Genomic DNA, 112569 nt, shown 5'->3' on the forward strand with positions numbered 1-112569 from the left:
CTCGATCCGGTCGTCGAGTCCCTTTTCGGAAAGGACGACGCGGATGCGCGAGGAATTGGGAAATCCGGGCCGGTCGTAGATTTTCATGAGAACATTCCTTTATCTATCGATAGATAGGTGGGTAGCCGATATGGGGCCTTTGCAATGGCGGAGTCAACGGCTATCTATCGATAGATAGATGGGGACGACGATGACGGCCGATACCAAGCAGGTGATCATGGATGCGGCCCGCGCGATGGTGCAAGCGCGCGGCTACAACGGCCTGAGCTTTCGCGACCTGGCGAAGGAGGTGGGCGTCAAGAGCGCCAGCGTCCACTATCATTTTCCGACCAAGGGCGATCTTGGCGCCGCGCTTGCGCGTCGCTATGCCGACGAGGCGATCGAGATCTTCGACGGGTTCCTCGAAGCCTCGCAGGACGTCGGGGCCTGCCTGAGGATGTATACGGACGTCTTCCGTTCCGCGCTGTCGAACGACAACAGGATGTGCCTGTGCGGGATCATGGCCGCCGAGCACGATGACTTGCCGGCCGAAGTCAGAGCTGAGGTCGACAGGTTCACCGACGTCAACATCCGTTGGCTGGTCAAATTGCTGTCGCGTGGAAAGAAGGCGGCAACGGGAGCGATTGAGCAGCGGGCGCTCGCGATCTTCGCGGCCGTCGAGGGCGCACAGCTCGTCGCGCGCGGGCGAGGCGACATCGCGGTCTACGATCAGGCGATCGAGGCTTACAGGGCGGCAGGGCTGCTGCCCTGAGTTTTGGGTCGGCCGACGTCTTATACGTCGTCCCACGGGTCGAGCAGCACGACGCCGAATGCCGCAAAATCCTTCACATTGCGTGTGGCGAGTGTGAGGTCGTTTGCGAGCGCGGTCGCGCCGAAGAATCCATCCATCACGGACAGAGCGATGCCGGTGCGGCGGCTCTGCGCCATCAGATCGCCCCAGCGCTCGGCGACCGCATGGTCGATCGGCAGGATGCGCCCGGCAAAACGCTCCGGCAGATCATGCGTGAGCCAGGCAGTCAGTGCCGCGCGCCGGCCGCCGTCATCCAGCAGTGCGATGCCACGGCGAAGCTCTGCGATCGAAGCGACGCTGATGAAGGCGCGGTCCTCGTCGATCGTATCGAGCCACGCCAAAACTTTCGGGGAAGGCGCCGGCCGCCGAACCTCCGAGAGCACGTTGGTGTCGAGCAGCAAGTTCACGGCATCTCGTCGCGCGGCGTGTCGTGCATGCGTTCAAGATCGAGGTCGGCGCCGCGTAATGGCGACGCCAGCAGGAATTCGGCCAGCGTGCCTTTGCGCGCCGTCTTGCGCGCCCACTCCTCGGCGGAAACGACAACCGCATTGGGCCTGCCGTGACGGGTGATGACCTGCGGGCCGCACTGGGCGCGGTCGATCACCTCGGAAAGCCGTGCCTTGGCGTTGGCAAGCGTCCAGATGTCATCGGTTGGAAGCGCATCGGGTGCAGTGTTGGAGTCGGCCATGAGAATATCGACCAATATGACTACTATGACTATAATTCTCTGAAGCTAAGCATTCAAGGGTGCTTTTGCCGCTGGAATTGCCGGCCCAGGCTGCTCAATTCCGCGTCTGTCTGCCCCACTTAAAAGTTCCACTTTCACTTCCTTTCTTCTCTCTTTCATCTTGCTTTCGTTTTTCGGTGTGATCTAATCAAAAACGAAAGTAACCGCTCGATTGAACGGGCGGTCGCCGGGGGATGCGTCTATTGGAGCGTATTTTCGACCTCGCCATCATTGGAGGCGGTGTTAACGGCTGCGGCATCGCGCGCGACGCGGTGGGCCGTGGCAACACGGTTTTCCTGTGCGAAATGAACGATCTGGCGAGCGGGACGTCGTCCTGGTCGACCAAGCTGGTGCATGGCGGCCTGCGCTATCTCGAATATTACGAGTTCCGCCTGGTTCGCGAGGCGCTGATCGAGCGCGAGATCCTGTGGGGCATCGCGCCCCACATCATCCGCCCGCTGCGTTTCGTTCTGCCGCACCATGCAGGCCTGCGACCGGCCTGGCTGCTGCGCCTCGGCCTCTTCCTCTATGACCATATCGGCGGCCGCCATCTGTTGCCGGCGACCCGCTCGGTCGATCTCAGGCGTGACGAGGTCGGTCGCCCGCTGATCCCGAACCGCTATACCCGCGCATTCGAATATTCCGACTGCTTCGTCGATGACGCCCGTCTCGTCGTGCTCAACGCGCGCGACGCCGCCGACAAGGGCGCCGAGATCCGCACCCGCACCCGGGCGACGGATATCAAGCAGTCCGACGGCATCTGGACCGTCAGCATGATCGACACGCTGACCGGCGCGCGCTCGTCGATCCAGGCTCGTGCGCTCGTTAATGCCGGCGGGCCCTGGGTTGAAGACGTGCTCGGCCGTGGCGCCGGCGTCAACGCGAAAGCCAAGGTGCGCCTGGTGCAGGGCTCGCACATCGTCGTGAAAAAACTCTACGATCACGACCGCGCCTACATGTTCCAGAACGCCGACGGCCGCATCATCTTCGTGATCCCGTACCAGGACGATTTCACGCTGATCGGCACCACCGATCGCGACTATGACGGCGATCCGGCCAAGGTGAAGGCGACGGCCGAGGAGATCCAGTATCTCTGCACGGCGGCAAGCGAATATCTGGCCAAGCCTGTCACGCCTGACGACGTGGTCTGGACCTATTCCGGCGTGCGTCCGCTCTATGACGACGGCGCCAGCGAAGCCAAGGCCGCGACGCGCGACTACGTGTTCGAGCTCGACACGCCCGGCGGCGTGCCGCTGCTGTCGATCTATGGCGGCAAGATCACGACCTACCGCCGTCTCGCCGAGGAGGCGCTGGAGCGGCTCGCGCCCTATCTTCGCAGTGCGAAAGCGCGCGAGGGCTGGACCGGCAAATGGCCGCTGCCCGGCGGCGACATGGGCGTGTCCGATGTCGACGGCCTGATCGCGGAGCTTCAGCGCGGCTATCCCTTCCTCAGCCACGAGCATGCGCGACGACTCGCGCGCGCCTATGGCACAAAGGCGATCAAGCTGCTCGGGGATGCGAAATCCGCGGCCGATCTCGGCCAGGCCTTCGGCGCGACGCTGAGCGAGCGCGAGGTCCGCTATCTCATGGCCAACGAATGGGCCGTCACTGCCGAGGACATCGTCTGGCGCCGCTCAAAGCTCGGCCTGCGACTAAGTGCCGACGAGATCGCGGCGCTTGACGACTGGATCAGGACCCACGCCGTGCAGCAAAGTCCCCTGCTGGAAGCCGGAGGACGCTCATGACGGTGACACTCGATCACGTGACCCGGACTGTCGACGGCGTCCCGCACATCCGCGACGTCTCGCTGACGCTCGAGAGCGGTACGCTCAACGTGCTGCTCGGGCCGACGCTGTCGGGCAAGACCTCGATCATGCGGTTGCTCGCAGGCCTCGACAAGCCGACTTCGGGCAAGATCTTGGTCAACGGCAAGGACGTCACCGGCGCCGACGTGCGTAAGCGTTCGGTCGCGATGGTCTACCAGCAGTTCATCAATTATCCCTCGCTTACAGTCTATGAGAACATTGCGTCGCCCTTGCGTGTGCAGGGCAAGCCGCGCGCTGAAATCGAGGCGCGCGTGGCGGAAGCCGCAAGACTGCTCAGGCTCGAGCCGTTCCTGAAGCGCACGCCGCTCCAGCTTTCCGGTGGCCAGCAGCAGCGCACCGCGATCGCGCGCGCGCTGGTCAAGGGCGCCGATCTCGTGCTGCTCGACGAGCCGCTCGCCAATCTCGACTACAAGCTTCGTGAGGAGCTGCGCGCCGAGCTCCCGCGCATCTTCGAGGCTTCCGGCGCGATCTTCGTTTATGCCACCACCGAGCCAACCGAGGCGCTGCTGCTCGGCGGCAACACGGTGTGCATGTGGCAGGGACAGGCGCTCCAGATCGACGAGACCGCCAACGTCTACCGCCGGCCGCAGACTTTACGCGTCGCGCAGGTGTTCTCCGACCCGCCGCTCAATCTCGTCGGCATCGAGAAAAAGAACGGCTCTGTGCAATATGCCGGCGGCGCGGCGTCGCCGGCCTCGGGTCTGTATTCGTCGCTGGCCGACGGCGCCTACCGGGTCGGCTTTCGCGCGCATCAGCTCGCGCTCGCCAACGGCCAGGCCGATCGCCACGCCTTCCATGCCACGGTAACGGTGACCGAAATCACCGGTTCGGAGAGTTTCGTGCATCTGACCCGCGACGGATCGAAATGGGTTGCGGTGTTGCACGGCGTGCACGAGTTCGAGCCCGGCCAGACCATCGACGCCGTGCTCGATCCCAATGATGTCTTCGTTTTCGATGCGGCAGACCGTCTGGTCGCCGCACCCGGCAATACCTGAGGGAGATGCGACATGGCCCGCATTGACCTCGTCGATCTCGCGCACTCCTACGGCGGCAATGATGCGCCGCAGGACAGCTTTGCGCTGAAGCCTGTCACCATGACCTGGCGGCAGGGCGGCGCCTATGCGCTGCTCGGGCCGTCCGGCTGCGGCAAGACCACGCTGCTCAACGTCATTTCCGGCATCATCACGCCGTCGCGGGGGAAAATCCTGTTCGACGAGGTGGACATCACACCGCTGTCAACCCAGAAGCGCAACATCGCCCAGGTGTTCCAGTTTCCGGTGATCTACGACACCATGACGGTGGGGCAGAATCTGGCGTTTCCACTGAAGAACCGCGGCGTGCCAAAGACCGAGATCGACAAGCGCGTCGCCGAGATCGGCCGCCTGCTCGATCTCGAACCCTATCTGAACCGCAAGGCGACGCGGCTCACGGCTGACGCCAAGCAGAAGATATCGCTCGGCCGCGGCCTGGTGCGCTCCGACGTCGCCGCCGTGCTGTTCGACGAGCCGCTCACCGTGATCGATCCCGAGCTGAAATGGCAGCTCCGCTCCAAGCTGAAGGCGCTGCATCGCGAGCTCGACCTTACGATGATCTACGTCACCCACGACCAGACCGAGGCGCTGACCTTTGCAGACACCGTCGTCGTCATGCACGACGGCCGCGTGGTGCAAAGCGGCACCCCGGCCGAGCTGTTCGACAAGCCCGCGCACACCTTCGTCGGCTATTTCATCGGATCGCCCGGCATGAACATCCTGCCGGCCGAGGTGAGGGGCCGCGAGGCCAAGATCGACGGTCACGTCATCGCGCTCAATCGCAGCTACGACAGCCTTCCGGCAAGCGCTAAGATCGAGATCGGCGTGCGTCCTGAATTCGTCGAAACCGTTGCGCCGGCACCGGGCCTGCTCAGCGCAAAAATCGAACGCATCGACGATCTCGGCCGCATCCGCTTTGCGCGTGCGCGCCTCGGTGATGCAAAACTCGCGGCGCGGGCGCCGGCCGGCTTCACCAGCCCGGACGGCACGGCCGGCCTGAAATTCGATCCGTCGCACGTCCACGTTTATGCCGACAGCCTTCTGGTGGAGGGAGCCGCCTGATGGACAAGACCGTCAACCAAAAGGCCTGGTTCCTGGTGCTGCCGGTATTCCTGGTCGTCGCCTTCTCGGCAGTGCTGCCGCTGATGACGGTTGTGAACTATTCGATGCAGGACACCTTCGGCAACAACCAGTTCTTCTGGAACGGTGTCGGCTGGTTCAAGGAATTGCTCGACCCTTCGACCGACCTCGGCGGCCGCTTCCTCGCCTCGCTCGGCCGCAATCTGTTCTTCTCGATGGTGATCCTAGCGATCGAGGTGCCGCTCGGCATCGTCGTCGCGCTGTCGATGCCGCGCCAGGGTTGGACCGTCGCGGCCTGCCTCGTCATCCTCGCGCTGCCGCTGTTGATTCCGTGGAACGTGGTCGGCACGATCTGGCAGATCTTTGGCCGCCCCGATATCGGCCTGCTCGGCTATGTGCTCAACGCGATCGGCATCGACTACAATTACGTCTCCAATGCCGTCGATGCCTGGGTCACCGTCATCGTGATGGACGTCTGGCACTGGACCAGCCTGGTCGCGTTGTTGTGTTATGCCGGCCTGAAGTCGATCCCCGATGCTTATTACCAGGCAGCTCAAATCGACGGCGCCTCGCGCTGGGCGGTGTTCAAGGCGATCCAGCTGCCCAAGATGAACCGCGTGCTGCTGATCGCGGTGCTGCTGCGCTTCATGGACTCGTTCATGATCTACACCGAGCCGTTCGTCGTTACCGGCGGCGGGCCCGGCAATTCGACGACCTTCGTGTCGATCGAGCTCGTCAAGATCGCGCTCGGCCAGTTCGACCTCGGCAAGGCCGCCGCGCTGTCGCTGGTCTACAATCTGATCATCCTGATCGTCTGCTGGATCTTCTACACGGTCATGACCAATGCCGGCGCCGAGCGGAAGCCGCAGGAAGGAGCCGCGTGATGCATTCGATCCCCGGCCGTCGCCTCATCATGGCGCTGTTTTTGATCTTCCTGCTGTTGCCGATCTACTGGCTCGTCAACATGAGCTTCAAGACCAACGCCGAAATCGTCTCGACGATGACGCTGTGGCCGCACGCCCCGACGCTCCAGCACTACAAGCGCATCTTCACCGACGAGAGCTGGTATTCCGGCTACATCAACTCGCTGGAATACGTCGTCCTCAACACCATCATCTCGATCTCGGTGGCGTTGCCCGCGGCCTACGCGTTCTCGCGCTACCGTTTTCTCGGTGACAAGCATCTGTTCTTCTGGCTGCTGTCGAACCGCATGGCGCCGGCCGCGGTCTATGCACTGCCGTTCTTCAATCTTTACTCGGCGATCGGGCTGTTCGATACTCCCTGGGCGGTGGCGCTCGCGCACTGCATCTTCAACGTTCCGCTGGCGGTCTGGATCCTCGAAGGCTTCGTCTCCGGCGTGCCGCGCGAGATCGACGAGACCGCCTTCCTCGACGGCTATTCTTTCCCGCGCTTCTTCATCAAGATCCTGGTGCCGCTGATTGCGAGTGGCATCGGCGTCGCCGCCTTCTTCTGCTTCATGTTCTCCTGGGTCGAGCTGTTGCTGGCACGCACGCTGACCTCGGTGCAGGCCAAGCCGATCGCGGCGATCATGACGCGCACAGTGTCGGCCGCCGGCATGGATTGGGGGCTGCTCGCGGCAGCCGGCGTGCTCACCATCATTCCGGGCGCGCTCGTGATCTGGTTCGTCCGCAACTACATCGCGAGCGGTTTCGCGCTCGGCCGGGTCTAGGAGGCATCAATGGAATCTATTGCATGGATGGCCTGGACGCTGCCGACGGCGATCTTCTTTGTCGCGCTCGCCTGCACGCTTGCCGTGATGACCTGGCTTGGGGTGGCCTATCCCGAAACCGAGCGCGTCGGCGTGCTGCGCATCCCCACCACGCGCGGCGACCGCCTGTTCATCTCCCTGATCATGGCGGCTGTCATCCACTTGCTCTGGATCGCCTTCGCCGGCACCGACGCACTCGCCACGCTGCCGATCGGCGAGGACGGACTTGAAATTTCGCGCCTTTGGCTCGCATCAGGAATTTCGCTGGCCATGGCCGTGCTCATTTTTCGCACGGTCTAGCCCGCGAAGGGACGGCCAGATCCGGGACCAACCCGGGCCTGTAGAAAGTTTGTCGCTGCAACGGAGGAACAACATGCGGCAGTTTAGGAGAAGGGAACGTCCATTGACCAAGAATAGCTTTCTGACGATGTCCAGCGTCGCCGCCATCGTCGCGGTGTCGTTGGCCGTCTCGGCGCCGGTGCGCGCTGCCGACGATGCCGCAATCCAGAAATGGATCGCGGAATTCCAGCCCTCGACGCTGTCGAAGGACGAGCAGAAGAAAGAGCTGGAATGGTTCGTCAAGGCCGCCGAGCCCTTCAAGGGCATGGAGATCAATGTCGTCTCCGAGACCATCACGACCCACGAATACGAGTCGCAGACGCTGGCGAAGGCGTTCTCCGAGCTCACCGGCATCAAGCTCAAGCACGACATCATCCAGGAAGGTGACGTCGTCGAGAAGCTGCAGACCCAGATGCAGTCCGGCAAGAACGTGTACGACGGCTGGATCAACGACTCCGACCTGATCGGAACGCACTTCCGCTACGGCCAGACCATCGCGCTGTCGGACTACATGACCGGCGAGGGCAAGGACGTCACCGATCCCCAGCTGGACGTCAACGACTTCATCGGCAAGTCGTTCGGCACGGCCCCGGATGGCAAGCTCTATCAGCTGCCCGACCAGCAGTTCGCGAACCTCTACTGGTTCCGCTACGACTGGTTCACCAACGCCGACTACAAGGCCAAGTTCAAGGCCAAGTATGGCTACGAGCTCGGCGTGCCCGTGAACTGGTCCGCTTACGAGGACATCGCCGAGTTCTTCACCAACGACATCAAGGAGATCAACGGCGTCAAGGTTTACGGCCATATGGACTATGGCAAGAAGGACCCGTCGCTCGGTTGGCGGTTCACCGACGCCTGGCTGTCGATGGCCGGTAACGGCGACAAGGGCATTCCGAACGGTCTGCCGGTCGACGAATGGGGCATCCGCATGGAAGGCTGCCGTCCGGTGGGCTCCTCGGTCGAGCGTGGTGGCGACACCAACGGCCCGGCCGCGGTCTACTCGATCACCAAGTACCTCGAGTGGATGAAGAAGTATGCTCCGCCGCAAGCGCAGGGCATGACCTTCTCCGAGTCGGGTCCGGTGCCGGCGCAGGGCAACATCGCCCAGCAGATGTTCTGGTACACCGCCTTCACCGCCGACATGGTGAAGCCGGGCATCGCCGTGATGAACGCGGACGGTACGCCGAAGTGGCGTATGGCTCCGTCGCCGCACGGTTCGTACTGGAAGGAAGGCATGAAGCTCGGCTATCAGGACGCCGGCTCCGTGACGCTTCTCAAGTCGACCCCGGCGGATCGCCGCAAGGCAGCCTGGCTCTATCTCCAGTTCATCATCTCCAAGACGGTGTCGCTGAAGAAGAGCCATGTCGGTCTCACGTTCATTCGTGAATCCGACATTTGGGACAAGTCGTTCACGGAGCGTGCGCCGAAGCTCGGCGGTCTGATCGAGTTCTACCGCTCGCCCGCGCGCGTGCAGTGGACCCCGACCGGCAACAACGTGCCCGACTATCCGAAGCTGGCGCAGCTGTGGTGGCAGAACATCGGCGATGCGTCGTCCGGTGCGAAGACGCCGCAAGCCGCGATGGACTCGCTTGCCGCCGCCCAGGACTCCGTGATGGAGCGTCTGGAGAAGTCCGGCGTGCAGGGCGCCTGCGGTCCGAAGCTGCACAAGAAGGAAACGGCCGAGTACTGGTTCGCCAAGGCCCAGAAGGACGGCACGATTGCTCCCCAGCGCAAGCTCGCCAACGAGAAGCCGAAGGGCGAGACGGTCGACTACGACACCCTGATCAAGTCGTGGCCGGCACAGCCCCCGAAGCGCGCGGAAGCGAAGTAAGGCACATCAACGTAACGACGAAAGGCCGGGAGCAATCCCGGCCTTTTTCTTTTTATTGTCGTGGATTTTGCTCCACACCGTGATTGCGAGCGAAGCGAAGTAATCCAGAGTCTTTCCACGGAGGTAGTCTGGATTGCTTCGTCGCTTCGCTCCTCGCAATGACGGCGGATAGCGCTGCCGCGGTAGCCGCTACTCCGCCGGTTCAATCGTCAGCGCCGGGTAATCCGTGTAGCCCTTCGCACCGCCGCCGTAGAACGTGTTCTTGTCCCAGTCGTTCAGCGGAGCGCCCTGCTTCAGCCGCTCGACGAGGTCGGGATTGGAGATGAACGGCTTGCCGAAGGCGATGAGATCGGCCGCGTTCGCCTTCAGCACCTTGGCGGCGAGGGCGAAATCATAGCCGTTGTTGGCGACGTAAGCGCCGGCGAAGCGCTTGCGCAGGCCCGCATAGTCGAACGGCGCGATGTCGCGCGGACCGCCGGTGGCGCCTTCGACGACGTGGAGATAGACGAGCTTGAGCGCGCTGAGACCGTCGACGATATGGTCGTACAAGGCTTGCGGGTTCGAGTCCGAGATATCGTTGGCCGGTGTTACCGGCGAGACGCGAATGCCGGTGCGCTCGGCGCCAGCCTCGGCCACGACGGCCTTGGATACTTCCAGCATCAGCCGCGCGCGGTTCTCGATGGAGCCGCCATAGGCGTCGGTACGCTTGTTGGTGCCGTCCTTGGCGAACTGCTCGAGCAGATAGCCGTTGGCGCCGTGGATCTCGACGCCGTCGAAGCCGGCTTCGAGCGCATTCTTCGTGGCGCGCTTGAAATCGTCGATGATCCCGGGAATTTCGGCGAGCTCGAGCGCGCGAGGCTCGGAGACGTCGGCGAAGGTGCCGTTCACGAAAGTCTTGCCCTTGGCGCGGATCGCGCTCGGCGCTACCGGCGCTGCGCCATTGGCCTGGAGATCGACATGCGAGATGCGGCCGACATGCCAGAGCTGGATGAAGACCTTGCCGCCGCGCTCGTGGACTTGATCGGTGACCTTGCGCCAGCCGGCGGCCTGGTCCCTGGAGTAGATGCCGGGTGTGTCCTGGTAGCCCTGGCCCTGCTGCGAGACCTGGCTCGCTTCGGTGATCAGAAGCCCTGCGGAGGCGCGTTGGCCGTAATAGTCGGCGGCGAGCGCACCGGGCACGAACGTGCCGGGAACGGCGCGGTTACGCGTCAGCGGTGCCATCACGAAACGGTTCGCAAGCGTGATCGGGCCGAGCTTGTAGGTGTCAAACAATTTGGTCGAACGGCTCATGGGAATGCTTCCAGGCGGTGAAAGGTCTGCAACACTTGTGCATCGCGGCAATCAGCGCAAGGGAGGAGCCATACGGAAAGTGCAGGCGAGCTACGCAGCAAGGCCCGCGTAGCACAATTCGTATGCAGTTTCGGCCGCGACAGCGGAATTCCGCTGCCGCGGGCCATAACTTAATTCGCGCCGAGGAAATCGCGCTTGCCGATCTCGACGCCGGCGTGGCGCAGAAGGCCGTGGGCGGTTGCGGCGTGGAAATAGAAGTTCGGCAGCGAGAACGCGCTCAGGAATTGCTGGCCCTTCATGGTGATGGATTTGTCGGGGCCGGCCGGGAAGGTGACGTCCTTGGTGTCGGCGCCCTCGAACTGCTCGGGCTTGAACGATTTCACATAGTCGATGGTCTTCGCCAGGCGCTGCTTCAATTCGGCAAAGCTGGTCTCAGTGTCTGCTGTGGAGGGCACTTCGCTATGGGTCAGCCGGGCGCAGCCCTTGGAGGCGAAATCGCTGACGAGCTGGATCTGCTTCGACAGCGGCAGCATGTCCGGAAACAGCCGGGAGCCCAGCAGGACGCTCGGGTCGACCTTCTTGGCCGCGCAGTGCGCCTCGGCTTTCGTGAGCAGGCCGGTCAGACTGTTCAGCATTTGCAAATAGGCGGGGACGACGGCGTCGTGAAAGGACATGTGATGCTCGCTCTTGTGGTGGGGAATCTCAGGAGAAACCTGAGCCACTCACATGGGGCCGTCATGGAAAAATACAATCGCGGGAGCGGCTTGTGCAGTGCGAAAATTCTACCGTGCCATCGCCGCAGGCTGCGCCTGTGCTGTGCCACCGCGCATCCGGGCCAATAGCTCGGAGGTCGGCCAGGAATCGGCCGGCAGACCGTATTTGACCTGCATCGCCTTCACTGCGGCGCGGCTCTGCTGGCCCAGCACGCCGTCGACCTTGCCGACATTGAAGCCGGCCTGGACCAGAAGCTGCTGCAATTGCTTGAGCTCATTGAACGGCAGCTGCGCGACCGGTGTGGTCGGCTTGCGCATCGGTGCTGCGCCCGCAATGCGCGAGGCGAGATAGCCCGCGGTGGTCGAATAGATCAGCGAGTTATTCCACTCGGTATAGGCCGCGAAATTCGGATACGCCATGAAGGCCGGCCCGTTGCGTCCCATCGGCAGCAGCACGGAGGCTGCAAGATTGTCGCTCGGCAGCGGCCTGCCGTCGGGATAGGTCACCCCCAGCTGCGCCCATTTCGCGCGCGGCTGCTGCACGGTGAGATCGGTCTGATCCCACGGCAGGTTTTGCGGCACCTTGATCTCCTCCAGCCACGGCTCGCCGCGCCGCCACTTCAACCCGTTGGCGATGTAGTTCGCGGTCGAGCCGATCACGTCGTCTTCGCTGCGGAGGAGATCGCGCCGTCCGTCGCCGTCATAGTCGACGGCATAGTTGACGTAATGCACTGGCAGGAATTGGGTCTGGCCGAGTTCGCCGGCCCAGGAGCCGATCATCTCGTCGGGTGTGAGATCACCGCGGTCGATAATCTTCAGCGCGGCGATGGTCTCGTTCACGAACATCTCTGAGCGGCGGCAGTCATAGGCCAGCGACACCAGCGATTTCAGTGTCGGCAGATTTCCCATGTTGACGCCGAAATCGCTCTCCAGTCCCCAGAACGCGGCGATCACCGCCGGCGGCACGCCGTATTCCTTTTCGGCGCGCGCGAACGCGGCCGCATGTCGCTTGATGTGCTGCTGGCCGTTCTGCATGCGATAGGGCGCGGCCATGCGGCCGGCAAATTCAGTGAAGAGCTGGCCGAACACGCGCTGGCCGCGGTCGCGATTGACGATGCCCTGGTCGTAGACGAGGTAGGGCGAGGCCTGCGCCATCGTTCGCTGCGACACGCCGGTCGCCACCGCCTGCTGTTTCACGTCAGCCAGGAAGCGATCGAAGTTCGCGCCATTGTGGCACGACGCCGCGCGCGGGGAGGGCGCAGTGGCCCTGAGGGCCGCTGGCTTTGCGGGCGGTGGCGCGAACTGTGCGGAGGCGGGACAGGCGAGTGTGAGCAGAGCGGTGGTCGCGATCGCAATTCGGGTCTGGAGCATGAGGTTTCCGCAAGGGGAGGAGACGCTTGGATTCTTGACCAAGCTTAATGGAACGATTGCCTTCAAACCAGTGCCGCGGCTCCGCGACGCACCTGGAAACCTTGCGGGTGGGGCGGGGTCGTCCCTACCTCATGCTTGCCGGCCTGCAGCGCCTCCAGCGGCGGCGACCGGACCCGGGAGAGGGCCATGAACTATCTTCGTACCGCAATGCTGCTCGCAGGCCTCACCGCCCTGTTCATGGGCGTCGGCTATCTGATCGGCGGTGCTGGCGGCGCCATGATTGCGCTCGTCATTGCCGCGGCGACCAATCTCTTCACCTACTGGAACTCCGACCGCATGGTGCTGAGCATGTACGGGGCTCATGAGGTCGACCGCAGCAGCGCGCCGGAGCTGGTCGGGCTCGTCGCCGAGCTTGCGCGCCGCGCCGGCTTGCCGATGCCGCGCGTGTTCCTGATGGACGAGCCGCAGCCCAACGCGTTTGCCACCGGGCGCAATCCCGAGAATGCCGCGGTTGCGGTCACCACCGGGTTGATGCAGCAGCTCAGCCGCGAGGAGCTCGCCGGCGTGATCGCGCACGAGCTCGCCCATATCAAGCATCACGACACACTGCTGATGACTGTTACCGCGACCATTGCGGGTGCGATCTCGATGCTGGCGCAGTTCGGCATGTTCTTCGGAGGCAACCGCGACAACAACGGCCCGGGCATCGTCGGCTCGATCCTGATGATGATCCTCGCCCCGATCGGGGCCATGCTGGTGCAGATGGCGATCAGTCGTACGCGCGAATACGCCGCGGACAATCTCGGCGCACGCATCGCCGGTCAGCCGATTTGGCTCGCATCGGCGCTGGTGAAGATCGAAGACGCTGCGCATCAGGTCCCGAACCTCGAGGCGGAGCGAAATCCCGCCACCGCGCATATGTTCATCATCAATCCGCTGTCGGGCCACGGCGTGGACAATCTGTTCGCCACCCATCCGGCGACGCAGAATCGTATCGCGGCGCTTCAGCAACTCGCAGCCGAGCTTGGCGCTCAGGCGTCGCCGTCGATCGGCGCCAACGAGAACTATCCGCCGCGGGGTCCGTGGGGTCGCTCCTCTTCACGCGGCCCTTGGGGTTGATGCGGACGCGGCCGGAATTTGCATGCTTTGTGACCTGACGCACACAGGCTGGTCCCAGCCGGTGTTAACACCTTCGCGAAACTGTTCCTTCGAAAGGGGATGCGTGGCCGGCCCACTGCCTGCCACGGTCGAAGATGACCAAAGCTGCAGTACCATTGCTGATCGTCCTGGGCGTGCTCATTGGCCTGTCCACGCACACGGTCGTCAATTGCGGGGACGAGGACGATCCCGACATCTGCTCGGCGGTGATCGGCTTCTCGCCGCTGCGGGGATCGCTGATCGCCTTTGCCTATGAGGGGCGCGGGCGGATCGCGCTGCGCCATGGCGACTGGCGGCGGGCGATCGCGGATTTCGACGAGGCCATCCACCTCAATCCCAACCGCGCCTCGCTCTATCGCGAACGCGCTCTGGCGCGCCGGCAGAACGGCGATTTCGAACTTGCCATCGAGGATTACGACGAGGCGATCGCGCATGATCCGAGGCTCGCCGCGCCCTATCACCAGCGCGGTCTCGCGCTCGCCGCCACCGGCGATCTCGATCGCGCGATCCTGAGCTACAACACCGCGGTCCGCCTCGACCCCTCGGATGCGCAGGCCCGGCTCGCCCGCGGCCTCGCATTTCTCGCCCGCGGCCGGGCGGATGAGGCACGCGCCGATTTCGAGGCCACGCTGGCGCTGCCCGCCGGCAAGGATGATGCCCACACTCGCGATGCGGCGCGCGCAAAACTCGCCGAACTCGCGAGCGCCGAGCCAACCCAAGTGGCCGCGCCAACACGGTGAGTGGCTTACTTCGACTTCCTGGCTTTGGCCTTCTTGGCCTTCTTCACAGGCTTTTCCTTGGCGGCTTTCTTCTCCACCTTTACTGCGACCGGCGTGCTGGCGGCAATCCGCATCGACCGTGCGTAGCTGTCGGCGACATTGTCGGCGGACATCTGCAGGCGCTTGGCGGCGGTGGTGGCCTGCTCCATGGTGGCCTTCGCCATTATCTTGAAGCGATCGCCGGTCTCCTTGCTCTTGGCCTTGGCCGCAAGGCCATTGAAGCGATCCCGCCGCTCCTTGGCGCGGGTCATCAGGCCCGTATGCAGCTGTCTGGCCAGTTGCCGGATCACGACATCCAGGTCGGCGTCCGCCATGTTGTTCTATCCTCTTCGAAAACAGTATCGATGCGGGCGGGACTATGCAGATCGGGCCCCGCCTTGGCAATTCCCCGCCGGGAGTCATCCGCAGCTTCCGGTTTACAAAACAAAAAAGCCGCGCATTTCGCGCGGCTCTTTGGCTTGGTTTGGCGCTTTCTGCGTTACTTCAGCGAGGCGACCGGGCCGCTCGACGCTGCCGGATCTGGGTCGAAGCCGAACACGCCGACCAGATATTTGTAATAGTCCGGCATCTTCTCCTTGAGCGTCTCGCGCGACTTCGGGTCGTGGAATTCGCTCTTCCCGGCCAGGAAGATGCTGGCGGTCACCGCAAAGAATTCCATGTGATTCTTCATCGCATAGGCTTCCTTGGGCAGGAGGTCCTTGGACTTGGCAAAGGCGTAATAGCCGATCACGCCCTTGTTGGCGTAGCCGTCCGGCAACAGCCGCGCGTGATAGGCGTGCAGGAGTTCGTGCAGCAGCACGGCCTCCTTCTCGTAACGCATCATGTCGGGCCGCAGCATGATTACGCCGAGGCCCGAATCGACAGCGAGGTCGACGGCATTGGGATTGGTCCAGCGCTGCGTGGCATGGTCCCAAACAGTGAGCGTTCGCGGCACGCGGCGCTCGACGTTCGGGGCGACCCGGCCGTAACAGGCAGTCGCGGCGCCGTCGTCGAGGCAGGCGAGCTCGCTCGCAATGATCGGGACGGTGCGGAAGAAGCGCAGGACGCGCGGCGAGAGGCCAGCACCCTCGACCACGTCGATCTGGCTCTTCAGATTCTCGGTGAGCTTGTCGACATCCTTGCGGTCGGAATTCTCCGAGATGTCGAACATGTAGCCGCGGTAGCTCTGGAAACCCGGCGGCAACGCTTGCGCCGCGCCGGCGGACGCATCGAGCGGTCCGGCATTGGATGGATTGGCCATGAGCGCGCCGACAATGGTCGCGGTCAGCAGCAGCGCAATGCGCATGATAAACCCCCTGATGTCACTTTACGCGGCAGACTAAGCCATCGTTGTTTGCGAAAAGTGAGTGGGGCGAGACTAAGGCACCGATGTTGAGGCGTGCTTAACCGTTGGTTGCAGATCGCGGAAGTGGATTAGTGCCGGGTTAACCAACCGTGGATCGCCCGCACGGTTCGGCGTAGCATGCGGTGCGGGCACCAGGTCCGTAGATCAAGACAGCCGGTAGGAGGATGCCATGTATGCCGCCATCCGTCAGGCCAAGGCGAAAAGTGGGAGCGCCGAAGAGCTGGCGCGCCGCATCAAGGACGGCGCCGTTCCGATCATCAGCGACGTCGACGGTTTCCGCGCCTATTACGTCGTCTATGCCGGCGACGACACCGTGACCGCGATCTCGATCTTCGACAAGTTCGAGCAGGCGGAGGAGGCGAACCGGCGCGCGATCGCCTGGATCGAGAAGGATCTCGGCCCGCTGCTTGCAGGCGACGCCCGCGCCGCCGCGGGGCCGGTGATCGTGCATACGCTGGCATAGGACTTGGGTGCAGCCGCGCATTCAACTGTCATCGCCCGGCTTGACCGGGCGATCCAGTACTCCGAGACAGCAGCGATTGAACCGATAGGCCGCGGCGTACTGGATGCCCCGCCTTCGCGGGGCATGACAGCGGTGTGCCTCACAGCTCCCTCGCATTCGAGAACGCGAAACTCGACACCCGCCGCGTCGTCTCGTCCAGGATCAGCGTGCGCGTGATCGGCGGCTCCGCGCGCTGAGCGCAGTTTTCGCGCTCGCAGAGGCGGCAGTTGACGCCGATCGGCGTGCCCTCTGTTTTCTCCAGATCGATGCCGGCGGCGTAGACGAGGCGCGCGGCGTGACGGATCTCGCAGCCGAGGCCGATGGCGAAGCGCGGCTGCGGCAGCGGGTGCGGCGCGACGGGGCGGCGCACCATCTGCGCGATCGAGAAATAACGCGTACCGTCGGACAGCTCGATCACCTGCTTGAGCAGGCGATCCGGGGTGTCGAAGGTCGAGTGCACGTTCCACAGCGGACAGGTGCCGCCGAATTTCGAGAACGGGAATGTGCCGGACGAGAAGCGCTTCGAGACGTTGCCGGCATTGTCGACACGCAGCAGGAAGAAGGGAATGCCGCGGGCGTTCGGCCGCTGCAGGGTGGTGAGCCGGTGGCAGACCTGCTCGAAGCCGGAATTGAAGCGCTGCGCCAGCAGATGGATGTCGTAATTCAGCGCTTCCGCCGCGGCGAGGAACGCGGGGTAGGGCATCATCACGGCGGCCGCAAAATAGTTGCCGAGCGTGATGCGGAACAGGCGCCGCGGTGTGTCGTCGAGCGGGCCGGCGCGGCCGATGATGGTCTCCAGTTGCTGCGCGCATTCGCCCAAGCCGAGCTGGAAGGCGAGCTGGAACGCGCGGCCGGGCGCGTCGACCAGCTCGGAGATCAGGAGCTGGCGGCGGTGGCGGTCGAAGCGCCGCAGCGTCTCGCGCATCACGTCCACCGGCATGATGCGGGTCTGGATCGAATGCTTTTCGCGCAGTCGTGCCGCGAGCGCCGCATAAAGCTCTTCGGCCGGCACGTTCAGTTCGTCGCGCAGAGTCTCCGCGGCTTGCTCGAGTTCCGGAAAATAGTTGCGGTTGGCCTCGATAAGCTCGCGGACGCGTTCGACCGGATTGGCCTCATAGCGCGTGCCGACGTCACGGTCGGCCATTTGCGCTGCCGCCAGGGTCTCGCCCTGGCGCGCCTCGGTATAGGCGGCGTAGAGCCGCTGCAGCGCATGGGTGACGCCGGGGCAGAGTTCGGCGAGATCGCGCAGTTCCTGCTTGGGAACGTCGATCTGGCGGAACAGCGGGTCGGAGAAGATCTCGTTGAGCTCGGCGAAAAAGCGATCCTCGTCGGCGGTGGCGAGGTCGCGCAGGTCGAGGTCATAGGTCTCGGCCAGCCGCAGCAGGATCTGCGCGGTCACTGGACGCTGGTTGCGCTCGATCAGATTGACATAGCTCGGCGAGATCCCGAGCCCCTCGGCCATCTGGGTCTGCGACAGCCCCAACTGCTGCCGGATCCGCCGGAAGCGCGGGCCGACGAAGAGCTTCTTGCTGGAACCGGCGGGCATTTTCAGGTCTCCAGAGGCATCAAGACAGTTTGATTGACCTATATCATTACAAAATTTACAAAATAACATCTATTACATGTCCCGATGTTACATGACATCACCATTCAAATACAAGGCCTCTGTACGATACGGGCTTTCTCGCGTTTAGCTTCTGACCCGCATCTCGCAATGCATTGTCAAGAATGTCGATGGCGACATCGTCTTCGTCAGCGAAAGGATCAGGCACATGAACTACCAGCCCCGCGGCATCAGCACCCTCCAGGGCCCGGCCTCGTATCAGAGCGAGATCGAGGCGGCCCAGTCGCTCCTCGAGACCCAGCCGACCTGGAACGGTGTGTCGGCCGAGGCCGTCGCCCGCATGCGCCTGCAGAATCGCTTCAAGACCGGCCTCGACGTTGCCCGCTACACCGCGGCGCTGATGCGAGCCGACATGGCCGCCTATGACGGCGACCCGACCAAGTACACTCAGTCGCTGGGCTGCTGGCACGGCTTCATCGCCCAGCAGAAGCTGATTTCGGTCAAGAAGCACTTTGGCAAGACCGATCGCACCTATTTGTACCTGTCCGGCTGGATGATCGCGGCGCTGCGCTCCGAGTTCGGTCCGCTGCCCGACCAGTCGATGCACGAGAAGACCTCGGTGCCGGCGCTGATCGAAGAGCTCTACACCTTCCTGCGTCAGGCCGATTCGCGCGAACTGAACGACATCTTCCGCAGCCTGGATGCCGCCCGCAAGGAAGGCGACAAGGCGAAGGAAAAGGCGCTGATCGAGAAGATCGACAACTTCAAGACCCATGTCGTGCCCGTCATCGCCGACATCGACGCCGGCTTCGGCAATGCGGAGGCGACCTATCTGCTCGCCAAGAAGATGATCGAGGCGGGTGCCTGCGCGCTCCAGATCGAGAACCAGGTCTCGGACGAGAAGCAGTGCGGCCATCAGGACGGCAAGGTCACCGTGCCGCACGAGGTGTTCCTGGCGAAGATCCGCGCCTGCCGCCACGCCTTCCTCGAGCTCGGCGTCGAAGACGGTATCGTCGTGACCCGCACCGACTCGCTCGGTGCCGGCCTGACGCAGCAGATCGCCGTCAGCCACAAGCCCGGCGACCTCGGTGACCTCTACAACAGCTTCCTGGATTGCGAGGAAGTAACGGCGGAGAACGCCCGCAACGGCGACGTCATCATCAACCGCAACGGCAAGATGATGCGTCCGAAGCGGCTGCCCTCCAATCTCTATCAGTTCCGCCCGGGTACCGGCGAAGACCGCTGCGTGCTCGACAGCATCACCTCGCTGCAGAACGGTGCGGACCTGCTGTGGATCGAGACCGAGAAGCCGCATATCGAGCAGATCGCCAAGATGGTCGATCGAATCCGCAAGGTCGTTCCGAACGCCAAGCTGGCCTACAACAACTCGCCGTCGTTCAACTGGACGCTCAACTTCCGTTGGCAGGTCTACGACGCGATGAAGGAGGCCGGCAAGGACGTCAGCAAGTACAATCGTGCCGAGCTGATGAAGCAGGAATACGACGATACGCCGCTGGCGAAGGAAGCCGACGAGCGCATCCGCACCTTCCAGGCGGATTCGGCCAAGCGCGCCGGCATCTTCCACCATCTGATCACGTTGCCGACCTACCATACGGCGGCGCTCTCGACCGACAATCTGGCGAAGGAGTATTTCGGCGACCAGGGCATGCTCGGCTATGTCAAGAACGTCCAGCGTGCCGAGATCCGTCAGGGTATCGCCTGCGCCAAGCATCAGAACATGGCCGGCTCCGACATCGGCGACGACCACAAGGAGTACTTCGCCGGCGAGGCTGCCCTGAAGGCGGGCGGTGCCCACAACACGATGAACCAGTTCGGCTAACGCATCACGCTATTCGACAGGAGACTGACAATGACCAACAGCAATTTCTGGGTGATCGGCGGCGAGTTCGGTTCGATGAACTTCCACAAGCTGGTGGAAGGTTCGGCCCAGGTGCAGGGTCCGTTCAAGACCCGCAAGGAGGCCGAGGACGCCTGGCGCTCGGTCTCGGAAGAGAACCGCCACAAGGCCGGAGTTCGCTTCTCGATCGTGGAAGAGCCGTCGCGGGTCTCGGCCTGACAATCTGAACTGATAAGAAGACGTCCAAGGACGGATGGTCCCATCCGGCGCAAGCCGGGTGGGATCGTCTGTTTTTGGCACAGGTGAACGGCCTGTGGGCGCCGTAAGTAACTGGAATTGTGGGGCCTTTGCGGACACATTGGTTGCTGATAGGTTAATGGAAGGAAGTCAGGACGAGGCCGACAATGTCAGAGCCCGAAACCAGCGGGATCCACCCCGGCCAGCCACGCCCGGTGCGGCTGCGCGATGCGCTGTTGCGGGCGCGGATCGAGGCCGCCGACCGGACCGGCGTCGTCGTCGATCTGCGCGATGCCGAAGTGGCAAGGCTCGAGATCCTCAACGACGCGCTCGATCCCCTGTTCGCGCAGGTGCCCGAGCGGATCGACCTGTTCGACCGCGGCATCAGCCAGGGCGATACGCCGAGACTCTGGATCGACGTCGTCGCGCATATCGTGATGGGCCGCGACAAGCGGATGTACCGCTTCGTGCAGGACACCCGCTTCGGCCGCATCGTGCTCGCCGAATCCCACGACACCACTGTCATCGTCGAGGCCGTGACTGACTACGTCGCCCGCCGCATGATCGAGCGCGAGCATGCGATGGTGGTCCCGCCTGAGCCGAAGCCCGAGGTCGCGCCGCCGCCGCGCCGGTCGCGCGTCTGGCCATTCGTGTTCGGATTTGTGCTCGGCGCCGCCGCGCTGTTCGGGGTTGCCGTGCTGGCGGCCCTGCGAAACTTGTGAATTTCTCCTCCGTCGCAATGACGGCGTGGTCTCAAATCAACCTGACATGCTTGATCTGCACGATCTGAAGCCCAGCCCCCAGGCTCCGCACCGCCTGCTCGCAACGCCAGCCGGCATTGTCCTTCTCGATCGTGAACAGATTATAGGCCGCGGCCGGGGTGTGCCCGTGCGCGAGCGCGGAGGCCGACGGCGCGCCGATCGCGGGAATGTTGCCGTTGGGCCCCTCGAACCACATCGTCGAATGAACGTGGTCGTGTCCGTGCAAGATCAGCTCGACGCCGTGGCGTTTCAAAAGCGTCAGCAGCCCGGCGGAGTCAGTCATCCGCTTGTGGTAAGCGCCGGACTTCAACGGATGATGCACCAGCAGCACGCGAAAGACGTCCTCGGCTGCAAGCCGTTCGAGCTCCTCTTCGAGGGCCGCGAGCTGATCGCGTCCGAGCGTGCCCGTCGCCATCAGCGGCAAGGTGGGCACCGCCGTGGACAGGCAGATCAGCGCGAGCGGCCCGCGCCGGCGCACGGAAGGAAAGCCGATGCGGCCGTCGTCGCCCGCAAGATAGGGCGCGAAGGTCTCGCCGAAACGATGCGAGGTGGCGCGGACATAAGCGTCGTGATTGCCGGGAATCGTGGTGACGCGGTCGGGTGGACCGACGCCGTCCAGCCAGGCGCGCGCCGGCGCGAATTCGGCTTCCAGCGCGAGATTGACGAGATCGCCTGTGACCGCGATGTGGTCGGGACCTTGCGCCTTCACGTCGGCGACGAGTGCGTCGAGCACCTCGCGGCGCTGGTATTTGTGACGGTTGCGCGTCCAGTTGATATAGCCGAGCGCGCGCTTTCCGGCGAGCTCGATCAACCGCGGCTTCGGCAACTGCGGCAGATGCGGGTCGGACAGATGGGCGAGCGTGAAGGGGGCCATGGGGCGCGATTGCCTCGCTATTCGTTCGCTGTAATGGCAAGGTCGCAGGCAACGCGCAAGCGAAGCCTGAACGGGGCGCCACGGGAGCCTGATGGGAGATCGTCTCAATAGCGTCCGACGGACATTCGAGCCGCTGCTGCGGCGAATCTTCCACGCCTATTTCCTGCTCGTCCGCGGCATGACGCTCGGCGTTCGCGCCGTGGTGCTGGATGCCGAGAGCAGGGTGTTCCTGGTCAGGCACAGCTACGTCATGGGCTGGTATCTGCCCGGCGGCGGCGTCGATCTCGGCGAGACCATGGAGCAGGCGATGCGGCGCGAGCTCAAGGAAGAGGGGGATATCGATCTCACCGGCGACACCGTGCTGCACGGCATCTTTCTCAACAGCCACGTCTCCCGCCGCGATCATGTCGCGGTCTACGTTGTCAGGCAGTTCAAGCAGGATCGCCTGCCGCAGCCCAACCGCGAGATCGCCGAATGCGGGTTCTTCGCCGTCACGGCGCTGCCCGAGGGGACCACGCCCGGCACGCGGTTGCGGATCGCGGAAGTCCTTCACGACAGGCCGCAGATTGCGACGTGGCGATGATGGCTGCCTGTGCTAGTAAACCGCGCCTGCGGTCTCGGCGCATGGACGAGGGATGAAGATTGTCTGAATCGACGAGGTCATGGCCATTCCGGGTCGCCGTGCTGGTTCCCTGCTACAATGAGGAAGCCGCCGTTGCTACGGTCGTCGCCGATTTCCGCAAGGCACTGCCTGCGGCCGAGGTCTACGTGTACGACAACAACTCGACCGACCGCACCGCAACGATCGCGCGCGAGGCCGGAGCGATCGTGCGCAGCGAACGGCGCCAGGGCAAAGGCCATGTCGTGCGCCGCATGTTCGCGGACATTGAGGCCGACATCTACGTGCTCGTCGATGGCGATGCGACCTACGACGCGCCAAGCGCGTCGCACATGATCGACCAGCTCCTCGATGATCATCTGGATATGGTTGTGGGTCTGCGTGTCGATCAATCGCAAGCGGCCTACCGGCGCGGTCATCGCATCGGCAATCGGCTGTTCACCGGTTTCCTGGCTTCGACCTTCGGCCACGCCTTCACGGACATCCTGTCCGGTTACCGCGTGTTCTCGCGCCGCTTCGTCAAATCCTTTCCCGTCCTGTCCGGCGGTTTCGAGATCGAGACCGAGTTTGCGGTCTATGCGCTGGAATTGTCGCTGCCGGTTGCCGAGGTCGAGACGCCCTATTATGCGCGCCCGGAAGGCTCCTTCTCCAAGCTCAATACCTGGCAGGATGGGTTGCGCATCTTCAACACAATGCTGAAGCTCAACCGGTCGGAGCGGCCGCTGCGCTTCTTTTCGACGATCGGCATCGTCCTCGCGCTGCTGTCGATCGCTTTCGGAGTGCCGGTCGTGATCACCTTCCTCGAGACCGGTTTCGTACCGCGCCTGCCGACCGCCGTGCTCTCCATGGGCCTGATGATCATGGCGCTGCTTTCGGCTTCGTCGGGGCTCGTGCTCGACACCGTGACGCGCGGCCGGCGGGAAATGAAGATGCTCGCCTACCTGTCCCAACCGCCGCTCGGGAGGAACTGAAAACCTCCGGGGGCAGGCGCAATCCCATGGACCGTTGCCCTCCAAGGTGATATCCCGCCGACGCCGCCTGACGCGTTTTCCGACGCGAACCGATGACTCCCGCCTGAAGATGCCGTGACGCGATGAACGATCTCTCCCTCACCATCCGGTCGGAAGCCGCCGGCGATGCTCAGGCGATCGAGCGGCTGCACGAACGCACCTTCGGACCGGGCCGCTTCGTGCTCAGCGCGTACCGCATTCGCGAGCATGTGGATCACGTGCTCGATCTATCCTTCACCGCCCGCGTCGGTACGTTGCTGGTCGGATCCGTACGGCAATTGCCGGTTTGCGTCGGCGACACGCCTGCACTGCTGCTCGGGCCCCTGACGGTCGAGCCTCCGTTCCGCGGCCGCGGCGTCGGCCGGCTGCTGCTCGAGCGCGCGCTGAAGGACGCCAAGGCGCAGAGCCATCGCCTGGTGCTGCTGGTCGGCGACGAGCCCTATTACAGCCGCGTCGGCTTCAAGCCGGTGCCGAAGGGGCGCGTCACCATGCCGGGCCCGGTCGATTACAGCCGGCTCCTCGTCGTCGAACTCGTCGAGGGCGCGTTCGAAGGTGTATCGGGGCCGGTCGGTCCCGACTGGAGCAAGACGCCAACCTGACGCGCCATCGCTTCGAAGCTCACATGAAGGTAGGGCAGTGCCGGTCGATCAGCAATATTACCGGGAGGTGGCGTCCGGGAGCACGGCGGAAAAGCTGCTGATCGCGGCGCGCGACCGCATATTCCGAGATTTCATCGCCCAGATGCAGCCGTCTGCGTCGGACGAGATCCTGGACGTCGGTGTTTCCGACGTGATCAACGACGGCGCAAACGTGCTGGAAAGAAGCTATCCACATCAGCACAAGATCACGGCCTGCGGGCTCGGCGAAGGAGCCGGGTTCAAGGCGGCTTTTCCGCTTTGCCGTTACGTGCAGATCGAACCGAATACACGGCTGCCGTTTGACGACAATGCGTTCGATGTCGCGACGTCCAATGCTGTGCTCGAGCACGCCGGAAGCCATGGAAAACAGGTGCTCCTGGTCAAGGAGCTTTGCCGCGTTGCGAGGCGGGTGTTCATCACGGTGCCCAACAGGTACTTTCCGGTCGAGCACCACACGGCCATCCCGCTGGCGCACTATCTGGACGGCACCTTCAGGATGGCCTGCAGGATCGCCGGCAAGTCGGAATGGACCGACGAGCAGAACCTGATCCTGATGACGCGAAAACGGCTGTTGGGGTTCGCCGCGCTGGTCGCCAAGTCCTCCATCGCCAAGTCCTCCGTCCCTAAGTCCGCGGCCGTGGGGTACACCGGTTTGTCGCTCGGCCCGCTATCGTCCAATCTCTATCTTGCATTCCGCTAAAGGAGCGCCGCCTCCCGCCGCATCATGATCCCGATGAAGAAAATCCATACGAGCAAAGCCGTCTTCGCCGTGTTGTTTCTCGCGGTGCTGGTCGGCCATTTATGGACAATGCTGCGATGGAATGAGGCGCGCGGCGTCTATGACGACATCTGCTACCTGCGGCAGGCGCATCTGTTCCAGAAGTTTGGGCTGGTGGAGGGCTTCGACACCAGCCTCACCCGCGACGATGATGGCTATCTGAAAGCAAAGCTGAAGGCGATCGGCTACCCGAACTGGGCCGATACGACCGCCGCGCCCTGTCACAACTTGATGCCGGCCACGGGGAAGGTCGTCATTCAATACCCGCCGGGTGTCGGCCTCGTGTTGGCGTTGTTTCCGCCAGGGCACCAGGTCGTGCCCATGTACATGCTGGCGACCATCATCGTGCTCGGCTTCGCGCTATTTGCTCTTGCGCTTGCGCGCAGCACGAGATCGGTCCTGATGGCCGGGACGTTCGGCTGTCTTGCGATCTACCTGATGGTCAATCCGGTCAAGGCGAGCTATTCGATGGCCCCGACCGTCGTCGTGTGCGCGCTCGCAGGATGTCTCACGGCGCGATGGCTGGCGAGCCCGCGATCTCAACCGAGGATCTGGCTACTGGCGCCAATCGGTTTCCTGCTCGGATTGACCGTCGATTTCCGATTGGCCAATCTCTTCTTGGCGTCCGGCTATGGCCTGTTTCTCCTCGTCGCGTTCCTTGCGGAGCGGACGATGTCCCGGTTCTTGCAGGGGGCCGTGTTCGGCGTCGCGTTGCTGGCCGGCGTGATACCGACCATCCTCTCTTACGCCGTCAACGCCGGCAGTCCGTTCGCGTCGACCTACGGCAACAACCCCGATGTCAGGCCGCTGGATTTTTCGTTCGCAGTGGTCCGGGACTATCTCGCCGACCCGCTCCAGACCTTGCTGATCGTCTTCGGAATTGCAGGCTCGATCTGGCTGCTGCGGCAGGCGAATGGCACTCGCCGTGTCGCGCAGCTCACGATGGCCAATCTGGCGCTCAATCTCGCCTTCTTCTTCACCTATCCGATCGCGACGCCATACTACACGATCCCCATTTCCCTCCTGACACTGTGGAGCCTGCTGTTTGCCGTCCTGTTCCAGGAAGCGGCAGAGGATGCCCCTGCAGCGGCCGCTTTAGCCAAAGCGCGATGAATTCAGGCTAGCTATCGCGCTTTCGGCGCGGCCACGCCTCATACTCCGTCATTGCGAGCGGCTTGTCCGCCGAAGCTCGAGAGCGAAGGCGGAAGCGAAGCAATCCAGAATCTTACCGCACAGGCAGTCTGGATTGCGTCGTCGAAAGGCTCCTCGCAATGACGGGTTCGAGGCAGCCTTTTAGAACTTGAAGTTGGCGAACGCCCTGACGCCGATGCCGGGCATCAAGACCTCGTCCTTGGTGTAGGACACCGAGTTGCGGATGTTCTCGTTCAATAGATTGTTGCCGACGAGGCCGACCAGCATCTCGCGCGCGCCGAATGCATTCGGGTTGAGCTTGGTCTTGTAGCTGACCTCGGCCTTCAGCAAATTGTAGCCCGGTGTCGGCGTCTCCGCGATCACAGCGACGTTGTTCTGAGCGAAGGCGTGCAACAGATTGACGCGCATCAGCCAGTTGTCGTCGCGCCAGAACACGCCGCCGCCCAGTCTCAGCGGCGGAATCCGCGGCACGTTGGTGCCGTCGGTGAAGGTGGCACGCACGACGTCGAACTGGTTCTCGATGCCCCAGATGCCGCCCTGGAATGCACCGATATCGAGCTGCGACTGGAATTCGCCGCCGCGGAAGTTGGCATTCCGCTGCGAATAGACCGCCAGGTTCAGCTCGGCACCGGGCGTGCCGCAGGAGGCAAAGTCGCCGTCGCACATCACGCCGGTGAGGCGGCGATAGATGAAATTGTCGAAATGCGTGTAAAAGGCGGTCGCCTCGAACCGGAACGGTCCGGTCGCCTTGCGCAAGCCGATTTCGACGGACTTCGCGGTCTCGATCGTGAGGTTCGGATTGCCGATGTCGAAGGTCGCGGTCGCATCATGGCCACCGCGCGAGAACAGTTCGGCCGGCTTCGGCGCGCGCTCGACATATTGTGCGGTGATGCTGCCGACCATGCCGCCCGGCAGGTCCTGCAACAGGCCGATGCTGCCGCTCTTCGGCGTGAACGACGGATTGTGGACGATGCTTGTTTGCGGTGACCCGTCGGGCAGGAAGTCTGCGGGGAAATCGGGCGTGGACCCGTGCAGTTCGACATGTTCGATCCGGCCCGCGATTTGCGCCCTGGTCTGTTCGCTGAACTTGAACTCGTTGAAGACGTAACCCGCGACGCGGTAGTTTCGGTTCGGGTCCCACAACCCGTTGAACAGCGCGCCCGGATCGTCCGGACTTGGCGCCGTCAGCTCCTGGTGGCCCGCCTGGAAGCCGAACGCGGTCGTCACCTCGGCAAAACGGGCGTTGAACGGCATCAGCTGCACCTCGGTGCGGATCTCCTGCTCCTTGTTGGTGAAGGTCTGCCGCACGCCGTCGGTGTTGGGGTCAGCGGGATCGGCAAGGCCGATCTCGTTGTGCCGGTAGTCGGTCGCGCCGGCCCAGAAGCGAACGATTTCGATCGCCGCAGCGTCGGGATGGTACTCGCCCTTGACGTTGATCTTGGTCTGGTGAGCGTCGATCCGGGTGTTGTGGTCGGCGCCGTCGATGCCGGGGATGTGGTAGAGCGCGTCGTTCTGCGTGATCGCCGCACCGATATAGCCGCCCTGGAAGAAGTAGGAGCCGCCGATCGAGCCGCCGTCCGAGCGCGTCGCCGAATTGGGCTGGCGCCCGTTGGCGATGGAGCGCGTCTGGTCGGCGAGGTACGGATAGCTCGGGATGCTGTAATCGGTGGTGTTGCGGCCGTAGACGTCGGCATGGAAGGCGTAATTGCCGCCCCCGGTGTCGAGCAGCACGCCGCTCTCGACCCCGCGATCGACCGAGCTGAACGCGCTGCGCGTTTCGGCGGTGACGCAAGGCGACGTCGCGGCGCTCGCGAGCGGCGCCTTGACCGGCAGACCGAAACTTTGGAACGGCTGGGCGCCGCAGTTCGGCAGCGCATCCGGAATCCGGTTGTTGGTGGCGCTGACGACGCCACCGATCGAGGTCGAGCCATAGCGCAGCGCAGCCGGCCCGCGCACCACCTCGACCTGGTTGGTCGCCAGCGGATCAATCGGGACGAAGTGATCCTCGCCGAGGTCGGAGGCGCCGCCGGCATTGGTGCCGTTCTCGACGATGCCGACGCGGTTGACGTCGAGACCCCGGATGATCGGCCGGCTGGAGGCGCCGGGCGCGAAGCTCGAGCCGGTGATGCCCGGCTTGGAGAACAGGAGATCGCCGAGCTGACCGCCGCCCTCGCGGCGGATCTCCTCGTTCGGCACGACCGTGACGGTGGCGAACTGGTTGGTCACGATCGGCAGCACGCCCTGCTGAGGTGCGGCGGGCGTGGAGGCTGCCGGCGTGGCGTCCGCCGCGCGTTCGTGGCTGCGTGCCCGCGCGGTTCGCGTGGCGCGGCCCGGGCTGCGGGTCGGCACCACCGCCCTGCGCACGATGGGGCTCGGAGCCGTCACGGTGACGGCGGGGATTTCGGTAGATGCCGGCTTGTCCTGAGCCAGCGCCGGGGTGGCGGCGGCGCCGAGCAGGAGCAGGCTTGCTCCGCCAAGGCGCTGCGCGCGCCGCAATTCAAATGACATGGTCCTGATTCCAGTCAGGCGCCGTCCGCATGATTGTGTGTTGATCGGAGGCGGCCTGCCGTCGCTGCGCGACGGAATTCGACTTCAACGTCTCCCGGTCATGCGCCGACATGCGGCGAGCCCGGGCGTGATCAAGTGATGTCTGGAGTCAGGACGCGGGAGGGGCGCGAGGCTGGAACGCCGTGGCGGCCGATTTCAGGTGGACGAATTCGGCATCGGTGGTGCGGTAGAGCAGCTCGATCGCCTGCGGTAGCAGCAGCACAGGCGGCGCCGCGAACATGACGGTGCCCGCCATCGCGACCAATGCGCAGATCGCGCAATTGTCCTCGCCCGGCAGCTCCCGGTCAGAACCCGCCGGCGATTGCCTCTCGACCGCGGTACGAGGGATCGAAGCGACACCGTTGGTGCTGTCGGTTTGCTGGAGCGAGGCCTGGGCGAGGGGAGCGGCCTGGGCGAACCAATGGCTGTGGCCGAACGTCAGCGCGAACTGCACCAGCATCGCGAAGATCGCGAGCCGGGCGCCGTGCCTGATATTCGACCGGAACCACTTCATCTGAAAACGCCACCCCACATCGCGGGGGCATCATCCCCTGATCCCGCGACGTTATAATGTAACATCGCCAGATCGGTCAGCGGATGTCAACCGCAGTCGCACCGATCCGCTCGGGCGGATTGCTGATGTGTCGTTCGCGCCACGGAACGTTCAGCGCCCTTCGCGGACCCAGGTCGCGGCAAAGGCGCCGAGCAGCAGCAACAGCCCGATCAGGCCGGCGAAGATCGGCAGCACGCCGACGCCCTTCACGACGCTGGCGTCGCGCATCCGCACGCCCATCCAGCCGTCGCCATGGAAGACGCTCGCCGAGCGGACCGGCAGGATGCGCGGCAGCTCGACGTTGGCGCCGTCAACCACGCGCACGGCGTTGCCGCCCGTGGCCTGCGTCAGCGGCTTGAGGGTCTCGGTGGTCGAGGTGACTTCCGAAAACTCCTTCGGATTGGTCGGGCCGACATTGATCAGCGCCTTCAGCGTGCCGTCGGTCGCCTGCCACAGGCCGAGCTCGCTCGCCGGCAGGCTGGCGCGCCATTCGCCGGGATCGCCGGGCGCAAGCGTCAGATCGCGCGCCACGCCCGACGGCGAGGTCACGCTGACCGGCTGGACGCTGTCCGCCATGGTCTGGCGCACCACCACGAGATTCTTGCCCTGCACCTGCAGGCGCAGCGCTTCCTCGTCCAGATCGGGCTGCTTCATCAGCCAGTGCGACATGCGCCGCAACAGATCGAGATGCGGGCCGCCGCCTTCATAGCCGCGCGCCCACAGCCAGATGTGGTCGGAGAGCAGCAGCGCGACGCGGCCCTCGCCAAAACGCGACAGGAACAGCAGCGGCTTGCCGTCGGCGCCGGTCATCACCGGCGGGTTGACGGAATTGCGGGTGTCGACGGTGCGGAAGAAGCGGCTCCAGTGCGGCGGCTCGCTGGCGGAGCCTTCGAGGCCGCGCGTGACGGGATGGCGTTTGCCGACGTCGGACAGATGCGCGTAAAACGGCTTTTCCGTCACCCCGACCGGCTCTGCCGGCAGCACCGAATCCAGCGGCGTGCGCCAGATGCTGGTGTTGGAGGCGTAGTCGGGGCCGGCCGAGACCAGCACCGCGCCGCCGCCGCGAACGTAGCGTGCGATGTTGTCGAAATAGGCGATCGGCAGCACGCCCTGGCGGGCATAGCGGTCGAAGATGATCAACTGGAATTCGTTGATTTTCTGCTGGAACAGCTCGCGGGTCGGAAACGCGATCAGCGACAATTCGTTGATCGGCGTGCCGTCCTGCTTCTCCGGCGGACGCAGAATTGTGAAGTGGACGAGATCGACGCTGGCGTCGGACTTGAGCAAATTGCGCCAGGTGCGCTCGCCGGAATGCGGCTCGCCCGAGACCAGCAGCACGCGCAGCTTGTCGCGCACACCGTCGATGGCGACGACGGCGCGGTTGTTCACCGGCGTCAATTCCCGTTCGAGCGGCGAGGCCTCGATCTCGACGATGTTCGGCCCGGCATGCTTGATGTCGACGTCCACGCTTGCCGCCTGGCCGCTTCCCAGCGTGCGCTCGTTGATGACCTCGCCGTCCCTGCGGACCGTGACCTTGGCGCGCTCGCCGCTGACGCCCTGATCGTCGAGGCGGTAGGTGATGGTCTGGGGCTGCCCGACGATGCCGAAGCGCGGCGCCGCCAGGATCGCGATGCGGCGGTCGCGCTCGTCTTTCTGTCCGGTGATCAGCGCGTGAACCGGCGCCTGGAAGCCGAGCCCGGCGGCATTGGCCGGAATGTCGTGGACGCGGCCGTCGGTGATCAGGAAGGCGCCGGCGACGCGGTCGACCGGCACGTCCGCAAGTGCCGAGGCCAGCGCGCCGAATAATTTGGTACCGTCGGTCTCGCCGTCGGCCTGTCCGGCGTCGACGACGCGGACCTCGAGCCCCTTGATCTTCTTCAGGCTGTCGACCAGCGCCTCCTGCGCTTGTGCAGCCTCGCGATTGCGGTTGCCAAAGTTCTGGCTCGGGCTTTTGTCGACGACGACTGCTGCGACCGAGGTGAGGGGATCGCGGTCCTCGCGGGTGAAGGAGGGATTGGCGAGCGCCAGCAGGAACAGCACCAGCGCGGCGACGCGCACGGCAGCGCCGCGCGCACGCGCCAGCAGCAGCACGAGCGCGATGACGACGATCGCGGCCAGTGCGAGCCACAGGACGATTGCCGGAACAAGCGGCGTAAACGCGATGCCGTAATTCATATCGCACTTCTATTCATTGTGAGCATGACCTCTTCGGAAAACCGGTTCCCACTTTTCCGGATCATGCTTATTGCCCCAGCCGTTCAATCAACGCCGGTGCGTGCACCTGGTCGGCCTTGTAGTTGCCGGTCAGCGTGTACATCACGATGTTGGCGCCGGCGCGGTAGGCGAATTCGCGCTGGCGGGGGTCGCCGCCGGTCACCGGCAGCATGGCCTGGCCGTCGGGCCGCACGGCCCAGGCGCCGGCGAGGTCGTTCGAGGTGATGATGATCGGCGAGACGCCGTCGCCGCCTCGTGCCGGCCGCTGCGCGCTGTCGTCGTCGTCTTCGCGCGGCAAGGTCTCGACCCAGGTCTGGCCGGTGTTGAAGCGGCCGGGGAAGTCGCGCAGGAGATAGAAGGTCTTGGTCAGCACGTGCTCGCGCGGCACCGGCTCGAGCTCGGGCACGTCGAGCGAGGACAGGATTTCGCGGAGCGTCTGCATGGCGGGGGTCTGCGCGGCGCCGTTTGCGCCGGGCGGTGCTTCGACCGCGTCGCGGGTGTCGAACAGCACGGTGCCGCCCTGCTTCATGTAGGCGTCGATCTTGTTAATGGCGTCCTGCGGCGGCTTGGGCGCGCCGGGCACGATCGGCCAGTAGATCAGCGGGAAGAAGGCGAGTTCGTCGCGCGCCGGATCGATGCCGACGGGATCGCCGGCCTCGAGCGCGGTGCGCTGCGCCAGGAACAGCGTCAGTCCGGACAGGCCGGCCTTGACGATGGAATCGACGTCGGCATTGCCGGTCACGACATAGGCGAGTCGGGTCTGCGACACCGCCTTCATCGCGAACTCGTCGGACGCGCTGTCCGCGTGCGACGGCGTTGGCACGAGCGCCACGAAGCCTGCGAGCGCCAGTCCGAAGACGATCATCGCGGGCGCGGCGCGGCGGCGCAGCAGCGCGGCGAGGCCGCCGCCGAGCACCGCGACGATGATGGCGTCGATCAGGAACAGCGCGAGCGCCGTCGACAGCAGCCAGCCGCGCAAGTCGCGCGGCTCGGCATTGGTGTAGGTGGCGTGCCGGGCGCGCAGGCTCGCGGTGTTCAGGGCTGCGATACGGTCGGCGCTGGCAAGCGTGTTCACGGCGAGCGGTCCTTCTGCCGGACCATAGAAGCCCGGCGGATGATCGGGTGTGGCGCGGTCGCGATAATCCGCGGGCAGCGGCTTTGCGGCGGCGGGCGGCGGGCCGAAGGCTCCGAAGCCGTCGAGGATGTGCAGCGGCGCCACCGTCTCGGCAGTCGCCTCAGTGGCAACCCCGGCGCCGGGCTTGGCAGTATAGCCGGACATGTCGACGACACGCCGCAGGATTTCGACGAAGGTGCCGGACATCGGCAGATCCGACCAGCGCATGTCGGCGCTGACGTGGAACAGGCTGACCACGCCCTTGCCGCGATGCTCACCGGTCACCAGCGGCGTGCCGTCTTCCAGCGATGCCCAGCTCTTGGTGGCGAGCACGGCGTCGGGCTCGGCCAGCACCTGGCGGTTTATGGTGACGTCCTTGGGGACCACGACGCCGGCAAACGGACCGTCGGCCGCGAACGAGGCCAGATGTTGCGGCTTTTCCCAGGTCAGGCTGCCGCCGAGAGTCCGGCCGCCCTTACGCAGCTTGACCGGCACGAGATCGTCTTCGGCCTGCGCCAGCCGCGGACCGGCGAACCGCACCAGCACGCCGCCCTGGTTGATCCAGGCATTGAGACGCTCGCGGATTTCAGGGGCGATGGTGCCGACATCGGCAAGGATGATCATCGGCAGCTTCTGGTCGAGGAACTGCGTGATGCCCTGCTGCGGCGCGCCCTTGTCGGCGAGCCGCACGTCGGCGAACGGCGCCAGCGCGCGGGTGAGATAGAAGGTCGGGGCCAGCAGCGGCTGCGCTGTTTCGCTGCTCGCGCCCGAGACGATGCCGATGGCGCGGCGGCGCCAGCGCTTGTCGAGCAGCTGGACCGCGCCGGCGGAGCGCTCACCGGCAATTTCAAGCCGCGTGATGTCGTTGCGCAGCTCGACCGGCAGATCGAACGCCGCTTCGGTTTCCTTGTCCTGCGGACCGAACGAATAACGCGCTTCCCCGATCGGCGAGGCCTTCTGGTCCAGCGCGCGCACGGTGCCGATGGCAATGCCGCTGTCGGTGCGCAGCACCTTCACCGTCATCCTGGCGGCGGCGTTCTCGGCCGCGACCAGGGCCAGCGGCGAGGAGGTGCCGCCTTCGAACACGGTCAGGCTGCGGTCGCCGATGCTCTTGCCGAGGCCAGCCACGAATTCCTCGCCGCGACCGGTGTCGACGCCGTCAGAAAGCCAGGCGATCTCGCAGTCGCCGGTCGCTTTCAGGAAGCGATCGATTGCGGTCAGGGTCTCGACGCGGTCGATCGAATAGGGCTTCGGCGTGAGCTGCCGCAGCGCCACGCGCGCGGCGCCCGCCGGCATCAGGGTGATATCGCGGTTCGGCTCGGACAGCGGCGCCAGCGCAATCGCACGGCGGTCGTTCTCGGCATTGGCGATCAGCTCGTCGGCGGCCCTGATCCGGATGTCCCAGTTCGATGCCGCGCTCCAGCCGTCGTCGAACATGATCATCAGCGGCGCCTTGCTGGCGGCGATGCCTGTTTGCGGATTCCAGATCGGGCCGGCGGCGGCGAAAATGACGAGGGCCGCAGCCAGGAGCCGCAATGCGGTCAGCCACCACGGCGTCCGTGAGGGCGTCTCTTCGCGCGGTGTGATGTCGAACAACAGGCGCGTCGGCGGAAACTCGATGCGGCGCGGCCGTGGCGGCATCACGCGCAGCAGCCACCATAGCACCGGCAGGCTGACGAGGCCGATCAGGAGCAGCGGTTCGGTGAAGGCGAGCGGCAGTCCCATCATGCGGCGGGCCCCGCCTTGATGGTCGTGGTGCGGGCGCCCGACTTGCTCACCTGCATGCCGGCATGCAGGAACAGCAAGAGCTCGGCCGCGGAGCGGTCGGTCGCGTGCGTCGTGAACAGCCAATCGAGCTTGTTGGTCTCGGCGCGGATCTGGTCGCGGTGCAGCGCGAGCCGCGCGGTGTAATCCTGCGCCCAGCTCTCGGCGCGGCCGGCGGTGATCACGCCGAACCCTTCGGGCTCGACAAATTCGACGCGTCCGGAATAAGGAAACGACTCTTCGGCGGGATCAACGATCTGCACCAGCATGCCATGGGCGCCGGAGCCGGACAGGCCCGCGAGCGTCGTCCCGATCTCGGAGATCGGCGACCAGAAATCCGACAGCACGATCGTCTCGGCCAGCGCCGCGGGCACGAAGGACGGCGGCAGGCTCAGCCGGTCGGCATCGTCATGCATCATCGCCTGCGCCATCTTGTCGATGACGCTGCGGCTCGCGGTCGGTGCCATCAGCCCGGGAATGCCGACACGTTCGCCGCCGGAGACGAGCAGCTCGGCCAGCGCGAAGGCGACGATCAGCGTCCGCTCGAGCTTGGATTCGCGCGCCGTCTTCGAGGCGAAGGCCATCGAGGGGGAGCGGTCGGGCCAGATCCAGACCGTGTGCGAGGCTTCCCATTCAAGCTCGCGGACATAGAGATGATCGTCACGCGCCGAGCGCCGCCAGTCGACGTTCTGCGCCGGCTCGCCGGAGACGAAGCGGCGGTACTGCCAGAAATTTTCACCGGCGCCGGCGCGCCGTCGGCCGTGCAGACCGTGAATGACGTTGGCGGCGATACGGCGGGCCTCGAGCACCAGGCGCGGCAGCGAAGCGGCGAGCGTGCGGCTTTCGCCATCTGCACGTCGGATCGCGATGATCTCCTTCGCTGCTTGCCCGTTCTCTGCGGCCATCAACCGATCCGTGTTTTCAATTGCCGGATCACGTCCGGAATCGTGCGGCCTTCGGCGCGCGCCTGGAATGTCAGCGCCATGCGGTGCTTCAGCACGGGCTCGGCGAGGTCGAGCACGTCGTCGATCGAGGGCGCGAGGCGTCCGTCGATCAGCGCGCGTGCGCGCACCGCGAGCATCAGCGATTGGCTGGCGCGCGGGCCCGGTCCCCAGGCGATGAACTTGCCGGTCTCGCCGCTCTCCGGACCCGGACGGGCCGAACGGACCAGCGACAGGATCGCCTCGACCACGGAATCGCCGACCGGCAGGCGCCGGATCAGCCGCTGTGCGGTGATCAGCGCGTCCGCGGTCATCGATCCCCTGGCCAGTGTCTCTTCCGCGCCGGTGGTCTCGAACAGGATACGGCGCTCGGCGTCGCGATCGGGATAGTCGACGTCGATCTCCATCAGGAAACGGTCGAGCTGCGCTTCCGGCAGCGGGTAGGTGCCTTCCTGCTCCAGCGGATTTTGCGTGGCGAGCACATGGAACGGCTTCGGCAGATCGTGGCGCGCGCCGGCAACGGTGATGTGCTGTTCCTGCATCGCCTGGAGCAGCGCCGACTGCGTGCGCGGGCTGGCGCGGTTGATCTCGTCGGCCATCAGCAGTTGCGCGAACACGGGGCCGGAGATGAAGCGGAAGGCACGCTTGCCGCTCGTGCTTTCGTCGAGCACTTCGGCGCCGAGAATGTCCGACGGCATCAGGTCGGGAGTGAACTGGATGCGCTTGGCATCGAGGCCGAGCGTGATGCCGAGCGTCTCGACCAGCTTGGTCTTGGCGAGACCGGGGACGCCGATCAACAGCGCATGGCCGCCGGAGAGGATGGTGACCAGCGTGTTCTCGATCACGCGGTCCTGGCCGAAGATGACGGACGCGATCGCATCCTTTGCCGCGCGAATCTGGCTCGACACCTGCTCGGCCGAACGGACTACTCCGTCTTCGAGCTTCTCGACACTCTCCGCCATCCGTTAGCTCCTTCAGCCTGCCATGCGGCTCGCTTGCGTCGTCATGTCATCACATGGGCCCTATGCTAGACTTGCAGGAAGGCCATGTATTCGTTGAATTAACCTATCCCCACCTTATCGGCTTAGGGCTATGTAGGGCATCACGAAGTGGAGACCTCCACACCGGACTGATCCGGAGTGGAACCGTGCACCGACAGACGACGTAGACTTACAATTCAGACCTGCAGCAAACGTGCCAAATGACAGAGTCAGGGCAAACCATGGCGAACCAAGGGCAGAGCGCCGATCGCGGTCTTGAGGGGCTGACTGCCGCCGCCAAAAGTGCTGCCGATGCCGAAGGCGTCAAAAAGGGCCTGCCTCCGGTCCATCTGTGGAATCCGCCGTTTTGTGGCGATCTCGACATTCGAATCGCTTCCGATTGCACTTGGTACTACATGGGGACGCCAATCGGCCGCCACGCGCTGGTCCGTCTGTTCTCGACCATCCTCAAGCGTGAAGGCGACAAGCATTTCCTCGTCACGCCGGTGGAGAAGGTTGGCATTCGCGTCGACGACGCGCCGTTCATGGCGGTCGAAATGCAGAAGGACGGCGAGGACAACCACCGCGTGCTCCGCTTCCGCACCAATGTCGACGACTGGGTCACCTGCGATGCGGCGCACCGGCTGCGCTTCGAGCAGGGCGAGGGCGGCGGACTGACGCCCTATCTGCATGTCCGCGCCGAACTCTGGGCCAAGGTCACCCGCGCGCTCTATTATGATCTGGTTGACATGGGTGAGGAGCGGATGGTCGATGGCCAGCCGATGTTCGGCGTCGAATCGGCCGGCGAATTCTTCGCCATGGCCGATGCGGAGCAGGTGAGGGCCGCGCTTTGAACAAGCCTATCCTGAAGACCGATCCCGCCACGTTCGGAGCGGCCGATTTTTTCGCCCGCTCCAAGGCGCGATTAGGCTTCGACGTGCCGCCCGGCCTGTTCGATCCCAACATCATTCCGGCCTCGGGCGATCCCGGCACCGACAAGATGCTCGAGATCATCGCGCGTGAGCAGCCGGTGCGGCCGGCGGCGGTTTTGATCGCGGTGGTCGATCATCCCGAGCCGACCATCCTGCTGACGCAGCGCTCGGCGCATCTGAACGACCATGCGGGCCAGATTGCCTTTCCCGGCGGCAAGATCGACGCGACCGACTCCTCGCCGCTCGATGCGGCGCTGCGCGAGGCGGAGGAGGAGATCGGGCTGTCGCGCGACTTCGTCGAGCCGATCGGCTATCTCGATCTCTACGGCACCGCGTTCGGCTTCCGCATCCTGCCGACGGTAGCCCGGGTGCGGCCGGGTTTTGAGCTGACGATCAACCATTCCGAGGTTGATGATGCGTTCGAAGTGCCGCTATCCTTCCTGATGAACCCGGCCAACCACCAGGTGCACAGCAAGGAATTCCGCGGCATGGAGCGGTCCTACTACGCGATGCCGTTTGCGGAACGTTACATCTGGGGGGCGACGGCCGGAATGCTGCGTGTCCTTTACGAGCGGATCTATTCATCATGATCCGTCCAGTTCTGACCGAGATCGGAATTTTCCTCGTTCCCTTCGCCGTCTATGCGCTGTTCCTGGCCGCCAGCCGTTCCGGGCTGTTCGTGCAATCGTCCTGGCCGATCACCATCGTCGCGCGTCTCATGCTGGCGGCACTCGTGCTGGTGATCGCGGGGCTGATCGGGTTTGCGCATTTCTCCGGCGCGGCTCCGGATTCGACCTATGTCCCCGCCCATGTCGAAAACGGCAAGCTCGTGCCGGGCGTGGAAAGATAGGGGCCGGCCGATGAGCGCGGAGCCCATGCTCGCCGATGCGCCCTGGCTGATTTCGGGAGGGACCGCGCGCGTCCTGGAGCTGCTCAACGCCGATGGGGAGGAGGCGCGGGTGGTCGGCGGCGCCGTGCGCAACGCGCTGCTCGGTCTCGTGCCCGGTGATATCGACATCGCGACCACGGCGCTCCCGCACGAGGTGGTGCGGCGCGCCAAGAGCGCCGGCATCAAGAGCGTGCCGACCGGCATGGACCACGGCACCGTCACGCTCGTCATCGACAGCCAGCCATACGAAGTCACGACGCTGCGCGAGGACACCGAGACCTTCGGCCGCAAAGCCAAGGTCGCGTTCGGCCGCGACTGGGTGAAGGACGCCGAGCGGCGCGACTTCACGATGAACGGGCTCTCGGTCGATGCTGATGGCGTTGTCTACGATTACGTCGGAGGCGTCGCGGATGCGGCCGCGCGGCGCGTGCGCTTCATCGGTGATCCCGACCAGCGCATCGCCGAGGATTTCCTGCGCATCCTGCGCTTCTTCCGCATCCACGCCGCGTTTGGCGCCGGCGATCCCGACCGCGACGGCTATCTCGCCTGCATCCGCGGCCGCGCCGGCCTAGCGAGCCTGTCGGCCGAGCGGCTGCGCATGGAGATGCTGAAGCTGCTGGTCGCTCGCGGCGCGTCTGCCGCCGCGCTTGCGATGGCGGATGGCGGATTGCTGCAAGCGCTGACCGGCGGCGTCGCCTACACCGGGCCGCTCTCGGCGATGATCGCGATCGAGCGTGAGCTCGGCCTCGCTGCCAGCGCAACGCGGCGGCTCGCTGCGCTGACGGTCGCCGTGACTGAAGATGCAAAACGCGTCGCCGCGCGCTTGAGGCTCTCCAATGCGGAAACCAAGGCGCTCGATTCGATGGGGCACCGCTGGTGGCGCCTGGCGATCAAGGACGAAGCCGATGCGCGGCGGCTGCTCTATCGGCTCGGTGCGGAGCGCTATCACGATCGCGTGTTGCTTGGCTGGGCGCGAGGCGGCGATCACGTCGGCTCGTCGCGATGGCGTGTGCTCGCCGAGCTGCCGCAGCGCTGGACTGCGCCGAAATTTCCGCTGAAAGCTGCCGACTTCATCGCGCGCGGCATGGCGGAAGGACCCGCGCTCGGGCATGTGTTGACGCTCGCCGAGGACGCTTGGCTTGCGGCGGATTTTCCCCTAGAGGACACCGCACTCGCTTCCATCGCCGATCAAGCAGCGGCACGCGTCAGCCGCGACGAGAAAACGTGACCATCGTCTCAGGCTTCGCCGACATCTCGATTTTTCAGCTTCTGCTGGTCGCGTTGATGGCGTTGTTTGCTTCGATCATCGGTGGTCTCGCCGGCTACGGCACCGGCGCTCTGATGCCGCTGGTGCTGGTCCCTCTCGTTGGCGCCGAGCCGGTAGTGCCGATCATCGCGATCTCCGCGATCTTCACCAATTCCAGCCGCGCGATTGCCTATCTGCGTTACGCCGACCGCCGCCGCGCGCTGATCGTGCTCGCCTGCGCGGCGCTGACAACGGCGCTCGGCGCCTACGGCTACACCCGGCTGACCAATGCCGGCGCTGCGCTGGTGATCGGCTCCATGCTGATCCTGAGCGTGCCACTGCGCCGGATGCTCCGCCGCCGGCAGGTCAGGATCGGCGACACCGGCCTTGCGGCCGGCTCCGTCGGCTATGGCGTGCTGGTCGGCGGCACCTCGGGCTCCGGCGTGATCCTGCTCTCGCTGCTGATGGCCGCGGGACTCGAGGGCGCCGCCGTGATCGCGACCGACGCGATGATCTCGCTCGGCACGGGTCTGATCAAGATTTCGGTGTTCGGCCTCGCCGGCGCGGTCACCGCGCGGGTGCTCGCCTTTGCGCTGCTGATCGGGGCGATCGCGATCCCCGGCGCGTTCCTCGCCAAAGCCTTCGTCGAGCGGATGCCGGTGCATATCCACACCGCGATCCTCGATGTCGCGGTGATCACCGGCGGGCTGGTGATGATCTCGGCGGCCGCGAGGCAGCTGATCGGGTAGATTATCGCGGAGCGGAACGCGTAGCTTACCTCCTCCCGGGACAGAGCGCATATGGGCGCCGAAGCTTCCACAACGTCATGGCCGGGCTTGTCCGGGACAAGCCCGGGCATGACGACCTTTTGGGTTACGATGACAGTGCACTTAATCATCGCCGTCAGACTGCGCTGGCTTCGGTCCGCGCTTGCCGGGCTTGAAGCGGGTCGGGTCAATTGGGTGTATCGTAATTCCCGCTGCCGTGGCCTTCGCCTTCCGGTATCGCTCCGCCGGTTCTAAGTGTCATATGTGACTTTTGGAACGGAGGCGCTTCGTCGGGCGTTTCCGGAGCATGCCGAGGTACGTCTTCCGCGTCCACAATGTTGCGTCCAGCAAGGACGAGCAAGGGGAGGAACTGCGAGACGACAAAGCCGCGTGGCGAGAGGCCACGAGCTTCGCTGGCTCTATTCAAGGATGTCGACGGCAATTCCGCCCGGCCAAGAGTGGAGCCTAGGCCTCGACCCTCTTTGCGATGGTCTGTGGAGACAAGAAATGAGCTCCGTAGACATTGTTGTTCCCTGCTTCCGGTATGGGCACTTCCTGCGGGAGTGTGTCGAGAGCGTTTTGGCGCAATCCGGCCCCGAGTTGCGCGTGCTCATTATCGATGATGCGTCGCCCGACAATACAGCGGAAGTTGCGGAAGAGTTAGCCCGCTCCGATCCCCGGGTGGATTATCGCAGGCACACCTCGAATCAAGGGCTCATTGCTACCGCCAATGAAGGCATCGCCTGGGCGAGAGCCGACTATATGCTTCTGCTGTCTGCGGACGATTACCTGTTGCCCGGCGCCCTTGCGAGATCGGTCGAGCTGATGGACGATCATCCGTCTGTCGCTTTCACCTTCGGCGGCGCGGTTGTTCTTGATCAACAGGGGGAGCGTTCGCGGCGTAGAACAGGCGTGGGATCAAGAACCAACATTTTGTCGGGCCTCGATTTCATTACACTTAGCGGCGCAAAAAACATTGTGCTATCACCAACAGTAGTGGTTCGTACGAGCCTGCAGAAAAGATTGGGCGGGTATTTAGCTGATTTACCCTACGCTTCTGACATGGAAATGTGGTTCCGGCTCGCCGCGCATGGCGACGTCGGGGTCATTGCCGCTGATCAAGCCGTGTATCGAGCGCACTCGGCCAACATGTCAAGCGAGCCTTCGCGGGAGCAAGACCTGCTCCAACGCAAGGCGGCGATTGAACATTTCCTGACTAATGGTGCTGCCAGGTTGACCAACGCTGCTGATCTTCGTGCCTGGATGAACCACATGTTGGCACTTGAAGCGATCGGTTGCGCAAGCACTGCCTTCAACGAAGGAGCGATAGAAAGCTCAGCAGGCCTTTCTAAACTTGCGGTCGGTATTGATCCGACCGTTCGAAGAACGCGTCGTTGGTGGTTTCTTGCCTGCAAGAAGGTTCTTGGGCTGCGAGGATGGCAGCTCGTGCGGCCTGCGATTGAATGGTTTAGAGCTATCTTACCGAACGAGCCCCGCGGAGCGGACTGAATGTGCGCAAGTTGAGATCTGAGATTTTGAACCGGAACGGACCTCGTCAAGCGAACGCACCTGTTGCAGACGATCTGTACAACACGTACCGTCGCCGATACCGATGCAAGGAACCCAATGACTGATCGAGAAAAGATTCTAATTGCCCTTCGCGAAAAGCCTCTGAAGACTTTCGAAATCATGAAGCGCGTCAACATAAAGAACCAGGACGACTGCCAATCGCTCCTGTTGAAGATGCGTGACGATGGCGTCGTGAAGTTCGATATTCATAAGGGGCATTGGCTCGTTGCGTGACGACGTTCGCTTGGTCACCAGCGGCTGGTGGAACTGCTTCCAAGTTCCTTTCAGCGGAGAGAACGACTAGCCGCCTTCGGGCGGCTTTTCTCTTGGCGGTAACTTCCGTTGGTCACTTTTCAGAAATGGCCTTGGGCTGCGGGATGTCCGTTCGCAGGGGTCGCCAAGTTGCAAACAAGCGATCGGCACAATATCGTCGATGGTCCGCCCCCATTTCTGACGTCCAATCTTCTCAGGAGCCAACACTATGAATGTGGTCTCATTGCCCAGCGGGATCAATCGTCCTCCAGGGAGGGTCGATATCCTGTCTGCCTGGCAAGGCGCTGAGATGAAGGCCAATCCTGATCGATGGTTGATATCGCTCTCTGCCGGCGAGATCGCCGAGCTCGAGAACGCAGCTGAAACATATCTCGGTAGAAGCAAAGAAATCGCAGAGATCACAAAGGAAAGCTTTCCGCTTCCTCATCTCGGCGCGCACCTGGAAGATCTCAAGAAGAAGCTGTTGGTCGGCTTGGGCTTCGAAGTCATACGCGGCCTCCCGGTGGCAAAATATAGCCAGGAGCTTGCCGCTACGATATTTTGCGGGGTGGGCGCGCATCTTGGATCGGCGCGGTCTCAGAATGCAGCGGGTCACATTCTCGGTCACGTCCGTGACACAGGTGCCGATGCGAAGGATCCGCACACTCGAATTTATCAGACTTCGGAACGTCAGACATTCCACACGGATTCGTCCGACGTGGTCGGATTGTTATGCATTCGCGAGGCGATGGAGGGAGGGGATTCTCTCCTTGTCAGCACGACGACAATCTACAACGAGATGTTTGACAGACGTCCCGACCTTGCCGCGCTCTTGTTTGATCCGATCGCGACAGACCGGCGAGGCGAGGTGCCGGAGAACGAAAAGCCATATCTTGAAATCCCGGTGCTGAATTGGCATGCGGGGTTCCTGACCGGGTTCTATCAGCGCCAGTATATCGATAGTGCGCAGCGCTTTCCCGATGCGCCGAGACTGACGCCCGCTCACGTCGAGGCACTCGATCTCTTCGACGCGCTCGCAAACAGCCCCACTCTGCATTTCGGCATGCGGCTTCAGCCGGGTGACATGCAGTTCGTTTACAATCATGCTTTGTTGCATGATCGGACCGGATTCCGTGATTGGCCCATTGCAAACCAAAAGCGTCATTTGTTGCGGCTTTGGCTCAGCATGGAAGGCGACCGGCCGCTGCCCGATTGTTTCAAGCAGCGCTATGGTTCGATTGAGATTGGCAACCGTGGCGGCATTATCACCAAAGGTACCAGTCTGAACGTTCCGTTGGATTGACGTTCGAAGCATCCAGCGATGTCCGCTCTTGCGCCGTTGTTGGCATAGAAGCGGACATCACATGCGGCGGAGCCGAGCACTCCGACCTAACGAGGACGCGGTCTCAGGCGTGCCTACTCCTCGTCTTCGTCCTCGTCATCCTCGTCCTCGTCCAATTCTTCCAGCTGTTCGAGCACGGCCAGCGGCAGCGTCTCGCGGAACAGGTCGCCTTCCGCGCCCATCCAGAGGCAGAGCACGTCGTCGCCCTTCACTTCCGCAACGGTGAGCGGCTGCCCGCCGGATTTCAGCATTACGATATCGCCGACTTTCAGTTCCATGGATGGTCCTTTCAGGTTGATTGACAGAGAGTTGATTGACGAGAGAAGAGTTAGCAAGCCGTCATGACATGCCGATCACGGCTGCGGGTCCGCGGATGCGCTACGGCTGCGCGTGTCCGCCGCGCAGACTGAAACGTCGATGACGGAGGTTCGAGTGGGGGATCGCTCAAGAGGCACGCAAGGGCTCTTCGGTCCTGGGCGCGGCGATGATGCCACCATGCCCGTGTTTTGCCCGACGAGTCAAAGGGTTTCGTTAAATCCGTAAGTCATTGGTTTTGCAGCGGTCGGCTACTGTGCATGGGGTTGTTTTCGATGTTTTTGTTTTCGCGGCCTTGATCATCCCGGCAAAAGTTCGCCGAGCGAGCGGATGATGCGGTCAGGCTTGACGAGCGACCCTTCGGGCAGGCCGTCGCCGTGCACGTCGATCCAGATCGAATAGATGCCGAGACGCTGCGGAGTCACCACTTCCCATTCCAGATTGTCGCCGATCATCCAGGTATCTTTTGCGGTGACGCCGAGCGTGTCCATCGCGTGCAGGTAGGCGCGCTCCTCGGGCTTGCCAAAACCGTGCTCGCCTTCGATCTGGATGTGGTGGAAGCGGTGCGCCAGCTCGAAGCGCTCGACCTTGGCGCGCTGGGTGTCGGCGGCGCCGTTGGTCACCAGCGCGAGCTTGATGCCGAGCGCCTTCAATTTGTCGATGGCCTCATGCGCGCCGGGGAAGACGAACATCTCCTCCTCGCGATAGGTGGTGAAGCGGTCGGCGAGGCGAATGGCGAGGTCGTCGGGCAGGGCGCGGTAGCCGGCGGCGGCGAGCGCGGCAAACCCGCCCTTGACCGTGAGGTGACGAGCTTCGGCAAGCCTGAGCCGCCACGAGGCGTCCGCATTGGCCCAGAAGTTTTTCGCGAAAGCGAGCACCGTGGTTGCGACCTGCTGTGGCGGCAGCGGCGCGAGCTCTTCGGCAAACTCGTTCGCGATCGTGTTCCAGGCGATCTCGGGCCGGCCATAGGCCGACAGGATGGTGTCGTCCATGTCGATCAGCATGGCGCGCGGCAGCGGCCTGATTGCGGGCTTCATCGGAGTCATGGCCATTTCACCTCCGGCGGCAGCGACGACAGGATCGAATCGACATTGCCACCGGTCCTGAGCCCGAAGATGGTGCCGCGATCGTAGAGCAGATTGAATTCGACATAGCGGCCGCGCCGGATCAATTGCTCCTCGCGATCCTCGGCCGTCCAGGCGGTCGCGAAATTGCGCCGCACGATCTCAGGATAGATCTTCAGGAAGGCGCGGCCGACATCCGCGGTGAAGGCGAGGTCGGCGTCCCAGTCGCCGCTGTCGTGCCAGTCGTAGAAGATGCCACCGATGCCACGGGCTTCTTTCCGATGCGGCAGGTGGAAATACTCGTCGCACCACTTTTTGTACTTGTCGTAATCGGCGATGCCGTTCTGCTGCGTGCAGGCCTGTTTCATCGCGGCGTGGAAGGCGATGGTGTCGGCATCGTCCTGCGTCCGCCGGCGCTCGAGCACCGGTGTCAGATCGGCGCCGCCGCCGAACCAGGCTTTTGTGGTGACGACAAAACGCGTGTTCATGTGCACCGCAGGCACGTGCGGATTGCGCAGATGGGCGATCAGCGAGATGCCGGAGGCCCAGAACTTTGGGTCGTCCGCTGCGCCCGGAATTTGCGCGCGAAACTCCGGCGCGAATTCGCCGTGCACGGTCGAGCAATGCACGCCAACCTTCTCGAACAGGCGGCCTGACATCATCGACATCACGCCGCCGCCGCCGGCCGCGCCGGTATGATCGGTGCGCTGCCAGGGCGTGCGTTTGAAGCGGCCCGGCTCGCCCGGATAAAGGCTTCGCGGGGCATCATCCTCCAGCCGCTCGAAGCTCGCGCAGATGTCGTCGCGCAAAGCTTCGAACCAGGCGCGGGCGCGCGTCTTGCGGTCTTCGATCAAGCTCGGGTCCAATGTGGATGTCATTCTTTCAGCCCTGCGGACCGTAATAGGTGCAGCTCTCGCTGCAACTGTCGCGATGGATGCTGACGCGGGTCAGCTTGCCGATATGCGCCAGCCGGTCCCAGACGAAGAGCGAGAGGTTTTCCAGCGTCGGTGTGCCCAGCGCCTCGATCTTGTTGAGGAACTTGTGGTCCAGCATCACGCGCACATCCTCGATGGCGCGCTGAAGGAGGCCGAGATCGACCACCATGCCGGTCGCAGGGTCCAGCGTGCCGCGCACCGTCACCTCAGCGCGAAAGGAGTGGCCGTGGATCTCTTCGCTGGCCGCGCCGAACGTCGTTCCCGACAATGAGTGCGCCGCCTCGAAGCGAAACGATTTCGTCAATTCCCACATCTGTTCGAAAACCAATCCTATCTGATACCGAGTGACTTGTGCGTCTGCACGCTGAGCCGCCATTGCGGATGATTGAGGCAATAGTCGATCGCGCGCGCGGTGTTTTCGGCGACCTCGGGCCCGTCCATCGGCTGCAGCGAGAAGCGCTCGAAGGCGAGGCCTGCGAAGGCCTCCGGTGCGGCGAGTGGCTGCGGATAGACCAGCTTCAGCTCGTGGCCGCGCCGGACCACCAGGTCGCTGCCGCCCTTCGGGCTGACGCAGATCCAGTCGAGCCCCTCGGGCGGGGCGATCGTCCCATTGGTCTCGACGCCGATCTCGAAGCCGCGAGCATGGAGCGCATCGACCAGTGCGGCATCGACCTGGAGCAGCGGCTCGCCGCCGGTGAGCACCACGTAACGGTTGTCGGTAGAGGCTGTCCATTGCGCGGCGATGGTGCCGGCGAGTTCCGCGGCCGAGGCGTAGCGCCCGCCCAGCGTGCCGTCGGTGCCGACGAAGTCCGTGTCGCAGAATTTGCAGGTGGCGCCCGCGCGGTCGGCCTCTCGCCCGCTCCAGAGGTTGCAGCCGGCAAAACGGCAAAATACGGACGCGCGCCCGGCATGTGCGCCTTCGCCTTGCAGAGTCAGGAAGATTTCCTTGACCGCGTAACTCAACCGTCTCTCCTCAATCCTATGGCCCTTCAATCCTGTGAGGCCTCGGGGTTCCGGATCTGCCGCAGCGCTTCGCCTGCGGCCATCGCCGCGGTCATGGCGACATTGAGCGACCGTAGCCCCGCCGCGATCGGAATCACCAGCCGCGCGTCCGCGGCCTCGACCACCGCGTCGGTGACGCCGGCGCTCTCGCGCCCGAATAGCAGGATGTCCGTCGTCTGGTAACGGAAATCGCGGTAGTCGGTGGCCCCTTTGGTGGTGAACAGCAGCAGGCGGTAGCCCTGTGCCGCGCGCCATTGCTCGAATTTCGACCACGAGTCATGGCGGTTGATGCTGACCTGATCGAGGTAATCCATTCCCGCCCGGCGGAAATGCCGGTCGGAGACGGGAAAGCCTGCCGGTTCGATGATATGGGCGGCCACGCCCAGACAGGCGCAGAGCCTGAGAATCGTGCCGGTGTTCTGGGGGATGTCGGGTTGGAAAAGCGCTATCTGCATGGGCTGTGCCGGGTTCGGTGCGGGCCGGAAATGTCTCAATAAAACATCGCTGGCCGCGGAATTCGTGCATTGCACGCTCCCGCGCCGATAGCGGGCTTGCGCTCGCCCGGCAAGGGTGCCAATAGAACGATTCTGGACTGCTGTTTTCGCCTTGTTTTGGTGGGGACACGTGAAGTTCTGCCGCCGCGGGGGGGCCGCGGGCGCTAGCAGGCTGTTCTGGGGACCTTGGGGCCCTCTGGAGCGGTTCCGCCGGCAGAATAAGAAGAAAGGGTTGGAATCGTGACGACAGCGTCTTCGGCGGACCATCCGACACGCCGTGATTTCTTATTCGTTGCAACGGGGGCAGCTGCAGCAGTAGGGGGCGCAGCCGCGCTCTGGCCCTTCGTCTCCCAGATGAATCCTGATGCGTCGACCATCGCCGCCGGTGCGCCGATCGAGGTCGATCTCAGTCCGGTCGCCGAGGGGCAGGACATCAAGGTGTTCTGGCGCGGCAAGCCGATCTATATCAGCCACCGCACCAAGAAACAGATCGACGAGGCGCGCGCCGTCAATGTGGCGAGCCTGCCCGATCCGCAGTCCGACGAGGCCCGGGTCAAGTCCGGCCACGACCAGTGGCTGGTTGTAATCGGCATCTGCACCCATCTCGGCTGTATCCCGATCGCCCATGAAGGCAATTACGACGGGTTCTTCTGCCCCTGCCATGGTTCGCAGTACGATTCGTCCGGCCGCATCCGCCAGGGGCCCGCGCCCGCGAACCTGCCCGTGCCGCCGTACCAGTTCGTTTCCGACACCAAAATCCAGATCGGCTGAGCTTCGGACCCGCGTCCGAAGCTTCGCGCCGTCTCGTCGTTATATTTCCTCAGGATCGCATCATGAGCGGACCATCCGACTACCAGCCGAGCAATCCGGCCCTGCAATGGATCGAGCGACGTCTGCCGATCATGGGTCTCGTCCACTCGTCCTTCGTTATCTATCCCACCCCGCGCAACCTGAACTACTGGTGGACCTTCGGCGCCATCCTCTCCTTCATGCTTGGGATCCAGATCCTGACCGGCGTGATCCTGGCGATGCACTACACGCCGCATGCCGATCTCGCCTTCAAGTCGGTCGAGCTATTGGTCCGTGACGTCAATTACGGCTGGCTGCTGCGCAACATGCACGCCGTCGGCGCCTCCATGTTCTTCGTCGCTGTCTACGTCCACATGCTGCGCGGCCTCTATTACGGCTCCTACAAGGAGCCGCGCGAAGTGCTCTGGATCCTCGGCGTCATCATCTACCTCCTGATGATGGCGACCGGTTTCATGGGCTACGTGCTCCCCTGGGGCCAGATGAGCTTCTGGGGCGCCACCGTCATCACCAATCTGTTCTCCGCCATTCCCTATGTCGGCGAGAGCATCGTGACGCTGCTGTGGGGCGGCTATTCGGTCGGTAACCCGACGCTGAACCGCTTCTTCTCGCTGCACTATCTGCTGCCGTTCCTGATCGCGGGCGTCGTCGTGCTCCACGTCTGGGCGCTGCACGTCGCCGGCCAGAACAATCCTGACGGCGTTGAGCCGAAGACGGAAAAGGACACGGTTCCGTTCACGCCGCACGCCACCATCAAGGACGGCTTCGGCGTCGCCTGCTTCATGCTGCTCTACGCTTGGTTCATCTTCTACATGCCGAACTATCTCGGCGACGCCGACAACTACATTCCGGCGAACCCGGGCGTGACCCCGCCGCACATCGTGCCGGAATGGTATTACCTGCCGTTCTACGCGATCCTGCGTTCGATCCCGAACAAGCTCGCGGGCGTGATCGGGATGTTCTCGGCGATCATCATCCTGTGCTTCCTGCCCTGGCTCGACGCCGCCAGGACGAAGTCGTCGAAGTACCGTCCGCTGGCCAAGCAGTTCTTCTGGATCTTCGTCGCGGTCTGCATCCTGCTCGGCTATCTCGGCGCGCAGCCGCCGGAAGGCATCTACGTGATCGCCGGCCGGGTCCTGACGTTCTGCTACTTCGCCTACTTCCTGATCGTGCTGCCGCTGCTCTCGCGCATCGAGACGCCGCGGCCGGTGCCGAATTCGATCGCAGAGGCGGTTCTTGCAAAGACCGGCAGCAAGTCGACGCCGATGGTGTCGACCGTGATCGCTCTTGCGCTGGCGGGCGCGTTGTTTGCGGGCTCAGTCGACAGCGCCCGCGCCGAGGAAGGCGGCACCAGGCCGCCGGGCAACAACTGGTCCTTCTCCGGCCCGTTCGGCACGTTCGACCGCGGCGCACTCCAGCGCGGCCTCAAGGTCTACAAGGAAGTCTGCGCCAATTGCCACGGCCTGTCCTTTATCGCCTTCCGCAATCTCGGAGATCCCGGCGGCCCCGGCTATTCGACCGCGCAGGTGACAGCCTTCGCCTCCGACTACAAGGTCAAGGACGGTCCGAACGATCAGGGCGACATGTTCGAGCGCCCGGGCCGGCCGGCGGACTATTTCCCCTCGCCGTTCCCGAACGAACAGGCTGCGCGTGCGGCGAACGGCGGTGCGGCGCCGCCAGATCTGTCGCTGATCACGAAGGCGCGGTCCTACGGGCGCGGCTTCCCGATGTTCATCGTCGACTTCTTCACCCAGTTTCAGGAGCAGGGCCCAGACTACGTCTCGGCGGTGCTGCAGGGCTTTGAGGACAAGGCGCCTGAGGGTGTGACCATCCCGGAGGGCTCCTACTACAACAAGTACTTCCCGGGCCACGCCATCAAGATGCCGAAGCCGCTCAGCGACGGCCAGGTCACCTATGACGACGGCTCGCCGACGACCGTCGCGCAGTACGCCAAGGACGTCACCACGTTCCTGATGTGGACCGCGGAGCCGCACATGGAAGCGCGCAAGCGCATGGGCTTTCAGGTCTTCATTTTCCTGATCATCTTCGCCGGCCTGATGTACTTCACCAAGAAGAAGGTCTGGGCCGACTCGCACTGAGCGGTTCGAGGCGAAACGAGAATTTAAGAAGCCCCCGCGAGGGGGCTTTTTTGTTGCACACGAGCGTGTGTTGTTTGGCGCGATTGCCTATCGCGCTCCCAGCGGCCAAAGTACCGCCAACCGCTCCCCAGAAACTCACCGGAGGACATCATGGGAACCGCCATCACCTTCAAGCGCCCGGACGGCAAGGACGGATCGGGCTATCTCGCCAACGCGGCGCGCGGCAACGCGCCGGGCGTGGTCGTGATCCAGGAATGGTGGGGCCTGTCGGACCAGATCAAGGGCCTGTGCGACCGCTTTGCGCTGGCCGGTTTCGACGCGCTCGCGCCCGATCTCTACAAGGGCAAGGTGGTGCCGTATCACGACACGGACGCCGCCGGCAAAGAGATGAACTCGCTGGATTTCATGGACGCCACCACGCAGACCGTGCGCGGCGCCACGCAATATCTGTCGCGCAACGGCGCCAAGGTGGGGCTGACAGGCTTCTGCCTCGGCGGCGCGGTGACCATCATTGGTGCGACCAAGATCCCGGAGCTTGCGGCCGGCGTGGTGTTCTACGGTATTCCGCCGGAGCAGGCGGCCAAGCCCGCCGACGTCAAGATCCCGCTCCAGGCCCATTTCGCCAACAAGGACGATTGGTGCACGCCGCAGGTCGTGGATGCCTTCGAAAAGGGCATGAAAGCGGCCGGCAAGTCGCTGGAGCTGTTCCGCTATGACGCCGAGCACGCCTTCGTCAACGAGCAGCGCCAGGCCGTGCACGACCGCGAAGCCGCCGAACTCGCCTGGGGCAGGGCGACGGAGTTTTTTAGGAAGCATCTGGGGTAGGCCGGGCGGCGGCCCGCCGCGATCAGCGCTATTGCCGCATCGCATTTGAAAATTGATCACTGCAATCATAGGCTGCAGCCGCATGGCATTCGCCATGCGACTGCAGGAGGGCACGATGATTGTGGATGGCCGCTTGACCATGGTTGTGGTGCCCAGCAAAGCGCTGGAAGCGGCCCGCAGCCCCGAGAAAGCCGACCATCTCACTGGCGCTGTGGTCGACTACGTCAACGAAATTCAGAGCGTCGGCGTCTACACGGCAGGTGAGCTGCCGGCCGTGGCCATACAGGCCTATCATGCCGACTACTATCTCTCTCAGGTCTACAACGGCGGTCACAGCCAGTTCATCGGCAACACAGGGCTCGAGATGCTTCCGACGACATCTGGTGATGCGCTCGCGGGACTGAAGGCCATGGGTGCGAGTGCGCAACACCAGATCTTGCAGGAGATGATCGCCTGGGTGGAGGCACATCCCGGCGAGGCTGCGCTGCAGACCGGATTCGAAAACCGCGCCGCGGCGCTCAGCGCGCTTGATAGGCGCTTCTTTGCGGCAGAACGGCAGCAACCAATGACCCAACTAGCGGCCCGATGGATCGCAAGCTGGCCCGAATTGCACGCCGTCGCGCAGGAGCAATATTCTTCCGAAATCGAGGGGCTTGCGCAGCTTAACCCACATCTGTCCCACCGCCTGATCTGGCGAAGCGTTCACCACATCAGCTTTCAGATGACTGACAATCTGCAGCTCACGGTCGCCGCGGTGTGCGGAGCGGTGAAGCCTGACCCGGAGCTCAAGGTCATGGTGCTTCCAGGATTCGACACGGATGTGGAGGGGCAGCAATGCACTGCGTTCGGCGTAAGGACCAACAAGGGCTCGCGGCTATGCGTCTTTGACGAGGCGGGTGGACGACTTTATGAACTTGCCACGCGCCCTATGATAGTGGGCGCGCGGCTGTCGACTGTGGGGACTGACACGATCCAGAATTTCTTGAGAATTGCCGAGCAAAACTTTGCGGCCGAAGCGATCGACCTGCTGTTGCGGAAGTTAAGTCTGGGTCCCACCGCGGCGATCACGGCCTTGAGCGTGAGCGACGATCGAGCCAGTTGGTGTGTGGTCACAGGAGAGACCAGCGTTTTGGTCGAAACCTTTGGCGACCGCGCCCAGGTCATCGGATCTGACGGCGAGCTCGTGCTCACGGTAATGCGAGACGAAATCGAGCGTCATGCCGCAGACGCGGCCGTTGGGCGCGACAGCCTGAAAGACCGGCCATAACCCTCGTTGCGTTTGCGCCATTTTGCCGGTCGGGCCGGCCCAGCCGCTCTTGACGCCGTCCCCGCGCCATGATGAGTATCCGCCCATGAGCACCACCGTCCGCCCATCCCGTCTTTGGTGGCGCACCTCCTAAGAGGTGGCCGGTGCGATTTATTCTCCCAAAATCGTCTGAGGTCGCCCACGCAGTGCGGCGGCCTGATCGTTTGTCCTGTGTGGCGTTCCCTCGGCAAGTTTCGTAAGAGGACGACATGAACAGGACCGTCTTTGCCCTCCCGGCTCGAAACGACTATGTGACCCACGCGGGGCTTGCGATCACGCGCGTGGCCGAGCAGTTCACCGGCGGCGCCAACCGGCTCGACGATCTCGTCAACCTGCTCGACCGTCGCCGCGGCGTGGTGCTGTCCTCGGGCACGACCGTGCCCGGCCGCTACGAGAGTTTCGACCTCGGCTTCTCCGATCCGCCGCTCAAGCTCGAGACAACAGGTTTCAATTTCAATCTGGAAGCATTGAACGAGCGCGGGCAGGTGCTGATCGCCTTCGTCGCCGACGTCTTGCGCGAGCCCTGCGTCGTGATCTCCGAGAAGACGTCCACGCGCCTTGCCGGTCATATCGTCCGCGGCGAAGCCCCGATCGACGAAGACCAGCGCACGCGGCGTGCCAGCGTGATGTCGCTGGTGCGCGATCTCGTCGCCGCCTTCTCGGCCAATGACGACGGGTTGCTCGGCCTGTTCGGCGCCTTCGCCTACGACCTCGTCTTCCAGATCGAGGATCTCGTGCAGAAGCGCGCGCGCGAGAGCGATCAGCGCGACATCGTGCTCTACGTCCCGGACCGCCTGCTGGCCTATGACCGCGCCACCGGCCGCGGCGTGGTGCTCACTTACGATTTCGCGTGGAAGGGCAAGTCCACCGCGGGCCTGCCGCACGAGACCGCCGAGAGCCCGTACCTCAAGACGCCGCGCCAGGGTTTTGCCGATCACGCGCCCGGCGAATATCAGGCCACGGTGGAAACCGCGCGCGCGGCCTTCGCGCGCGGCGATCTCTTCGAAGCCGTACCTGGCCAGCTGTTCGCCGAGCCCTGCGACCGCTCGCCGGCCGAAGTGTTCCAGCGGCTCTGCGTCATCAACCCGTCGCCCTATGGCGCGCTGATGAATCTTGGCGAGGGCGAGTTTCTCGTTTCTGCCTCGCCCGAAATGTTCGTGCGCTCGGACGGACGCAGGGTCGAGACCTGCCCGATCTCGGGCACGATCGCGCGCGGCACCGACGCGATCGGCGACGCCGAGCAGATCCGCCAGCTCCTGAACTCGGAGAAGGACGAGTTCGAGCTCAACATGTGCACCGACGTCGATCGCAACGACAAGGCGCGCGTCTGCGTCCCCGGCACGATCAAGGTGCTGGCGCGCCGGCAGATCGAGACCTACTCGAAGCTGTTTCACACCGTCGACCATGTTGAGGGCATGCTGCGCCCCGGCTTCGATGCGCTCGATGCGTTCCTCACCCATGCCTGGGCCGTCACCGTCACCGGCGCACCAAAGCTCTGGGCGATGCAGTTCGTCGAGGATCACGAGCGCTCGCCACGGCGCTGGTATGCCGGCGCCATCGGTGCGGTGAATTTCGACGGCAGTATCAACACCGGCCTCACCATCCGTACCATCCGGATGAAGGAAGGCCTCGCGGAGGTGCGTGTCGGGGCGACCTGTTTGTTCGACTCCGATCCCGCCGCCGAAGATCGCGAATGCCAGGTCAAGGCTGCCGCCTTGTTCCAGGCGCTGCGCGGCGATCCGCCGAAGCCGCTGTCGGCCTTTGCGCCCGATGCCACCGGTTCGGGCAAGCGGGTGCTGCTGATCGACCACGACGACAGCTTCGTCCATATGCTGGCCGACTATTTCCGCCAGGTCGGGGCTGACGTCACCGTGGTCCGCCATGTGCATGCGCTCGACATGCTCAAGCAGAAGCGGTGGGATTTGCTGGTGCTGTCGCCCGGCCCCGGCAGGCCTGAGGATTTCGGGATCAAGAAGACCATCGACGCGGCGCTGGACAACAAGCTGCCGGTGTTCGGCGTCTGCCTCGGCGTCCAGGCGATCGGCGAGTATTTCGGCGGCGAACTCGGGCAGCTCACGCATCCCGCCCACGGCCGGCCCTCGCGGGTGCAGGTCCGCGGCGGGAGGTTGATGCGCAACCTGCCGAACGAGATCGTTATCGGCCGCTATCACTCGCTTTATGTCGAGCGCGACAGCATGCCCGAAGTTCTCGATGTCACCGCCAGCACCGAGGACGGCGTGGCCATGGCGCTGGAGCACAAGACCCTGCCGGTCGCCGGCGTGCAATTCCATCCGGAATCGCTGATGTCGCTCAGCGGGGAGGTGGGATTACGAATTGTCGAGAATGCGTTCCGGCTCGAAGCGCGCGTTGATTGAGAGGCACCAATGAATTTCGACCACGATCTGAAGGCGAGCGTTCGCACCATCCCGGACTACCCAAAGCCGGGGATCATGTTCCGCGACATCACCACGCTGCTCGCGGATGCGCGCGCGTTCCGCCGTGCGGTTGACGAACTCGTCAATCCCTGGGCCGGCAACAAGATCGACAAGGTCGCCGGCATGGAGGCGCGCGGCTTCATCATCGGCGGCGCGGTGGCGCATCAGGTGTCCGCCGGGTTCGTGCCGATCCGCAAGAAAGGCAAGCTGCCGCACACTACCGTGCGCATCGCTTACTCCCTCGAATACGGCATCGACGAGATGGAGATGCATGTCGACGCCATCCAGCCCGGCGAACGCGTCATCCTGGTCGACGATCTCATTGCCACGGGCGGCACCGCGGAAGGCGCGGTGAAGCTGCTGCGGCAGATCGGCGCCAATGTGGTGGCCGCCTGCTTTATCATCGACCTGCCCGAGCTCGGCGGTGCCGCCAAGCTGCGCGCGATGGACGTGCCCGTGCGCACGCTGATGACGTTCGAGGGACACTGAACGGCAACGGCGCCGCTGGCGACGTTCAGATTGCCTCGGCCTTTAGCTCCGACAGCCAGTGCAGCATGCGCTCTTTGAGCAGCGCATTCCTGACATAGGCGCTCGCCTCGTCCTCCAGACGCTCGCATTCGCCAAATGTCAGGCCGGGCTCGCCATGCGTGGTCCACGCCGCCTGGAGGCTGCGGCAGGGATGGCTGCCGTGGCGCAACGAGAACCAGATGCGGTTCTGGATTGTCTCGAGGTTCGGGGCCTGTCCGACCCATGTCTCGCCCGACGCCGCGCAGCGGACGACGTAGATGCCTGCGACGGTCTTCCGCTCCCTGTAAGCGGCGATGGCGGCTTTCCGGTCGATGGTCACGGTGTGAGGGGCCTTGCTGAGGAACGCGGGTGCGCAAACTCAGTAGCGGCGGGTCCGCCGCAAGTCAATATTATCCGGGTAAAATATTCAAGACCGCTGCAGGATCAGGCTGAGCTCGAGCTCGCGGAAGGCGAGGTAATTGCGCCGGGTCCACTGGTGCAGCTCGGTCGAGGCATCCTTCTCCTGGCGCAGATACCCGGTGAAGGAGAAGTTCAGCCGGCCGACATAGGTCTTCAGGAAGCCGGGCAGCGCGGGCAGGCGGAACACCCGACCGGCAGCCATCGCTGCCGGCAGCTCGCCGCGCACGATGTGCTCATTATCGACCGTGATCAGGTTCATCCGCGGGATCTGTTCGCGCAGCATTTCGTAGGCGCGGGCCGAGGCGCGGTCGGTGTCGGCGACGAACAGGATGATCGGCGCGACGTGGCGGCGCGCGGCCTCTTTCAACAGGCCGATCTCGTCGGCCATCTTGAAGAACTCGTCAAAGGCGTGGAAGCCGAGGTCGATCACCTTGGCAAGCCCGTCATCGACGATGACGCGATCCATCAGCTGCATCTTGCCATAGGTGTCGATCACGTCGGCGGTCTCCGTGATCTTTGGCAGATAGTCGAGCAGCGACGGCTCCTTCAGGTTGACGTCGAAGGCCGCGACGTTGCCGTTCTTGAGCAGCAAAAATTCGCTCAAAAGCCGCGCCAGCAAGGTCTTGCCGACCTGCGGGCGGGGCGAGCAGATGATGTAGAGGGGCGTTGCTGGCATCACGAACTATTATCTGAGCGAACTCACCGCCCAATCCAGCCGTATCCGCCCGGGGTCCGCAACTATTTTTCGCTGTTGCGGGCGGCGGGCTTGGAGCCGACGATGTCGGTCAGTCGGATCCGGTCGAATTCGCTCCAGACGTTCGCCAGCCAATGCCGGACATAGCCGCGGAGCACGAACGAATAGTTCGCGGCCTCGTCGTTGATGCCCTTGTTGGCGACGAATTTGAGGAACGGGACCGAGGACACCTCGACCTGCTCATAGGCCATTTCGTTGAGTTTTGGGATGGTCAGCTCGGTCGCATCCTTGATGCGGTGGAAGTAAGAATTGTAGGTCGCCTGGTCCCATTGGAAGAACTGCGTGTCGTTGATGAAGTTCTTCACCAGGAAATACTTTGCCCCGGTCATGAAGCCGGCGGTCTCGGCGATCTCATCCAGTGAGGCGATCGAGGGTCCGAGGATGTGGAACACTGCGAAGGTGATCTGGCCGGCCTTGGCGGCGTCGAGGAAACCGATGTCGCGCAGCGAGGCCAGCGCCGGCGAGAGCAGGCCGGCGCGGACGTCGATCACGGTCACCGACGGGCTCGTCGCGTTGAGCGTATCGAAGATCTTCATCTGATCGGACGTCGTCGTCATGTCGACGATCTCGGTGATATCAGGGTGGAAGCGCTTCAGGGTTCCGCGCGGTGATTCGGTATCGAAGGCGCGCGTCGGCACGTTGTTGGCGGAAAAATAATCGAGCAGGGTGCGCGATACCGTGGTCTTGCCGACCCCGCCCTTGTCCGCGCCCACCACAACCACTGCCGGCTTTGCCATTGCTGTCCCCTAACGCGCCCCCGATCGCGAGATCGCAATCGGCCGGGCCCCAAATCGATGTTCCAAGGATGTCCCGAGGATGTCCCAAGTCTGCTGTTGGGCGCGAACATGGCAGAAACAAGGGAGAATTCAATTCCTCGACATGCAGTTACGGCAATTCCCGAGGTTTTTCCCAATCGCGACCAAACCTTCCGCGCGTCGCGTCAAATCACGCGTTTAACGGCGGCCCCAAGGACCCATTGGATTGCCCAAGGGATTGCCGCTTGCGGTTCCGGGAGGGCTGGATGCGGGCACGGGCGGTGGACTGGCCGAGCCGCCTGCATCGTTCCAAGGACCCTGGCGCAGCGGCGGCGGCGTGCCTTGCTGGCCGGCTTGTGCTTCCGGTTCTTCCTCCTCATAGCCGGGTGGCGGCAGCGGGCCGGGATCGTGGCCGCCGGCGAACTTGACCAGCGCGTCGACCCGGGACTGCACCGATGGGTGAGTGGCAAACAGGTCTGCAAAGCCCTCGCGCGGATTGTCGACGCAGAGCTCCATCACCGCCGAGGTTGCGCCCGGCAGCTCGCCGCGGTTTTCGATCTTGCGCAGCGCCGAGATCATGGCGTCCGGGTTTTTCGTCAGCTCGACCGAGCCCGCATCGGCGAGATATTCGCGCGAGCGCGACAGCGCGAGCTTCACCACTTGCGACAACAGCCATGCCACCACGATCAGCACCACCGCGATGATGATGACGACCACCGCGCCGCCGCCGGAGCTCTTGCTGTCGCTCGACGACGAGGACGATCGCGATGACGAGGAGGAGCCTGACGACCACGAGCCGCCGCCGGAGCTCCAGCCGAAATTCGTGAACAGGCGGAAGAACAATTCGCCGAAGAAGCCGACTACACCCGCGATGATGACGGCGACCACCATGAGCTGCACGTCGCCGTTCTTGATGTGGGTCAGCTCGTGGCCCAGCACCGCCTCGATCTCCTTGTCGTTCAGTGCGTTGAGGAGACCGGTGGTGACGGTGATCGAATATTGCCGCGGGTTGAGGCCGGTCGCGAACGCGTTCAGCGCCGGGCTCTCCATGATCTTCAGCTTCGGCATCGTGATGCCGCGCGAGATGCAGAGGTTTTCGAGCAGATTATAGAGCCGCGGCTGTTCCTGCCGGGTGACGTCGTGGCCGCCGGTCACGGCATCGATCATCGACTGGTGGAAGAAATAGGCGATCACGATCCAGGCCGCTGCCACGACGGTTGCAACCGGCGCGGCGACTTTCAGGTCATAGAAGGCGCGGCTCAGATAATAGACGACGGTCTCATTGCCGTTGATGACGACTTCGGCGATCAGCGCGCCGGCATAGACCAGCACATAAACCAGCGCGAACAGGCCGGCGAGCAGCAGCATCGAACGAAGCTTGTTCGAGGCGATGTGCGTGTAGAGACCATACGCGGCCATGACGCAATGCCCTGCCGGCCTATCGGCTCAACTCAGAACTTCACCTGCGGCGTGGCCTCGACCTCGGTGCGGCTGGCGCCGAGATCGAAGAAGTCCTTTTTGGTGAAGCCGAACATGCCGGCGAACAAGGCGGCGGGCATCTGCTGGATGCCGGTGTTGTATTCCTGGACCGCGCTGTTGAAGAAGCGCCGGCTGGCCGCGATCTTGTTCTCGAGGTCGGAGAGCTCGCTGGCGAGCTGCTGGAAATTGGCGTTGGCCTTGAGGTCGGGATAGGCCTCCGACAGCGCGATCAGCCGGCCGAGCGCGCCGGAGAGCTGGTTCTCGGCTGCGGACACCTGCGCCGGTCCCTGCGCCGACATCGCCGAATTGCGCGCCTTGACGACGTCGTCGAGCGTGCCGCGCTCATGCGATGCATAGCCCTTCACCGTCTCGACCAGGTTCGGGATCAGATCGTGGCGCTGCTTGAGCTGCACGTCGATGTCGGCAAAGGCCTGGCCGACGCGCTGGCCCAGCGCCACCAGACGGTTGTAGGCGCTGAAGGCGAACAGCACGAGGACGACGATGACGCCGAGAACGATCCAGCCGGTCGACATGGAGAACTCCTGAAGGGAATTAAGGCTGGCGCAGCCTAGACCAAATTAGCGCCCGGCGAGAGCCCGCCGCGAAGAGAAGGTAAGACTTGGTCGGATCTGGAACCATCCGAGTTCAAGCCAAAAGCGCCGGACGAGGTTAACTTTCGGACATGACGGCGTCACCCCAGCGCCAGCGCCGGGCGCTTGCATAGGCGGCCTTGTCGCGGCGGGGGATCCTGGCAAGTTCAACACTCTGCTCGGTGCAAAGCTTGGCCGTGATCTCGGCCTTGCCGACATCCGGCGGCGCCAGCACGCGCGCGGCGCGTGCAGCGGGCGGCGTACGGGTCAGCGCCACGTAGATGAAGCGTTCGTCCTCGAACGGCACGTCGGCGCCCTTGATCTGGCGGTGCGCCTGGGAGCGCGGCAGGCGCTGGGAGAAATGGCACCAGTCCGGCGCCATGAGCGGACAGGGCTTTTCGTGGGGGCAGGGCGCGGCGACATAGGCGCCCGCCGTGATCAGTTGCTGGCGCAAAGCGAGGATGCGCGCGTAGCCGGCGGGCGTGCCGGGTTCGATCACGACCAATGCGTGGCGCGCTTTCGCCCACATCGTTTCCGCGAGCTTGTGTTGATCGCCGTCACGGAGCTCGCCGATGACGTAGCTCGCAACCACGAGATCGGCTTGCGAGACCTCGGCGAGGTTCGCGCCGGCATCGCCCGGCAGATAGCGGCACTGCGCAAGTCGCGAGCTATCACGCGCCAGTTCAAGCGCCAGCCTGCTCAGCGCGCCGTTGGCGTCGAGCAGGGTGAAATCTTGCAGCGAGGAGAACGCCTCTGCGGCGGCCCAGCTCGCGGTGCCCGGGCCTGCGCCGACGTCGAGCAACGTTTCCGGAGCGAGGTCCGGTGCGATCTCGGTCAGCGCATTCAGACTTGCCGCCACAGCCGCGTAGGTCGCGGGCATGCGCGCGAGCGCGTAGGCGAGCGCATCGGCATCCGACTTGATGGTGCCGGAGCCGCCGCCTGCGCGATAGGTGGTCGAGATTTGCGACGATCGTCGCGCCGCATCGGTGCGCGAAAAGCCCTGGAGCTTGCCGTCGAGGGCCGCTTTCAGTTCCGCCGGGAGGTTGGGTGAGATCATCATTCGTGGCCATCATCTGCCCGAGTGCGCAATTGCGCACAAGGCGGATGATGACGTCAATGGGTGTGGCTCGTCGTAGCCTCACGCAACGTTCTGGTCGAGAATGTCCACTGCCTCTTGCAGATTCACAGACACCAGTTGCGAGACGCCGCGCTCGGCCATGGTGACGCCGAACAGGCGGTTCATCCGCGCCATCGTGATCGGGTTGTGGGTGATGATGATGAAGCGCGTGTCGGTCGAGCTGGTCATCTCGTGCAACAGGTTGCAATAGCGCTCGACGTTGTGGTCGTCGAGCGGCGCGTCGACTTCGTCCAGCACGCAGATCGGCGAGGGGTTGGTGAGGAACACCGCGAAGATCAGCGCCATCGCGGTCAGCGCCTGCTCACCGCCCGAGAGCAGCGACAGCGTCTGCGGCTTCTTGCCCGGCGGCTTGGCGATGATTTCGAGGCCGGCTTCCAGCGGGTCGTCGCTCTCGATCAGATGCAGCGCGGCCTCGCCGCCACCGAACAGCTCGACGAACAGGCGCTTGAAGTGGCTGTTGACGACCTCGAACGAGGTCAGGAGCCGCTCGCGCGCCTCCTTGTTGAGGCTCTGGATGCCCTGGCGCAGCCGCTTGATGGCTTCGACGAGGTCGTCGCGCTCGGTGACCAGACCGTTGTGCTGGGTCTCGACCTCGCGCAGCTCTTCCTCGGCGCGCAGGTTGACCGCGCCCAGGCGCTCGCGATCGCGGCGCATTTTTTCGAGGTCTTCCTCGATGTCGTGCAGCGGCGGCAGCTCCGCGCCGGGTTCGATCTCGGCAAGGCCGGCTACGGCCTGCGGCTCGACTTCCAGCATGTCGCGGATTTCGCGCTCGATGTCCTCGAGCCGGCGCCGCGCGCCTTCCATGCGCTCCTCGGCGCGGGCCGTGGCCTCGCGGGAGCTGGACAGCGCTTCGAGCGTCAGCTTCGCGGCGCGATCGGTTTCGGCCATCGCGGTTTCCGCGCTGGCGAGCGCGTCGGCGGCCATGCGGCGGTCGTTTTCGGCATATTCGATCTCGGTGATCAGCGCGCTGCGCTTCTCCGCGAACACGGCCGGTGCGTTCTCGAGGTCGCTACGCTCGATGGTGACTTCGGAGATACGGGCCTGGATGGTGTCGATGTGGGAGGCCGCGCTCTCCTTGCGGTTCTGCCACTCGGTGCGTTCGGCGAGGATCGCCTGCACGCGGCGGTCGGCAAGCTCGGCCTCGCGCGCCAGCGCCTGCGCCTCGGCACGGACCTGGGCGGCCATGCGGCGATGGCCTTCGATGTCGCTGCGGACGGCGGCGAGACGGGTTTCGGTGTCCTCGCTCGACGGCAGCTTGGAGATTCCGGCTTCGGCGTATTCGTAGGCGGCTTCGGCCTCGGCGCGGTCGGCGGCGAGACGGCTGTGCGCTTCCGACAACGTCGCCTTGCGCGCGGCGTGGCGATTGATCTCGCGCTCGGTGGTGGCGTGGCGCTCGCGCGCGACGTTGAGCTCGCGCTGCGCGGCGCGCCAGGCTTCGCGGCTTGCGCCTTCGGTGCTGGCGGCCATCTGCAGCTCGGCCTCGGCGTCTTCCAGCGCCTGACGCTTGATCTGCGCGTCGATGCGGGCCTGCTCCAGATCGTTCTCGATGTCGACGAGGCGGGCGCGCTCGGCAAGGCGCCGCGCGGCGCCGGTCGGCGCGTGGGCCGCGGCAACAAAACCGTCCCAGCGCCAGACGTCGCCTTCGGGCGAGACCAGCCGCTGGCCGGTCTTGAGCTGCGAGACCAGCTCGGCGCCGCGTTCGCGCGGAACCACGCCGATCTGCGCCAGGCGGCGGGCCAGCTCGGCCGGTGCCTGCACGTGGCTGGCGAGCGGCACAACGCCCTCGGGCAACTCCGGATCGCCGTCGGTAACACCGGCATTGGTCCAGCGCATCGGCGCGGACGGATCGACCGGGGCGTCGAGATCGTCGCCGAGGGCTGCGCCGATCGCCTTTTCAAAACCCTTGTCGACGGTGATGCCGTCGATGATCGGCGGCCACAGATTTTTGGTCTCGCCGTTGAGGATCTTGGAGATCGTGCGCGCTTCGGTATCGAGCCGCTGCACGCGCTTGTCGGCTTCGACGAGCGGCGAGCGCGAGGATTCCAGCGTCTGCCGCGCGGCGACGTGGGCGGCTTCGCTGTCCTGAGCGGCGGCTTCCGAGGCCGCAAGCGTCTGCTCGGCGTTCTCGACCGTTGCGGTCAACTCGTCGAGATTGCCGAAGCCGCCGGTCTCCGCAGTGAGCTTCTGCTCTTCCGCCGCGACGTTCGAAATCTCCTGATCGAGCCGGGCGAGCTTGTCGCGGTGGGTGCGAACGTTGGCTTCGAGCTGATGGCGCTTGGCGGTGAGGTCGGCGAGCGCGGTGGTGAGCTCGGCGAACTGGTGCTCGGTTTCGGTCAGCACCGCCTCGGCTTCGCCGACGCGCTCGTCGACGCCTGAGCGCTTCTCGACGCGCGACTTGATCTCTTCCTTGAGCTCGGAATCTTCGGCGTCGAGGCGCTGCAGCGCCACGTCGGCGTCCATGGTCTGCTGCTGGGCGCGCGAGATGTCGCCTTCGAACTGCGCGAGACGGCGCTCGAGCTCGGCGACGCGCTCCTTGGCGCGCTCTTCCTCGCGGTCGAGCAGCTCGCGGGCGTTGGTCAGGCGCTGCAGCCCGGCTGCCGCGCGCGCTTCGGCATCGCGCAGCGCCGGCATTTCGGCGGCGCGGATGGCCTGGATGCGGGCGGCCTCGGCCTGGTGCTGGGTACGCTCCGCCATCTCGCGGACCGCGAGATCGTGGATATGGCCGGATTCGTTGACGTCGGCGTGGGCGCCGATCCAGCGCAAATGGAACAGGGTTGCCTCGGCCTTGCGGACCTTGGCCGCAACTTCGCGATAGCGCACGGCCTGGCGAGCCTGCTTCTTCAGGCCTTCCACTTGCCCTGCGAGCTGGCCGATCACGTCCTCGACGCGGGTGAGGTTGGTTTCGGCCGCCTTCAGCCGCAGCTCGGCCTCGTGGCGGCGGGCATGCAGACCGGCGACGCCGGCGGCGTCTTCCAGCACGCGGCGGCGCTGCTCGGGCTTGGCCTGAATGATCTCGCCGATCTTGCCCTGGTGGACGAGGGCCGGCGAGCGCGCGCCGGTGGCGGCGTCGGCGAACAGAATCTGCACGTCGCGGGCGCGCACGTCGCGGCCGTTGATGCGATAGACCGAACCGGCCTCGCGCTCGATGCGGCGGGAGATTTCCAGAAGCTGGCTGTCGTTCATCGCCGCCGGCGCGGTGCGATCGGCATTGTCGATCGTCATCGTCACTTCGGCGTGGTTGCGCGCCGGACGATTGCCGGAGCCGGCGAAGATCACCGCGTCCATGTCGGCAGCGCGCAGCGACTTATAGGAGGTCTCGCCCATCGCCCAACGCAGCGCCTCGACGAGATTCGACTTGCCGCAGCCGTTGGGGCCGACCACGCCGGTCAGGCCGGGTTCGATGACGAAGTCGGTGGCCTCAACGAAGGACTTGAAGCCGTGAAGGCGCAGGCGGGTGATTTTCATAAGCACGCATCTCTGTTGGCAGGCGCGAATCCCCCTGCCGGGACACTACCATGGAAGGCAATGTCGCTATCCGGGCGAGTCGCGCGAGGCGCCTCATGCGGCTGGACAATGGCCGCGGTGTGCCGCGAGGGCAACCGGCCAAAGCCGCTTTTCCCAAGGGATTTATGCCGGGAAAGATACGGCCATCGAGATACGAATCAGGCTTTGTATGCGAAGAATCAGCTCTTCAGCAGCGGATTGATCTTCTTGGCGAATTCCTCGAACGTGGTCTCGCCCTTGATCTTCTCACCGTTGATGAAGAAGGTCGGCGTCGAATCGACCTTCAGAACGTCGCTGGCGTATTTCTGGTCGGCGGCGATCTTGTCGAGCAGGGCCTGGTCCTTCAGGCAGGCCTCGACCTGCTGCTGGGTAAGGCCGGCCTGCTTGCCGATCCGCGTCAAGGTCTCCGTGGTGTTCTTCACCACCCAGTCGTTCTGCTGGCGGAACAGCATGTCGGTGACTGCGAAGTATTTCGGCGCGTCGCCATTGGCGATACAGCGCGACAGCATCGAGCCGGCGGCGGCTTTGATGTCGAGCGGGAACTCGCGGAAGATGTAACGCACCTTGCCGGTGTCGATGTATTCCGACTTGATCTTGGGGAACACCTGCTCGTTGAAGGCCGCGCAATGCGGGCAGGTCATCGAGGCGTATTCGGTGATGGTGACGGCGGCGTCCTTCGGGCCCAGCGCCATGTCGGGCAACGACACCGGCTTCGCCACATCGGTGGCAGCCTGCGCCATTGCTTCGGAGATGAACCGCAGCGGCGAGAACCCGGCGACCGCGGCAAGCCCGGTCAGCGACAGCATCGTGGTGAAGGCGCGGCGGGTGATGATCAAGGTCGGCTCCCGGATTGGCGTGGTCTCGCCCGAAATTCCCGTTCGGGCGGCCTGTCGCTAGCTTGAAACCTCGTTTGAGGCAATGGCGAGCGACAAGGACGGGTCCAGATTGGCAGCCGAATGAGGCTCAATTTCGCTTGATGGCGGCCCCGAGCCGGGCCAGCGCCGACTTGAGCTGTTCATCTTCGATGTCACCCAGGCTCTCCGCCACCTTGGCCACCGATTTGGCGTCCGGCGGGGCGGGGCGTGCCGGCCGCCGGGCGCGCGAGAGCGGGGCCTGGCGGAAGGCCAGCTTGCCGACCGCGCTCCAGCCGAAGAAGCGGTTGACCCGCTCCAGGATCACGTCGGCGGAGTGCTGGATCTCCAGCGCTATCGGCCCTTCAACTCGCAGCACCAACGTCGCCGGCTCCTGCGGTTGGCCCTCGACCGGGCGCGGCCACTGCATCTTCAGCGGCTCGGCATGGGCCGCGATCTCCGGCCCGGCAATCTGCGCCCACCGCGTCACCAGCTCGCGCGCGGCAAACCCCTGCTTGGCATAGGCCTCGGCAAAGACGTCGTTGAGCAGGAGCGAAAGCGGCTTTGCGCTGATGGGACCGGGTTTGATGGGACGAAGCTTGGACATGCGCCCTTATAGCACTCCGGGGCGTGACCCATAGGTTCCTCGCTGCGAAGAAAGACGTGGATGCCCGCGACGAGCGTAGGCATGACGTGGAGAGATCGGCCTGACGCCGTTACAGTGAAAGCATGAGCCCAAAATCTGCCCTCAAGGCGAAATCGGAACCAGTCCAGCCGGAGACCTCGTCGCGTCCGCTCGCGCTCCTTGCCTGGTACGACCGCCACCGGCGCCGATTGCCCTGGCGCGCCGCGCCCGGGGAGGCATCCGACCCTTACCGTGTCTGGATGTCCGAGATCATGCTTCAGCAGACCACGGTGAAGGCGGTCGGGCCCTATTTCGAAAAGTTCGTCGCGCGCTGGCCTGATGTCACGGCGCTGGGGCGGGCCTCGCAGGACGACGTGCTGCGGATGTGGGCCGGGCTCGGCTATTACTCACGCGCGCGAAACCTTTATGCCTGCGCGGTTGCGGTGACGCGCGAGCATGGCGGCACCTTTCCCGGCACCGAAGAGGGCTTGCGCGCGCTGCCGGGCATCGGGCCTTACACGGCGGCCGCGATCGCGGCGATCGCCTTCGACCGCCGCACCATGCCGGTCGACGGCAATATCGAGCGGGTGGTGTCGCGGCTCTTTGCAGTTGAAGAAGAGCTCCCGCAGGCAAAACCGCTGATCCAGCAACTGGCGGCGACGCTGCTTGCCGATTCTCGCGCGGGAGACAGTGCACAGGCGCTGATGGACCTCGGCTCTTCGATCTGCACGCCGAAAAAGCCGGCTTGTTCGTTATGCCCCTTGAACGAGGACTGCACGGGGCGCGCGCTGGGAACGCAGGAAACGTTTCCGCGCAAGGCGCCAAAGAAGACCGGCGCGCTACGGCGCGGTGCGGCCTTCGTCGTCACGCGCGGCGACGAGCTTCTCGTCCGCAGCCGTCGCGAAAAGGGCCTGCTCGGCGGCATGACCGAGGTGCCGGGCTCGGACTGGCTGGCCGGGCAGGACGATGCCAAGGCGAAGCAGCAGGCGCCGGAGCTGAAGGGGTTGTCGCTCTGGCAGCGCAAGGTCGGCGTGGTCGCCCACGTCTTCACGCATTTTCCGCTGGAACTGGTGGTCTACACGGCCAGGGCCGAGGCCCGCACGCGCGCGCCCGAGGGGATGCGCTGGGTTCCGATTGCGACCTTGGCCGGCGAAGCGCTGCCCAATGTCATGCGCAAGGTGATTGCGCATGGATTGGGTCGCTAGGACCCATCCTGCTGACACCATGCTGTCAGCAACCCTGGGCTACTCACGCAGGGCAACGGAGGGTTCGCATGGTCAAGACCGCGCTCGACAACTTCAAGAGGCCGCCCTGCGCCGAGCTGCTCGGATGGCGCCTGCTCGATGCTCGCCCGGAGGAGGGCTGGATCAAGCTCGCCTTCGACGGCAAGCCGGAGTTCTGCAATCCGGCCGGTTTCATCCAGGGCGGCATGCTCTCGGCCATGCTCGATGACACCATGGGTCCCGCCGTGCTGGTGATGAGCGAGGGCCGGCTCTACACCACGACGATCAGCATGACCGTGAATTTCCTGGCGCCCGCAAAGCCCGGACCGATCATCGGCGAGGCCAAGGTGACGCAGCTCGGCAAGACGATCGCGTTCGTCGAGGCCCGGCTGACGGCGGAAGACGGCACGCTGCTGGCGACGGCGACCGCGAGTGAGCGGCTGCTGGAGGCGGCGAGGGTGGTGCGGCAAATAATCTAGCCGCGCGTGCGGTACCCCTTCCTCCCTTGCGGGAGAAGGTGGCGCAAAGCGCCGGATGAGAGGTATCTCTCCGCGCGTCCAAATCGTGAGGGACGAACGCGTGGAAATAAACCCCTCACCCAAGTGAGTCTGCGTCTACCGGCGTCGCTGCTCTCTCCCACGAGGGGCGAGGGCACATCAACGCGCATCTCGCCACTTGTGAGGGCTTATCCACCCACGCGCTTCGCACGCGCGCTGACGATCGGTGGCTTCGCATTCAGCGCCTCCACCTGAAATCCGGCGACGCGCTTGTAGTTGGCGGCAATATTCTCCAGTTCCTGCAGCGACAGCACGTCGGTGACGACATCGTAGCCGTCGGGCGCGCGCTCCTCGACGAGCTGCATCACCTGCTCGGGGCCGTTCTTGCGATTGAGCAGGACAAGATCGGTGGTCGCAGGCCTCCGCTCGGCCTCGTAGGCCAGCAGCGCCGCCTGCGTCGGGCCATGCGCCAGGATTTCGCGGGTGATGGTGCGCGCATCGAGGATCGCCTGCGAGGCGCCGTTGGAGCCGATCGGGTACATCGGATGCGCGGCATCGCCCATCAGCGTGACGCGGCCGAAGGTCCATTGCGAGACTGGATCGCGGTCGACCAGCGGGTATTCGTAGGCATGCGGGCAGTTCTTGATCAGACCGGGCACGTCGAGCCAGTCGAACTGCCAACTCTCGAACCAGGGCAAAAACTCTTCGAGCCGCGCGGTGCGGTTATAGTCCTCGCGCCGCCATTGATAGGTCGGCGGCATGTGGCGCTCGGCAACCCAGTTGATCAAATGGTTGCCCGCCGCATCCGGCTCCTTCGATATCGGATAGCAGACGAATTTCAGGATCTCGTGGCCGGCCATGATCATGGTGCGGCCGGTAAGAAAGGCTTTTGCAGGCGTGACGCCGCGCCAGAGGATGCGGCCGTTCCAGAGCGGGGGGCCCTCGTCGGGATAGAGTTTTTCTCGCGCGGCGGAATGGATGCCGTCGGCGGCGATCAGGATCGTGCCGTCGTAAGTCCCCGCGGCCTTGCCGGTCGCCTTGTCGATGAAATCGGCGCGCACGCCGTCAGCGGTTTCGCTCCAGCCGGTCAGATGATGGCTGGTCAGGATGTTGTCGCGTCCGAGGCGTTCGATCGCGGTGTCGAGCAGGAGCTGCTGGAGCGTGCCGCGATGGATCGAAAATTGCGGCCATTGATAACCGGCCTCAAGCCCGCGCGGCTCGCTCCAGATCGGCTTGCCGTGCTTGGAGAAATAGGCAAGCTCGCGGGTGCGCACGCCGCTGGCATCGAGCTTGTCCATCAGGCCGAGCTCGATCAGCTCGCGCACCGCATGCGGCAGCACGTTGATGCCGACGCCGAGCGGCCGCAGTTCGGCGACGCTCTCGAACACTTTCGTGGGAATGCCGATTCCGTGCAGGCTGAGCGCAAGCGTCAGCCCGCCGATGCCGCCACCGGCGATGAGTACGGTCATGAGAAAACCCCTCCAATTGGGGGCGTCTTGGCACAGGCGGGCGCCGGTGGGCAACTGCGAAGAGAACGATGTGCTATGGACCTTAGGGGCGACAGCCGTTATTTTCCAGCTTTCCCATGAGGTCAGACATGCTCAAGCTCTACTACGCCACCGGCACATGCGCGCTCGCCACCTACATCACCCTGGAAGAGGCCGGTGCCGACTATTCGGCCGAGCGGCTGAGCTTCAAGACCAATCAGCAGAACAGCGCGGATTATCTCGCGATCAACCCGAAGGGCCGCGTGCCCGCCCTGGTGACCGATCGCGGCGTCCTGACCGAGACGCCGGCGATGCTGGCCTATCTTGCGCAGACCTTCCCCAAGGCGAAGCTCGCGCCACTGGACGATCCCTTCGACTTCGCCCAGGTGCAGTCGTTCAACTCCTACCTCTGCTCGACCGTGCACATCAACCATGCCCACAAGATGCGCGGCGCCCGCTGGGCGAGCGAAGAGAGCTCGTTCGCCGACATGAAGCAGATGATCCCGAAGACCATGGGCGCGTGCTTCTCCCTGATCGAGCAGAAGATGTACAAGGGGCCCTGGGTGATGGGCGAGCAGTACACGATCTGCGATCCTTATCTCTACACCCTGTCGACCTGGCTTGAAGGCGACAGCGTCGACATCAACGCAACGCCGAAGATCGCCGATCACTTCAAGCGTATGTCCGACCGCCCCGCCGTGCGCAAGGTGATGGACGCGCAGAAAGCGTAGGATCTTGTAGGGTGGGCAAAAGCGCAAAGCGCCGTTCCCACCAACTTCCGCGCGACCCCAGAAGGGGTGGGCACGCTTCGCTTTGCCCACCCTATGGGACTGCGACGTTAGGAAGCCTTTCGCTTCTCCAATTCCCGTCCCGTCTCCAGCATCAATCGCCGCAACCAGATCGATCCCGGGTCCATCTGGGACCGCGTCGGGTAGAACATGAACTGCTCGTCGATGCCGGGGTCGAGCGGCGGCGTCACCGTGATGAGGCCGAACTGCTTCGATAGCGCCGCGATCAGCCGGCGCGGCACGAAGGCAACGAGGTCGGTGCGGGCTGTGACGTGCAGCGCTTCGAGATAACCTGACACCACCAGTGAAATGTGCCGGTCGATGCCCTTGGTGCGCAGCCAGGTGTCGATCAGGTCCTCTGCGCTGCCGCGGATGATGACGCCGACATGGCGTGCGGCGAGGAACGTCTCGCGCCGCTTCAGCTTCGCAGCCATGGGATGGCCGCGCCGCACTGCTAGCGCATCGCTGTCGGTGTAGAGCAGCTGCCGATGAAAGCCCTTGAACGCGTTGCCGATCGAGATCACGAGATCGATGGTGCGGGCGAACTCGGTGTTGAAGATCGCAGGTCCCCGCCACGGCACGATGTCGATGCGGACGTTGGGCGCAACGCGCGTCACCTTCTCCATCAACGGCGGCATCAGGAGCTCAACCGCGAGATCCGGCATCATCAGGCGGAATTGCCGTTCGCTGCGGCCGGCGTCGAAGTCGTCAGGCACGAACAGCCCGCGCACCTGGTCGAGCGCCTGCGCCAGCGGCGCGCGCAAGGCTTGCGCCCGTGGCGTCAGCTCCATCCGCGCGCCTGTGCGCACCAGGAGCGGATCGCCAAAGATGTCGCGCAGGCGCTGCAGCGCATGGCTCGCCGCCGGTTGCGACAATCCGATCCGCAAGGCGGCGCGGCTGACGCTGGCCTCGCGCAGGAGCGCGTCGAGCGCGGTCAGAAGGTTGAGGTCGAGCGAATTCAAATTCATGACGCGAATAGATATCATATCCGCTATCGATTTGAAGAATTTAGAACCGGCGGCGATGATCCCGGTGTTCTCACCAACGGAGATGCCGCCATGAGCGCAAGTGCCAACAAAAAACTGATGCAGGATATTTTCGCGGCCGCCGCCAGTTCCGATCCGGTCGCGCGCGACCGCGCCTTGTTCACCGCAAGTCTTGCCGACGACGCCAGATGGGTCGTGACCGGCCAGTACTCCTGGTCGCGCACCTTCGTAGGGAAAGAGGCGATCCTCAACGATCTGCATGCCTATGTGCGGACTCGTCTGGTCGACCGGACACGGACGGTCGCCCACCGCTTCATTGCCGACGGCGACACCGTCGTCGTGGAGGCCAAGGGCGACAACGTCACGCCCGAGGGGGTGCGCTATGACAACGACTATTGTCTCGTGTTTCGTCTCGAGAACGGCAAGATCAAGGAAATCCGGGAATATTGCGACTCGGTGCTGACCGAGAAGGCACTCGGTCCGTTTCCGCAAACGGCCGTGAGCTGAGCGGTCGAGCGGCGTCGCGTCCGGCGACCGCTGCCGTCCGCCCCGTCGGCGATGGTCGTGTCGGTCTGGCGCAGTCCGGATAAGCTGCAGCGGCCTGCACGCTGCTGCGGGGCTTCGCGCCAAAACCGTGCTCAACCTGCCGATAAAATCAGCGATGTTGTGCCATCTGACGCATGCGCGCTCGAAAAATTTGAAGGTTCAATTAACGAGTGTCCCCCATTGTGTCGCAGTGCAGCGTGAGTCGCGTAAAGCGTGACGCGCGGCTGCCGGGGGTGGCCGTGACGATCGCCGGAGTTGTTCGTCCGCCCGAATTCACATGCATCTGGGTGGACAGTGGGAATGCCGAGTTTTCGTTTGCGGATCAGGGGACGCCTGTACGCAGGTTTCATGGCCTTGGTGGCGGTTGGTCTCGTAATGGCGGTGGTCGCCGTCTGGAATTTACGGACCGTGCAGGATCAGGTCGCAAAGGCCTCGGCGTTTTCGGACAGTACGGCACGGGTTCTGGAGATATCGACCCATCTTCAGGCGATCCAGCGGGCCAATCTGCGATACATTTATGACGCCAACGAGCCTGCAATGCGGGAGGCGGCGGAACGGGAGGCCGCGGCGACCGAGCTGTTGCAGGTCGGGGCGAAGGGCACGCTCTCCGAGGAGCGCCGAAAGCTCTACAATGATCTGATCGCCGACATCGCCAAGATGCGAAGCCTGCGTGACAATCTCGGCGACGCTGTCAACGAGGCGAGAACCGGCAAGGCGACGCTGCTGCCGAGCGGCGATGAGCTCACCGTCAAGATGAACAAGCTGGTCGATGTGGCGCGCGCAGCCGTCGATGAAGACACTGCGTCCCTCGTCGCCGACCTCGAATCCAGGCTTCTTCTCGTTCAGATCGCAAACTGGCGTTTCCTGGCCCTGCGCGACGTGAAGGGGCCCGCGAACTTCAGAACCAATGTAGACAGGGCGTCGCAGCGGCTCGCAGCGATCGAAAAGAGCCCGCAGGCGACCGAATTACGAACCACGCTCGCCCCGGTGAAGACTTCGCTCGGAATCTACAAAACCGCCTTCGAGACGACGTCGGCGGCGATGCTCCAGGCCGACGAGATCTACCACAAGAACCTCGCGCCTCTCATCGTCGACAGTATCGCCAAGCTCAAGGTCGCGGAAACGGCCTTGAAGAAGGACTACAAGGATTCGCGCAGCAGGGCCGAAGCCGTCATTGACGGCACGACGACCGTGCAGGAGATCGCGGGCGGCCTTGCCATCCTGTTTGGATTGATCGTCGCCTTCCTGATCGCCCGCAGCATCGTCGGTCCCCTGACCTCGATGACGCGCGCGATGGGGCTGCTTGCCGGCGGCAATCTCGAGGTCGCGATCCCCGGCCGCGGCAAGGCCGACGAGATCGGCGACATGGCCAAGGCGATCGACGTGTTCAAGGACAACATGATCGACACCGAGCGCCTGCGCCATGAGCAGACCGAAATCGAGGCGCGTCAGGCCGAGAGCCGCAAAGCCGACATGGTGAAACTGGCCGACCAGTTCGAGCAGGCCGTGGGCGAGATCGTCGACACCGTGTCGTCGGCATCGCACGAGCTCGAGGCGTCCGCAGGCACTTTGACCACGACCGCTTCGCGGGCCCAGGATCTATCGACGGAAGTCGCCTCCGCGTCGCAGGAAGCCACGGCCAACGTGCAGGCGGTCGCCTCGGCGACGGAACAGCTGTCCTCGTCGGTGACGGAGATCGCGCGCCAGGTACAGGAATCGGCCCGCATTGCCGGCGAAGCCGTCGGTCAGGCGAGCAGAACCACCGCGCGTGTCGGCGAGCTTTCCAAGGCCGCGGCCCGCATCGGTGACGTGGTCGAGCTGATCAGCACCATCGCCGGCCAGACCAACCTCCTGGCGCTGAACGCCACCATCGAGGCGGCGCGCGCAGGCGAAGCCGGCCGCGGCTTTGCCGTGGTGGCCTCGGAGGTCAAGGCGCTCGCCGATCAGACCGCGAAGGCCACTGGCGAGATCGCTCAGCAGGTTTCGGGCATCCAGGCCGCGACGGAGGAGTCGGTTGGCTCGATCAGGGAAATCAGCGGCACCATCCAGCGGCTGTCGGAGATCTCGTCGACCGTCGCCGCTGCCGTCGAAGAGCAGGGTGCGGCCACGCAGGAGATCTCCCGCAACGTCCAGCAGGCTGCCCAAGGCACGCAGCTTGTGTCGTCCAACATCGGCGACGTGCAGCGCGGCGCCTCCGAGACCGGCTCAGCCTCCTCGCAGGTGCTCTCGGCGGCGCGTTCGCTGTCGGCCGACAGCAACCGGTTGAAGCAAGAGGTCACCAAGTTCCTCAACTCGGTCCACGCCGCCTGAGTCGAAAGCAAAAGGCCACGCGCATGCGCGTGGCCTCGCATAGCGGCGTGGCGCGATCAGGCCACTTTCGTCGTCATGTGCTTGAACATGTTGCCGCGGGCCTCGTCGTCCATCTCGGCCTTGAAGGTGAACTTGTCCTTCAACGCGATCGCGCGCGCCGCCGCGGGCCGCGCCGAGACCTCGTCCACCAGCCGCTTCACGTTCGGATATCGTGCAAAGGCGTCGTCGCCGAGCTTGAACGGCACCATCCGGGCCCAACCCCATAGCGCCATGTCGACGATCGAATAGCTGTCGCCGACCACATAGCGGCGGCTGGCGAGGTGGCCGTCGAGAATCTTGTAGTGGCGATCGGTCTCGAACTGATAGCGGTTATGCGCGTAGTCGTGGTTCTGGTCCTTCGGCGCAAAATGCTTGAAGTGAACGGCCTGACCCGAATAGGGCCCGACGCCCGTGGCGATGAACATCAGCCATGACAGCGTCTCGCCGCGAAAATCGGCGGCGGGCAGGAATTTGCCGGTTGTCTCGGCGAGATAGAGCAGGATGGCGTTGGAATCGAACACGATGGTGCCGTTGTCGTCGATCGCCGGCACCTTGCCGTTCGGATTGATCTTCAGATAGTCCGGCGTGAACTGCTCGCCCTTGCGGGTGTCGATCTTCACCGGCTCGAAGGGCAGGCCGGACTCTTCGAGAAAAAGCGCGACCTTGGTCGGGTTCGGCGAACCGTTGAAATAGAATTTGAGCATCGGGCGTCTCCCCGGTGTTTGGTGGTTGAGAGCGGAGGCAGCGTCACTGTCGCTGACGGCCTTCTCTTGCCTGAACCTTGTCGGTGGGAGCAACCGGCGAGTTTGCCGGGCGGTATCTGCGCGCCACGCAGATCAGCCGGCGTAACAAAGGCCAATCGCCGCCGTAATGACCATCGCCGCGCCCACAGCCTCCAGGCGCAGCCCGAGCCGCGTGGCGATATGCATGTCGGAGGCCCGCGCCTTGCGCTCAGATCCGCGCGCGTTGCCGTGAACGATGACGTCATGATTGAAATTGTCGTGTGCCTCGTTGCTGCTGGCGAGCCCGACGCAGACCACGAGCACGCCGAACAAGGCGAGGCCGAAGAAGCCCAGCAGCGCGATCAGGAACATCGGAAACATGCCGACCAGGAAGATCGGCAGCAGCGGTAGCAGCAGCAATGTCTCGGACTGTCGTCGCATGGGAGCCGACCGGTCGGGACTGACCTCTCAATCTAGTCCCGGCCGTTACGTCATTCAAGACGCCGTGGGGTGGGCAAAGGCGCAAAGCGCCGTGCCCACCAGCACTGCTTCGGTCCGGATTGACAGGGATGGTGGGCACGATTCGCTTTGCCCACCCTTCAAGATCGCGGGAAGCCTACCCGGCCGCCATGCCGGCGCGGATTTCGGCGCGGAGTTCGTCGATCAGCTTGAGACCCTTCTTGGTCTCGATGTGCCAGAAGGTCCAGCCGTTGCAGGCTTGCGCACCTTGCGCCACCGCGCCCATGCGGTGGATGGAGCCGACCTTGTCGCCGAACATGATGGCGCCGTCAGCGCGCACCAGTGCGCCGAGCTTCTTCTTGGCGTCGAACAGTTTCGTGCCGGGCATGATCATGCCGCGCTCGATCAGCTCGGAGAACGCCACCCGCGGCGCTTCGCGCGCGGTCATGAACGGGGCAAGGCTCGCCTCCGGCAGCGGCTCGACCGCGGCGATGCGCGCTTGGGCCGCTTTCGCATAGGTCTTGTCGCGCTCGAAGCCGATATAGGAGCGGCCGAGGCGCTTTGCGACCGCGCCCGTCGTGCCGGTGCCGTTGAAGGGATCGATCACGAGATCGCCGGGCTTCGATGACGACAGCAGCACGCGCGCGAGCAGGCCTTCCGGCTTCTGCGTCGGATGTACTTTCTTGCCGTCGGCGCCCTTGAGGCGCTCCTCGCCGGTGCAGAGCGGGATCAGCCAGTCGGACCGTGCCTGCACGTCCTCGTTGGCGGCCTTCAGCGCCTCGTAGTTGAACGTGTAGCCCTTGGCCTTTTCGTCGCGCGCGGCCCAGATCATGGTCTCGTGTGCGTTGGTGAAGCGGCGGCCGCGGAAATTCGGCATCGGATTGGTCTTGCGCCAGACGATGTCGTTCAGGAGCCAGAAGCCGAGGTCCTGCATGACCGCGCCGACGCGGAAGATGTTGTGATAGGAGCCGATCACCCAGATCGTCGCCGACGGCTTCATCGCGCGGCGGGCGGCAAGCAGCCAGGCGCGGGTGAAATCGTCATAGGCGGAAAACGAATCGAACTTGTCCCAGTCGTCGTTGACGGCGTCGACATGGGATTCGTCGGGGCGCTTGAGATCGCCCTTGAGCTGGAGATTGTAGGGTGGATCGGCGAACACCAGGTCGACCGAACCAGCCTGAAGCTTCGACATCTCGGCGACGCAATCGCCGAGGACGATGCTGTGCGAAGGAGATTCAAAATTTGTGCGGGGCGCCCTTGCAGACGCCCCGCGACGCGACTCTACCATGACTCAAGAACTCTGACTCAGGCGACGCTGTCGGCGACGCGGGACCAAACAACCGACTGACCGTTACATTGCAGCGGCAAAGTAAAAATCGACTTAACCCGCCGCTTTCGCGGGCAGTCGTCGCGTCGTGCGTTGCGCGTGGTTTGCTGCACGCTTTAGCCGTGTTTTACAGCGCATTTCGCGTTTCTTCGTGTTGCGAGAGCGGCCGGAGTGCCAAAAGACTTCAAATTTCTCTCGGAAAAAATTGCACGACGCCCGGAAAATATTGCTGCCATGGCCATGCTGTCGCACTAGGCAATAATTGCCGAGCGGGATATTGATTAACGCCATGGAAATTTTACGTGTGTGGCGCGTTGAGCTTTCTTGCGCCCAAATGATGCCATCCAGGACCGAGGGAAGCCGCCATGCGCTACGATGATTTCCGCCGCAGCGACGACATCGAGGATCGTCGCGACGATGGTGGCGGGGGCGGTGGAGGAGGCGGATTCGGTCTCCCCATGGGCGGCGGCGGGCTCGGCATCGGTACCATCATCGTGCTCGGCCTGGTCGGCTACGCCTTCGGCATCGATCCGCGCATCCTGATCGGCGGCGCCGAAATCCTCACCGGCGGCGGTCAGGCGCCGTCCTACCAGACCGATCGCCAGTCGTCCTCCAACGCCAAGCGTGGCGCGCCGACCGACGAGATGGGCAGCATGATCTCCGGCATCCTCGGCGAGATCGACGATCGCTGGAGCGAGATCTTCCAGGCTTCGGGCCAGTCCTACACCGGTCCGAAGGTCGTGTTGTTCCGCAACGTCACCAATGGCGGCCGTTGCGGCCGGGCAGAGTCGGCAATGGGACCGTTCTATTGTCCGCCCGACAAGACCATCTTCCTCGATACCGGTTTCTTCCGCGAGGTCGAGACGCGTTTTCGCGGCTGCTCCGGCAAGTCCGCCTGTAACTTCACCACCGCCTACATCATTGCCCATGAGGCGGGCCATCACATCCAAAACCTGCTCGGCATCATTCCGCGCGTGACGCGACTGCAGCAGCAGGCCGGCAGCAAGGCGGAGTCGAATGCGCTCCAGGTGAAGGTTGAATTGCAGGCCGATTGCCTGTCCGGTGTCTGGGTCAATCGCGAGGCGAAGAAGCGGCCAAACTTCCTGGAGCCGGGCGACATCGACGCCGCACTCACCACGGCGAGCGCGATCGGCGACGACACGCTGCAGCGCCAGGCGACGGGCCGCGTCGTGCCCGATTCCTTCACCCACGGCTCGGCGGCGCAACGCAAACAGTGGTTCATGACCGGCTACCAGCAGGGCACGGTCCAGGCCTGCAACACGTTCGGTGGCGGGTCGTAATGAGCTAGTAGTGGCGTCATCCTGAGGTGCTCGCCTCTTCGACGGGCCCTAGAGATGGCGAGCCTCCGGCCATCCTTCGAGGCGCGCAAGTGCGCGCACCTCAGGATGACGTCGGTGGTTGGGTAAGGAGATGAGATCCTATGGCGTCCATCGACGAAACAAAACAATTCATCCCGCTCAACATTGCGGTTCTCACCGTTTCCGACACGCGCGCGCTCGCTGACGACAAGTCCGGCCAGACGCTCGCCGACCGGATCCTTGCGGCCGGCCATCATCTCGCCGCGCGCGAGATCGTCACCGACGACGTCGAGGCGATCCGCGCCTTCATCCGCGGCTGGATTGCGGACGCGGGCGTTGACGTCGTCATCACCACCGGCGGCACCGGTTTTACGGGACGCGACGTCACGCCGGAGGCGATCGAGCCCTTGTTCGAGAAGCGCATGGACGGTTTCTCGATCGCATTCCACATGCTGAGCCACGCCAAGATCGGCACCTCGACGATCCAGAGCCGCGCCACCGCCGGCGTAACTGGCGCGACCTACATCTTCTGCCTGCCCGGCTCGCCCGGAGCCTGCCGCGACGGCTGGGACGGTATTCTCAAGGCCCAGCTCGACTACCGCACGCGTCCCTGCAATTTCGTCGAGATCATGCCGCGGCTGGACGAACACCTGCGCCGCCCGAAGGCCCAGGGCGCGACGGCGTAGTCGCGCTCTTCTCCCCTTGTGGGAGCAGGTGGCGCGAAGCGCCGGATGAGGGGTTTCCATCCGCACGGGCACATTTACTTGCATCTAGCTCGTTGCGAATAATCAGAGATCCCGCTCCCAAGTCTCGCCGATCAGATCGGCACCGAAGCTGTGGTGCTTCTCTGCCTTCACGAGCTTGAAGCCTGCACTTTGATAGATGCCACGCGCGGCGACCAGGATGCTTTGGGTCCACAGCGTCATCCTGCTGTAGCCTCTCTCGCGTGCGCCCTGGATGCATTGCTCGACCAGCGCGCGACCGACACCGAGTCCACGCGCTTTCTTCTCGACCTGCAACAGGCGCAGCTTCGCAATCTCGTCCGTGGCCTTGACCAGGAAGATCGAGCCGACCGGCTCGCCACCCACTTCCGCAATCCAGCAGTGCTCGCGCGCGGCGTCATAGCCCTTGATGAACTGTGCGCAGATCTCGGCGACCAGGGCCTCGTAGCTGATATCCCAGTTGTAGTCGGCCGCATAGGCGGCGGCCTGCCGGGAGATGACCCAGCCCATGTCACCGACGCGATGGCTGCGCAGCATGAAAGCCGCGGGCTGGCTTCGACGTTGCTCCAGCACAGCCTCGATGGTCGCCATGGCCTGCGTGAGCCGCGTTGCATCGCTGGCCGAAAGCTGAGCCAGCATTGCGGCGACCTCATTTTGCGAGCCCAGGTTCAGCTTGGCAAAGGTCTGGCGGCCCTTAGCGGTGAGACTGAGCTGGTATTGCCTGCGATCCGCGGGCAGGGGCCTGCGGGTGATCAGCCCCTTTTCGTCGAAGCTTTGCACGATGCGGCTGAGATAGCCGGGATCGAGCCCAAGCTCGTTGCCGATCTCCTTTGCGGCAAGGTCGTCCCGTTGCGCGAGCTCGTAGAGCACGCGGGCCTCGCTGAGCGAGAACGGGCTCTTTCCAAGGTGCTGGTCGAGCACGCCAAGCTTGCGAGTGTAGAAGCGGTTGAAGGCGCGGACCGCTGCGATGTGGTCGTCGGTAGCGTTGAACGGCATGGGTCACCTCGATATTTGCCATTGTCAAACAATTAATTGACTTTGGCAAGTATCTGGTGGCCTCAGCCGACCATGACGATCCGGCTGCGCAGCATGATCCGGGACGAGCGGCCGAGCCGCCGCAGCAGCCGTGCCTCGGGGCGGCGGGCCTGGGGCGGGTAGCCGCCGATCCGGTCGTAGTGATCACGCGCGATCAAAAGTCCCTGATCGCCGAAGGGACCGATGAGCTTGCGCGTCACGGCCCGGAAGATGTCGCGGAATCCGGCGTCGGCGTATGGCGAGCGCGCATAGCGGAAGACGGCCGCACGGTCCCGGCCGCTGGACGCGACGGTCTGGATGAACTGGGTGGTTTCCTCGATCCAGCCGGTTTCCAGCACGGCGCCTGCGGGCAGGAACATCAGCCAGGGCGAATGGGCCTGGAGTGCGCCGGCGGCGAGGGCTGCGCCTTGCGAGGATCCCTCGAAGCCGATGAAACGGCAGCCCGCGACGTCGGCAACGCGCTCGATGACGCCGTTGCGGGTGCCATCGACCAGGAGGACTTCCCGGATGATGCCCGCAGCGGCACCGGGTACCAGCGCGGCCAGAGTTGCGACCGCCGTCTGCTCGACGCCTTCGGTCGGAATGATGACGCTTAGCATGATTGAGGCTTCAGTCTCCGCACTTCGGGAGAAGCGCAACTAATTATATTATGATGTTGTCATAAACATGCAGCGTTGCCGAGTGCAACTTTTCGGCCGCGCTTCGGTCTACGATGGTAAACCGCTGGAGCCGTCGCCTCCAAAATATGTCCCGTGCGGGGTGGCGATATTGCCGAATGTTCGGCGCCGTCCTTGCTTGACCGTATTAGTGCGGAGGTTGCCGCAACCTTGCGCGATGCCCAGGCCGTTCGCAATCCTGCAAGAAGCGGATCCGATAGCTGACCAGCGCGGGAACGGGAAAAACGTGCAATCGCGCCGCTGACGAGGGGCTTCGAATGAACGCCGATCAACTTGCTGTTAACACGCCGGCAACTTCTCCCAGGCTGGACGGCGCGCCGATCTTGCGGATCCGGGCCGTGATGCTGGGTGAACGCATCAACCCCTCCGGCCTTGAGATAGGCGCGACCGTCTCCTCGACGCCAGCGGCCTTCCGCGTCCATGCCGGCCTTGCGGTGATCTTCCGCTACGGCGTCGTGGTGCTGATCGGCCTCCTCCCTTCGGAAGAGAAGGTGCTGATCGACAGCCTGAAGCCCCGCGTGACCGGCGAGCTCAGCCCCTATGAGGAGGAGATCGCGCAGGCGCAGCTCTGCAAGGACGAAAGCGCCGAGGCGATCCAGCCGGGCGGCCCGATCTGCCTCGCCAAATTCTCCGACGACCGGCTGCTGCTGATCGCGGATGCGCTCGCCAAGAGTACCTCGCTTGCGCGCGACGAGCGGCGTGTCGCCGCGGTCTTCGACGTGATCGAGCCCTTTGCGCGCAAGCTCGCCGAGCAGGGTCGCACACCGCCCCGGCGCAAGGGCATCCTGCAACTGATCGGCAATGCGCTTCTGGTCCAGCAGCGCGTCGCCGGCCGTGTTGCGGTGGCCGAGAAGCCGGACGTGCTTTGGGAGAAGCCCGAGCTCGACCGGCTCTATGCCCGCCTGGAAGACGAGTACGAACTGAAGGAGCGCCTCGACACGCTCGAGCGCAAGCTCACCGCCGTGTCCGAGACTGCCAACGCGCTCACCGACATCATCGACACCCAGCGCTCGCTCCGCCTCGAAATCGCGGTGGTGGTTCTGATCGTGATCGAGGTTGCGATCGGCTGTTTCCAGATTTGGTCGGGGACGCACTGACTCTGCGAGCGTCCTTGGCCTTATGGTTCGAGGCGCGCCGTAGGGCGGCGCTCCTCACCATGAGGGTCTAAGATTTCGTCGCGGAGCAGGACCTCATCCTGAGGAGCCCGCCAACGGCGGGCGTCTCGAAGGATGGGCTACGAAAAGATTGCCCTGCCACGTACTCTCAAATGTGATTTTCTTGTCGCAGCACCGCCGCACAATGCCGTGCGATCATCAGTTCCTCATTCGTCGGGACTACGTACACATCGACGGTGCCTCCGTCTCCGCTAATGCGCTCGCATCCCTCATCATTCGCCGCGGCATCCACGCGCACACCGAGCCAGCCGAGACGCTCGGCGATTGCGCTGCGGATTTCCTTGGCGTGCTCGCCGATGCCGCCGGTGAAGACCAGGCAGTCCAGGCCGCCGAGCGTGGTCGCCATCATCGCGACCTGCTGCGCCGCGCGGAGCGTGAAGAGCTCGACCGCCTCCCGCGCCGCAGGCTCGCCGCTCGCAAGCAGCACGCGCATGTCCGAGGAGATGCCGGAGACGCCGAGCAGGCCTGATTCGTGATAGAGCAGGCGCTGGACATCTTCGACCGACATCTTCTCGTGCTGTTGCAGATAGAGCAGCATGCCGGGGTCGATCGTGCCGCAGCGCGTGCCCATCATCAGACCGTCGAGCGGCGTCAGGCCCATCGTGGTGTCGATGCTGCGGCCATCGCGCAAGCCGCACAGGCTTGCGCCGTTGCCGAGATGTGCGATGACGGTGCGCTTTGTGATGAGCTGCGGCGCGGTCGCAGCGAGACGCCGCGCGACATATTCGAATGAGAGGCCGTGAAATCCGTAGCGCCGGACGCCGCGCTTTTCATAGCGCCTCGGGATGGCGAACCGGTTCGCGGGCGGCGTCAGGCCGTGATGGAAGGCGGTGTCGAAACAGGCGATCTGCGTCAGCGCCGGCCGGAGCGCCTTGATGGTGCGGACCGGCTCCAGACAACGCGGCTGGTGCAGCGGGGCAAGCGGGGTCAGCGCCTCCAGCTTCGCGTAGACATCATCCGTCAGCTCGACCGGACCGGAATAGTCCGGGCCGCCATGGACGATGCGGTGGCCGACGGCGACCAAGCGGCCGTCGCCAAAGCGGTCCTCGATGAAGCCCAGCACGTCGGCGAAAAGATGATCGCTGTCCGGATCCGATGCTTCCCTCCGCTTCTCGAACAGATCGTCGCCCGCGGGGCTCTTCACGACGAGCCGCGGCCTGGTCTCGTGCTCGTCGAGCAAGCCCTTGCAGAGCAGGGTGGGCTCGTTCGCCGACATATCGAACAGGCCGAACTTGATGCTCGACGATCCCGAGTTAAGAACGAGAACCGTTTTCGACATGGCTGCTGTCAGTCGCCTGCCTCTGCCGGAGTGTTGCCGCCTGCGCAGTTCGGCCAGACCCAGCCCTGGACATCCGGCATGTCCTCGCCGTGCTCGCGCACATAGCGCGAATGCTCGATCAGCTTGTCACGGAATTGCTGCTTCACCTGCGCCGCCTTGGCGGCGAGCCCAGGCACACGTTCGATCGCCTCGATCGCGAGGTGATAGCGGTCGAGCCCGTTGAGCACGACCATGTCGAACGGCGTGGTGGTGGTGCCTTCCTCGGCAAAGCCGCGCACATGCATGCCGGCATGGTTGGTGCGGTTGTAGGTGAGACGGTGGATCAGGTAAGGATAGCCGTGATAGGCGAAGATCACTGGCTTGTCGCGCGTGAACAGGCTGTCGAAGTCGCGGTCGTCGAGGCCGTGCGGATGCTGCTCCCGAGGCTGCAGGGTCATCAGGTCGACGACATTGACGACGCGCATCTTCAGGTCGGGCAGTGCCTTGCGCAGAAGGTCGACCGCGGCGAGCGTTTCCAGCGTCGGCACGTCACCGGCGCAGGCCATCACCACGTCGGGCTCTTGTCCCACGTCTTCCGTGCCGGCCCAGCTCCAGATGCCGATGCCGGCATCGCAATGCGTGGCCGCTTCCTGCATCGACAGCCATTGCGGCGCCGGCTGCTTGCCGGCGACGATCACGTTGATGCGATCATAGGTGCGCAGGCAATGGTCCGCGATCCACAGCAGCGTGTTGACATCAGGCGGGAAGTAGATGCGGACGATGTCGGCCTTCTTGTTGGCGACGAGATCGACGAAGCCGGGATCCTGATGGCTGAAGCCGTTGTGGTCCTGGCGCCAGACATGCGAGGTCAGCAAATAATTGAGCGAGGCGATCGGGCGCCGCCATGCGAGATGCCGCGTCACCTTGAGCCATTTGGCGTGCTGGTTGAACATGGAATCCACGATGTGGATGAAGGCCTCGTAGCAGGAGAACAAGCCGTGCCGTCCGGTGAGCAGATATCCCTCTAACCAACCCTGGCAGAGATGCTCGCTCAGCACCTCCATCACGCGGCCATCCTGCGCGAGGTGCACGTCGTAAGATTCGATCGGCTCCATCCAGACGCGTTCGGTCGCCTCGAACACCGCGTCTAACCTGTTTGACGCGGTCTCGTCCGGACCCATGATACGGAAGTTGCGCTCTTGCGCGTTGAGGCGGATGACGTCGCGCAGGAATTTGCCGAGCTCGCGCGTCGCTTCCCCCATGACGCCGCCGGGCTCTCGCACGTCCACTGCGAAGCTGCGGAAGTCCGGCAGCTTCAGCTCCTTCTTCAGAAGGCCGCCATTGGCGTGCGGATTGGCGCCCATGCGGCGATTGCCTTCGGGCGCGAGCGCCTGGAGCTCGGCAATGAGCGCGCCGCTCGCGTCGAACAGCTTTTCCGGCTCGTAGCTGCGCATCCAGTCTTCGAGAATCTTCAGATGCGCCGGATTCTCCCGGCAGTTCGCGACCGGCACCTGATGTGCACGCCAAAAACCTTCGACCTTCTTGCCGTCGACCTCCTTGGGGCCGGTCCAGCCCTTCGGGCTGCGCAGCACGATCATCGGCCAACGCGGACGTTCGACGCTCTTGCGGCCGTCTCGGGCGTGCTGCTGGATCGACCGGATGCCGGCGAGCGCGACGTCGAGCGCGTCCGCCATGGCCCGGTGCATCAATTTGGGATCGTCGCCCTCGACGAACAGCGGCTCGTGGCCGAGCCCGTGGAAGAGATCGCGGATCTCTTCATCGCGCATCCGCCCGAGCACGGTCGGATTGGCAATCTTGTAGCCGTTGAGATGCAGGATCGGCAGCACCGCGCCGTCATGAGCGGGATTGAGGAACTTGTTGGAGTGCCAGGACGCCGCGAGCGGGCCCGTCTCGGCCTCGCCGTCGCCGACGACACAGGCGACGATCAGGTCGGGATTGTCGAAGGCCGCGCCATAGGCATGCACCAGCGCGTAACCGAGCTCGCCGCCTTCATGGATCGAGCCCGGCGTTTCCGGCGCCGCGTGGCTGGGAATGCCGCCGGGGAAGGAGAACTGTCTGAACAGCTTGCGCAATCCGTCCGTATCGCGTGCGATATCGGGATAGATCTCGCTGTAGCTGCCTTCGAGATAGGTGTTGGCGACCATGCCGGGGCCGCCGTGGCCGGGACCGCAGACATAGATCACGCTCAGGTCCAGCGCGCGGATGACGCGGTTGAGATGGGCATAAATGAAGTTCAAACCCGGCGTCGTGCCCCAATGGCCGAGCAAACGCGGCTTGATGTGCTCGGGCCGCAAGAGCTCGCGCAGCAGCGGGTTGTCGAGCAGGTAGATTTGCCCGACGGAGAGATAGTTCGCAGCGCGCCAGTAGCGATCGAGGAGGCCGAGGTCGCTGCTCGCCGCAGGCGATTGTCTTCGATTTGTCATGTTCTTGCCGACCTTCACCCAGCGATTGTCACCAACATCGATCTGCGGCGATTGATCCCTGACCGGCATCAAACGAAGTCGTCGGAACTGGCGTGTTGCGCGAGGTCAAAGGCGCCCGCCCGAAATTTGGGCGGTTCCTGTGCATGGGGTTGTTTTTCAGTTTTTTGTTTGTGTTCTTGATTTGTTCCTTCGGCATGCTATCTTGGCTTCATGAGTCCAGCATCCTCTCATGCTCTCAAGCACCCGCCGGTCACGGCGCCCTCCGAGCCGGCGGGTGCGCCTTCTGCTTTCCCTGAGCTTGCGATCGCCATCGACAAGCAGCGCAGGCGAGGGCGGGGCGCCCAATCCAATGCCAGCGGCCGGTACGAGGCCGAGGCGCGCGTCGCCTTCGACGATGGCTGGCAGAGCCTGGAAGAGCTGCCGCCGTTCAAGACCACCGTCGGCGTCGACACCTCGCGCAAAGTGATCACCCGCAACGATTCTCCCGACATCGGGTTCGATCGCTCGATCAATCCCTATCGCGGCTGCGAGCACGGCTGCGTCTATTGCTTCGCGCGGCCGACCCATGCCTATCTCGGCCTGTCGCCGGGGCTCGACTTCGAATCGAAGCTGTTCGTGAAGCCTGAGGCACCGGCGCTGCTCGAGAAGGAGCTTGCTGCGCCCGGCTACGAGCCGCGGATGATCGCGATCGGCACCAACACCGATCCCTATCAGCCGATCGAGCGCGACCGCAAGATCATGCGCGGCATTCTGGAGGTGCTGGAACGCGCCGGCCATCCCGTCGGCATCGTCACCAAGTCGGCGCTGGTGACCCGCGACATCGACATTCTCGCGCGTATGGCCAAGCGCAACCTCGCCAAGGTCGGGATTTCGGTGACCTCGCTCGATCCGAAGCTCGCGCGCACCATGGAGCCGCGGGCATCGACGCCGCCGAAGCGGCTGGAGGCGCTGAAGCAGCTCTCGGAGGCCGGCATTCCGACCACCGTCATGGTCGCGCCCGTGATCCCCGCGCTGAACGATTCCGAGATCGAGCGCATCCTGGATGCCGCCGCCCATGCCGGCGTCAAGGAAGCTTCCTACGTGCTGCTGCGGTTGCCGCTTGAGGTACGCGATCTCTTTCGTGAATGGCTGATGGCGAACTATCCGGACCGCTACCGCCACGTCTTCACGCTGATCCGCGACATGCGCGGCGGCCGCGACTACGACGCGAAATGGGGCGAGCGGATGAAGGGCACCGGCCCGATGGCCTGGACCATCGGCCGCCGCTTCGAGATCGCCTGCGACAGGCTGGGGCTGAACAAACGGCGCTCGAAGCTGACGACGGATCATTTTGCCAAACCGAAGCGGAACGGCGATCAGCTCAGCCTGTTCTGAGCGACGAAGTGGACGAGGTGTCGTATGAGTAAGGAATTGCCGCCGCCGGTGCCGCGGCTCACGGTCATCACGCTGGGCGTCAGCGACATCCGCGCCAGCATCGCTTTCTACGACGCGCTTGGTTTCTCGCGCCGGCTAAAGGTAACCGGTGAGGCCGTTGCGTTCTATGACACCGGCGGTCCGGTGCTTGCGCTGTTTCCCTGGGATCAGCTCGCGGCCGACGCCAAATCGCCCGATACTCCGAGGCCATCGACGTTCCGCGGCATGACGCTCGCTTGGAACTGTCGCGCGCGTGAGGAGGTGGACGCGGTGCTGGCATTCGCCCTCAGCAAGGGAGCCGCGCTGCTGAAGGCCGCGCATCAGACCGACTACGGCGGCTATTCCGGCTATTTCGCCGATCCTGACGGCCATCCCTGGGAGGTCGTGGTCGCGCCAGGCATTGAGGTCGGCGAGGACCGGCGGGTGCATCTGGCGGAATAGGGCGGCTGACCTGAATAACGGGAATTGTCCGAGGTTCCCGGTTGCGCAGGCCACGCCGCTTGCGCACGATCCCGGCCATGATTCGGGATCAATCCGCCAAGAAGCCGGCCAAAGGTGCGCCCAAGAAGGCTGCGCCCAATAACAAGAAAGCTGCGCCTAAAAAATTGGCCAAGGCGCTGGCCGGCGGAAAAAGCGCCATCATCGTTGCCCCAAGCTTCCGCCGCGAGCGCGCGCTGATCAAGCGCGGGATCTGGCCGGTCGCGGGCTGCGATGAGGCCGGCCGCGGGCCGCTGGCCGGTCCTGTGGTGGCGGCTGCGGTGATTCTCGATCCCGACCGCATCCCGCACGGCATCGACGATTCCAAGCGCCTGACGCCCGAGGCGCGCGAAAAGCTGTTCGACAAGATCTGCGCCACCGCGCAGGTCTCGGTCGCCGTCGCTTCGCGCTCCCGCATCGACCGCGACAACATCCTGCGCGCCTCGCTGTGGGCGCTGAAGCGCGCCGTGGTGGCGCTGCCCGAGCAGCCCCGCCACGTCTTCGTCGACGGCCGCGACCGGCTCGATACCGAATGCGACTGCGAGGCCGTGATCGGCGGCGACGGCATCGTCCTGTCGATCGCGGCGGCCTCGATCGTCGCCAAGGTGACGCGGGACCGCCTGATGTGCGCGCTGGCGCAGGACTGCCCCGGCTACGGTTTCGAGCAGCACAAGGGCTACGCCGTTCCCGAGCACCTCGACGCGCTCAACCGCCTCGGCCCCACCGTCCACCACCGCAGCTTCTTTGCCCCCGTCGTCGCCGCCCGCGCCAAGCACATGCCCTGGACGGTTGAGCCGGCGCAGGACCTGTTTGCGGTGACCGAGATCGAGGTGCAGGTGGACACCAGCCTGGAAGTCGACGCGTCGGCAAATCTCTAGACCAGACTCGGTTGCCACGACGCGCAGCGCCCTCTATCAAAACAGTCGTGAGCGAATAGGGCCGGCTGGACGGGTTGGCTGCATCTTTCGGACGTTGCATGCGGTTTACCTCCCTGGTTATCGAGCTCATTCGCGCCCGGCCGCGGCTGATCGTGTGGATCGCCGTGCTGCTCCAGGCCGCGATGTGGCTGTTCGTGGCGCTGGTGTTCTATCGCAGCCCGCCCGGCAGCCTCGCGACGCTGCTGGCCTTCGGCCGCGAATACCAGGTCGGCACTGATTTGGGCCCGCCCTTGCCGGTCTGGCTCGCCGACATCGCCTATCGCGCCGCCGGCGGCCACGTGTTCGGGGTCTACGTCCTGGCCGAGCTCTGCGGGATCGCAACCTTCATCACGCTCTATCATCTGTCCCGCGCCGTGGTCGGCCCCCAGCAGGCGGTGCTGGCCGTGCTGCTGACCATGACGATGCTGGCCTTCTCGTCGCCCGCACTCGACTTCGGCCCCCTTGTGCTGGCGCGGCCGCTCTGGGCACTGCTGCTGCTGCATTCCTGGCAGATCATCGGCCAGCGCCGCGGCAATGCCTGGTTCGCCTGGTCGATCGAGGCCGGCCTCCTGCTGCTGACGACGCCCGCGGCGATCTTCCTCCTGCTGCTGCTTATCGCCTTCGCGCTCGCAACCGCGGGCGGCCGCCGCACGTTGCGCGCATTCGACCCGCTGTTTGCGCTGGTGGTCGTCGCCGTGCTGGCATTGCCCTATGCGGTCTGGCTGATGCGCGCCGAGGCGCTCGTCCTGCCGGCTTGGCCTGAGGTCGCCGAACTCAATGCCCGCGCGCTGCACGCGGGCTGGCTGCTCGGGGGGCTCCTGCTCGGCGCGGCGGCGATCCCGGCGCTGACGATCCTCAACACCGGCCTGTTCGTTCCCAGGAGCGAGGAGGCGCCGATCATCTACCGCCCGCCGGTCGAGCCGCTCGCGCGCAACTTCGTCTATTTCTTCGCGCTGGCGCCGGCGCTCGGCGCGGTGCTGATCTCCGGCCTGCTGGGCCTCGATGCCGTCGTCGGCGGCGCCGGCATCGTGCTGGTCATATCGGGGCTTGCCGTGGTCGTGGTGGCCGGTGATCTCATCGCGATGCGCCGGGCGAAGATGCTGCGGATGGTGTGGGCCGGCGCCGTCGTGGCGCCCGCAATCGGCGTCGTGCTCGCCGTCCTGTTCCTGCCCTGGACCGGTGCCAACGAGATCGCGACCTCGATGCCGGCGCGGGCGATTTCGGACTTCTTCGACGAAAGCTTTGCCCGCCGCACCAATCATCGCCTGCGCGCGGTCGCCGGCGAGACCCAGCTTGCGAGCCTGATCACGCTGCATTCCGGCCGGCCGCATCTCTTCATCGATGCCGAGCCCGCGCGTACGCCGTGGATGAATCAGGCCAAATTCAGCGAGACCGGCGGCGTCGTGGTCTGGCGCGCCTCCGATACCGCCGGCACCCCACCGCCGGAAATCCTGGCGCGCTTTCCCGGCATCGTCCCGGAAGTGCCGCGCGCCTTCGAATGGCTGGTGACCGGACGCCAGCAGCTCCTGCGTATCGGCTGGGCCATCGTGCGGCCGAAGGGGAGTTAGACTGCGCTCGTGCCCCGGACGCTGCGCAGCACGAAGTGATGCGCTGCAGAGCCGGGGCCCATGTTGCAGCAGTCTGGGTCCCGGCTCTGCGAAGCAGCGCTATCGCGCTGCATCGCGTCCGGGACACGAGAGGACTATCCCGCCAGGATCTTCGCAATCGCCCGCAGATCCTGCCAAGCCAGCCTTTTGTACGAAGGCGAGCGCAACAGATAGGCCGGGTGGAAGGTCGGCAGCGCGCGGATGGTGCGGCCAGCCGTCTCGTAGTCGAACCAGCGGCCGCGGGTGCGCATGATGCCTTCGCGGGTCGAGAGCAGCGTCTGCGTCGCGGGATTGCCGAGCGACACCAGCACATCCGGATTCACCAGCTCGATCTGGCGCTGGATGAAGGGCAGGCAGATTTGCGTCTCCTGCGGCGTCGGCGTGCGGTTGCCGGGCGGCCGCCACGGAATCACGTTGGCGATGTAGGCGGTGGTGCGGTTGAGCCCGATCGCGCCGATCATGAGGTCGAGCAGCTTTCCGCTGCGCCCGACGAAGGGCAGCCCCTCGATGTCCTCGTCGCGGCCCGGTGCCTCGCCGACGAACATGATGCGCGCCTGCGGATTGCCGTCGGCGAACACCAACCGCGTCGCCGTGTGTTTTAGCGCGCAGCCGTCGAAGCTTTGCATCAACTCGCGTAGCGCCTCCAGCGTCGGCGCGGTGCGCGCAGCCTCGCGCGCCGAGGCGATCGCGATGTCGGGCGCGGGTGCGGTCTCGCCGCGTATCACCGCGGGGGCGGCCACCGGTCGCGGTGCTTCGACCGGAGGTGGCGCACGCGGGGCCGGAGGCGGGGTATCCAATTCCGCCAGGCGGTCGGTCGGTTCCTCCGCGAGCGCGCAATCGACTCCAGCCTCCAGATAGAAGGCGAGAAGCTCTCGGACGGTGGGTGCGGGTTCTGGGATCATTTGGAAAGTCTGACTATTGGTTCAGTTTAGGCCGCCTTGTATCCCAGCGAAACGCATTTCCTAGGTTGTCCTACCCGGAAAAATCGGAAACAAGAGGGCGCAATCGACCAAGGACCGTCTCAAGGGCTGAGATCAGATGAGCACCGAAGAACTTCCCCCGCGCGAATCCATGGAATTCGACGTCGTCATCGTCGGCGCCGGCCCCTCGGGCCTGGCCGCGGCGATCCGGTTGAAGCAGATCAATGCCGATCTCAACATCGTCGTGGTGGAGAAGGGCTCCGAGGTCGGCGCGCATATTCTCTCCGGCGCCGTGATCGATCCGGCCGGGCTCGACAAGCTGATCCCGGACTGGCGCGAGGATTCCGACTGCCCGCTGAAGACGCAGGTCAAGGACGACCGCTTCTACTGGATGACGGGCGGCGGCGCGATCAAGCTGCCGAATTTCATGATGCCGCCGCTGATGGACAACCATCATTGCTATATCGGCTCGCTCGGCAATGTCTGCCGTTGGCTCGCGCGCAAGGCCGAGGCGCTCGGTGTCGAGATCTATCCGGGCTTTGCCGCCGCCGAGGTGCTCTATGACGAGCAGGGCGCGGTGAAGGGCATCGCCACCGGCGACATGGGCATCGGCCGGGACGGCAAGCCGAAGGACTCATTCACCCGCGGCATGGAATTGCTCGGCAAGTACACCCTGTTCGCCGAAGGCGCCCGCGGCAGCTTGACCAAGCAGTTGATCGCGAAGTTCGCGCTGGACTCCAACAGCGAACCGGCGAAGTTCGGCATCGGGCTCAAGGAAGTCTGGCAGATCGATCCCGCCAAGCACCAGAAGGGCACGATCCAGCATTCGTTCGGCTGGCCGCTCGACCTGAAGACCGGCGGCGGCTCGTTCCTCTATCACTACGACGACAATCTCGTTGCCGTCGGCTTTGTCGTGCATCTCAACTACGACGATCCGTATCTGTCGCCGTTCGACGAGTTCCAGCGCTTCAAGACGCATCCCTCGATCCGCGGCACCTTCGAGGGCGCCAAGCGGCTCGCCTATGGCGCGCGGGCCATCACCGAGGGCGGCTATCAGTCGGTGCCGAAACTCAGCTTCCCCGGCGGCGCGCTGATCGGCTGCGCGGCCGGCTTCGTCAACGTTCCCCGCATCAAGGGCGTGCACAATGCGATGGGCACAGGCATGCTTGCCGCCGAGCATGTCGCTGCCGCGCTCGCTGCCAATCGCGCCAATGACGAGATCGTCGACTACGAGAACGCCTGGCGCTCTTCCTCGGTCGGCAAGGATTTGTTCCTGGTCCGCAACGTCAAGCCGTTGTGGTCGAAATTCGGCACCGTGCTCGGCGTCGCGCTCGGCGGCTTCGACATGTGGTGCAACACGCTGTTCGGCGGTTCGCTGTTCGGAACCCGGCCGCACGCCAAGCCTGATCGCTCGACACTCGATCCGGCCAAGGCCCACGCGCCGAAGAACTACCCGAAGCCGGACGGCAAGATTTCCTTCGACAAGCTGTCCTCGGTGTTCCTGTCCAATACCAATCATGAGGAGGACCAGCCGGTCCATCTCAAGGTCACGGACATGAATCTTCAGAAGACCTCGGAGCACGACGTGTTCGCGGGTCCCTCGAATCGCTATTGCCCGGCCGGCGTCTATGAATGGGTCGAGGAGGGTTCGAGCCCGCGCTACCAGATCAACGCCCAGAATTGCGTTCACTGCAAAACCTGCGACGTGAAGGACCCCAACGGCAACATCACCTGGGTTCCTCCGGAGGGCGGCGGCGGCCCGAACTACGAGGCGATGTAAGGGGGTCACCGAGCCAAGACCCTGGTGATCAAGGCCCAATGTGACCAAAGCGACGTGACCCAGGCCCTGTGACGCACGTTCGCGTGAGAACCCGGCTGCGGTTGCGGCCCGTGGCCACGATAAGGCCATACTAGCAGCGTCTTGGGGCGCACTTGACCGGTCACTTGGCCGATTTGGGACGTGCGGCGGGGATCGCCCGGCCCGAATCCTTGCGGTGAAGCGCCAAAAGCGGCATTGTCGGCCCGACGGTTCCGGGTCCCGATGCCACCGGCCGCGTTCGCTTGCGATACGGCCTTTTGCTGCAGACCCAGGCACTACCAACTCAAGGCGAGCCCTGATGCTTTCAAATCGTTTCAACCGCTGGACTGTTGCCGCCATCGCCCTCATGGGCACAGCGATCGCGACGATCCCCGGCGCGGTCCTGGCGCAGACGCCGGATCATCCGTCCGACACGGCGGTGCAGTTTCCGACCCGAAACGATCTGAAGGCGCTCACCACCTCCGGCAGCTATCTCGCCGCCCGCCACGCCAGCGTCGAGCGCGACGCGGCCTCCGCCGCCGCGTTCTACCGCTCCGCTCTGCGCACCGACCCGAAGAACAACGAGCTGCTCGACCGCGCCTTCATCTCGTCGGTCGCCGACGGTGACATCGACGAAGCCGTCAAGCTCGCCGAGCGCATCCTCACCATCGACAAGACCAACCGCGTCGCGCGCCTCGTTGTCGGCGTGCACGATCTCAAGTTCAAGAAGTACGCGACCGCGCAGACCAACATCAACCAGTCGATCCGCGGTCCGATCACCGATCTCGTCGCCACGCTGCTGTCGGGCTGGGCCGCCTATGGTGCGGGCGATGCCAAGGGCGGTGTCGCGACCATCGACAAGCTGGCCGGTCCGGAATGGTATCCGCTGTTCAAGGACCTCCACGCCGGCATGATCCTCGAACTCTCCGGCAAGGAGAAGGACGCCGGCACCCGGTTCGAGCGCGCTTACAAACTGGACGATTCCATGCTGCGTGTCACCGAGGCCTATGCGCGCTGGCTGTCGCGCAACAAGGACTCGGCCGCCGCGACCACCGTCTACCAGGCGTTCGACAAGAAGCTCGCCCGCCATCCGTTGATCGTGGAAGGCCTGCGCGAGACCAAGGCCGGCAAGAAGATGCCGCCGCTGGCCGATTCCGCGCAAGCCGGCGCCGCCGAAGCGCTCTACGGCATTGGCGCCACGCTGACCCGCCGCGGCGGCGAGGATCTGGCGCTGGTCTATCTCCAGCTCTCGCTCTACCTCCAGCCCAGCCATCCCCTGGCGCTGCTCTCGCTCGCCGATCTCTATGAATCGGTGAAGCGGCCGCAGATGGCGATCAAGGTCTATGAGCGGGTGCCGTCGTCCTCGCCGCTCAAGCGCAACGCGCAGATCCAGCTCGCCATCGATCTGGATTCCGCCGACCGCACCGACGAGGCGATCAAGATCCTCAAGGGTGTCACCACTGAGGATTCCAAGGATCTCGAAGCCATCATGGCGCTCGGCAACATCGAGCGCGGCCGCAAGAAGTTCGGCGAATGCGGCGCGACCTATTCGCAAGGCGTCGACGTGCTGCCGGCCGGCAACGACAAGGCCAACAGCGTCTGGTACTATTATCGCGGCATCTGCGAGGAGCGCTCCAAGCAGTGGGGCAAGGCCGAAGCCGACATGAAGAAGGCGCTCGAGCTGCAGCCCGACCAGCCGCACGTCCTCAACTATCTCGGCTATTCCTGGATCGACCAGGGCGTCAATCTCGACGAAGGCATGAAGATGATCAAGCGGGCGGTCGAGCAGCGCCCGGACGACGGCTACATCGTCGACTCCCTCGGCTGGGCCTATTACCGCATCGGCAATTACGAGGACGCGGTGAAGAACCTCGAACGCGCGATCGACCTCAAGCCCGAGGATCCCACTATCAACGATCACCTTGGCGACGCCTATTGGCGCGTCGGCCGCACGCTGGAAGCCAAGTTCCAGTGGGCGCACGCCCGCGATCTCAAGCCCGAGGCGGATGAGCTTCCGAAGATCGAAGCCAAGATCGCAAACGGTATGACCGACGACAATTCGAACTCCTCGGCTGCGCAGGCGGAGAAGGAGAAGAAGAAGGACGACGGCAAGGGCGGCGGCTGAGCTGAGCGCATGGTCCGGAAAAGTGTGTAGCGGTTTTCCGGCAAGATCATGCGAAGGAAAAACTAAGTTCTGGGGGCGTGTCGCCAATGCCGGCGTTCATTGAAGAAGGGCGCGCGAAGGTCAATTTGAGCCTTCGCGTGGTCGGCCGTCGTGCCGACGGCTATCATGATCTCGAAAGCGTCGTCGCGTTTGCCGACTGCGCCGACCGGCTGACGTTGGAGCCCGGCGGCGAGTTGAAGCTCATCACCACGGGCCCGCTCGCGGCGGCCTGCGGTGATATGGCCGACAACCTCGTGTTCAAGGCGGCCAAGCTCCTGGCCGACGCCGTGCCGAACCTGAAGCTGGGCGCCTTCGCGCTCGACAAGGTGCTCCCCGTCGCGGCCGGCATTGGCGGCGGCTCGGCCGACGCCGCGGCGGCGCTGCGGTTGCTGGCACGTCTCAACAATCTGTCGCTCGACGATCCACGACTCCAGAAGGTCGCGCTTGCGACCGGCGCCGACGTGCCGGTGTGCCTGTTCTCGCGCGCCTGCGACATGACCGGTGTCGGCGAGCAGCTGCTGCCCTTGATGCTGCCGAGCATGCCCTGCGTGATGGTCAATCCGCGCGTGCCGGTCGCGACCAAGGATGTGTTCCAGGCGCTGGGCCTGCGCAACGGCGAACTCCTGGTCGGCGCCACCTCCGTCTTCGACGCCCCGGCCTGGCCGGACGAGGGCGCCACCATTGCCGATTGGGTCGAAACTCTCGAGACCGTCGCCAACGATCTCGAAGCGCCGGCGATGCGCATCGAGCCCGTGATCGGCGACGTGCTGGAAGCCTTGCGTGACTCCGCCGGCGTCAAGCTCGCCCGCATGTCCGGCTCGGGTGCGACGTGCTTTGCGATCTATGGCGCGTCCACTGATGCGCATGCCGCCGCCGAGAAGATCCGCAGGGATCATTCCCGCTGGTGGGTGCACGCGGGAACGTTGAGCTAGGCCAGCCCGAGAAACTTTCGAATCTCACCCAACACCTCTTGCGGCTTGTCATGCTGCAGCCAGTGTCCGGCCTCGGCAATGGTCACGACGCGCGCCTGCGGGAAGTAGCGCTCCAGGCCTGCGGCCCTGGCGCCCGCGAGAAAGCTTTCGCCGGCATTCAAGAGCAGCGTCGGGCAGGTGATGCGCGACCACAGCGCGACGTGGTCGTCCGGCCAGAACCGGTGCGGCGCAGAGGCGCGCTGGTACGGATCGAACTTCCAGCTATAGGTGCCGTCGTCGTTCTGCCGCGCGCCGTGGGTGGCAAGATGCAGCGCGAGGTCGCGGGACAGCCGCTTGTTGTGAAGCACCATCTGCGCGGCCGCATCCTCAAGGGTCGAATAGCGGCGCGGCGTGCGGTCGTGCAGTCTGTCAAGCTGGCCGACCCATTTGCTGATGCGCTCATGCGTCGGTGACTTCGGTGTATCCGGCAGCATGGTCACACCGTCGAGCACGACCAGCTTCGAGACCAGTTCGGGGAATGATCCTGAAAAAATCAGGCTCACCATGCCGCCCATCGAATGGCCGACGAGAGTGACTTGGGGCGCGGCGATGCTGCGGACGAGTTGGGTGAGATCGTACACATATTCGGTCAGCGCGTAGCTGCCGCCCTTGGTCCATTCGGAATCGCCGTGCCCGCGCAGGTCGGGCGCGAGCACGTGAAAATGCGGCTGCAGCGACCGGGCGATGACGTCCCAGCTCCGGCAGTGATCGCGGCCGCCGTGAACCAGGACGGCTACGGGCGCGCCGTCGTTGCCCCAGTCGGCATAATGCAGCCGCAGGCCGTGCGACTCATAGAATCGGCTTTGCGGGGCGAGCGTGGTGGAGCTATCCATTCACGGGCCGCCGCGCCAGTGCGAGCGACAGGCCGAGGCCCGCGATGAAGACGCCCGAGCCTTGGGTGAGACGCCGCATCAAATGCGGCCTTCCAATCAGCTGCGTACGTGTCGCGGAGGCCATCAGCACCACCACGATATCGGCGAGCGTGTTCAGCGTCACCGAGATCGCGCCGAACACGATGAATTGCAGCGTCGGGTTCGATCCCGCCGGGTCAAGGAACTGCGGAATGAAGGCGAGGAAGAACGCGGCGGTCTTCGGGTTCAGCGCCTCGACCAGCACGCCGTCGCGAAAGGCGCGCTTGTCGCCGACGGGCTCGCTGTCGAATGACAGCGCGCGGCTGGCGCTGCGGAAAGTTCTGATGCCGAGCCAGACCAGATAGAGTGCGCCGACTAATTTCACGGCGACAAACAGCTCGGCGCTGGCAAGGATGATCGCGGAGATGCCGAGGCTGCCCGCGACCACATGAACCAGCCCGCCGAGCGCGGTGCCCGCGGTCGATGCAAAACCGCTAGCGCGCCCTTCCGACATGGTCCGTGCCGCGACGTAGAAAATGCCGGGGCCGGGAACGGCGGCAATGAGACAAGCGGCGGCCAGGAACAGCCAGAAATTCGTTTCGATCATCCTGTTTCGTAGCGCAGCTTGCCGCGATTGCAAGCCCTCTTGCCTAGCCGATCCGGCGGAAGATCACGCTGGCATTCACCCCGCCGAAGCCGAACCCGTTGGAGATGGCGTTGAGCATCGGCATCGGCCGGGCCGCGCCGGCGACGATGTCGATGCCGTCCGCACCCGGATCAGGGTTTTCGAGATTGAGCGTCGGCGGCGCGATCTGGTCGCGCAGGGCGAGGATAGTGAAGATCGCCTCGAGCCCTCCGGCGGCGCCGAGCAGATGGCCGGTGGCCGATTTGGTCGCGCTCACGGCAATGCCGCGGTGACGGCCGAACAGCGCGGCAATCGCGCCAAGCTCGCTCTCGTCGCCGGCCGGCGTCGACGTCGCGTGCGCGTTCAGGTGCTGCAAGTCCGCGGGCGCAAGCTTCGCCTGTCGGAGCGCGATCTCCATCGCGCGCCGGGCGCCGTCGCCATCAGGCGGACCCGACGTCATGTGATAGGCGTCCGCGGTCGTGCCGTATCCGACGATCTCCGCGATCGGCGTCGCGCCGCGCGCCAATGCATGCTCCAGCTCCTCGATCACCAGGATGCCGGCGCCTTCGCCCATGACAAAACCGTCGCGGTCGCGATCGAACGGGCGCGAGGCGCGTGCGGGCTCGTCGTTGAAGGAGCTCGACAGTGCGCGGGCCGCGGCAAAGCCGCCGAGACTGACGATGTCGATGCAGGCCTCCGCGCCGCCGCAGATCGCCACATCAATCTCGCCTGCGCGGATCATGCGCGCGGCATCACCGATCGCCTGAACGCCGGCGGCGCACGCCGTGACCGGTGTGCCCAGCGCACCCTTGTAGCCGTATTTGATCGAGACGTGGCCGGCCGCGAGATTGGCGAGGAAGGAGGGAATCGTGAACGGCGACAGCCGGCGCGGGCCGCGCTGTTCGGTGATGCGCACCGCCTCCGCCATCGCCGGAAAGCCGCCGACACCGGAGGCGATGATCGTCGCGGTTCGTTCCAGTGCGGTCGCATCCTGTGGCGTCCATTTGGACTGCGCGACCGCTTCTGCGGTGGCGAGCAGCGCGAACAGGATAAACCGGTCCATCTTGCGCTGGTCTTTCGGCGCGGCGGCCTGCGCGGGATCGAAGCCGCCATCCGCGTCATTGGCCTTGTCGGGCACGAGGCCGGCAATGCGCGCGGGCAGCGCCAGCGACCATTCGGGCAGCGGGCGCAGCCCGCTTTGACCGGCCAGCAGCCGGCGCCAGGACAGTTCGACACCGCAGCCAAGCGGCGACACCGCGCCCATCCCCGTCACGACGATACGACGCATGTCAGTCTCCAGCCGGCGCGACGGCCGGGTTCATGGCTTTGAGCGAGGTCAGCCGTTTACGCATGACACGGCTGGCGCGGGGGCCGGCGATGATGACCGCATTGGCGAGCGTGATCGGCTGCATGTCGGCGGCATCGACCACGACCGGATCGAACGGACGACTATCGTCGCGGTTCGCCAGCAAAATGGATTCGCCTTTCGGCGTGAGATGCTTGTTGCCCCAGGCGAGCAGCGCGACGATCACGGGAAAGAAATCCCGCGCCTTGTCCGTCAGCACATATTCGTAACGCGGCGGCCGCTCGTGATAGCGGCGGCGCACGAACATGCCGCTTTCGGTGAGATGGGCCAACCGCCGCGACAGGATGTTCGGCGCGATCCCGAGACTTTGTGAAAATTCGTCGAACTTTGTTGCGCCCTGGAACGCATCCCGCAGGATCAAAATGCTCCACCATTCACCAACGGTCTCCACGGCGCGGCCGACCGGGCATTCCAGGATCGAGGGGGATTTGGGCTGCATCCTGGGAAGGTAGGGAGGTAACTTGCAAAATGCAAGTTACTCGTCATTGCGAGCGCAGCGAAGCAATCCAGAGTCTTGCCGCGGTGGCAGACTGGATTGCTTCGCTGCGCTCGCAATGACGATTGTTGATGCAGTCGGGCGCTGTCTCACCGACCTTCGCCGGCAAGACACCGAAATGTGCGGGTAGCATGCGAGCCCTAATGCGACCGTGCCAGACAGAACGCCACGACCTGCTCCAGTGCGCTCTTCATCGGCGAGGACGGGAACAGCGCCAGCGCGTCCACGGCCATGGCGCCGTAGTGCTGGGCGCGGCTCCGCGTGTCTTCGAGGGCGCGGTGCTTGTTCATCAACCCGATGGCGTGGTCGAGGTCGGTGTCGCCGATCTCGCCGCGCTCGAGCGCGCGGATCCAGAAGGCGCGCTCGGTGTCGTTGCCGCGGCGGAAGGCGAGCACGACTGGCAGCGTGATCTTGCCCTCGCGAAAATCGTCGCCGGTGTTCTTGCCGAGTTTTGCGCTCTTGCCGCCATAGTCGAGCACGTCGTCGACGAGCTGAAAAGCGATGCCGAGATTCATGCCGACCGATCGGCAGGCGGTCTGTTCCGCCTTGGGGCGGTTGGCGATGACAGGGCCGACCTCGCAGGCAGCGGCGAACAGCTCGGCGGTCTTGCCGCGGATCACGGCGAGATATTCGTCTTCGGTGGTCGCGGTGTTCTTGGCGGCGGCAAGCTGCATCACCTCGCCCTCGGCGATGGTCGCGGCGGCCGCGGAGAGGATGTCGAGCGCGCGGAGCGAGCCGACCTCGACCATCATGCGAAAAGCCTGGCCGAGCAGGAAGTCGCCGACCAGCACGCTCGCTTCGTTGCCCCAGAGCATCCGCGCCGACAGCTTGCCGCGGCGCATCTCGCTCTCGTCGACGACGTCGTCGTGCAGGAGCGTGGCGGTATGCATGAACTCGACGGAGGCGGCGAGCTTGATATGGCCGTCACCGGCGTAGCCGGCGAGGTTGGCCATGGCGAGCGTCAGCATCGGCCGCAGGCGCTTGCCCCCGGAGGAGATCAGATGATTGGCGACCTCGGGGATCATGGTCACATCAGAACCGGTCCGCGACAGGATCGTGGCGTTGACGCGCTCCATGTCACCGGCGACAAGGACAACCAGCTCTTCGATCGACGCGCCGGGAGTTTCGAAAGGTACGATGACGGCCACGCCGGTCTCCAATATTTGCCCCGGAAGGGCTATTCTGATCGAAAGACAATAGAAACTGGACGGGGATGCGGCAAGGGCCGTGGAACCATTGACATTGCCGCTTAATCCCCGTCAGGCAGGAGGCCTGTGTTTTGCGAGAACTGGTTCGGACCAACGATATGGTGCTGGTGTCGGCGGTCGGCGCGCTGCTCGACGGCGCCAACATCCATCATCTGGTGCTGGACCAGAACATGAGCATCATCGAGGGCTCGCTGGGCATTTTGCCGCGGCGGATCCTGGTCCATGAAGACGACGCCCTCGAGGCCCGGCAGCTCCTGACCGAGGCCGGCCTCAGCCACGAACTCCGCAGCGATAGGTGAAGCGCTGACAGACCTCACCGAAGACGCCTTTCTCGGCGGGCAGTTGCGACTGAAGCAGAAGCGGTCCGGCCATCGCGCCGGGCACGACGCCATTTTGCTCGCGGCGGCGACGCAGGCCCAAGCGGGCGACCGCGTGGTCGATCTCGGCGCCGGCATCGGCACAGCCGGGTTGGCGCTGGCCCGGCGCGTGGCCGGTATCAGGCTCAGCCTGGTCGAGATTGATCCGGAACTGGCAGGGCTTGCGCGCGCCAATGCGGCGGCGAATGCGATTGCCGCCGAGACCATCGTGCTCGACGTCACCGCGGACGCACAGGCGTTTGCGGCGAGCGGGCTCGCGCCCGACAGCGTCGACGTGGTGCTGATGAATCCGCCCTTCAACGATCCCGCTCGCCATCGTGGCTCGCCCGATCAAGCGCGCCACACCGCGCATGTGGCGACCGACGAGACGTTGAATGCGTGGGTGCATGCGGCACGGCGCATGCTCCGATCGGATGGCGCGCTGACATTGATTTGGCGCGCAGATGGGATCGCCGACGTTTTGGCAGCGCTGTCACGCGGCTTCGGAAGTCTCGCGATCCTGCCGGTTCATGGCGAAGCGGGACGCCCCGCGATCCGGGTGCTGGTGCGCGCCGTCAAGGGCGGCCGGGCTCCGACGCGCGTGCTGCCTGGCCTCATGCTCAACGACGGGCCGCGCGCGCCGAACAACGAGGTGAGGGATATTCTGGAGGGAAGGGCGGTGTTGCCGCTGGTGGAGCCGTGACGCCCTACTGCGGAAGCGATTCCGACTGCTGCTCTTGCGGAGTCGTCAGGCGGATCGCCATGAACAGCGCACCGATCAGCAGCATCAGCAGATAGATTTTCATGGTGTTCTCCGCTGGCCCATTGCAGCCTCTCAACGGAGTTTCCGCAAAACACGTTCCGGGCCCTTCCAATGACAGTCGCGTGATAAGAAATGGTTAATCAGAGGTAACGGCATGGCCGAACAATTGAACGATCGTGAGAGTTCCGGCCTGGCCGACAAGCTCATGCAATATCTGCCGGCGCGCTTCCGTCCCGGCACGGCCGTGGTGCCGGTGGTGCGGCTGTCCGGCGTGATCGGCGCGGTGACGCCGCTGCGCCCGGGCATGACGCTCGCGACCGTTGCGCGGGTGCTGGAGCGGGCGTTTTCGATGCGCAACGCCAAGGCGGTGGCGCTGGTGATCAACTCGCCCGGCGGCTCGCCGGTGCAGTCGCGCCAGATCTATCTGCGCATCAAGCAGCTCGCGGCGGAGAAGAAGCTGCCGGTGCTGGTGTTCGTCGAGGACGTCGCCGCATCCGGCGGCTACATGATCGCCTGCGCCGGCGACGAGATCATCTGCGATCCGTCCTCGATTCTCGGCTCGATCGGCGTGGTCGGCGGCAGCTTTGGTTTCCAGGAAGCGATCAGGCGGCTCGGCATCGAGCGGCGCCTCTACACCGCCGGCGCGCACAAGGCGATGCTCGATCCGTTCCTCCCCGAGAATCCCGACGACGTCGCCAAGCTGAAAGCGCTCCAGCGCGAGATCCACCGGATCTTCATCGCGCTGGTGAAGGAGAGCCGCGGCGCGCGGTTGAAGGGCGACGACGACACCCTGTTCACGGGCGAATACTGGGCTGGTGAAAGCTCAATCGCGCTGGGGCTCGCCGACAGCATCGGCGATCTCCGCTCAACTCTTCGTGCCCGCTTTGGTGAGAAGGTTCTCACGCCCGTGATTGCCCAGCCGACCGGTCTGCTTTCCAGTCTTTTGGGCCGGAAATCGCCGGGCGCCGGGCAGCTTTCGGCCATGGAATCAGTGGCTGGCCTGCCGGACGATCTGATCTCGGCTGTCGAGACACGGGCGATCTGGGCGAAATTCGGGTTCTAGGCCGAGGCCGCCCGCGCCATTTCGCCCGGGGCGTGCTGATTGCGGTGCGGCCCGGTCTGCGCAAGAATGCGCGTGGGGGCTGAGCATTGTGAACAAGGAACGACCAATGCCGCCGTTCGTCGCATTCGCGGGCGTCCTGGGCGGGCTTGCCGTGGTCCGCTGGGCCTACAAGACCGCTGTCAGGATCAACCGGGAGCTGGAGGAGATGCGCCTCTCGCGCGTCGCCGAGGCCGCCCATAGAGGGGCCGTCCAGACGCTGAAACAGGACCCCGTCACCGGAGCCTACCGGCCGGGTTAGTTGGTGCCGTAGGCAAAGCGAAGCGTGCCCACCACCGGCATCGCGATCTTGGAAAGATGGTGGGCACGACGCAATTGCGCCCTGGCCCACACTGCCGCATCCCGGGACGATGGAGTGTTTGGCCCGAAACGGCCCCCTTCACCTTGATTCCCACCCCTGCCGTCGATACGGTCCCGCGCGATTCAAACCCCCGCGAGAGCCTGATCTGACGATGGACGCCTCATTGCCCGCCCATATGCGCCCGGAACGCTCGTTCCAGGGTTTTATCCTCGCGCTCCAGCGGTTCTGGGCCGAGCAGGGCTGCGTGATCCTGCAGCCCTACGACATGGAGATGGGTGCGGGCACCTTCCATCCGGCCACCACGCTGCGCGCGCTCGGGCCAAAGCCCTGGAACGCGGCCTATGTGCAGCCCTCGCGCCGGCCCAAGGACGGCCGCTACGGCGAGAATCCGAACCGGATGCAGCACTACTACCAGTTCCAGGTGATCATGAAGCCGTCGCCGCCGAACCTTCAGGAGCTGTACCTGGAGTCGCTCGCCGCCATCGGCATCGATTCCGCCGTGCACGACATCCGCTTCGTCGAGGACGATTGGGAGAGCCCGACGCTGGGCGCCTGGGGCCTCGGCTGGGAGTGCTGGTGCGACGGCATGGAAGTCAGCCAGTTCACCTATTTCCAGCAGGTCGCGGGTGTCGAATGCGCGCCGGTCGCGGGCGAACTCACCTACGGGCTCGAACGCCTCGCGATGTATGTGCAGGGCGTCGACCGCGTCTACGACCTCAACTTCAACGGCCGCGATGGTGACGCCAAGGTCACCTATGGCGACGTCTTCCTGCAGGCCGAGCGGGAATATTCGAAGCACAATTTCGAAGTCGCCGACACAGCGATGCTGTTCGAGCAATTCAAGATGGCCGAGACTGCCTGCAGGAAATATCTCGACGCCGGTTGGAAGGATAGCAAGCGCGAGGCGCATCTGATGGCGCTGCCGGCCTATGACCAGTGCATCAAGGCGAGCCACGTCTTCAACCTGCTCGATGCCCGCGGCGTGATCTCGGTGACCGAGCGGCAGAGCTACATTCTCCGCGTGCGCGAGCTGGCCAAGGCCTGCGGCGAGGCCTGGATCCATACTGAAGCGGGCGGAGCGGCCTGATGCCCGATCTTTTGCTTGAACTGTTCTCGGAAGAAATCCCCGCGCGCATGCAGGCCAAGGCGGCCGACGATCTGCGCCGCATGGTCACCGACAAGCTCGTCGCCGAAGGCCTCGTCTACGAGGGCGCGAAGGCGTTCGCGACGCCGCGCCGTCTGGCGCTCACCGTGCACGGCATCCCTGCGCGCCAGCCTGATCTGAAGACCGAACGCCGTGGACCGAAAATGGGCGCGCCCGATGCGGCCGTGCAGGGTTTTCTGAAAGCGACGGGTCTGACATCGCTCGACGAAGCCAAGATCCAGCGCGACCCGAAGGGCGATTTCTACATCGCGCTGATCGAAAAGCCCGGCCGCGACGCGATCGACGTACTCGCAGAAATCCTCCCGGTGATCATCCGCACCTTCCCCTGGCCGAAATCGATGCGCTGGGGCGCGCGCTCGGGGAAACCGGGATCGCTGAGCTGGGTGCGCCCGCTGCACGCGATCACCGCGACGTTCGGGCCCGAGACCGAAGAGCCCGATGTCGTCAAATTCTCGGTGGACGGCATTGAGACCGGCCAGACCACCTACGGTCATCGCTTCATGGCGCCTGACGCGATGAGCGTGCGCCGGTTCGAGGACTATGAGGCCAAGCTGAAGGCTGCAAAAGTCATCCTCGATCCGCAGGCGCGCAAGGATATCATCTTTGCGGACGCCAAGGAGCTGACATTCGCGCAAGGGTTCGAGCTCGTCGAAGATCAGGTGCTGCTGGACGAAGTGTCCGGTCTCGTCGAATGGCCGGTCGTCATGATGGGATCGTTCGAAGCAGAATATCTCGCGATCCCCGAAGAGGTGATCCGCGCCACCATCCGCAACAACCAGAAGTGCTTCGTCGTCAAGGATTCCAAGACCGGCAAGCTGACCAACAAGTTCATCCTCACCGCCAACATCGAGGCGCCCGACGGCGGCAACACCATCGTCGCCGGCAACGAACGCGTGATCCGCCCGCGGCTGTCGGATGCGAAGTTCTTCTACGAGACCGATCTGAAGACCAAGCTCGAGGATCGTCTGCCGAAGTTCGAACAGATCGTGTTCCACGAGAAGCTCGGTACGCAGGCCGGGCGCATCAAGCGGATTGAACGCCTCGCCGCCGAGATCGCCCCACTGGTCGGCGCCGATGTCGCGAAGGCAACGCGCGCCGCGCATCTGGCGAAGGCGGATTTGCTGACCGAAGTCGTCGGCGAATTCCCCGAGGTGCAGGGCCTGATGGGCAAGTACTACGCGCTGGCCCAAGGCGAGGACGCTTCCGTCGCCGCCGCCTGCGAGGAGCACTACAAGCCGCAAGGCCCTGCTGATCGCGTGCCGACCGATCCGGTCAGCGTCGCAGTGGCGCTCGCCGACAAGCTCGACACGCTCGTTGGCTTCTGGGCCATCGATGAGAAGCCGACGGGGAGCAAGGACCCGTATGCGCTGCGTCGCGCGGCCCTGGGCGTGATCAGGCTGATCGCCGAGAACGCACTGCGTCTGTCGCTCATGAAGGTGGCGGCGTCCGCACTCGCCGGCTTGTCCGTGAAGCCTGCCGATGCGCAGAAGCTTCCGAGCGACCTGTTGGCTTTCTTCGCCGACCGCTTGAAGGTCCAGCTCCGCGAACAGGGCGCGCGTCACGATCTCGTCGACGCCGTGTTCGCGCTCGGTGGCCAGGACGATCTCCTGATGATCGTTCGCCGCGTCGAGGCGCTGGGCAAATTCCTCGAGTCCGACGACGGCAAGAACCTGCTCGCCGGTATCAAGCGCGCCAGCAATATTCTCGGCATCGAGGAGAAGAAGGACAAGCGCAGCTTCGACGGCGCACCTGATGCCGCGCTCTACAGCCTCAATGAGGAGAAGGCGCTGGCCAAGGCGATCGGCGAGGTGACAGCGGAAGCCAGCACCGCCGTCGCCAAGGAAGATTTTGTCGCCGCGATGAGCGCGATGGCAAAACTGCGTCCACCGGTCGATGCGTTCTTCGAGAAGGTCCGCGTCAACGACGACGACGCGAAAGTGCGCGAAAACCGCCTGAAGCTGCTGAACGAAATCCGCAGCGCCACGCGTGCGGTGGCGGATTTCTCGAAGATCCAGGATTGATCTGGTGCCCCGGCTCGGCAGCGCAGCGCATCTTTGCGGTGCGCTGCAGAGCCGGGGCGCGTACCGCGGGGGGCTTGGAGCTTCTGGGTCCCGGGTCGCGCTTCGCTTGCCCAGGACACGAGAGCACGCACACGAGATGTACAAAAAAGCCCCGCCCGGCGGGGGGAAGACCGGGCAGGGCCAGATGTCCGATTACACTGTTCGCGTCAGCCTGATTGATGTGACGCGGCGGACATCTAGTTGATCCTTGAAAGCGCTAGTCCATCACCTCGACGATGCGCCGCGAGCGCGGCTCGACCAGCACGGTCTCGCCGTTCACGACGGTGTAGCGATAGGTGGTGGCGCCAAAACGTTGCGGCACGTCATAATAGGTGACGCCGCTTTCGGGTAAGGTGGCACCGACCACCACGCGATCGGGGATACGGAAAGCCGGTACACGTTGTTCGACGACATAGTCGCGGAAAGCCGGCCGCTGTTCGACCGGAATGGTCGGGCCGCTGTCGACGACGACGGGTGCGCGTCCCACCGTGCCGCTTTGCGCCTGCGCCGCAAGGGGCGAGCCGATCGCGGCCGCGAGCGCTGCAAGAGCAAGAATCCTGTTCCGCATGTGCAACTCCTTCGAGAAGGTTTTCGGGAAGCGCCAGCGGCGCAACCGGTTGCCAATGCGCGCGTCTTCGCGATGTTCCGGAAAACACCTGCCGCATTCGCGGCATTTTCGGGCAGTTTTCGCGGAGCCGGGAACTCCCACGTCCCCTGTGCGTCTCTACCCGCGGAACCCGGTCCGCTATGATCCGGCCGCGATTCGCCCCACCCACGGAAAGACAATTCATGCACATCACCGTCGCCCACATCTCGCCAATCCTGTCGCTGCTTGCGGGCGTGCTCATCCTGATCATGCCGCGCCTCCTGAACCTGATCGTCGCGATTTTTCTCATCATAAATGGTGCGATCGGGCTCGGATTGTTGAAGTGGCTCCATCTCTAGGCCTTCATTCTCCGGAACTCTTCGACTTGCGCGGGCCTGCCCAAAGTGGTGTAAGGCGCGCCATTACCCATTCCTCTCGCAGGTTGTGTGCAAGCTATGGCCAAAGCCGCCTCGAAAATCCCAGCGAAATCAAAGTCCTCCGCCAAGGCGAAAGCCGCGCCGGTGGCCCGCAAGGCACTTGCCAAGAGCGCCCCGAAGCCAGTGGCCAAGGTCGCTGCGAAACCCGCTGCCAAGCCGGCTGTGAAGCCTGCCGCCAAGACCGTTTCCAAGACTGTTTCCAAGCGTGCTTCAAAGGCACCGACCCAACCGGTTGCGCCGAAGGTCGCCGTGAAGCCCGCGCCGAGCAAGGCTGCGCCGGCCAAGGCAGCGCCTGTTACGGCCAAGGCCGGCAAGTGGGTCTATACGTTCGGGGACGGCAAGGCCGAGGGCAAAGCGGAGATGCGCGACCTGCTCGGCGGCAAGGGCGCCAACCTCGCCGAGATGGCCAATCTCGGCCTGCCGGTGCCTCCTGGCTTCACCATCCCAACCTCGGTCTGCACCTATTTCTATGCGCACGACAAATCCTACCCGAAGGAATTGCAGTCGCAGGTTGAGAAGGCGCTCGCGCATGTCGGCAAGTTGACCGGCAAGAGCTTCGGCGATTCCAGGAACCCGCTGCTCGTTTCGGTTCGCTCCGGCGGCCGCGCCTCGATGCCGGGCATGATGGACACCGTGCTCAATCTCGGCCTCAACGACGAGACCGTGGAAGCGCTGTCGGAACTGTCGGGCGACCGCCGCTTCGCCTATGACAGCTATCGCCGCTTCATCACCATGTATTCGGACGTGGTGCTCGGCTTCGAGCATCATCATTTCGAGGAAATCCTCGACACCTTCAAGGACGGCCAGGGCTACACGCTCGACACCGACCTCACCGCCGAGGACTGGGTCGATCTGGTCGGCAAATACAAGGACGCAGTCGCGCGCGAGACCGGCAAGGATTTTCCGCAGGATCCGCACGACCAGCTCTGGGGCGCGATCGGCGCGGTGTTTTCTTCCTGGATGAACGCGCGCGCGGTGACCTACCGCAAGCTGCACGACATTCCGGAATCCTGGGGCACCGCGGTCAACGTGCAGGCCATGGTGTTCGGCAACATGGGCGAGACCTCGGCGACCGGCGTTGCCTTTACCCGCAACCCGTCGACCGGCGAGAGCAAGCTCTACGGCGAGTTCCTGATCAACGCGCAAGGTGAGGACGTGGTGGCGGGCATCCGCACGCCGCACGACATCACCGAGGAAGCGCGAAAGGACTCCGGCTCCGACAGGGCGTCGATGGAATCCGCGATGCCGGAGGCCTTCAAGGAGCTGACGCGGATCTACACGCAGCTCGAGAAGCACTACCGCGACATGCAGGACATGGAGTTCACGGTCGAGCAGGGCAAGCTCTGGATGCTCCAGACCCGCGGCGGCAAGCGCACTGCGAAAGCGGCGCTGCGCATCGCGGTCGAGCTCGCCAATGAAGGCCTGATCACCAAGAAGGAAGCGGTGACACGGGTCGACCCCGCCTCGCTCGACCAGCTCCTGCATCCGACCATCGATCCCAACGCCAAGCGCGACGTGATCGCGACCGGCCTGCCGGCCTCGCCGGGTGCGGCTTCCGGCGAGATCGTGTTCTCCTCGGACGAGGCGGCCAAGCTTCAGGCCGACGGACGCAAGGTGATTCTGGTCCGCATCGAGACCAGCCCCGAAGACATCCACGGCATGCATGCCGCCGAAGGCATCCTGACGACCCGCGGCGGCATGACCTCGCATGCTGCGGTGGTCGCGCGCGGCATGGGCAAGCCCTGCGTCTCCGGCTGTGGCACCATCCGCGTCGATTACGGCCGGGGCACCATGAGCATCGGCTCGCGTACCTACAAGACCGGCGACGTCATCACCATCGACGGCTCGCTCGGCCAGGTGCTCGCCGGCCGCATGCCGATGATCGAGCCGGAGCTGTCCGGCGAGTTCGGCACGCTGATGAAGTGGGCCGACCAGGTCCGCAAGCTCGGCGTGCGCGTCAACGCCGACACGCCGGAGGACGCGCACACCGCGATCAAGTTCGGCGCGGAAGGCATCGGCCTCTGCCGCACCGAGCACATGTTCTTCGAGGAAACGCGCATCCGCACGGTGCGCGAGATGATCCTCTCCGAGGACGAGCAGTCGCGCCGCGCCGCGCTGGCAAAACTGCTGCCGATGCAGCGCGCCGACTTCGTCGAGCTGTTCGAGATCATGAAGGGCCTGCCCGTCACGATCCGCTTGCTTGATCCGCCGCTGCACGAGTTCCTGCCGCACACCCATGCCGAGGTCGAGGAAGTGGCGCGCGCCATGAACACCGACCCGCGGCGCCTGGCCGACCGCGCGCGCGAGCTGTCGGAGTTCAATCCGATGCTCGGCTTCCGCGGCTGTCGTATTGCGATCGCCTATCCAGAGATCGCCGAAATGCAGGCGCGCGCGATCTTCGAGGCGGCGGTCGAGGCCGAGAAGCGCACCGGCAAGGCCGTCGGCCTCGAGGTGATGGTGCCGCTGATTGCCACCAAGATGGAGCTCGATCTCGTCAAGGCGCGGATCGATTCCACCGCGAAGGCGGTGATGCGCGACACCAACACCAAGCTGACCTATCAGGTCGGTACCATGATCGAGTTGCCGCGCGCCTGCCTGCTCGCGGGCGAGATCGCGGAGAGTGCCGAGTTCTTCTCGTTCGGCACCAACGACCTCACGCAGACGACGTACGGCATCAGCCGTGACGACGCGGCGAGCTTCCTCGGTCCGTACGTGACGAAGGGCATCCTGTTGGTCGATCCCTTTGTGGCGCTCGACCAGGAAGGCGTCGGCGAGCTCGTCAAGATTGGCGTCGCGCGCGGACGCAAGACCCGCGCCTCGCTCAAGGTCGGAATCTGCGGCGAGCACGGCGGCGATCCGGCCTCAGTCGCCTTCTGCCACGCGATCGGCCTCGACTACGTCTCCTGCTCGCCCTACCGGGTCCCGATCGCCCGCCTCGCCGCGGCGCAAGCCGCGCTCGGCAAGGCGGTCGCGAGCCAGGCGTAAATCGAAGAGTTGAAATATTGACAGCGAAGGAGGCGGGGGCAAAACCCCGCCTCTTTCATTTGAAGCACAACGTCGGGGAGGGAACCGCGCGCCTCGCGTAAGGATACGTGCGCGCAAGAGTTCCTTCACCATTCGCGTTGACCAATTGTTTACCTCGTCGCGTGAGGCCGCATTTACCAATGCGCATCGTCGCCCCGTGAAAACACCTGAGATCGCTTGCGTGTGCCGCATGCGCAACGTCGATTAACGCCCCGGCAACCTAAATTAGATACTCACGATAAAGATCGAATTGCACGGATGTACTGCTGCTCGATTTTTCTAGCGTAAGCGTAGCGTGAGCGTATCGATGTTTTTGTTGCGTAACCATCCGAAGGGCGCGCGGTTCGCGTCCTTCGGCATCGGTCTCTGCATCTTCGCATTGATGCCGAGAGAGACCGGCTATCAGGACATTGCCTCGCTGCTGGCGCGCCAACCCGGCGTCGCTGAGCGCTGGCAAAAGCAGGTGTTCTCTGCTGCGTCCTCCATACAGCTCGCCACCTACAGTTTTTCGCGGCCGATCGGCACTTCGGTTCCGCAGAGCACGATGGTTCGCCTCGCAAGCCTCGATGGCCGCGACGTCACCGGCGCGATCAACCGCAACCCGGCGCTTCAGGCGCCGCCCCGCTACCAAGCCTCTGATTTTCCCAAGGTCGATCGCTCCATGAAGGGTGATCGTCTCGCAATGATCACACCGACGCAGGCTCCCGAGGCGAGCGCGCCGACGGCAGCGCCCGCGCAGGAAGATCCCGCGACCTCGAACAGCTCGGTGTTCGGCGCCAAGACCGTCGCGCTGCCACAAGCGATGTCGCCGGAGTCCGCGGCCGCGCTCGATCCCGAGCTCGCGGAAGCACTGCGTGCGCCGCCGCTGCCGCAATACACCAATGCGCCACGAGCCAGTGACGCTGCGCGCTCGCTCGCGCTCCAGCCGCTCGAAGCGCTGAAGCAGGCCAACATTCCGGCTGCACCGCCGCGCGATCCATTCCGCGTCAAGACATCGAACCTGTTCTTCGGCAGCTCCTCGCTCGGCGGCAATGTCGAGAGCATCGAGAGCTGGCAGCCCGGTGCCGAGCCGCTGATCGTGATGCCCGACCCTGATATGAAGGTGACGGCCTCGTTGACGCCGCCGACGGAGGAGATTGCGAAGGACATCGAGAGCGGCGAGAGCGTCGCGCCGAAGGGCGAGGTCAACGTCGACAACCAGCGCGCCAGATCGCCGGCGGAGCGGCTCGCACTCGACGACAAGTCGCGCGCGAAGTCCGAGAAGTGCCTCGCGGAGGCTGTCTACTTTGAATCGCGCGGCGAGGCCGTGCGCGGCCAGATGGCGGTTGCGCAGGTGGTGATGAACCGCGTGTTCTCCGGCAAATATCCAGATACCGTGTGCGGCGCGGTCTATCAGAACAAGCATCGTCATCTCGCCTGCCAGTTCACCTTCGCCTGCGACAACAATGCCGACGTGATCCGCGAACCCGAGATGTGGGAGCGTGCGAAGAAGATTTCGAAGGCGATGCTCGACGGCCAGATCTGGCTGCCCGAGGTCGGCAAGTCCACGCACTACCACGCCTATTGGGTGCGCCCGTCCTGGGTCGCCGAGATGAAGAAGATGTACAAGACCGGCGTCCACACCTTCTATCGCCCGCGCGCCTGGGGCGACGGCAGCGAGGAGCCGAGCTGGGGCACCCCGGCGCAAACCGCCGCGCTCTCCGCCGAACTCACCCAGGAAGCCAAGAGCTCCGCCGAGATGGGCGCGACCGAGCGGCGGTAGCCGCTAAGCTTCGATGTCCAACGCGCAATCGAAATTCGGCGCCGAATGCGTCAACGCGCCTGCCGACGCGTAATCGACGCCGGTCGCTGCGATCGCAGCAATCGAATCCAGCGTGACGCCGCCGGAGGCCTCCAGTTTGAGGCGCCCCTCGTTGAGCCTGACCGCATCGCGCAGCGTCGCATTGTCCATGTTGTCGAGCAGGACGGCATCGGCGAGGCCGGTGTCGAGCACCTCGCGCAGCTGCGACAGCGTATCGACCTCGATCTCGATCTTGACGAGATGGCCGGCATGGGCGCGGGCGCGCTCGAGCACGGGGCGGATGCCGCCGGCGACCGCGATGTGATTGTCCTTGATCAGGATCGCATCATCGAGGCCGAAGCGGTGATTGAAGCCGCCTCCGCAGCGCACCGCATATTTCTCCAGTGCCCGCAATCCCGGCGTGGTCTTTCGCGTGCAGCAGATCCGCATCCTGGTGCCTTCGGTGCGTGCAACGTAGTCCGCCGTGAGCGTCGCAACGCCCGACAGGCGGCCGACGAAATTCAGCGCGGTCCGCTCCGCCGTGAGAATGGCGCGTGCCGGCCCCGAGATCGTCAGCACCTGCTGGCCGCGGGCGACGCGCGCGGCGTCGCGAACATGTGCGCGCACCTCGATGTCGGGTGAAAATTTCTGCAAGGTTGCGAGCGCCAGCGGCAATCCCGCGATCACGCCGGACTGGCGCGCGACCAGGATCGCCTGCGCCTTGGTTGCTTCGGGAATCGTCGCCAGCGAGGTGATGTCGCCGGCGCGGCCGAGATCCTCGCCGAGCGCGCGCTGCACGGCCTCGTCGATCGCGAGCGAGGAGAGGAAGGCGTCGGGATAGAGCAGAGAAGTCGGGGCGATCATGGGGTTTTCCTTCAGGCGATTATAGGTTGCGCGGTGCGTGGGAGCGGACGTTCGGTCAAGCTGTCCGCGACCTCGCGTGTCGCCGAGAGCGTGGTCATGGTGCGTCGTGCCAGCGCAGGTACATCGGCCGGATGGTCGGACCGGAAATGCGCGCCGCGGCTTTCGCGCCGGTTCCAGGCGGAGGCCGCCAGAAGCAGGGCTGCCGTTGCCATGTTGCAGATTGCGATACTTGTGGCCTCGCGTTCGAGCGTGGCGAAGCTGCGAACCGCTTCGGCGAGCCCGTCGCCGTCGCGGATCACGCCGACATGCGCGCTCATCATCGTCCGCAGCCGCTTCGCGGCCGCAGCATCCGGCGCTCCGCCGCGCGGCATCACCACGTCCGAAAGACGGGCAGGCGAGGGGATCGTGCGCCCGGCGATGTCGTCGGCGATGCGCGCGGCGTAGACCACGGCCTCCAACAGTGAATTCGAGGCGAGGCGATTGGCACCATGCGCGCCGGTGGATGACACTTCGCCGCCGGCCCAGAGCCCGTCGATCGAGCTGCGGCCGCGATCGTCCACCGCGATGCCACCCATGTGATAGTGCGCCGCCGGTGCGATCGGGATGGCCTGCGTGGCGGGATCGATGCCGGCGGCGATGCAGCTCGCATGCACCGTTGGAAATCTTTCGGCGAAGCGCGCGCCCAGCGCTTGCCGCGCATCGAGGAAGGCGCCGCGCCCGACCGCGATCTCCGCGAATACCCCGCGAGCCACGATGTCGCGCGGTGCGAGCTCGGCAAGCGGATGGCGCGCCGCCATGAAACGCTCGCCATGGCCGTTGATCAGCGTCGCGCCTTCGCCCCGCAGCGCTTCAGTCGCGAGCGGCGCCGGATCGCGTCCGGCCATGATGGCGGTCGGGTGGAATTGCACGAACTCGGGATCTGCAATCACCGCGCCCGCGCGCGCGGCGATCGCAAGGCCGGATCCGCTGGCCTCGCGCGGATTGGTGGTGACGGCGTAGAGATGTCCGATGCCGCCGGTGGCGAGCACCACCGTACGCGCGGCGAGCAGGACCGGCTGGGCGGCGAAATTGCCGGCTTCGCGCAATTGAAGGCCGGTGACGGCGCCATCCTCCGTCAACAGCGCTTCGGCGACGAGACCTTCGATCAGTCGGATCGACGGCGTGCGCCGCACGGCATCGCTCAGCGCCGCAATGATGGCCGCCCCCGCACCATCGCCTCGCACGTGCACGATGCGCCGCGCGGAGTGTGCGGCTTCGCGCCCCACTGCG

At 64.6% G+C, this 112569-nt stretch carries 106 protein-coding genes (2 of these 106 running past the window's edge); 57 read left to right on the forward strand and 49 right to left on the reverse strand.

All coding sequences use genetic code 11. The features are described from left to right. A protein-coding gene (locus ABIB00_RS17650; protein ID WP_354105232.1) for a glutathione S-transferase family protein crosses the window boundary here: on the reverse strand, positions 1-87 show its start. It extends 600 nt beyond the left edge of the window; only the first 87 of its 687 coding nucleotides appear in the window; its start codon is at positions 85-87; its stop codon lies beyond the left edge, outside the window. A gap of 103 nt (positions 88-190) precedes the next feature. Here ABIB00_RS17650 and ABIB00_RS17655 point away from each other — a divergent pair, with 103 nt between their 5' ends. After that, entirely contained in the window at positions 191-751 is a 561-nt protein-coding gene (locus ABIB00_RS17655) for a TetR/AcrR family transcriptional regulator (RefSeq protein ID WP_247340460.1), read from the forward strand. Between the two features lie 20 nt (positions 752-771). Here the strand turns inward: ABIB00_RS17655 and ABIB00_RS17660 are convergent, their stop codons facing one another. Together ABIB00_RS17660 and ABIB00_RS17665 are read right to left on the reverse strand one after the other, a co-directional pair. Further along, positions 772-1197 (reverse strand): type II toxin-antitoxin system VapC family toxin, encoded by a 426-nt coding sequence (locus ABIB00_RS17660; RefSeq protein WP_354105233.1) that lies wholly within the window; start codon positions 1195-1197, stop codon positions 772-774. After that, the gene (locus tag ABIB00_RS17665) at positions 1194-1478 is read right to left on the reverse strand and encodes a type II toxin-antitoxin system Phd/YefM family antitoxin (protein ID WP_354105234.1); all 285 of its coding nucleotides are present in this window, start codon (positions 1476-1478) and stop codon (positions 1194-1196) included. Before ABIB00_RS17665 ends, ABIB00_RS17660 begins: the two co-directional genes overlap by 4 nt. Positions 1479-1711: 233 nt before the next feature. Here ABIB00_RS17665 and glpD point away from each other — a divergent pair, with 233 nt between their 5' ends. The 7 genes from glpD to ABIB00_RS17700 all read left to right on the forward strand — a co-directional run bounded on the left by glpD (position 1712) and on the right by ABIB00_RS17700 (position 9353). Further along, the gene (gene glpD, locus ABIB00_RS17670) at positions 1712-3262 is read left to right on the forward strand and encodes a glycerol-3-phosphate dehydrogenase (RefSeq protein ID WP_354105235.1); all 1551 of its coding nucleotides are present in this window, start codon (positions 1712-1714) and stop codon (positions 3260-3262) included. Beyond that, positions 3259-4338: an ABC transporter ATP-binding protein gene (locus ABIB00_RS17675; RefSeq protein WP_354105236.1), complete on the forward strand. Its 1080-nt coding sequence runs from the start codon at positions 3259-3261 to the stop codon at positions 4336-4338. Before glpD ends, ABIB00_RS17675 begins: the two co-directional genes overlap by 4 nt. A gap of 12 nt (positions 4339-4350) precedes the next feature. Beyond that, positions 4351-5436, forward strand: a complete 1086-nt coding sequence (locus tag ABIB00_RS17680; protein WP_354105237.1) for an ABC transporter ATP-binding protein — start codon at positions 4351-4353, stop codon at positions 5434-5436. After that, positions 5436-6338: a carbohydrate ABC transporter permease gene (locus tag ABIB00_RS17685; protein ID WP_247340449.1), complete on the forward strand. Its 903-nt coding sequence runs from the start codon at positions 5436-5438 to the stop codon at positions 6336-6338. Before ABIB00_RS17680 ends, ABIB00_RS17685 begins: the two co-directional genes overlap by 1 nt. Next, positions 6338-7144, forward strand: coding sequence for a carbohydrate ABC transporter permease (locus tag ABIB00_RS17690; protein WP_007606994.1), 807 nt, complete (start codon positions 6338-6340; stop codon positions 7142-7144). Before ABIB00_RS17685 ends, ABIB00_RS17690 begins: the two co-directional genes overlap by 1 nt. Positions 7145-7153: 9 nt before the next feature. Further along, positions 7154-7483, forward strand: a complete 330-nt coding sequence (locus ABIB00_RS17695; protein ID WP_247340447.1) for a DUF2160 domain-containing protein — start codon at positions 7154-7156, stop codon at positions 7481-7483. A gap of 127 nt (positions 7484-7610) precedes the next feature. Next, entirely contained in the window at positions 7611-9353 is a 1743-nt protein-coding gene (locus tag ABIB00_RS17700; RefSeq protein ID WP_247440916.1) for an ABC transporter substrate-binding protein, read from the forward strand. Positions 9354-9542: 189 nt separating this feature from the next. On the opposite strand, the gene ABIB00_RS17705 is transcribed toward ABIB00_RS17700, so the two are convergent. The 3 genes from ABIB00_RS17705 to ABIB00_RS17715 form a co-directional block, all read right to left on the reverse strand. After that, positions 9543-10643 carry an alkene reductase gene (locus tag ABIB00_RS17705; protein ID WP_354105238.1) on the reverse strand — a complete coding sequence of 367 codons (1101 nt, stop codon included), beginning with the start codon at positions 10641-10643 and terminating at the stop codon, positions 9543-9545. 170 nt (positions 10644-10813) lie between these two features. Then, positions 10814-11317, reverse strand: a complete 504-nt coding sequence (locus ABIB00_RS17710) for a DUF1993 domain-containing protein (protein ID WP_247340442.1) — start codon at positions 11315-11317, stop codon at positions 10814-10816. A 108-nt stretch (positions 11318-11425) separates the two neighbouring features. Beyond that, a complete protein-coding gene (locus ABIB00_RS17715; RefSeq protein ID WP_354105239.1) occupies positions 11426-12727 on the reverse strand; it encodes a lytic murein transglycosylase in 1302 nt (433 codons plus the stop codon). Between the two features lie 186 nt (positions 12728-12913). Here ABIB00_RS17715 and htpX point away from each other — a divergent pair, with 186 nt between their 5' ends. Both htpX and ABIB00_RS17725 read left to right on the forward strand, forming a co-directional pair. Then, positions 12914-13846 carry a zinc metalloprotease HtpX gene (htpX, locus tag ABIB00_RS17720; protein ID WP_354105240.1) on the forward strand — a complete coding sequence of 311 codons (933 nt, stop codon included), beginning with the start codon at positions 12914-12916 and terminating at the stop codon, positions 13844-13846. 134 nt (positions 13847-13980) lie between these two features. After that, on the forward strand, positions 13981-14625 hold the full coding sequence (locus tag ABIB00_RS17725; protein WP_354105241.1) for a tetratricopeptide repeat protein: 645 nt from the start codon (positions 13981-13983) through the stop codon (positions 14623-14625). A gap of 5 nt (positions 14626-14630) precedes the next feature. Here the strand turns inward: ABIB00_RS17725 and ABIB00_RS17730 are convergent, their stop codons facing one another. Continuing rightward, positions 14631-14978: a hypothetical protein gene (locus ABIB00_RS17730; protein WP_247340437.1), complete on the reverse strand. Its 348-nt coding sequence runs from the start codon at positions 14976-14978 to the stop codon at positions 14631-14633. 164 nt (positions 14979-15142) lie between these two features. Next, positions 15143-15949 (reverse strand): hypothetical protein, encoded by an 807-nt coding sequence (locus tag ABIB00_RS17735; RefSeq protein WP_247340435.1) that lies wholly within the window; start codon positions 15947-15949, stop codon positions 15143-15145. A gap of 229 nt (positions 15950-16178) precedes the next feature. Between ABIB00_RS17735 and ABIB00_RS17740 the strand changes: the two genes are divergently transcribed. Then, positions 16179-16472: an antibiotic biosynthesis monooxygenase gene (locus ABIB00_RS17740; RefSeq protein WP_027543691.1), complete on the forward strand. Its 294-nt coding sequence runs from the start codon at positions 16179-16181 to the stop codon at positions 16470-16472. Positions 16473-16611: 139 nt separating this feature from the next. Here ABIB00_RS17740 and ABIB00_RS17745 read toward each other — a convergent pair whose 3' ends face one another. After that, positions 16612-18057 carry a helix-turn-helix domain-containing protein gene (locus ABIB00_RS17745; protein ID WP_354105242.1) on the reverse strand — a complete coding sequence of 482 codons (1446 nt, stop codon included), beginning with the start codon at positions 18055-18057 and terminating at the stop codon, positions 16612-16614. Between the two features lie 226 nt (positions 18058-18283). On the opposite strand from ABIB00_RS17745, the gene ABIB00_RS17750 reads away from it, so the two are divergent. The 3 genes from ABIB00_RS17750 to ABIB00_RS17760 all read left to right on the forward strand — a co-directional run bounded on the left by ABIB00_RS17750 (position 18284) and on the right by ABIB00_RS17760 (position 20892). After that, a complete protein-coding gene (locus tag ABIB00_RS17750) occupies positions 18284-19915 on the forward strand; it encodes an isocitrate lyase (RefSeq protein ID WP_354105243.1) in 1632 nt (543 codons plus the stop codon). A 30-nt stretch (positions 19916-19945) separates the two neighbouring features. After that, positions 19946-20152, forward strand: coding sequence for a DUF4170 domain-containing protein (locus tag ABIB00_RS17755; RefSeq protein WP_007595122.1), 207 nt, complete (start codon positions 19946-19948; stop codon positions 20150-20152). A gap of 185 nt (positions 20153-20337) precedes the next feature. After that, positions 20338-20892 (forward strand): hypothetical protein, encoded by a 555-nt coding sequence (locus ABIB00_RS17760; RefSeq protein ID WP_247440755.1) that lies wholly within the window; start codon positions 20338-20340, stop codon positions 20890-20892. 31 nt (positions 20893-20923) lie between these two features. On the opposite strand, the gene ABIB00_RS17765 is transcribed toward ABIB00_RS17760, so the two are convergent. Further along, the gene (locus ABIB00_RS17765) at positions 20924-21805 is read right to left on the reverse strand and encodes a metallophosphoesterase family protein (protein WP_354105244.1); all 882 of its coding nucleotides are present in this window, start codon (positions 21803-21805) and stop codon (positions 20924-20926) included. Between the two features lie 91 nt (positions 21806-21896). On the opposite strand from ABIB00_RS17765, the gene ABIB00_RS17770 reads away from it, so the two are divergent. From ABIB00_RS17770 to ABIB00_RS17790, 5 genes are all read left to right on the forward strand, one after another. Continuing rightward, on the forward strand, positions 21897-22388 hold the full coding sequence (locus ABIB00_RS17770; protein WP_354105245.1) for an NUDIX domain-containing protein: 492 nt from the start codon (positions 21897-21899) through the stop codon (positions 22386-22388). Positions 22389-22447: 59 nt separating this feature from the next. Further along, complete coding sequence (locus ABIB00_RS17775) at positions 22448-23395, forward strand: glycosyltransferase family 2 protein (RefSeq protein WP_354105246.1); 948 nt, start codon at positions 22448-22450, stop codon at positions 23393-23395. A 122-nt stretch (positions 23396-23517) separates the two neighbouring features. After that, entirely contained in the window at positions 23518-24033 is a 516-nt protein-coding gene (locus ABIB00_RS17780; RefSeq protein ID WP_354105247.1) for a GNAT family N-acetyltransferase, read from the forward strand. Positions 24034-24070: 37 nt separating this feature from the next. Beyond that, complete coding sequence (locus tag ABIB00_RS17785) at positions 24071-24772, forward strand: methyltransferase domain-containing protein (RefSeq protein ID WP_354105248.1); 702 nt, start codon at positions 24071-24073, stop codon at positions 24770-24772. 33 nt (positions 24773-24805) lie between these two features. After that, positions 24806-25963: a hypothetical protein gene (locus ABIB00_RS17790; RefSeq protein WP_354105249.1), complete on the forward strand. Its 1158-nt coding sequence runs from the start codon at positions 24806-24808 to the stop codon at positions 25961-25963. 180 nt (positions 25964-26143) lie between these two features. On the opposite strand, the gene ABIB00_RS17795 is transcribed toward ABIB00_RS17790, so the two are convergent. From ABIB00_RS17795 to ABIB00_RS17820, 6 genes are all read right to left on the reverse strand, one after another. Then, positions 26144-28510 (reverse strand): TonB-dependent receptor, encoded by a 2367-nt coding sequence (locus ABIB00_RS17795; RefSeq protein ID WP_354105250.1) that lies wholly within the window; start codon positions 28508-28510, stop codon positions 26144-26146. A 148-nt stretch (positions 28511-28658) separates the two neighbouring features. Then, the gene (locus ABIB00_RS17800; RefSeq protein ID WP_354105251.1) at positions 28659-29063 is read right to left on the reverse strand and encodes a DUF2946 domain-containing protein; all 405 of its coding nucleotides are present in this window, start codon (positions 29061-29063) and stop codon (positions 28659-28661) included. 150 nt (positions 29064-29213) lie between these two features. Beyond that, positions 29214-31277, reverse strand: coding sequence for a hypothetical protein (locus ABIB00_RS17805; RefSeq protein WP_247340417.1), 2064 nt, complete (start codon positions 31275-31277; stop codon positions 29214-29216). 67 nt (positions 31278-31344) lie between these two features. After that, the gene (locus ABIB00_RS17810; protein WP_354105252.1) at positions 31345-34158 is read right to left on the reverse strand and encodes a DUF4159 domain-containing protein; all 2814 of its coding nucleotides are present in this window, start codon (positions 34156-34158) and stop codon (positions 31345-31347) included. After that, positions 34155-35099 carry a DUF58 domain-containing protein gene (locus ABIB00_RS17815; protein ID WP_354105253.1) on the reverse strand — a complete coding sequence of 315 codons (945 nt, stop codon included), beginning with the start codon at positions 35097-35099 and terminating at the stop codon, positions 34155-34157. The genes ABIB00_RS17810 and ABIB00_RS17815 overlap by 4 nt, the downstream gene beginning before the upstream one ends. Next, positions 35099-36097, reverse strand: a complete 999-nt coding sequence (locus tag ABIB00_RS17820; RefSeq protein WP_247340414.1) for an AAA family ATPase — start codon at positions 36095-36097, stop codon at positions 35099-35101. The genes ABIB00_RS17815 and ABIB00_RS17820 overlap by 1 nt, the downstream gene beginning before the upstream one ends. 260 nt (positions 36098-36357) lie before the next feature. On the opposite strand from ABIB00_RS17820, the gene ABIB00_RS17825 reads away from it, so the two are divergent. The 8 genes from ABIB00_RS17825 (at position 36358) to ABIB00_RS17855 (ending at position 43073) form a co-directional block, all read left to right on the forward strand. Next, positions 36358-36969 (forward strand): DUF1285 domain-containing protein, encoded by a 612-nt coding sequence (locus tag ABIB00_RS17825; protein ID WP_354105254.1) that lies wholly within the window; start codon positions 36358-36360, stop codon positions 36967-36969. Further along, positions 36966-37637, forward strand: a complete 672-nt coding sequence (locus ABIB00_RS17830) for a CoA pyrophosphatase (protein WP_247340412.1) — start codon at positions 36966-36968, stop codon at positions 37635-37637. Before ABIB00_RS17825 ends, ABIB00_RS17830 begins: the two co-directional genes overlap by 4 nt. Further along, positions 37634-37897, forward strand: coding sequence for a DUF6111 family protein (locus ABIB00_RS17835; protein ID WP_247340410.1), 264 nt, complete (start codon positions 37634-37636; stop codon positions 37895-37897). The genes ABIB00_RS17830 and ABIB00_RS17835 overlap by 4 nt, the downstream gene beginning before the upstream one ends. A 10-nt stretch (positions 37898-37907) precedes the next feature. Continuing rightward, a complete protein-coding gene (locus ABIB00_RS17840) occupies positions 37908-39164 on the forward strand; it encodes a CCA tRNA nucleotidyltransferase (RefSeq protein ID WP_247440778.1) in 1257 nt (418 codons plus the stop codon). Further along, entirely contained in the window at positions 39161-39931 is a 771-nt protein-coding gene (locus tag ABIB00_RS17845) for a sulfite exporter TauE/SafE family protein (RefSeq protein WP_354105255.1), read from the forward strand. Before ABIB00_RS17840 ends, ABIB00_RS17845 begins: the two co-directional genes overlap by 4 nt. Positions 39932-40256: 325 nt before the next feature. After that, complete coding sequence (locus ABIB00_RS39095; protein WP_502916516.1) at positions 40257-40418, forward strand: DUF6894 family protein; 162 nt, start codon at positions 40257-40259, stop codon at positions 40416-40418. 38 nt (positions 40419-40456) lie between these two features. Further along, entirely contained in the window at positions 40457-41458 is a 1002-nt protein-coding gene (locus ABIB00_RS17850; RefSeq protein ID WP_354105256.1) for a glycosyltransferase family 2 protein, read from the forward strand. A gap of 541 nt (positions 41459-41999) precedes the next feature. Continuing rightward, entirely contained in the window at positions 42000-43073 is a 1074-nt protein-coding gene (locus tag ABIB00_RS17855) for a TauD/TfdA family dioxygenase (protein ID WP_354105257.1), read from the forward strand. Positions 43074-43186: 113 nt separating this feature from the next. Here the strand turns inward: ABIB00_RS17855 and ABIB00_RS17860 are convergent, their stop codons facing one another. The 6 genes from ABIB00_RS17860 to ABIB00_RS17885 all read right to left on the reverse strand — a co-directional run bounded on the left by ABIB00_RS17860 (position 43187) and on the right by ABIB00_RS17885 (position 46883). Beyond that, on the reverse strand, positions 43187-43390 hold the full coding sequence (locus ABIB00_RS17860; protein ID WP_247340403.1) for a YodC family protein: 204 nt from the start codon (positions 43388-43390) through the stop codon (positions 43187-43189). Positions 43391-43726: 336 nt separating this feature from the next. After that, positions 43727-44479, reverse strand: a complete 753-nt coding sequence (locus ABIB00_RS17865; protein ID WP_247340402.1) for an HAD family hydrolase — start codon at positions 44477-44479, stop codon at positions 43727-43729. Beyond that, positions 44470-45369: an oxygen-dependent coproporphyrinogen oxidase gene (gene hemF / locus ABIB00_RS17870; protein ID WP_354105258.1), complete on the reverse strand. Its 900-nt coding sequence runs from the start codon at positions 45367-45369 to the stop codon at positions 44470-44472. The genes ABIB00_RS17865 and hemF overlap by 10 nt, the downstream gene beginning before the upstream one ends. Positions 45370-45373: 4 nt before the next feature. Further along, on the reverse strand, positions 45374-45739 hold the full coding sequence (locus tag ABIB00_RS17875) for a 6-pyruvoyl trahydropterin synthase family protein (protein WP_247340587.1): 366 nt from the start codon (positions 45737-45739) through the stop codon (positions 45374-45376). A 17-nt stretch (positions 45740-45756) separates the two neighbouring features. Then, positions 45757-46389, reverse strand: a complete 633-nt coding sequence (queE, locus tag ABIB00_RS17880; RefSeq protein WP_354045792.1) for a 7-carboxy-7-deazaguanine synthase — start codon at positions 46387-46389, stop codon at positions 45757-45759. A 26-nt stretch (positions 46390-46415) separates the two neighbouring features. Beyond that, positions 46416-46883, reverse strand: a complete 468-nt coding sequence (locus ABIB00_RS17885) for a tRNA (cytidine(34)-2'-O)-methyltransferase (RefSeq protein ID WP_247340395.1) — start codon at positions 46881-46883, stop codon at positions 46416-46418. Between the two features lie 279 nt (positions 46884-47162). Between ABIB00_RS17885 and petA the strand changes: the two genes are divergently transcribed. The 6 genes from petA (at position 47163) to ABIB00_RS17915 (ending at position 54883) form a co-directional block, all read left to right on the forward strand. After that, positions 47163-47693, forward strand: a complete 531-nt coding sequence (gene petA / locus ABIB00_RS17890; RefSeq protein WP_247340393.1) for a ubiquinol-cytochrome c reductase iron-sulfur subunit — start codon at positions 47163-47165, stop codon at positions 47691-47693. A 62-nt stretch (positions 47694-47755) separates the two neighbouring features. Next, entirely contained in the window at positions 47756-49828 is a 2073-nt protein-coding gene (fbcH, locus tag ABIB00_RS17895; RefSeq protein ID WP_354105259.1) for a cytochrome b/c1, read from the forward strand. A 150-nt stretch (positions 49829-49978) separates the two neighbouring features. Further along, positions 49979-50653 carry a dienelactone hydrolase family protein gene (locus ABIB00_RS17900; protein WP_354105260.1) on the forward strand — a complete coding sequence of 225 codons (675 nt, stop codon included), beginning with the start codon at positions 49979-49981 and terminating at the stop codon, positions 50651-50653. Positions 50654-50735: 82 nt separating this feature from the next. After that, a complete protein-coding gene (locus ABIB00_RS17905; RefSeq protein ID WP_354105261.1) occupies positions 50736-51920 on the forward strand; it encodes a DMP19 family protein in 1185 nt (394 codons plus the stop codon). 248 nt (positions 51921-52168) lie between these two features. Next, positions 52169-54334: an anthranilate synthase component I gene (locus tag ABIB00_RS17910; protein ID WP_354105262.1), complete on the forward strand. Its 2166-nt coding sequence runs from the start codon at positions 52169-52171 to the stop codon at positions 54332-54334. Between the two features lie 9 nt (positions 54335-54343). Beyond that, complete coding sequence (locus tag ABIB00_RS17915; protein WP_045005226.1) at positions 54344-54883, forward strand: adenine phosphoribosyltransferase; 540 nt, start codon at positions 54344-54346, stop codon at positions 54881-54883. Positions 54884-54908: 25 nt separating this feature from the next. Here the strand turns inward: ABIB00_RS17915 and ABIB00_RS17920 are convergent, their stop codons facing one another. The 9 genes from ABIB00_RS17920 to ABIB00_RS17960 form a co-directional block, all read right to left on the reverse strand. Beyond that, complete coding sequence (locus ABIB00_RS17920; protein ID WP_247340379.1) at positions 54909-55241, reverse strand: GIY-YIG nuclease family protein; 333 nt, start codon at positions 55239-55241, stop codon at positions 54909-54911. 87 nt (positions 55242-55328) lie between these two features. Then, positions 55329-55997: a hypothetical protein gene (locus tag ABIB00_RS17925; protein WP_247440802.1), complete on the reverse strand. Its 669-nt coding sequence runs from the start codon at positions 55995-55997 to the stop codon at positions 55329-55331. A gap of 62 nt (positions 55998-56059) precedes the next feature. After that, complete coding sequence (locus ABIB00_RS17930) at positions 56060-56812, reverse strand: P-loop NTPase family protein (RefSeq protein ID WP_247340374.1); 753 nt, start codon at positions 56810-56812, stop codon at positions 56060-56062. Positions 56813-57028: 216 nt separating this feature from the next. After that, complete coding sequence (locus tag ABIB00_RS17935) at positions 57029-58249, reverse strand: M48 family metallopeptidase (RefSeq protein WP_354105263.1); 1221 nt, start codon at positions 58247-58249, stop codon at positions 57029-57031. 32 nt (positions 58250-58281) lie between these two features. Continuing rightward, positions 58282-58842, reverse strand: a complete 561-nt coding sequence (locus ABIB00_RS17940; protein WP_247340369.1) for a LemA family protein — start codon at positions 58840-58842, stop codon at positions 58282-58284. 136 nt (positions 58843-58978) lie between these two features. After that, positions 58979-59959, reverse strand: coding sequence for a small ribosomal subunit Rsm22 family protein (locus ABIB00_RS17945; RefSeq protein ID WP_247340366.1), 981 nt, complete (start codon positions 59957-59959; stop codon positions 58979-58981). A gap of 78 nt (positions 59960-60037) precedes the next feature. Further along, positions 60038-63502 (reverse strand): chromosome segregation protein SMC, encoded by a 3465-nt coding sequence (gene smc / locus ABIB00_RS17950; RefSeq protein WP_354105264.1) that lies wholly within the window; start codon positions 63500-63502, stop codon positions 60038-60040. 218 nt (positions 63503-63720) lie between these two features. Next, positions 63721-64377, reverse strand: coding sequence for a DsbA family protein (locus tag ABIB00_RS17955; protein WP_247340362.1), 657 nt, complete (start codon positions 64375-64377; stop codon positions 63721-63723). Between the two features lie 127 nt (positions 64378-64504). Continuing rightward, on the reverse strand, positions 64505-64999 hold the full coding sequence (locus ABIB00_RS17960; protein WP_354105265.1) for a DUF721 domain-containing protein: 495 nt from the start codon (positions 64997-64999) through the stop codon (positions 64505-64507). A gap of 122 nt (positions 65000-65121) precedes the next feature. Between ABIB00_RS17960 and mutY the strand changes: the two genes are divergently transcribed. Both mutY and ABIB00_RS17970 read left to right on the forward strand, forming a co-directional pair. Next, a complete protein-coding gene (gene mutY, locus ABIB00_RS17965; RefSeq protein WP_354105266.1) occupies positions 65122-66222 on the forward strand; it encodes an A/G-specific adenine glycosylase in 1101 nt (366 codons plus the stop codon). A 68-nt stretch (positions 66223-66290) separates the two neighbouring features. Beyond that, a complete protein-coding gene (locus tag ABIB00_RS17970; protein ID WP_247440808.1) occupies positions 66291-66719 on the forward strand; it encodes a PaaI family thioesterase in 429 nt (142 codons plus the stop codon). Positions 66720-66925: 206 nt separating this feature from the next. Here ABIB00_RS17970 and ABIB00_RS17975 read toward each other — a convergent pair whose 3' ends face one another. Beyond that, positions 66926-68206, reverse strand: a complete 1281-nt coding sequence (locus ABIB00_RS17975; RefSeq protein ID WP_354105267.1) for a flavin-dependent oxidoreductase — start codon at positions 68204-68206, stop codon at positions 66926-66928. A 128-nt stretch (positions 68207-68334) separates the two neighbouring features. On the opposite strand from ABIB00_RS17975, the gene ABIB00_RS17980 reads away from it, so the two are divergent. Continuing rightward, positions 68335-68955 (forward strand): glutathione S-transferase family protein, encoded by a 621-nt coding sequence (locus tag ABIB00_RS17980; protein WP_354105268.1) that lies wholly within the window; start codon positions 68335-68337, stop codon positions 68953-68955. Positions 68956-69062: 107 nt separating this feature from the next. Here the strand turns inward: ABIB00_RS17980 and ABIB00_RS17985 are convergent, their stop codons facing one another. Next, positions 69063-69980, reverse strand: coding sequence for a LysR family transcriptional regulator (locus tag ABIB00_RS17985; RefSeq protein ID WP_354105269.1), 918 nt, complete (start codon positions 69978-69980; stop codon positions 69063-69065). A 90-nt stretch (positions 69981-70070) separates the two neighbouring features. Between ABIB00_RS17985 and ABIB00_RS17990 the strand changes: the two genes are divergently transcribed. Further along, positions 70071-70505, forward strand: a complete 435-nt coding sequence (locus tag ABIB00_RS17990) for a nuclear transport factor 2 family protein (RefSeq protein ID WP_354105270.1) — start codon at positions 70071-70073, stop codon at positions 70503-70505. A gap of 339 nt (positions 70506-70844) precedes the next feature. Beyond that, the gene (locus ABIB00_RS17995) at positions 70845-72854 is read left to right on the forward strand and encodes a methyl-accepting chemotaxis protein (RefSeq protein WP_354105271.1); all 2010 of its coding nucleotides are present in this window, start codon (positions 70845-70847) and stop codon (positions 72852-72854) included. A 56-nt stretch (positions 72855-72910) separates the two neighbouring features. Here ABIB00_RS17995 and ABIB00_RS18000 read toward each other — a convergent pair whose 3' ends face one another. The 3 genes from ABIB00_RS18000 to ABIB00_RS18010 all read right to left on the reverse strand — a co-directional run bounded on the left by ABIB00_RS18000 (position 72911) and on the right by ABIB00_RS18010 (position 75362). Then, positions 72911-73597: a glutathione S-transferase family protein gene (locus tag ABIB00_RS18000; protein ID WP_354105272.1), complete on the reverse strand. Its 687-nt coding sequence runs from the start codon at positions 73595-73597 to the stop codon at positions 72911-72913. Positions 73598-73729: 132 nt separating this feature from the next. Next, entirely contained in the window at positions 73730-74056 is a 327-nt protein-coding gene (locus ABIB00_RS18005; RefSeq protein ID WP_354105273.1) for a hypothetical protein, read from the reverse strand. 175 nt (positions 74057-74231) lie between these two features. Further along, positions 74232-75362, reverse strand: coding sequence for a site-specific DNA-methyltransferase (locus ABIB00_RS18010; protein WP_276000874.1), 1131 nt, complete (start codon positions 75360-75362; stop codon positions 74232-74234). A 404-nt stretch (positions 75363-75766) separates the two neighbouring features. On the opposite strand from ABIB00_RS18010, the gene ypfJ reads away from it, so the two are divergent. Together ypfJ and moaB are read left to right on the forward strand one after the other, a co-directional pair. Then, positions 75767-76702, forward strand: coding sequence for a KPN_02809 family neutral zinc metallopeptidase (ypfJ, locus tag ABIB00_RS18015; RefSeq protein WP_354105274.1), 936 nt, complete (start codon positions 75767-75769; stop codon positions 76700-76702). 140 nt (positions 76703-76842) lie between these two features. Continuing rightward, positions 76843-77406, forward strand: coding sequence for a molybdenum cofactor biosynthesis protein B (gene moaB / locus ABIB00_RS18020; protein ID WP_354105275.1), 564 nt, complete (start codon positions 76843-76845; stop codon positions 77404-77406). 102 nt (positions 77407-77508) lie between these two features. Here the strand turns inward: moaB and ABIB00_RS18025 are convergent, their stop codons facing one another. After that, positions 77509-78438, reverse strand: coding sequence for a bifunctional helix-turn-helix transcriptional regulator/GNAT family N-acetyltransferase (locus ABIB00_RS18025; RefSeq protein ID WP_354105276.1), 930 nt, complete (start codon positions 78436-78438; stop codon positions 77509-77511). Between the two features lie 62 nt (positions 78439-78500). Beyond that, a complete protein-coding gene (locus tag ABIB00_RS18030; RefSeq protein ID WP_247340335.1) occupies positions 78501-79076 on the reverse strand; it encodes a glycosyltransferase family protein in 576 nt (191 codons plus the stop codon). A 335-nt stretch (positions 79077-79411) separates the two neighbouring features. On the opposite strand from ABIB00_RS18030, the gene ABIB00_RS18035 reads away from it, so the two are divergent. After that, positions 79412-80251, forward strand: a complete 840-nt coding sequence (locus ABIB00_RS18035; protein WP_247340334.1) for an RMD1 family protein — start codon at positions 79412-79414, stop codon at positions 80249-80251. Positions 80252-80417: 166 nt separating this feature from the next. On the opposite strand, the gene ABIB00_RS18040 is transcribed toward ABIB00_RS18035, so the two are convergent. Together ABIB00_RS18040 and ABIB00_RS18045 are read right to left on the reverse strand one after the other, a co-directional pair. Beyond that, entirely contained in the window at positions 80418-81608 is a 1191-nt protein-coding gene (locus tag ABIB00_RS18040) for an acetate/propionate family kinase (RefSeq protein ID WP_354105277.1), read from the reverse strand. Positions 81609-81616: 8 nt separating this feature from the next. Further along, positions 81617-84031, reverse strand: coding sequence for a phosphoketolase family protein (locus ABIB00_RS18045; RefSeq protein ID WP_354105304.1), 2415 nt, complete (start codon positions 84029-84031; stop codon positions 81617-81619). Positions 84032-84241: 210 nt separating this feature from the next. Here ABIB00_RS18045 and ABIB00_RS18050 point away from each other — a divergent pair, with 210 nt between their 5' ends. The 4 genes from ABIB00_RS18050 (at position 84242) to ABIB00_RS18065 (ending at position 88406) form a co-directional block, all read left to right on the forward strand. Beyond that, positions 84242-85405: a PA0069 family radical SAM protein gene (locus ABIB00_RS18050; protein ID WP_354105278.1), complete on the forward strand. Its 1164-nt coding sequence runs from the start codon at positions 84242-84244 to the stop codon at positions 85403-85405. Between the two features lie 24 nt (positions 85406-85429). Beyond that, on the forward strand, positions 85430-85885 hold the full coding sequence (locus ABIB00_RS18055) for a VOC family protein (protein WP_354105279.1): 456 nt from the start codon (positions 85430-85432) through the stop codon (positions 85883-85885). A 77-nt stretch (positions 85886-85962) separates the two neighbouring features. Further along, complete coding sequence (gene rnhB, locus ABIB00_RS18060) at positions 85963-86799, forward strand: ribonuclease HII (RefSeq protein ID WP_354105280.1); 837 nt, start codon at positions 85963-85965, stop codon at positions 86797-86799. Between the two features lie 98 nt (positions 86800-86897). After that, positions 86898-88406: a glycosyltransferase family 39 protein gene (locus ABIB00_RS18065; protein ID WP_354105281.1), complete on the forward strand. Its 1509-nt coding sequence runs from the start codon at positions 86898-86900 to the stop codon at positions 88404-88406. Positions 88407-88540: 134 nt separating this feature from the next. On the opposite strand, the gene ABIB00_RS18070 is transcribed toward ABIB00_RS18065, so the two are convergent. Continuing rightward, a complete protein-coding gene (locus ABIB00_RS18070; protein WP_354105282.1) occupies positions 88541-89347 on the reverse strand; it encodes a uracil-DNA glycosylase in 807 nt (268 codons plus the stop codon). Between the two features lie 136 nt (positions 89348-89483). Here ABIB00_RS18070 and ABIB00_RS18075 point away from each other — a divergent pair, with 136 nt between their 5' ends. The 3 genes from ABIB00_RS18075 (at position 89484) to ABIB00_RS18085 (ending at position 94259) form a co-directional block, all read left to right on the forward strand. After that, a complete protein-coding gene (locus ABIB00_RS18075; protein WP_354105283.1) occupies positions 89484-91145 on the forward strand; it encodes an electron transfer flavoprotein-ubiquinone oxidoreductase in 1662 nt (553 codons plus the stop codon). A 337-nt stretch (positions 91146-91482) separates the two neighbouring features. Further along, complete coding sequence (locus ABIB00_RS18080) at positions 91483-93288, forward strand: tetratricopeptide repeat protein (RefSeq protein ID WP_247440834.1); 1806 nt, start codon at positions 91483-91485, stop codon at positions 93286-93288. An 86-nt stretch (positions 93289-93374) separates the two neighbouring features. Continuing rightward, positions 93375-94259: a 4-(cytidine 5'-diphospho)-2-C-methyl-D-erythritol kinase gene (locus tag ABIB00_RS18085; RefSeq protein WP_354105284.1), complete on the forward strand. Its 885-nt coding sequence runs from the start codon at positions 93375-93377 to the stop codon at positions 94257-94259. Here the strand turns inward: ABIB00_RS18085 and ABIB00_RS18090 are convergent. From ABIB00_RS18090 to ABIB00_RS18110, 5 genes are all read right to left on the reverse strand, one after another. Next, positions 94256-95131 (reverse strand): alpha/beta fold hydrolase, encoded by an 876-nt coding sequence (locus tag ABIB00_RS18090; protein WP_247340318.1) that lies wholly within the window; start codon positions 95129-95131, stop codon positions 94256-94258. The genes ABIB00_RS18085 and ABIB00_RS18090 overlap by 4 nt on opposite strands. After that, positions 95124-95756, reverse strand: a complete 633-nt coding sequence (locus ABIB00_RS18095) for a LysE family translocator (protein ID WP_354105285.1) — start codon at positions 95754-95756, stop codon at positions 95124-95126. Before ABIB00_RS18095 ends, ABIB00_RS18090 begins: the two co-directional genes overlap by 8 nt. A 43-nt stretch (positions 95757-95799) precedes the next feature. After that, positions 95800-97062, reverse strand: a complete 1263-nt coding sequence (fabF, locus tag ABIB00_RS18100; RefSeq protein WP_354105286.1) for a beta-ketoacyl-ACP synthase II — start codon at positions 97060-97062, stop codon at positions 95800-95802. Position 97063: 1 nt separating this feature from the next. Beyond that, positions 97064-97579 (reverse strand): winged helix-turn-helix transcriptional regulator, encoded by a 516-nt coding sequence (locus ABIB00_RS18105; protein ID WP_247440843.1) that lies wholly within the window; start codon positions 97577-97579, stop codon positions 97064-97066. Between the two features lie 197 nt (positions 97580-97776). Then, entirely contained in the window at positions 97777-98784 is a 1008-nt protein-coding gene (locus tag ABIB00_RS18110; protein WP_247440845.1) for a polyprenyl synthetase family protein, read from the reverse strand. A 131-nt stretch (positions 98785-98915) separates the two neighbouring features. Between ABIB00_RS18110 and ABIB00_RS18115 the strand changes: the two genes are divergently transcribed. The 6 genes from ABIB00_RS18115 to glyS all read left to right on the forward strand — a co-directional run bounded on the left by ABIB00_RS18115 (position 98916) and on the right by glyS (position 104570). Continuing rightward, positions 98916-99143 carry a putative signal transducing protein gene (locus ABIB00_RS18115; protein ID WP_247340307.1) on the forward strand — a complete coding sequence of 76 codons (228 nt, stop codon included), beginning with the start codon at positions 98916-98918 and terminating at the stop codon, positions 99141-99143. Continuing rightward, positions 99136-99903, forward strand: coding sequence for a tRNA1(Val) (adenine(37)-N6)-methyltransferase (locus tag ABIB00_RS18120; RefSeq protein ID WP_354105305.1), 768 nt, complete (start codon positions 99136-99138; stop codon positions 99901-99903). The genes ABIB00_RS18115 and ABIB00_RS18120 overlap by 8 nt, the downstream gene beginning before the upstream one ends. Positions 99904-100117: 214 nt before the next feature. Then, positions 100118-101026, forward strand: a complete 909-nt coding sequence (locus ABIB00_RS18125; protein WP_354105287.1) for a S49 family peptidase — start codon at positions 100118-100120, stop codon at positions 101024-101026. Positions 101027-101132: 106 nt separating this feature from the next. Further along, complete coding sequence (locus ABIB00_RS18130; RefSeq protein WP_247340302.1) at positions 101133-101324, forward strand: hypothetical protein; 192 nt, start codon at positions 101133-101135, stop codon at positions 101322-101324. Between the two features lie 211 nt (positions 101325-101535). Next, entirely contained in the window at positions 101536-102471 is a 936-nt protein-coding gene (locus ABIB00_RS18135; RefSeq protein WP_354105288.1) for a glycine--tRNA ligase subunit alpha, read from the forward strand. Continuing rightward, entirely contained in the window at positions 102471-104570 is a 2100-nt protein-coding gene (gene glyS, locus ABIB00_RS18140; RefSeq protein ID WP_354105289.1) for a glycine--tRNA ligase subunit beta, read from the forward strand. The genes ABIB00_RS18135 and glyS overlap by 1 nt, the downstream gene beginning before the upstream one ends. A 256-nt stretch (positions 104571-104826) precedes the next feature. Here the strand turns inward: glyS and ABIB00_RS18145 are convergent, their stop codons facing one another. Then, positions 104827-105177, reverse strand: coding sequence for a DUF1236 domain-containing protein (locus ABIB00_RS18145; protein WP_247340295.1), 351 nt, complete (start codon positions 105175-105177; stop codon positions 104827-104829). 221 nt (positions 105178-105398) lie between these two features. On the opposite strand from ABIB00_RS18145, the gene ABIB00_RS18150 reads away from it, so the two are divergent. The 3 genes from ABIB00_RS18150 to ABIB00_RS18160 all read left to right on the forward strand — a co-directional run bounded on the left by ABIB00_RS18150 (position 105399) and on the right by ABIB00_RS18160 (position 110418). Further along, positions 105399-105554 carry a DUF3096 domain-containing protein gene (locus tag ABIB00_RS18150; RefSeq protein ID WP_007594951.1) on the forward strand — a complete coding sequence of 52 codons (156 nt, stop codon included), beginning with the start codon at positions 105399-105401 and terminating at the stop codon, positions 105552-105554. 96 nt (positions 105555-105650) lie between these two features. Then, a complete protein-coding gene (ppdK, locus tag ABIB00_RS18155; protein ID WP_354105290.1) occupies positions 105651-108617 on the forward strand; it encodes a pyruvate, phosphate dikinase in 2967 nt (988 codons plus the stop codon). A gap of 346 nt (positions 108618-108963) precedes the next feature. Further along, complete coding sequence (locus ABIB00_RS18160) at positions 108964-110418, forward strand: cell wall hydrolase (RefSeq protein WP_247440853.1); 1455 nt, start codon at positions 108964-108966, stop codon at positions 110416-110418. 3 nt (positions 110419-110421) lie between these two features. Here ABIB00_RS18160 and nadC read toward each other — a convergent pair whose 3' ends face one another. Both nadC and ABIB00_RS18170 read right to left on the reverse strand, forming a co-directional pair. Then, a complete protein-coding gene (gene nadC, locus ABIB00_RS18165; RefSeq protein WP_354105291.1) occupies positions 110422-111300 on the reverse strand; it encodes a carboxylating nicotinate-nucleotide diphosphorylase in 879 nt (292 codons plus the stop codon). Positions 111301-111311: 11 nt separating this feature from the next. Continuing rightward, positions 111312-112569, reverse strand: the 3' portion of a protein-coding gene (locus tag ABIB00_RS18170; RefSeq protein ID WP_354105292.1) for an L-aspartate oxidase. It continues 344 nt past the right edge of the window; only the last 1258 of its 1602 coding nucleotides appear in the window; its start codon lies beyond the right edge, outside the window; the stop codon is at positions 111312-111314.

This window comes from Bradyrhizobium sp. LB14.3 (genome assembly GCF_040547985.1).
Taxonomy (GTDB): domain Bacteria; phylum Pseudomonadota; class Alphaproteobacteria; order Rhizobiales; family Xanthobacteraceae; genus Bradyrhizobium.

What these genes read in the sequence shown, in the direction of transcription:
- ABIB00_RS17985 (WP_354105269.1), bottom strand. Translation starts at nt 69,980, where the DNA reads ATGAATTTGAATTCGCTCGACCTCAACCTTCTGACCGCGCTCGACGCG.
- ABIB00_RS17695 (WP_247340447.1), top strand. Translation starts at nt 7,154, where the DNA reads ATGGAATCTATTGCATGGATGGCCTGGACGCTGCCGACGGCGATCTTC.
- ABIB00_RS17765 (WP_354105244.1), bottom strand. Translation starts at nt 21,805, where the DNA reads ATGGCCCCCTTCACGCTCGCCCATCTGTCCGACCCGCATCTGCCGCAG.
- ABIB00_RS18145 (WP_247340295.1), bottom strand. Translation starts at nt 105,177, where the DNA reads ATGCGGAACAGGATTCTTGCTCTTGCAGCGCTCGCGGCCGCGATCGGC.
- ABIB00_RS17960 (WP_354105265.1), bottom strand. Translation starts at nt 64,999, where the DNA reads ATGTCCAAGCTTCGTCCCATCAAACCCGGTCCCATCAGCGCAAAGCCG.
- ABIB00_RS17795 (WP_354105250.1), bottom strand. Translation starts at nt 28,510, where the DNA reads ATGTCATTTGAATTGCGGCGCGCGCAGCGCCTTGGCGGAGCAAGCCTG.
- ABIB00_RS18065 (WP_354105281.1), top strand. Translation starts at nt 86,898, where the DNA reads ATGCGGTTTACCTCCCTGGTTATCGAGCTCATTCGCGCCCGGCCGCGG.
- ABIB00_RS17935 (WP_354105263.1), bottom strand. Translation starts at nt 58,249, where the DNA reads ATGGCCGCGTATGGTCTCTACACGCACATCGCCTCGAACAAGCTTCGT.
- ABIB00_RS17905 (WP_354105261.1), top strand. Translation starts at nt 50,736, where the DNA reads ATGGCATTCGCCATGCGACTGCAGGAGGGCACGATGATTGTGGATGGC.
- ABIB00_RS18045 (WP_354105304.1), bottom strand. Translation starts at nt 84,031, where the DNA reads ATGACAAATCGAAGACAATCGCCTGCGGCGAGCAGCGACCTCGGCCTC.
- ABIB00_RS17815 (WP_354105253.1), bottom strand. Translation starts at nt 35,099, where the DNA reads ATGGCCGCAGAGAACGGGCAAGCAGCGAAGGAGATCATCGCGATCCGA.
- ABIB00_RS17805 (WP_247340417.1), bottom strand. Translation starts at nt 31,277, where the DNA reads ATGAATTACGGCATCGCGTTTACGCCGCTTGTTCCGGCAATCGTCCTG.
- ABIB00_RS17940 (WP_247340369.1), bottom strand. Translation starts at nt 58,842, where the DNA reads ATGTCGACCGGCTGGATCGTTCTCGGCGTCATCGTCGTCCTCGTGCTG.
- ABIB00_RS17750 (WP_354105243.1), top strand. Translation starts at nt 18,284, where the DNA reads ATGAACTACCAGCCCCGCGGCATCAGCACCCTCCAGGGCCCGGCCTCG.
- fabF (WP_354105286.1), bottom strand. Translation starts at nt 97,062, where the DNA reads ATGCGTCGTATCGTCGTGACGGGGATGGGCGCGGTGTCGCCGCTTGGC.
- ABIB00_RS18080 (WP_247440834.1), top strand. Translation starts at nt 91,483, where the DNA reads ATGCTTTCAAATCGTTTCAACCGCTGGACTGTTGCCGCCATCGCCCTC.
- ABIB00_RS17900 (WP_354105260.1), top strand. Translation starts at nt 49,979, where the DNA reads ATGGGAACCGCCATCACCTTCAAGCGCCCGGACGGCAAGGACGGATCG.
- ABIB00_RS17810 (WP_354105252.1), bottom strand. Translation starts at nt 34,158, where the DNA reads ATGATGGGACTGCCGCTCGCCTTCACCGAACCGCTGCTCCTGATCGGC.
- ABIB00_RS17735 (WP_247340435.1), bottom strand. Translation starts at nt 15,949, where the DNA reads ATGCGCATTGCGCTGCTGCTGACCGCGACCATTGTCGGCGCGCTCATG.
- ABIB00_RS18035 (WP_247340334.1), top strand. Translation starts at nt 79,412, where the DNA reads ATGAACGCCGATCAACTTGCTGTTAACACGCCGGCAACTTCTCCCAGG.
- ABIB00_RS39095 (WP_502916516.1), top strand. Translation starts at nt 40,257, where the DNA reads ATGCCGAGGTACGTCTTCCGCGTCCACAATGTTGCGTCCAGCAAGGAC.
- ABIB00_RS17655 (WP_247340460.1), top strand. Translation starts at nt 191, where the DNA reads ATGACGGCCGATACCAAGCAGGTGATCATGGATGCGGCCCGCGCGATG.
- ABIB00_RS18000 (WP_354105272.1), bottom strand. Translation starts at nt 73,597, where the DNA reads ATGCTCAAATTCTATTTCAACGGTTCGCCGAACCCGACCAAGGTCGCG.
- ABIB00_RS17925 (WP_247440802.1), bottom strand. Translation starts at nt 55,997, where the DNA reads ATGCCAGCAACGCCCCTCTACATCATCTGCTCGCCCCGCCCGCAGGTC.
- ABIB00_RS18125 (WP_354105287.1), top strand. Translation starts at nt 100,118, where the DNA reads ATGGCCGAACAATTGAACGATCGTGAGAGTTCCGGCCTGGCCGACAAG.
- ABIB00_RS17800 (WP_354105251.1), bottom strand. Translation starts at nt 29,063, where the DNA reads ATGAAGTGGTTCCGGTCGAATATCAGGCACGGCGCCCGGCTCGCGATC.
- rnhB (WP_354105280.1), top strand. Translation starts at nt 85,963, where the DNA reads ATGATTCGGGATCAATCCGCCAAGAAGCCGGCCAAAGGTGCGCCCAAG.
- ABIB00_RS17990 (WP_354105270.1), top strand. Translation starts at nt 70,071, where the DNA reads ATGAGCGCAAGTGCCAACAAAAAACTGATGCAGGATATTTTCGCGGCC.
- ABIB00_RS17780 (WP_354105247.1), top strand. Translation starts at nt 23,518, where the DNA reads ATGAACGATCTCTCCCTCACCATCCGGTCGGAAGCCGCCGGCGATGCT.
- ABIB00_RS18030 (WP_247340335.1), bottom strand. Translation starts at nt 79,076, where the DNA reads ATGCTAAGCGTCATCATTCCGACCGAAGGCGTCGAGCAGACGGCGGTC.
- ABIB00_RS17995 (WP_354105271.1), top strand. Translation starts at nt 70,845, where the DNA reads ATGCCGAGTTTTCGTTTGCGGATCAGGGGACGCCTGTACGCAGGTTTC.
- ABIB00_RS17790 (WP_354105249.1), top strand. Translation starts at nt 24,806, where the DNA reads ATGAAGAAAATCCATACGAGCAAAGCCGTCTTCGCCGTGTTGTTTCTC.
- ABIB00_RS17885 (WP_247340395.1), bottom strand. Translation starts at nt 46,883, where the DNA reads ATGCAGATAGCGCTTTTCCAACCCGACATCCCCCAGAACACCGGCACG.
- ppdK (WP_354105290.1), top strand. Translation starts at nt 105,651, where the DNA reads ATGGCCAAAGCCGCCTCGAAAATCCCAGCGAAATCAAAGTCCTCCGCC.
- ABIB00_RS17770 (WP_354105245.1), top strand. Translation starts at nt 21,897, where the DNA reads ATGGGAGATCGTCTCAATAGCGTCCGACGGACATTCGAGCCGCTGCTG.
- hemF (WP_354105258.1), bottom strand. Translation starts at nt 45,369, where the DNA reads ATGACATCCACATTGGACCCGAGCTTGATCGAAGACCGCAAGACGCGC.
- ABIB00_RS17680 (WP_354105237.1), top strand. Translation starts at nt 4,351, where the DNA reads ATGGCCCGCATTGACCTCGTCGATCTCGCGCACTCCTACGGCGGCAAT.
- ABIB00_RS17675 (WP_354105236.1), top strand. Translation starts at nt 3,259, where the DNA reads ATGACGGTGACACTCGATCACGTGACCCGGACTGTCGACGGCGTCCCG.
- ABIB00_RS18095 (WP_354105285.1), bottom strand. Translation starts at nt 95,756, where the DNA reads ATGATCGAAACGAATTTCTGGCTGTTCCTGGCCGCCGCTTGTCTCATT.
- ABIB00_RS18090 (WP_247340318.1), bottom strand. Translation starts at nt 95,131, where the DNA reads ATGGATAGCTCCACCACGCTCGCCCCGCAAAGCCGATTCTATGAGTCG.
- ABIB00_RS17835 (WP_247340410.1), top strand. Translation starts at nt 37,634, where the DNA reads ATGATCCGTCCAGTTCTGACCGAGATCGGAATTTTCCTCGTTCCCTTC.
- ABIB00_RS18085 (WP_354105284.1), top strand. Translation starts at nt 93,375, where the DNA reads ATGCCGGCGTTCATTGAAGAAGGGCGCGCGAAGGTCAATTTGAGCCTT.
- ABIB00_RS18160 (WP_247440853.1), top strand. Translation starts at nt 108,964, where the DNA reads ATGTTTTTGTTGCGTAACCATCCGAAGGGCGCGCGGTTCGCGTCCTTC.
- ABIB00_RS18070 (WP_354105282.1), bottom strand. Translation starts at nt 89,347, where the DNA reads ATGATCCCAGAACCCGCACCCACCGTCCGAGAGCTTCTCGCCTTCTAT.
- ABIB00_RS17730 (WP_247340437.1), bottom strand. Translation starts at nt 14,978, where the DNA reads ATGGCGGACGCCGACCTGGATGTCGTGATCCGGCAACTGGCCAGACAG.
- smc (WP_354105264.1), bottom strand. Translation starts at nt 63,502, where the DNA reads ATGAAAATCACCCGCCTGCGCCTTCACGGCTTCAAGTCCTTCGTTGAG.
- ABIB00_RS17705 (WP_354105238.1), bottom strand. Translation starts at nt 10,643, where the DNA reads ATGAGCCGTTCGACCAAATTGTTTGACACCTACAAGCTCGGCCCGATC.
- ABIB00_RS18010 (WP_276000874.1), bottom strand. Translation starts at nt 75,362, where the DNA reads ATGGTAGAGTCGCGTCGCGGGGCGTCTGCAAGGGCGCCCCGCACAAAT.
- ABIB00_RS18135 (WP_354105288.1), top strand. Translation starts at nt 101,536, where the DNA reads ATGGACGCCTCATTGCCCGCCCATATGCGCCCGGAACGCTCGTTCCAG.
- ABIB00_RS17710 (WP_247340442.1), bottom strand. Translation starts at nt 11,317, where the DNA reads ATGTCCTTTCACGACGCCGTCGTCCCCGCCTATTTGCAAATGCTGAAC.
- ABIB00_RS18130 (WP_247340302.1), top strand. Translation starts at nt 101,133, where the DNA reads ATGCCGCCGTTCGTCGCATTCGCGGGCGTCCTGGGCGGGCTTGCCGTG.
- ABIB00_RS17975 (WP_354105267.1), bottom strand. Translation starts at nt 68,206, where the DNA reads ATGACCGTACTCATCGCCGGTGGCGGCATCGGCGGGCTGACGCTTGCG.
- moaB (WP_354105275.1), top strand. Translation starts at nt 76,843, where the DNA reads ATGGCGTCCATCGACGAAACAAAACAATTCATCCCGCTCAACATTGCG.
- ABIB00_RS18105 (WP_247440843.1), bottom strand. Translation starts at nt 97,579, where the DNA reads ATGCAGCCCAAATCCCCCTCGATCCTGGAATGCCCGGTCGGCCGCGCC.
- ABIB00_RS17980 (WP_354105268.1), top strand. Translation starts at nt 68,335, where the DNA reads ATGCTCAAGCTCTACTACGCCACCGGCACATGCGCGCTCGCCACCTAC.
- ABIB00_RS18025 (WP_354105276.1), bottom strand. Translation starts at nt 78,438, where the DNA reads ATGCCGTTCAACGCTACCGACGACCACATCGCAGCGGTCCGCGCCTTC.
- ABIB00_RS17855 (WP_354105257.1), top strand. Translation starts at nt 42,000, where the DNA reads ATGAATGTGGTCTCATTGCCCAGCGGGATCAATCGTCCTCCAGGGAGG.
- ABIB00_RS17745 (WP_354105242.1), bottom strand. Translation starts at nt 18,057, where the DNA reads ATGCCCGCCGGTTCCAGCAAGAAGCTCTTCGTCGGCCCGCGCTTCCGG.
- ABIB00_RS17725 (WP_354105241.1), top strand. Translation starts at nt 13,981, where the DNA reads ATGACCAAAGCTGCAGTACCATTGCTGATCGTCCTGGGCGTGCTCATT.
- ABIB00_RS17875 (WP_247340587.1), bottom strand. Translation starts at nt 45,739, where the DNA reads ATGTGGGAATTGACGAAATCGTTTCGCTTCGAGGCGGCGCACTCATTG.
- glyS (WP_354105289.1), top strand. Translation starts at nt 102,471, where the DNA reads ATGCCCGATCTTTTGCTTGAACTGTTCTCGGAAGAAATCCCCGCGCGC.
- mutY (WP_354105266.1), top strand. Translation starts at nt 65,122, where the DNA reads ATGAGCCCAAAATCTGCCCTCAAGGCGAAATCGGAACCAGTCCAGCCG.
- ABIB00_RS17840 (WP_247440778.1), top strand. Translation starts at nt 37,908, where the DNA reads ATGAGCGCGGAGCCCATGCTCGCCGATGCGCCCTGGCTGATTTCGGGA.
- ABIB00_RS17865 (WP_247340402.1), bottom strand. Translation starts at nt 44,479, where the DNA reads ATGGCCATGACTCCGATGAAGCCCGCAATCAGGCCGCTGCCGCGCGCC.
- ABIB00_RS17915 (WP_045005226.1), top strand. Translation starts at nt 54,344, where the DNA reads ATGAATTTCGACCACGATCTGAAGGCGAGCGTTCGCACCATCCCGGAC.
- ABIB00_RS17760 (WP_247440755.1), top strand. Translation starts at nt 20,338, where the DNA reads ATGTCAGAGCCCGAAACCAGCGGGATCCACCCCGGCCAGCCACGCCCG.
- ABIB00_RS17755 (WP_007595122.1), top strand. Translation starts at nt 19,946, where the DNA reads ATGACCAACAGCAATTTCTGGGTGATCGGCGGCGAGTTCGGTTCGATG.
- ABIB00_RS17700 (WP_247440916.1), top strand. Translation starts at nt 7,611, where the DNA reads ATGTCCAGCGTCGCCGCCATCGTCGCGGTGTCGTTGGCCGTCTCGGCG.
- ABIB00_RS17970 (WP_247440808.1), top strand. Translation starts at nt 66,291, where the DNA reads ATGGTCAAGACCGCGCTCGACAACTTCAAGAGGCCGCCCTGCGCCGAG.
- ABIB00_RS17690 (WP_007606994.1), top strand. Translation starts at nt 6,338, where the DNA reads ATGCATTCGATCCCCGGCCGTCGCCTCATCATGGCGCTGTTTTTGATC.
- htpX (WP_354105240.1), top strand. Translation starts at nt 12,914, where the DNA reads ATGAACTATCTTCGTACCGCAATGCTGCTCGCAGGCCTCACCGCCCTG.
- ABIB00_RS17665 (WP_354105234.1), bottom strand. Translation starts at nt 1,478, where the DNA reads ATGGCCGACTCCAACACTGCACCCGATGCGCTTCCAACCGATGACATC.
- ABIB00_RS18055 (WP_354105279.1), top strand. Translation starts at nt 85,430, where the DNA reads ATGAGTAAGGAATTGCCGCCGCCGGTGCCGCGGCTCACGGTCATCACG.
- glpD (WP_354105235.1), top strand. Translation starts at nt 1,712, where the DNA reads ATGCGTCTATTGGAGCGTATTTTCGACCTCGCCATCATTGGAGGCGGT.
- fbcH (WP_354105259.1), top strand. Translation starts at nt 47,756, where the DNA reads ATGAGCGGACCATCCGACTACCAGCCGAGCAATCCGGCCCTGCAATGG.
- ABIB00_RS18050 (WP_354105278.1), top strand. Translation starts at nt 84,242, where the DNA reads ATGAGTCCAGCATCCTCTCATGCTCTCAAGCACCCGCCGGTCACGGCG.
- nadC (WP_354105291.1), bottom strand. Translation starts at nt 111,300, where the DNA reads ATGATCGCCCCGACTTCTCTGCTCTATCCCGACGCCTTCCTCTCCTCG.
- ABIB00_RS17685 (WP_247340449.1), top strand. Translation starts at nt 5,436, where the DNA reads ATGGACAAGACCGTCAACCAAAAGGCCTGGTTCCTGGTGCTGCCGGTA.
- ypfJ (WP_354105274.1), top strand. Translation starts at nt 75,767, where the DNA reads ATGCGCTACGATGATTTCCGCCGCAGCGACGACATCGAGGATCGTCGC.
- ABIB00_RS17930 (WP_247340374.1), bottom strand. Translation starts at nt 56,812, where the DNA reads ATGGCAAAGCCGGCAGTGGTTGTGGTGGGCGCGGACAAGGGCGGGGTC.
- ABIB00_RS17715 (WP_354105239.1), bottom strand. Translation starts at nt 12,727, where the DNA reads ATGCTCCAGACCCGAATTGCGATCGCGACCACCGCTCTGCTCACACTC.
- ABIB00_RS17740 (WP_027543691.1), top strand. Translation starts at nt 16,179, where the DNA reads ATGTATGCCGCCATCCGTCAGGCCAAGGCGAAAAGTGGGAGCGCCGAA.
- ABIB00_RS18040 (WP_354105277.1), bottom strand. Translation starts at nt 81,608, where the DNA reads ATGTCGAAAACGGTTCTCGTTCTTAACTCGGGATCGTCGAGCATCAAG.
- ABIB00_RS17850 (WP_354105256.1), top strand. Translation starts at nt 40,457, where the DNA reads ATGAGCTCCGTAGACATTGTTGTTCCCTGCTTCCGGTATGGGCACTTC.
- ABIB00_RS17945 (WP_247340366.1), bottom strand. Translation starts at nt 59,959, where the DNA reads ATGATGATCTCACCCAACCTCCCGGCGGAACTGAAAGCGGCCCTCGAC.
- ABIB00_RS18075 (WP_354105283.1), top strand. Translation starts at nt 89,484, where the DNA reads ATGAGCACCGAAGAACTTCCCCCGCGCGAATCCATGGAATTCGACGTC.
- ABIB00_RS17860 (WP_247340403.1), bottom strand. Translation starts at nt 43,390, where the DNA reads ATGGAACTGAAAGTCGGCGATATCGTAATGCTGAAATCCGGCGGGCAG.
- ABIB00_RS18150 (WP_007594951.1), top strand. Translation starts at nt 105,399, where the DNA reads ATGCACATCACCGTCGCCCACATCTCGCCAATCCTGTCGCTGCTTGCG.
- ABIB00_RS17825 (WP_354105254.1), top strand. Translation starts at nt 36,358, where the DNA reads ATGGCGAACCAAGGGCAGAGCGCCGATCGCGGTCTTGAGGGGCTGACT.
- ABIB00_RS18005 (WP_354105273.1), bottom strand. Translation starts at nt 74,056, where the DNA reads ATGCGACGACAGTCCGAGACATTGCTGCTGCTACCGCTGCTGCCGATC.
- ABIB00_RS17910 (WP_354105262.1), top strand. Translation starts at nt 52,169, where the DNA reads ATGAACAGGACCGTCTTTGCCCTCCCGGCTCGAAACGACTATGTGACC.
- ABIB00_RS17820 (WP_247340414.1), bottom strand. Translation starts at nt 36,097, where the DNA reads ATGGCGGAGAGTGTCGAGAAGCTCGAAGACGGAGTAGTCCGTTCGGCC.